At 59.0% G+C, this 102,434-nt stretch carries 81 protein-coding genes and 2 tRNA genes (1 of these 83 cut by a window edge); 48 read left to right on the forward strand and 35 right to left on the reverse strand.

Annotated features, from left to right (window positions below; translation table 11 throughout):
* From recO to mfd, 4 genes are all read right to left on the reverse strand, one after another.
* Positions 1-587, reverse strand: the 5' portion of a protein-coding gene (recO, locus tag HZB23_11355; protein MBI5845253.1) for a DNA repair protein RecO. It extends 166 nt beyond the left edge of the window; only the first 587 of its 753 coding nucleotides appear in the window; its start codon is at positions 585-587; its stop codon lies beyond the left edge, outside the window.
* A 180-nt stretch (positions 588-767) separates the two neighbouring features.
* On the reverse strand, positions 768-1,475 hold the full coding sequence (locus HZB23_11360) for a DUF4115 domain-containing protein (protein MBI5845254.1): 708 nt from the start codon (positions 1,473-1,475) through the stop codon (positions 768-770).
* A 6-nt stretch (positions 1,476-1,481) separates the two neighbouring features.
* On the reverse strand, positions 1,482-2,477 hold the full coding sequence (locus tag HZB23_11365) for a SurA N-terminal domain-containing protein (GenBank protein MBI5845255.1): 996 nt from the start codon (positions 2,475-2,477) through the stop codon (positions 1,482-1,484).
* Between the two features lie 36 nt (positions 2,478-2,513).
* The gene (gene mfd, locus HZB23_11370; protein ID MBI5845256.1) at positions 2,514-6,062 is read right to left on the reverse strand and encodes a transcription-repair coupling factor; all 3,549 of its coding nucleotides are present in this window, start codon (positions 6,060-6,062) and stop codon (positions 2,514-2,516) included.
* A gap of 119 nt (positions 6,063-6,181) precedes the next feature.
* Here mfd and HZB23_11375 point away from each other — a divergent pair, with 119 nt between their 5' ends.
* The 19 genes from HZB23_11375 to HZB23_11465 all read left to right on the forward strand — a co-directional run bounded on the left by HZB23_11375 (position 6,182) and on the right by HZB23_11465 (position 28,975).
* Positions 6,182-7,012 (forward strand): dihydrodipicolinate reductase, encoded by an 831-nt coding sequence (locus tag HZB23_11375; protein ID MBI5845257.1) that lies wholly within the window; start codon positions 6,182-6,184, stop codon positions 7,010-7,012.
* A gap of 46 nt (positions 7,013-7,058) precedes the next feature.
* Positions 7,059-8,861, forward strand: coding sequence for an ABC transporter substrate-binding protein (locus HZB23_11380; GenBank protein ID MBI5845258.1), 1,803 nt, complete (start codon positions 7,059-7,061; stop codon positions 8,859-8,861).
* A 19-nt stretch (positions 8,862-8,880) separates the two neighbouring features.
* Positions 8,881-9,921, forward strand: coding sequence for an ABC transporter permease subunit (locus HZB23_11385; GenBank protein MBI5845259.1), 1,041 nt, complete (start codon positions 8,881-8,883; stop codon positions 9,919-9,921).
* 910 nt (positions 9,922-10,831) lie between these two features.
* Positions 10,832-11,563, forward strand: coding sequence for an ABC transporter permease subunit (locus HZB23_11390; GenBank protein ID MBI5845260.1), 732 nt, complete (start codon positions 10,832-10,834; stop codon positions 11,561-11,563).
* Between the two features lie 316 nt (positions 11,564-11,879).
* Entirely contained in the window at positions 11,880-13,670 is a 1,791-nt protein-coding gene (asnB, locus tag HZB23_11395; protein ID MBI5845261.1) for an asparagine synthase (glutamine-hydrolyzing), read from the forward strand.
* The gene (locus HZB23_11400) at positions 13,660-14,967 is read left to right on the forward strand and encodes a hypothetical protein (GenBank protein ID MBI5845262.1); all 1,308 of its coding nucleotides are present in this window, start codon (positions 13,660-13,662) and stop codon (positions 14,965-14,967) included. Before asnB ends, HZB23_11400 begins: the two co-directional genes overlap by 11 nt.
* Before the next feature lie 444 nt (positions 14,968-15,411).
* Positions 15,412-16,488 carry an aspartate carbamoyltransferase gene (gene pyrB / locus HZB23_11405; GenBank protein MBI5845263.1) on the forward strand — a complete coding sequence of 359 codons (1,077 nt, stop codon included), beginning with the start codon at positions 15,412-15,414 and terminating at the stop codon, positions 16,486-16,488.
* A 162-nt stretch (positions 16,489-16,650) separates the two neighbouring features.
* Positions 16,651-18,234 carry a phosphoglycerate dehydrogenase gene (locus HZB23_11410; GenBank protein ID MBI5845264.1) on the forward strand — a complete coding sequence of 528 codons (1,584 nt, stop codon included), beginning with the start codon at positions 16,651-16,653 and terminating at the stop codon, positions 18,232-18,234.
* Positions 18,235-18,748: 514 nt separating this feature from the next.
* Positions 18,749-19,000, forward strand: coding sequence for a DUF1844 domain-containing protein (locus tag HZB23_11415; GenBank protein ID MBI5845265.1), 252 nt, complete (start codon positions 18,749-18,751; stop codon positions 18,998-19,000).
* Positions 19,001-19,122: 122 nt separating this feature from the next.
* Positions 19,123-20,583: a DegQ family serine endoprotease gene (locus HZB23_11420; GenBank protein MBI5845266.1), complete on the forward strand. Its 1,461-nt coding sequence runs from the start codon at positions 19,123-19,125 to the stop codon at positions 20,581-20,583.
* Between the two features lie 72 nt (positions 20,584-20,655).
* Positions 20,656-21,561 (forward strand): 4-(cytidine 5'-diphospho)-2-C-methyl-D-erythritol kinase, encoded by a 906-nt coding sequence (gene ispE, locus HZB23_11425; GenBank protein ID MBI5845267.1) that lies wholly within the window; start codon positions 20,656-20,658, stop codon positions 21,559-21,561.
* Between the two features lie 53 nt (positions 21,562-21,614).
* Positions 21,615-21,689: transfer RNA gene (locus HZB23_11430), tRNA-Gln, on the forward strand.
* A gap of 77 nt (positions 21,690-21,766) precedes the next feature.
* Positions 21,767-22,726: a ribose-phosphate pyrophosphokinase gene (locus HZB23_11435; protein MBI5845268.1), complete on the forward strand. Its 960-nt coding sequence runs from the start codon at positions 21,767-21,769 to the stop codon at positions 22,724-22,726.
* A 144-nt stretch (positions 22,727-22,870) separates the two neighbouring features.
* Entirely contained in the window at positions 22,871-23,533 is a 663-nt protein-coding gene (locus tag HZB23_11440) for a 50S ribosomal protein L25 (GenBank protein ID MBI5845269.1), read from the forward strand.
* Positions 23,534-23,548: 15 nt separating this feature from the next.
* Complete coding sequence (locus HZB23_11445; GenBank protein ID MBI5845270.1) at positions 23,549-24,145, forward strand: aminoacyl-tRNA hydrolase; 597 nt, start codon at positions 23,549-23,551, stop codon at positions 24,143-24,145.
* A gap of 91 nt (positions 24,146-24,236) precedes the next feature.
* Positions 24,237-26,273 carry a sodium-translocating pyrophosphatase gene (locus HZB23_11450; protein ID MBI5845271.1) on the forward strand — a complete coding sequence of 679 codons (2,037 nt, stop codon included), beginning with the start codon at positions 24,237-24,239 and terminating at the stop codon, positions 26,271-26,273.
* Between the two features lie 387 nt (positions 26,274-26,660).
* Entirely contained in the window at positions 26,661-27,173 is a 513-nt protein-coding gene (locus HZB23_11455) for a CarD family transcriptional regulator (protein ID MBI5845272.1), read from the forward strand.
* Positions 27,174-27,296: 123 nt separating this feature from the next.
* Positions 27,297-28,310, forward strand: coding sequence for an RluA family pseudouridine synthase (locus HZB23_11460; protein MBI5845273.1), 1,014 nt, complete (start codon positions 27,297-27,299; stop codon positions 28,308-28,310).
* Entirely contained in the window at positions 28,307-28,975 is a 669-nt protein-coding gene (locus HZB23_11465; protein MBI5845274.1) for a transglutaminase domain-containing protein, read from the forward strand. The genes HZB23_11460 and HZB23_11465 overlap by 4 nt, the downstream gene beginning before the upstream one ends.
* On the opposite strand, the gene HZB23_11470 is transcribed toward HZB23_11465, so the two are convergent.
* The 7 genes from HZB23_11470 to HZB23_11500 all read right to left on the reverse strand — a co-directional run bounded on the left by HZB23_11470 (position 28,956) and on the right by HZB23_11500 (position 42,031).
* Positions 28,956-31,712, reverse strand: a complete 2,757-nt coding sequence (locus HZB23_11470) for a DUF11 domain-containing protein (protein MBI5845275.1) — start codon at positions 31,710-31,712, stop codon at positions 28,956-28,958. The two genes, HZB23_11465 and HZB23_11470, sit on opposite strands and share 20 nt — an antisense overlap.
* A 189-nt stretch (positions 31,713-31,901) precedes the next feature.
* Positions 31,902-37,379, reverse strand: coding sequence for a DUF11 domain-containing protein (locus HZB23_11475; protein ID MBI5845276.1), 5,478 nt, complete (start codon positions 37,377-37,379; stop codon positions 31,902-31,904).
* 18 nt (positions 37,380-37,397) lie between these two features.
* Positions 37,398-38,558: a DUF11 domain-containing protein gene (locus tag HZB23_11480; GenBank protein MBI5845277.1), complete on the reverse strand. Its 1,161-nt coding sequence runs from the start codon at positions 38,556-38,558 to the stop codon at positions 37,398-37,400.
* Positions 38,559-38,675: 117 nt separating this feature from the next.
* The gene (locus tag HZB23_11485) at positions 38,676-39,170 is read right to left on the reverse strand and encodes a hypothetical protein (protein ID MBI5845278.1); all 495 of its coding nucleotides are present in this window, start codon (positions 39,168-39,170) and stop codon (positions 38,676-38,678) included.
* A 13-nt stretch (positions 39,171-39,183) separates the two neighbouring features.
* Positions 39,184-40,170: a hypothetical protein gene (locus tag HZB23_11490; protein MBI5845279.1), complete on the reverse strand. Its 987-nt coding sequence runs from the start codon at positions 40,168-40,170 to the stop codon at positions 39,184-39,186.
* Positions 40,171-41,043: 873 nt separating this feature from the next.
* Complete coding sequence (locus tag HZB23_11495; protein MBI5845280.1) at positions 41,044-41,388, reverse strand: hypothetical protein; 345 nt, start codon at positions 41,386-41,388, stop codon at positions 41,044-41,046.
* 88 nt (positions 41,389-41,476) lie between these two features.
* On the reverse strand, positions 41,477-42,031 hold the full coding sequence (locus HZB23_11500; GenBank protein MBI5845281.1) for a C39 family peptidase: 555 nt from the start codon (positions 42,029-42,031) through the stop codon (positions 41,477-41,479).
* A 155-nt stretch (positions 42,032-42,186) separates the two neighbouring features.
* On the opposite strand from HZB23_11500, the gene HZB23_11505 reads away from it, so the two are divergent.
* From HZB23_11505 to HZB23_11525, 5 genes are all read left to right on the forward strand, one after another.
* Positions 42,187-42,750 (forward strand): CvpA family protein, encoded by a 564-nt coding sequence (locus tag HZB23_11505; GenBank protein ID MBI5845282.1) that lies wholly within the window; start codon positions 42,187-42,189, stop codon positions 42,748-42,750.
* A gap of 30 nt (positions 42,751-42,780) precedes the next feature.
* Entirely contained in the window at positions 42,781-43,533 is a 753-nt protein-coding gene (locus tag HZB23_11510; GenBank protein MBI5845283.1) for a MazG family protein, read from the forward strand.
* Positions 43,530-44,153 (forward strand): imidazole glycerol phosphate synthase subunit HisH, encoded by a 624-nt coding sequence (hisH, locus tag HZB23_11515; protein MBI5845284.1) that lies wholly within the window; start codon positions 43,530-43,532, stop codon positions 44,151-44,153. The genes HZB23_11510 and hisH overlap by 4 nt, the downstream gene beginning before the upstream one ends.
* A 171-nt stretch (positions 44,154-44,324) precedes the next feature.
* Positions 44,325-45,221: an MBL fold metallo-hydrolase gene (locus tag HZB23_11520; GenBank protein ID MBI5845285.1), complete on the forward strand. Its 897-nt coding sequence runs from the start codon at positions 44,325-44,327 to the stop codon at positions 45,219-45,221.
* Positions 45,222-45,433: 212 nt separating this feature from the next.
* Positions 45,434-46,171 carry a hypothetical protein gene (locus tag HZB23_11525; GenBank protein ID MBI5845286.1) on the forward strand — a complete coding sequence of 246 codons (738 nt, stop codon included), beginning with the start codon at positions 45,434-45,436 and terminating at the stop codon, positions 46,169-46,171.
* A 484-nt stretch (positions 46,172-46,655) separates the two neighbouring features.
* Here the strand turns inward: HZB23_11525 and HZB23_11530 are convergent, their stop codons facing one another.
* The 4 genes from HZB23_11530 to recC form a co-directional block, all read right to left on the reverse strand.
* Positions 46,656-48,572 carry a penicillin-binding protein activator gene (locus HZB23_11530; GenBank protein MBI5845287.1) on the reverse strand — a complete coding sequence of 639 codons (1,917 nt, stop codon included), beginning with the start codon at positions 48,570-48,572 and terminating at the stop codon, positions 46,656-46,658.
* A gap of 103 nt (positions 48,573-48,675) precedes the next feature.
* Positions 48,676-50,460, reverse strand: a complete 1,785-nt coding sequence (recD, locus tag HZB23_11535; protein ID MBI5845288.1) for an exodeoxyribonuclease V subunit alpha — start codon at positions 50,458-50,460, stop codon at positions 48,676-48,678.
* On the reverse strand, positions 50,457-54,170 hold the full coding sequence (gene recB, locus HZB23_11540) for an exodeoxyribonuclease V subunit beta (GenBank protein MBI5845289.1): 3,714 nt from the start codon (positions 54,168-54,170) through the stop codon (positions 50,457-50,459). Before recB ends, recD begins: the two co-directional genes overlap by 4 nt.
* Entirely contained in the window at positions 54,167-57,541 is a 3,375-nt protein-coding gene (gene recC, locus HZB23_11545) for an exodeoxyribonuclease V subunit gamma (GenBank protein ID MBI5845290.1), read from the reverse strand. Before recC ends, recB begins: the two co-directional genes overlap by 4 nt.
* Positions 57,542-57,600: 59 nt before the next feature.
* Between recC and HZB23_11550 the strand changes: the two genes are divergently transcribed.
* Positions 57,601-57,762: a hypothetical protein gene (locus HZB23_11550; protein ID MBI5845291.1), complete on the forward strand. Its 162-nt coding sequence runs from the start codon at positions 57,601-57,603 to the stop codon at positions 57,760-57,762.
* Between the two features lie 47 nt (positions 57,763-57,809).
* On the opposite strand, the gene HZB23_11555 is transcribed toward HZB23_11550, so the two are convergent.
* The 4 genes from HZB23_11555 to HZB23_11570 form a co-directional block, all read right to left on the reverse strand.
* Positions 57,810-59,771, reverse strand: coding sequence for a hypothetical protein (locus HZB23_11555; protein ID MBI5845292.1), 1,962 nt, complete (start codon positions 59,769-59,771; stop codon positions 57,810-57,812).
* A 256-nt stretch (positions 59,772-60,027) separates the two neighbouring features.
* On the reverse strand, positions 60,028-61,620 hold the full coding sequence (locus HZB23_11560) for a cupin domain-containing protein (protein ID MBI5845293.1): 1,593 nt from the start codon (positions 61,618-61,620) through the stop codon (positions 60,028-60,030).
* 212 nt (positions 61,621-61,832) lie between these two features.
* Complete coding sequence (locus HZB23_11565; GenBank protein ID MBI5845294.1) at positions 61,833-62,618, reverse strand: electron transfer flavoprotein subunit beta/FixA family protein; 786 nt, start codon at positions 62,616-62,618, stop codon at positions 61,833-61,835.
* 14 nt (positions 62,619-62,632) lie between these two features.
* Positions 62,633-63,775 (reverse strand): acyl-CoA dehydrogenase family protein, encoded by a 1,143-nt coding sequence (locus tag HZB23_11570; GenBank protein ID MBI5845295.1) that lies wholly within the window; start codon positions 63,773-63,775, stop codon positions 62,633-62,635.
* A 325-nt stretch (positions 63,776-64,100) separates the two neighbouring features.
* Here HZB23_11570 and HZB23_11575 point away from each other — a divergent pair, with 325 nt between their 5' ends.
* The 8 genes from HZB23_11575 to HZB23_11610 all read left to right on the forward strand — a co-directional run bounded on the left by HZB23_11575 (position 64,101) and on the right by HZB23_11610 (position 74,498).
* On the forward strand, positions 64,101-64,301 hold the full coding sequence (locus tag HZB23_11575; protein ID MBI5845296.1) for a zinc ribbon domain-containing protein: 201 nt from the start codon (positions 64,101-64,103) through the stop codon (positions 64,299-64,301).
* Between the two features lie 442 nt (positions 64,302-64,743).
* The gene (locus HZB23_11580) at positions 64,744-65,022 is read left to right on the forward strand and encodes an integration host factor subunit beta (protein MBI5845297.1); all 279 of its coding nucleotides are present in this window, start codon (positions 64,744-64,746) and stop codon (positions 65,020-65,022) included.
* Between the two features lie 251 nt (positions 65,023-65,273).
* Positions 65,274-66,278, forward strand: a complete 1,005-nt coding sequence (locus tag HZB23_11585) for a DNA polymerase III subunit delta' (protein ID MBI5845298.1) — start codon at positions 65,274-65,276, stop codon at positions 66,276-66,278.
* Positions 66,279-66,376: 98 nt separating this feature from the next.
* Positions 66,377-67,438: a stage 0 sporulation family protein gene (locus HZB23_11590; GenBank protein ID MBI5845299.1), complete on the forward strand. Its 1,062-nt coding sequence runs from the start codon at positions 66,377-66,379 to the stop codon at positions 67,436-67,438.
* 70 nt (positions 67,439-67,508) lie between these two features.
* Positions 67,509-69,404: a methionine--tRNA ligase gene (gene metG / locus HZB23_11595; GenBank protein MBI5845300.1), complete on the forward strand. Its 1,896-nt coding sequence runs from the start codon at positions 67,509-67,511 to the stop codon at positions 69,402-69,404.
* 19 nt (positions 69,405-69,423) lie between these two features.
* Positions 69,424-70,926: a hypothetical protein gene (locus HZB23_11600; GenBank protein ID MBI5845301.1), complete on the forward strand. Its 1,503-nt coding sequence runs from the start codon at positions 69,424-69,426 to the stop codon at positions 70,924-70,926.
* Positions 70,927-71,111: 185 nt separating this feature from the next.
* Positions 71,112-72,833: a VCBS repeat-containing protein gene (locus HZB23_11605; GenBank protein MBI5845302.1), complete on the forward strand. Its 1,722-nt coding sequence runs from the start codon at positions 71,112-71,114 to the stop codon at positions 72,831-72,833.
* A 303-nt stretch (positions 72,834-73,136) separates the two neighbouring features.
* Positions 73,137-74,498 carry a PD40 domain-containing protein gene (locus HZB23_11610; GenBank protein MBI5845303.1) on the forward strand — a complete coding sequence of 454 codons (1,362 nt, stop codon included), beginning with the start codon at positions 73,137-73,139 and terminating at the stop codon, positions 74,496-74,498.
* Positions 74,499-74,501: 3 nt separating this feature from the next.
* Here the strand turns inward: HZB23_11610 and HZB23_11615 are convergent, their stop codons facing one another.
* The 6 genes from HZB23_11615 to HZB23_11640 all read right to left on the reverse strand — a co-directional run bounded on the left by HZB23_11615 (position 74,502) and on the right by HZB23_11640 (position 80,114).
* A complete protein-coding gene (locus HZB23_11615) occupies positions 74,502-74,951 on the reverse strand; it encodes a hypothetical protein (GenBank protein MBI5845304.1) in 450 nt (149 codons plus the stop codon).
* A 168-nt stretch (positions 74,952-75,119) separates the two neighbouring features.
* The gene (locus HZB23_11620; protein ID MBI5845305.1) at positions 75,120-76,862 is read right to left on the reverse strand and encodes an amidohydrolase family protein; all 1,743 of its coding nucleotides are present in this window, start codon (positions 76,860-76,862) and stop codon (positions 75,120-75,122) included.
* Positions 76,852-77,421: a hypothetical protein gene (locus HZB23_11625; protein ID MBI5845306.1), complete on the reverse strand. Its 570-nt coding sequence runs from the start codon at positions 77,419-77,421 to the stop codon at positions 76,852-76,854. Before HZB23_11625 ends, HZB23_11620 begins: the two co-directional genes overlap by 11 nt.
* Before the next feature lie 274 nt (positions 77,422-77,695).
* Positions 77,696-79,012 (reverse strand): DUF362 domain-containing protein, encoded by a 1,317-nt coding sequence (locus tag HZB23_11630; GenBank protein ID MBI5845307.1) that lies wholly within the window; start codon positions 79,010-79,012, stop codon positions 77,696-77,698.
* Entirely contained in the window at positions 79,009-79,764 is a 756-nt protein-coding gene (locus HZB23_11635) for a hypothetical protein (protein ID MBI5845308.1), read from the reverse strand. The genes HZB23_11630 and HZB23_11635 overlap by 4 nt, the downstream gene beginning before the upstream one ends.
* A gap of 104 nt (positions 79,765-79,868) precedes the next feature.
* On the reverse strand, positions 79,869-80,114 hold the full coding sequence (locus HZB23_11640) for a hypothetical protein (GenBank protein MBI5845309.1): 246 nt from the start codon (positions 80,112-80,114) through the stop codon (positions 79,869-79,871).
* Between HZB23_11640 and HZB23_11645 the strand changes: the two genes are divergently transcribed.
* From HZB23_11645 to HZB23_11655, 3 genes are all read left to right on the forward strand, one after another.
* On the forward strand, positions 80,106-80,621 hold the full coding sequence (locus HZB23_11645; GenBank protein MBI5845310.1) for a hypothetical protein: 516 nt from the start codon (positions 80,106-80,108) through the stop codon (positions 80,619-80,621). The genes HZB23_11640 and HZB23_11645 overlap by 9 nt on opposite strands.
* Before the next feature lie 84 nt (positions 80,622-80,705).
* Entirely contained in the window at positions 80,706-81,095 is a 390-nt protein-coding gene (locus tag HZB23_11650; GenBank protein ID MBI5845311.1) for a hypothetical protein, read from the forward strand.
* 581 nt (positions 81,096-81,676) lie between these two features.
* On the forward strand, positions 81,677-81,838 hold the full coding sequence (locus HZB23_11655; GenBank protein ID MBI5845312.1) for a hypothetical protein: 162 nt from the start codon (positions 81,677-81,679) through the stop codon (positions 81,836-81,838).
* A 192-nt stretch (positions 81,839-82,030) separates the two neighbouring features.
* On the opposite strand, the gene HZB23_11660 is transcribed toward HZB23_11655, so the two are convergent.
* The gene (locus HZB23_11660; GenBank protein ID MBI5845313.1) at positions 82,031-83,128 is read right to left on the reverse strand and encodes an AraC family transcriptional regulator; all 1,098 of its coding nucleotides are present in this window, start codon (positions 83,126-83,128) and stop codon (positions 82,031-82,033) included.
* A gap of 83 nt (positions 83,129-83,211) precedes the next feature.
* On the opposite strand from HZB23_11660, the gene HZB23_11665 reads away from it, so the two are divergent.
* The 4 genes from HZB23_11665 to HZB23_11680 all read left to right on the forward strand — a co-directional run bounded on the left by HZB23_11665 (position 83,212) and on the right by HZB23_11680 (position 85,387).
* Positions 83,212-83,502 (forward strand): hypothetical protein, encoded by a 291-nt coding sequence (locus HZB23_11665; protein ID MBI5845314.1) that lies wholly within the window; start codon positions 83,212-83,214, stop codon positions 83,500-83,502.
* 41 nt (positions 83,503-83,543) lie between these two features.
* On the forward strand, positions 83,544-83,714 hold the full coding sequence (locus tag HZB23_11670) for a hypothetical protein (GenBank protein MBI5845315.1): 171 nt from the start codon (positions 83,544-83,546) through the stop codon (positions 83,712-83,714).
* A complete protein-coding gene (locus tag HZB23_11675) occupies positions 83,711-84,736 on the forward strand; it encodes a hypothetical protein (GenBank protein ID MBI5845316.1) in 1,026 nt (341 codons plus the stop codon). Before HZB23_11670 ends, HZB23_11675 begins: the two co-directional genes overlap by 4 nt.
* A 168-nt stretch (positions 84,737-84,904) precedes the next feature.
* A complete protein-coding gene (locus tag HZB23_11680) occupies positions 84,905-85,387 on the forward strand; it encodes a YiiD C-terminal domain-containing protein (GenBank protein ID MBI5845317.1) in 483 nt (160 codons plus the stop codon).
* A 145-nt stretch (positions 85,388-85,532) separates the two neighbouring features.
* Here the strand turns inward: HZB23_11680 and HZB23_11685 are convergent, their stop codons facing one another.
* Entirely contained in the window at positions 85,533-86,273 is a 741-nt protein-coding gene (locus HZB23_11685) for an enoyl-CoA hydratase/isomerase family protein (protein MBI5845318.1), read from the reverse strand.
* A 237-nt stretch (positions 86,274-86,510) separates the two neighbouring features.
* Between HZB23_11685 and HZB23_11690 the strand changes: the two genes are divergently transcribed.
* Entirely contained in the window at positions 86,511-87,425 is a 915-nt protein-coding gene (locus HZB23_11690) for a magnesium transporter CorA family protein (protein MBI5845319.1), read from the forward strand.
* Positions 87,426-87,723: 298 nt separating this feature from the next.
* Here HZB23_11690 and HZB23_11695 read toward each other — a convergent pair whose 3' ends face one another.
* The 8 genes from HZB23_11695 to HZB23_11730 all read right to left on the reverse strand — a co-directional run bounded on the left by HZB23_11695 (position 87,724) and on the right by HZB23_11730 (position 94,499).
* Positions 87,724-88,467, reverse strand: coding sequence for a hypothetical protein (locus HZB23_11695; GenBank protein ID MBI5845320.1), 744 nt, complete (start codon positions 88,465-88,467; stop codon positions 87,724-87,726).
* 22 nt (positions 88,468-88,489) lie between these two features.
* A complete protein-coding gene (locus HZB23_11700) occupies positions 88,490-89,302 on the reverse strand; it encodes a hypothetical protein (GenBank protein MBI5845321.1) in 813 nt (270 codons plus the stop codon).
* A gap of 59 nt (positions 89,303-89,361) precedes the next feature.
* A complete protein-coding gene (locus HZB23_11705) occupies positions 89,362-91,056 on the reverse strand; it encodes a trehalose-binding protein (GenBank protein MBI5845322.1) in 1,695 nt (564 codons plus the stop codon).
* A gap of 134 nt (positions 91,057-91,190) precedes the next feature.
* Positions 91,191-93,122 (reverse strand): ATP-dependent helicase, encoded by a 1,932-nt coding sequence (locus tag HZB23_11710; protein ID MBI5845323.1) that lies wholly within the window; start codon positions 93,120-93,122, stop codon positions 91,191-91,193.
* A 110-nt stretch (positions 93,123-93,232) separates the two neighbouring features.
* Complete coding sequence (locus HZB23_11715) at positions 93,233-93,487, reverse strand: hypothetical protein (protein ID MBI5845324.1); 255 nt, start codon at positions 93,485-93,487, stop codon at positions 93,233-93,235.
* A 121-nt stretch (positions 93,488-93,608) separates the two neighbouring features.
* Positions 93,609-94,124 (reverse strand): molybdopterin-guanine dinucleotide biosynthesis protein B, encoded by a 516-nt coding sequence (mobB, locus tag HZB23_11720; protein ID MBI5845325.1) that lies wholly within the window; start codon positions 94,122-94,124, stop codon positions 93,609-93,611.
* Positions 94,121-94,366: a zinc ribbon domain-containing protein gene (locus HZB23_11725; protein ID MBI5845326.1), complete on the reverse strand. Its 246-nt coding sequence runs from the start codon at positions 94,364-94,366 to the stop codon at positions 94,121-94,123. The genes mobB and HZB23_11725 overlap by 4 nt, the downstream gene beginning before the upstream one ends.
* 56 nt (positions 94,367-94,422) lie before the next feature.
* A tRNA-Pro gene (locus tag HZB23_11730) sits at positions 94,423-94,499 on the reverse strand.
* Between the two features lie 384 nt (positions 94,500-94,883).
* Here HZB23_11730 and HZB23_11735 point away from each other — a divergent pair.
* From HZB23_11735 to HZB23_11765, 7 genes are all read left to right on the forward strand, one after another.
* On the forward strand, positions 94,884-95,867 hold the full coding sequence (locus HZB23_11735) for a DUF4872 domain-containing protein (GenBank protein MBI5845327.1): 984 nt from the start codon (positions 94,884-94,886) through the stop codon (positions 95,865-95,867).
* An 87-nt stretch (positions 95,868-95,954) separates the two neighbouring features.
* Entirely contained in the window at positions 95,955-96,977 is a 1,023-nt protein-coding gene (gene dctP / locus HZB23_11740) for a TRAP transporter substrate-binding protein DctP (GenBank protein ID MBI5845328.1), read from the forward strand.
* Between the two features lie 409 nt (positions 96,978-97,386).
* Positions 97,387-98,541, forward strand: a complete 1,155-nt coding sequence (locus HZB23_11745) for a M20/M25/M40 family metallo-hydrolase (GenBank protein MBI5845329.1) — start codon at positions 97,387-97,389, stop codon at positions 98,539-98,541.
* A gap of 103 nt (positions 98,542-98,644) precedes the next feature.
* Positions 98,645-99,277: a helix-turn-helix transcriptional regulator gene (locus HZB23_11750; GenBank protein ID MBI5845330.1), complete on the forward strand. Its 633-nt coding sequence runs from the start codon at positions 98,645-98,647 to the stop codon at positions 99,275-99,277.
* A gap of 177 nt (positions 99,278-99,454) precedes the next feature.
* Positions 99,455-100,450 carry a prenyltransferase gene (locus HZB23_11755; protein ID MBI5845331.1) on the forward strand — a complete coding sequence of 332 codons (996 nt, stop codon included), beginning with the start codon at positions 99,455-99,457 and terminating at the stop codon, positions 100,448-100,450.
* 14 nt (positions 100,451-100,464) lie between these two features.
* On the forward strand, positions 100,465-101,043 hold the full coding sequence (locus HZB23_11760) for a flavodoxin family protein (GenBank protein ID MBI5845332.1): 579 nt from the start codon (positions 100,465-100,467) through the stop codon (positions 101,041-101,043).
* Between the two features lie 30 nt (positions 101,044-101,073).
* Entirely contained in the window at positions 101,074-102,147 is a 1,074-nt protein-coding gene (locus tag HZB23_11765) for a hypothetical protein (protein MBI5845333.1), read from the forward strand.
* The last annotated feature ends 287 nt before the right edge of the window (positions 102,148-102,434 follow it).

The following is a 102,434-nucleotide window of genomic DNA, read 5'->3' on the forward strand; positions in this document are numbered from 1 at the left end:
TCGGCCCGAACCTCCCTTGAAGCTCCCCCGCAGGCCCGGCACACGATGCCTCCGGCATGGAGGTCAAAGCCCGTGCGGGTGGCGTTTTCCGGGAGCCGCACCCCGCATTTCACGCAGGCGTCGAGCCTGGGCCTCATTCCGGCCAGGGCCAGGAAGCGCGCCAGAAAGCCCGCGTGGACTATCGCAAGCTCCTCCGCCGGTTTTTGCGACAAGGCCCCAAGGGACCCTGTGAATAGGGTGAAGACTGCCTCCGCGCATTCCCCTTCGGGCAGCCACTTGTCGAGGATCTCCGCCCACAGGCTTGCCAGGGCGAAACGCAAAACGTCCCTTCGGATGCCCTCGAAGGCCTCAAGCTGGACCGATTCCGACAGCACGGGAAGGCTCCCGCCCCGCGCGGACCGCGCGTAAACCACATCGGCGAGGCCCAGAAGCTCGAGGCTTCCCCCGAAGCGGCGGCGGCTCTTTTTGGCGGCCCTGGCCATAACCGCCACCTTGCCCGCGCTCTCGGTGAAAAGGCTTACGATCAGGTCCGTTTCCGCGTAGGGGGTGATCCTTATGGGCACGGCCCTGGTTTTTACGGGTTCCAAGGGTTTCAGTCCCGGTTTTGCTAAACAGTCGAGATAATTTCAAAACCCTGTAAAACGGCGTGGATCGTAGGTTGGGCCGCACTGCGTTTGGCCCAACCTACGGGAGGTTTTGCAATTACCTCAGCCAATAAAAAGCCAAGCATAATGCCCGTTTAAAAACTCCATTTTCGACGGCCTGTCTCAGGGGAGCTTCACGTTCACCGCCTGCCCCGCCCTTGCCGCCACCGTGACGGGTTTGCCGTCCAGGCTCAGACGGACAGCCTGTGGGCTCCCCACCAGAAGGTTGAATTCGCGCTTGGCGGTCAGGCTGATGGTCTGGCCGGGCTTGAGCGAAAAGCGCCTGATTTCGACTCCGTCGGCCATGGCCCTCACCCAGGTTTCCGAAACGGCGGTGATCCTAAGGTGAAGGAGCCGCCCGGACTGCGTTTCGGTCCTCGCCGCCGCACGGACCGGGGGCATGGACTTTTGCGCTCCGGGATTCCGCTCCGCCTCGTCGCCCGGAAGGCAGATCATGATGACCAGCACCGTGACAAGAAGCGTGAAGGCCGCAAGAACCCCAAGCTGGATCAGCCAAGTCGTAGCGCTTGCCGCGTGGAAGCCCTTCCGGGCCGGTGGAAGGGCCTTCAAAAGGGCCTTCCCGTACAGGGCCAGGATTTTTTCGGTGTCGGCCCCGATCGCTTCGGCGTAGGCTTTCACGAAGCCCTTTACAAAGGCCGGGGGCGGAAGGCTATCCCAGTCCTCCTTTTCCAGAAGAAGAAGGGTGGCCTGGGTGATCCGGGTCTTTCGGCTCACGTCGGAAAGAGTGAGGCCCTTTTCCTCCCTTTTCGCCTTGAGATGGCTTCCGAAGGAAACGCGAGGCTCGTTTGGCTCCCAACCTGTTTCCTTCACCTTTGCTTACCGTATGACCTTTATGTGCGCCTTCTTTTTGAGAGACGCAACCCAAGTCGTGTAGCGCTCGTTTACGGCCTTGTTGTGAATGGCCCGCCGGATTTCCGGGGTGGCCTCGGCAAGGCTTTTGCCGGAGCTTTTCGTTACGCTGTCCAGGAAAATCACCGCCTGGCCGGTGGGAGTTTGAAGAGGAGCGGAAATGTCGCCCTCTTTCATGACGGCCACTTTTTCCTGGTAAAAGGGGGCCAGGTCGGAAAGCAACCAGAAACCCAGGTCGCTCACTTCCACCTTGGGAAGGCCTTGGCCGAACCTTTTGCCCACGTCGGTTATGGAAACCGCCTGGGCAAGCGCCGTGCGGGCTTCGAGGAGCCTTGCAGCGCCTTCCTCCCCGCCCGCCGGGTCGGCGGAAAGGCTCCAGATATGGTAGGTGGACTTTCCCTCGAACCTGTCCCTGTGTTCCTCGTAGAATTTTTTGATTTCGTCCTCGGTCACCACTATGCGCGAGGCAACCTCCCTTTCCATGAGCCTCGCCCGCAGAAGGCTCTCCCTCTGGGCCTTGCGGAAGCCCTCCATGGTCATGCCCTGGGCCTTGAGGGCCGCAAGAAGGTCTTCTGCGGTCATGGAGTTTTCCTGCTTCAATTGCTCTATGTAGGCATCCAGGTCCTTTTCGTCCACCTTTATTCCAAGGCGAAGGCTTTCCTGGTCAACGAGCTTTCTTTCTATGAGGCCGTTTATGGCCTCTTCCCTGATTTTGAAGATGAGCGCCTGCTCCTCCTCGTAATCCAGGTGCTGGGACCTGATTTCACGGACATAGGGCGCTATTGCCAGGTCCAGCTCGGAAAGTTTCACTATGTCGTTGTTGACCACCGCCACCGCGCGATCCACCAGCCGCGCCCGGGCAGTGGCCGGAAGAACGGCGGATGCCGTGAACCCGGCTATTGCCAGAAGGAAAAAAAGTGCGGATGCTTTGGGAAGGAAGAATTTTGCGGCGTTTTGGCGCATTGGCCTAGGGCTCCTTTGGAGGTCTGTGGGCGGGGATTACAACCCATTTGAATCTTTACAGTTAACACGGCGGGCCAATTCTTTCAATACGTTTTTGGCCGAACTCACCCGGCTCCTGACGTCATCGCCCGCTATGGCCACCCGGATGCCTCCATCCGGGGTGATTTTGACGGTCCCCTTCGACTGCGAGGCCATTTCCAGTATCCCCTGGGGACGGGCCATGTGGTCGGGGGAAAAGAGGAGGTTCAAGTAAATTCCGGCAAGGTCCAGACGCCTGACCCCCGCGTCCCGGCACATGATTTTGAGCATTATCTTGTAAAGAAGCTGGGAGGCCGGGGCCGGAAGCCTTCCGAAGCGGTCGGAGAGCTCCTTCATGAAGCTTCCCACCTGGCTCACTTCGTTCATGCGGGCCAGCCGCCTGTAGCATAAAAGCCTCTGGTCCGCGTCAGGAACCATGTCGATGGGAAGGAAGGCGTCGAAATCCACGCTTATTTCGGGCTCCAGCACCTCCTCCACCTTTTCGCCCTTGAGGCGCGACACGGCCTCCTCCATGAGCCTTAGGTACATCTCGTAGCCCACCGCCGCAACGTGGCCGCTCTGGCTGGCCCCCAGCACCGTGCCGCCGCCGCGTATCTGAAGGTCGCTCATGGCTATGGCGAAGCCCGCCCCAAGGTCCCGATGCTCCATCAGGACCTTCAACCTGCGCTGGGCGTCCCGGGTCATCTCGGTGTCCGGGGGGATGAGGAGGTAGGCGAAGGCCGCATCCTCGCCCCGGCCCACCCGGCCCCGAAGCTGGTACATCTGGGCCAGGCCGAAGTGGTCGGCCTTGTTGATGATGATGGTGTTGGCCGCAGGGATGTCGAGGCCCGATTCAATGATTGAGGTGCATACCAGTACGTCCGCCTGGCGCTCTATGAAGCGCATCATGATCTTTGCCAGGTCGTCTTCGGGAAGTTGCCCGTGGGCCACGGCGAACCGGGCTTCGGGGACCAGGTCGTGAAGGCGGCGGGCCATGGCGTGGATGCTGGCCACCCTGTTGTGCACGAAAAACACCTGTCCCTGCCGGGCCAGCTCCTTTCTTATGGCGTCGGCCACCAGGGCGTCCTCGAAGGGGGTGACGTAGGTGGTGATGGGGCGGCGCTGTTCGGGCGGCGTGTTGATGACCGAGATGTCGCGTATGCCGGAAAGCGACATGTTCAGCGTGCGCGGAATGGGCGTGGCGGTTAAGGCCAATACGTCCACTGTTGCGCGGAATTTTTTGAGCTTTTCCTTGTGGCTTACGCCGAAGCGCTGCTCCTCGTCGATCATGAGAAGCCCCAAGTCCCTGAATTCAACGTCCTTTGAAATGAGCCTGTGGGTTCCTATGGCGATGTCGACCCTGCCCTCCGAGATTCCGGCGATTATCTCCTTCTGCTCCTTGGCGCTCCGAAAGCGGTTGAGGCAGGCCACCTTCACCGGGTAGCCCCGGTACCGGGCCAGGAAGGTGCGGTAGTGCTGCTCCGCAAGGATGGTGGTGGGGGCCAGGAAGGCCACCTGCTTTCCGTCCGCTATGGCCTTGAAGGAGGCCCGGAGCGCCACCTCGGTCTTGCCGTAGCCTACGTCCCCGCACACCAGCCGGTCCATGGGCTGGCCCTTTTCCATGTCCGCCAGCACCTCGTCTATGGTGCGGGCCTGGTCCGGGGTCTCCTCGTAGGCAAAGCCTGCCTCGAACTCGGCGAAATACTCGTCCGGCGCGGAAAAGGCGTAGCCCTGGCGAACCTTGCGGGCCGCGTAGAGGTCCAGGAGGTCCCTGGCGATTTTTTCGACGTCCTTCTTGACCTTGTGCTTGACCTTCTCCCAGCTTCCGCCCCCCAGCTTGTCCAGGGGTGGGCCAGCCTCGGAAACCCCCCGGAATTTCTGGACCAGGTTCGAGCGGTCTACCGGCAGATAGAGCCGGTCGTTGTCCTTATAGGAGAGAATCAGGAAATCGGCGGAAACCTCGTTCACCTTCATGGTGCAAAGGCCCTCGTACCGGGCGATTCCGTGATCGACGTGCACCACGTAATCGCCCTGGTTCAGGCTTCCCAGGTCCAGAAGCTCGGTCCGGGGGCGCTCGGCCACCGACTTTTCCGTGCGGCGGCGGGAGCCGAAGATTTCAGCGTCCGTTATGAAGGCGAGCTTTTCCGACACCCACTGAAAGCCCGACGAAAGCCTGCCCAGGGCTATTCTCACCGGGTTTTCGCCGGAAAGATCGCCAAAGGGCGTCCAGTTGCGGGCCGTGGCCACGTGATAGGGCAGGAGGATGCTTTCCAGGCGCTTGGCCTGCTCCTTGCCCGGAACGGTCAGCACCGTCACCGCGCCCGCCTTTACGAGGGCCGCGATCCTGTCAGCAAGAGGGGCAAGGGGCCTTTCGTGTTCCCGGCTCAAGGACAGCTCGTGTTTCAGGCCCTGGTTGTCGGCCACTGAAAACGAAAACACCCTTTTGACCCCGCCCTCGGTTTCGGGCTCGTTCAAGGGCATTGCGCTCACGTTCAGGGCAACGAAATCCTTGATGTTTTTCTCCAGCTCGGAGGCGGTGAGCCAGGCTGCGGAAGGGGACAGGCACATCCTTTTTTCCGCGATGCTGGTCTCGTAATAGGCCTCGGCCTTTCCCAGGACCTGGGCCGCCCGGTCGGAAAATTCGGCGGGCTCCACTGCCACGCACAGCATGTTCGGGGGCAGGTAGTCGAAAACCGTGGTGGTGCGATGGTACAGGAGGGGCAGGAAGGCCTCGATTCCAGGAAACCGGCCCTCGTCTTTTATCTTCTGGATGAGCTCGCGCACCTGGCTTATGGAAAGCCCCCTGGTGAGGGCCTCCTCCCGAACCCTGTTCACCACCCTTGGGAGGTTTTCGGGCGCGATCACCGCCTCACCGGCGGGCAGGATCACGGCCTCGTCCAGCTTTTTTATGGTGCGCTGGGTGGAGGATGAAAAAAGCCTTATGGAGTCCACCGTGTCGCCGAAAAACTCCAGGCGCAGCGGGTCGGTGTAGCCGGGCGGAAAAACATCGACTATCCCGCCCCTCACCGAAAACTCGCCCGGGGACTCCACAATAAGGGAGGCGGTGTAGCCGCCCCAGGCCAGCTTTTCCAGGAAGGCGTCCCGGTCGGTGTCCTCGCCAGCGGCGAGAAGCTCGGCGTAGGAGGAAATCTCCTCCTTGGGAACGAGCCTGGAAAGGGCGGCCTCCGGCGTTACAGCGATCACTGCGGGCGGGTTTTTTCCGCTCATCAGGCGAAAAAGGAGCGACACCCTGGCGCAGGCCGTCTCAGGCCCGTAGACCACGCCCCGAAAGGCCATCTGGTGATAGGGGGGAAACTCGGCGAGGTCAGGGGATACCCCGTCTGAAGGCGGCAGGAAAAATTCCAGGTCCGATAAAAGCCGTGAAATATGGCGCTTTGTGGGACAAAGTACAAGCATGGGACGGCGGAGGTCCCGGTAAAGGCGGGCCAGGAGCATTGCCGCAGCCCCCTCTCCCACCCCCGTGGCCCACAGGCCGCCCCTTCTGCTTCCAAGGGCCGCCGCCAGGTCCGAAAGACCCGGCGGCGCGTATTTTTCGGGTTCCTCCATTGTCTCCCTGCCCGGTTCCACCGGAGGCGAAAACTACTCCACACTTTGATGCATGTCAATCGGTTGCCTCTGGCCGCCCTATCTGATATGACGAGTGAAATTCAACATGGAGAGGGTTCATGGATCGGATAAAAATACTTATCAGCGGAATTCCGGGCAAGGTGGGCGTAAACCTTGCCGGGCATTTTCTGGCCGACGGGCGCTTCACGCTCCTTCCCGTGGCTCTCACCGGGCCGGGGGTGCCTGAGGAGCCCGTAAGCGTCTCCGGGGCGTCCATCGCCATCGTGGGGCCGGAAAGGCACCGGGAAGCGCTGTCCCGCCTGAAGGGCCAGGAGGGCGGGTTCATCGTCATCGACTATTCCCACCCGTCCGCCGTGAACGCCAACGCCGCCCTCTACTGCGGTCTCGGAATAAATTTCGTCATGGGCACCACCGGCGGGGACCGGGCTGAACTCAGCCGGACCGTGGAAAAATCCGCGTCCTGCGCGGTCATCGCCCCAAACATGGCCAAGCCCATAGTGGGCTTCACCGCCATGATGGAGTACATGGCGGAAAATTTTCCGGGGATTTTTTCGGGATGGGACCTGTCTATAAAAGAGAGCCATCAGGCGGGAAAGGCCGACACCTCCGGCACGGCAAAGGCCATGGTGGGCTTTTTCAACAAGATGGGCCTCGATTTTTCCGCCGACCGAATTTTTTCCGAGCGCGACCTGGAGCGTCAGCGCAGGGACTGGGGCATCCCGGAGGAGCATCTTACGGGCCACGGCTGGCATACCTATGACCTTACCTCGCCCGACAAGACCGTGAAGCTTTCCTTCACCCACAACATTTCGGGCCGGGACGTGTATTATCCGGGCACCGCCGATGCGGCGATTTTTCTTTCAAGGCGCGTGGCGGAGGGAAACCGGGGAAAGGTTTACTCAATGCTGGACGTCCTGAGGCAGGCTTAACGTCGCGCCTGTTTCAACGGGCTGCCAACAATAACGGAGAATATTCATGAAACGGATCGCCATTCTTGTCTCGCTCCTCCTCGTTGCAGGGCTGGCCTTTGCCGCCGACGGGATGTTTCCAGGGCCGGGCTGGAAGGAGAAGCCCAACCCCCTGGCAGGCGCGCACGCCCAAAGGGGCGGCCAGATGGCGAGCTTTCTGGGGCCATCGCCCAAGAGCCTCAACTACTACCTGGAATCAAGCTCGCTGGCCAGCGAGGTATTCGGCCTCATGTACGAGTCGCTCCTGGGCATGGACCCGGTGACCCTGGAATACATTCCGGGCCTTGCCGCCAAATGGTCCATCTCCGCAGACAAGCGCACCTATGCCTTCTATATGGACAAGAAGGCCAAATGGAGCGACGGCAGGCCCGTCACCGCCAAGGACGTCAAGTTCACCTTCGACGCCATACTGGACCCAAAGAACATGACCGGCTCCCACAAGGTGGCGCTCGCCCGGTTTTCCTCACCGGTTGTGGTGAACGCCTCCACCATAAGGTTCACCGCAAAGGAGGTCCACTGGAAGAACCTCCTGGCCCTGGGCGGTTTTCAGATTCTTCCGGCCCACGCCTGGGCGGGCCAGGACTTCAACAAGGTCAACTTCTCATTTCCGGTGGTTTCCGGGCCATTCAAAATGGGGGCCTACAAGCAGGGCGTCAGCCTCACCATGCTCCGCAGGAATGACTGGTGGAGCGCGGCATCCCCCGGCGCCAAGGGAACCTACAACTTCGACCGGCTTCATTTCCTTTTCTACGAGGAGCGCGAAAACGCCTTCGAGGCCTTCAAGAAGGGGGCTTTCGACCTTTATCCCATCTACACCTCAAGGATGTGGGTGAAGGAGACCACGGGCGAAAAATTCCAGAAAAACCTCATCGTCAAGCAAAGGGTGCACAACCATAACCCGGTGGGCTTCCAGGGTTTTGCCATGAACATGCGCCGGGCACCCTTCAACGACCTTAGGGTCCGCAAGGCCATGGCCCTTCTTCTGGACCGGCCCAAGATGAACGCAACCATCATGTACAACCAGTATTTTCTCCAGAACTCATATTACCAGGACCTCTACTCCCCGCCCTCGTCCTGCCCCAACCCCCAGACGCCATTCGACAAGAACGCGGCCCGGAAGCTCCTGGCCCAGGCGGGCTGGAAGGCGGACCCCAAGACGGGAATTCTCATGAAGGCGGGAAAGCCCTTCAGGTTCCAGTTTTTGAGCCGGGACGCATCGAGCGGGAAATTCCTGTCCATCTATCAGCAGGATTTGAAGGACGTGGGAATCTCCATGGAGATCGTGGTGAAGGACTGGGCCGCCTGGATGAAGGACATGGAGAATTACTCATTCGAGATGACCTGGGCCGCCTGGGGGGCCGGGCTTTTCAAGGACCCGGAAACCATGTGGTCGTCAAAGGAGGCGGCGCGCACGGCGGGCGACAACATTACCGGCTTCGCGGACAAGGCCGTGGACCAGCTAATCGAAAAGCAGAAGACCCTGTTTTCCGTGGCGGCCCGGCACGACATCTGCCGCAAGATAGATAAATTGGTTTTCGCCCAGTACCCCTACGCCCTTTTGTGGAACATAGATTACGTCCGTCTCCTTTACTGGAACCGGCTGGCCACCCCGGACTGGGTGCTTTCCAAGTACGGCGACGAGTCCTCGGCCAACGCCCTTTGGTGGATAGACCCGGACGACCAGGCCGCCTTTGACGACGCCCTTAGAAAGGGGACCTCCCTTCCGGCCCGGCCAGGGGCAGTGGTCTTCTCGAAGGTTTTCAGGCAGCGGGCGCAACTCGTCCCGGCCCGGATCCAACCCCTAACCTGACGGGAACCATCGGACAAAAATGGACCGCAGAACCTACTTCATCCGCCGACTGCTCCTGGTGATTCCGACGTTTTTCGGCATCACCCTAAGCTGCTTCGTCCTTTTGCACTTCGTTCCGGGCGGGCCGGTGGAAATGGCCATACTTTCCATGCGCGGCCTTGCAACGGGTGAAAGCGCCCGGTTCACCGAGTCCAAAGGGGCCGTCTCCGAGGAGCAGCGCGAGGCCATAAAGGCCCATTACGGCTTTGACAGGCCCATGCACGTAAGGCTTTACAGGTGGTACGTCACGGACCGGCTGGGGCTTGCGGCGGAATCCTACAAGTTCTCGGAAAAAACCGCGTGGCAGCTTATAAAGGAGCGCTTTCCGGTCTCCCTCATCTTCGGGTTCACGGGCTTTTTCCTCTCCTACCTCGTGTGCATACCCTTGGGAGTCGCCAAGGCCCTGAGGCACGGAAAGCCCTTCGATTTTTTAAGCTCGGTGGTTGTCTTCATCGGCTACGCGGTTCCCCCCTTCGCCTTCGGCATGGTCCTTAAGATGCTCTTTGCCGGCACGGTTGACGGTTTCTGGGACATCTTCCCGGCAGCCGGGTTTCACGGCCTGGACTACGAGACCCTTTCGTTCTGGGGCAGGGCGAAGGACACCGCAAGCCACATGTTTCTGCCGGTCGCCTGCTACATGATAGGCAGCTTCGCGGTACTCACCATTCTGATGAAGAACTCCCTTCTGGACGAGATCGGCAAGGACTACGTGCGCACGGTGCTTGCCAAGGGCGGATCCATGAAAAGGGCCGTGTGGCGGCACGCCTTCCGGGCGAGCCTGGTTCCCATCGCCACGGGTTTCGGCTCCATTCTGACCGTCATGTTCGCCGGGTCGGTATTGATCGAGCAGGTTTTCGAGATACCCGGAATGGGGCGCCTGAGCCTCGAGGCCATAGTGGGCAGGGATTACCCGCTTTTCATGGCGATTTTGTCCGTTACCTCAATTCTTGGCCTTCTGGGAAACGTGCTGTCGGATTTCTGCTATGTGCTGATTGATCCGAGAATTAGCTTCCAGAAATGATTTGAACCCGTAACAATATCCCTTCCCCTGGATTTTAATGACCATCCCACTTCAAAAATTCCTCTCGCCGGTTACAATCAAGCGCCTGCGGCGTTTCCGGCGGATGCGGCTTTCCTGGTATTCCCTGGTGATCCTGGTGGCCCTTTACGGAGTGTCGCTTTTTTCCGAGTTCATAGCAAACGACCGGCCGCTCTACTTAAGATACCAGGGGGAGAGCTATTTCCCGGTCTTTTTTTTCTATCCCGAACTCACCTTTGTACCGGGCGGGCTCTCCACCCGGCCAGACTATGAAAAGCTCTCAAAAAGCGCGGACTTTGGAAAAGGTTCGGGCAACTTCATGGTGTTCGCCCCCATTCCATACGGGCCTTACAAGAGCGCCGACCCCGAAAGCCTTCCGGTGCGGGACACCGTCACGGTTTCGGCAAGCCTCAATCCGCACATGGCCACGGTGAACGTGGGAGTTGACTGGAAAATTCAGCGCGAGGACGGCGCGGGCTTTTTCTTCGGAAAACCGGACGAACCGGTGGAGGGCGCGGCATTCAAGGATCGATTTTCCGTGACGCCGGAGCTCGTTAAGGCCGTGAGGGAGCGCCTTTCCAACAGGGCCGCCCCGGAAGCCTCCTTCAACATAAAAAGCCTTGACGGCAGGCTTCGCGTGAAAGTGAGCCTTTCCACCTTCACGCCCCGCGATGCGCCGCCCGAAACAATAAGGCTCAACCTCGCCGAACCAGCGCCCGAAAACGCCGCCCCGGCCACCCTCGTCTTTGAACGCGGACCCAGGGTGTCGGCGGATTCGGAAAAGCTCCTGGCCCGGCTCACCGGGGAATCGAAAAAGGCGCTCTACTCCGCAGTTACGGACGCCTTCAACGGTTTTTCAGATCCGGTCACGCTTTTTGCCGGAAACTTGCGGATGCTTGCCACCCTGGAAAAGAACGAGGTGCGCTTTCCCTTTCCGCCCACGGAGAGGCACCTGATGGGCCTGGACGATTCGGGCCGGGACGTTTTGGCCCGCATACTCTACGGGCTTCGCACCTCGCTTACCTTCGCCCTCATCCTGGTTGCGGCGGGCCTGGGCCTTGGGACCCTGGCCGGGGCGGTCCAGGGCTATTTCGGGGGCGCTTTTGACATCGTGGGGCAGCGGTTCACGGAAATCTGGTCGGCTCTTCCGTTTCTCTACATCATGATTTTTCTGGGAAGCGTCTTCGGCCAGTCCTTCCTGCTTCTCATTTTCTGTTACGGCATCTTCAACTGGATAGGCATTTCCTATTACATGAGGGCGGAATTCCTGCGCCTGCGCCGCACTTCCTTCGTAGAGGCCGCCAGGGTCATGGGGCTGTCGCCCTTTCGGATCATCTTCCGGCACATCCTCCCCAACGCCTTAACGCCCCTGGTCACCTTCTTCCCCTTCAGCCTGGTGGGTGCCGTGGGGGCGCTGGCGGCCCTGGACTACCTGGGCTTCGGGCTTCCGCCGCCCACTCCCAGCTGGGGCGAGCTTCTGAGCCAGGCACAGAGTTACCGCTGGGCCTGGTGGCTCATACTTTACCCCACGGCGGCACTTTTCCTGGTGATGCTCCTTGGGGTTTTTGTCGGCGAGGGAGTGCGTAGCGCCTTTGACCCCCGCAGCGACCGCCTGGGGGGCTGAGGGAGCGAGGCGCGGTGTCAGGGCGCGCCGGGCGGGTCGTCACGTACCCGAAAGTACGCATCCTCCCCGCCCTGCACACCCTTCCTTGCGCCTCATCTCCCGGGAGCCCCCCAGGGCGAGGCTTCGATTGAGGCACAGAAAGGCGAATAATAGGAAATGACAGCATAGCCTGATATAAAAACTGCGGCGGTTTTGCGCAGCAAAGCCGCCGTATGATAAATGGGGGGCCGGGGGACCTTAGGTCCCCCGGCCGCCGGAGGCGCTTTTCGTTTATGTGTTTGGTTTTTGCTGTTTTGATTGCTGATCGGCATGATCCATGTGCGGCATAATCGGGGAAATTCGCAGGAAGGGCAGGGTGGACGCCGAACGGCTTGGGCGGCTTCGGGACATCCTCGCCCACCGGGGGCCGGACGGCGCGGGCCTTTGGGTTTCCCCGGACGGAAGCGCCGCCCTGGGCCACCGGAGGCTCGCCCTGGTGGACCTCTCCGATTCTGGCCGCCAGCCCATGGGAAACGAAACCGGGAACCTTTGGCTCACCTTCAACGGCGAGATTTACAATCACAAGCAATTGAGAGCGGAGCTTACGGCGCGGGGCCACCGGTTTTCATCCACCACCGATTCCGAGGTGCTGCTCCACGGGTTCGAGGAATGGGGCAGGGCGGTCCTGGATCGCGTAAAGGGCATGTTCGCCTTCGCCATTTACGATAACGATTCGGGCGCGCTCTTTCTGGCCCGGGACCGCTTCGGCATAAAGCCCCTCTACTACCACGCGGGGCGGGACTTTTTCATCTTCGCGTCCGAATTGAAGGCCATAAAAGCCCACCCGGAGATCCCGCAGGAACTGGATTATTCATCGGTCTGCGATTTTTTCACCTATCGCTACGTGCCAAGTCCCAAGAGCATTTTAAAGGCCGTGAAAAAACTTGCGCCCGCCCACTGTCTTACCCTTTCGCGGGATTTTTCGGTGAACGGGGGCCGGTATTACGAACTGAAATCAGGCCGCCTTTCGCCCCCGGAAAAAGAGGCCGTGGAGCGGGTCGATTCCCTTCTGGCCGATTCGGTGAAATACCACGTTGACGCGGACGTCAAAGTGGGCTCGTTTTTGTCCGGCGGCTACGATTCAAGCGCCCTTTTGCTTTACCAGAAGCGCGCGGGATATGAGCCCGTAGCCTTTGCCCTGGGGTTCGAGGGCTGGGAGAAGAGCGAGCATTTCGCGGCCCGGATGGTTGCCAAGCATCTGGACGCAAGCCTTGAAACGAAGATGATCGGCCCGGAAAGCCTCTCGCTTCTATCCACCCTTGCGGAGGTCTACGACGAGCCTTTGGCCGACATCTCGACGGTTCCCACCTACGAGATAAGCCGGGTCGCGTCGCAACGGGTGAAGGCCGTTGTTTCGGGCGAGGGCGCGGATGAGATTTTCGGCGGCTACGGTTGGCACAGGAGCGTGCATGACGACTGGCAGGGCCTTGGAAGGCTGAAACGGGCGGCCCTTAGCCAAGGCCCGCTTGGCCGGGGTTGGTTCGTCTCGCGCTACGCCAAGGCCATGGCCATGGGGCGCTATGACGAAAAATCACTAAAGAGCCTCATTCATCCCGATCTCAAAAAATTCGTCCCGGCGGATTCCGACTGGTTCTACCGCCAGAATCTGCCCACGGGAAAAGGGGCGGTGCGCTCCTTCCAGCTTGCCGACATAAGGTGCTTCATGGGCGAGCTGGTATTAACCAAGATCGACCGGGCCAGCATGGCCCATAGCCTGGAAGTCAGGGTCCCCTTCCTGGATCACGAGCTTGTGGAATACGCGCTGTCGCTGGACGAATCCCTTGCGTACAGGCCGGAAAGCCCCAAGTTCCTCTTGCGGGAAAACATAAAAGACGCCCTTCCCAGGGCCATAATGAACCGCAAAAAGCAGGGCTTCGTGGGGCCGGACTCCTACTACGCGGATATTTCCTTCTACCGCGAGGGCCTGAGCGAGGCTCTGTCGGTTCGGGACGGAATAATCAGGCAGCAGGCCGTGGACGACCTTTTGTTTCAGGGTGACCACTGGCGGCTGTGGAAGGCGCTGGTCTTCGAGAACTGGTACAGGCGCTGGAGAGGCAATGATGGTTGACACCGGATTCGTTTTCGTCGTGTGCGGGGCGAAGCATCACGTCGAAACCCTAAACGTGGCCCTGCGGCACCTTGCGCGCTTTTCCAAAAGCCCGGTTACGGTGGTGACCGATCTTGGGCGCAACGAGGGGGAAATCCGCCACGATAGCATCATCAACATCGAAACGCCGGAATCCTTCAACAACCATCAGGCGGCCATCCACCTCAAAACCAGCCTTCACCGGATCATGACCGGCCCCGGCCCATACTGCTACCTCGATTCCGACGTACTTGCGGTCAGGCCGGGCGTTGACGCCATATTCGGCATGAAAAGGGACATCGTCACCTTCGGCTCGGACCACTGTCCCCTGGCCGAGTTCTCCCCCCACGCCGTGGCCTGCACCTGCGCGGCCCCGTTATCACGGGCCTTTTTCGGAAAGGGCATGACCGAAGAGGAATTCAACGACCTGGAGCAAAGGAGAAGGCTCCACCACGAGCTTCTGGAAAAGCTCTCGGCCCATGTGAAAAACGACCCGGCCCTGTTGAAGAAAAAGGAGCTTCTGGACGTTCTCACCACCATCTACAACATGAACATGGCCCATCCCCTGTGGAACCGGCTTCCGGGCTTCCTGGCCGCGCGTCTGAAGGCCCTTTCGTGGTGGGCCTTTCTGATCCTTGTCATACGCGGGCGCTACAGGTGGGACAATAACAGCCGCAGGTGGTTCGACAGCAAAGGCAACCTCATCATAGACGCCGACGCCTACGACGCCTTTTTGCTGGAAGTGGCCGAAAAGTGCGGCTTTTTCTGGGACCAGCGGCACGGAACCTGGGTGGATAAAGACGGCGAGCCGGTCTACTTCCCGATTCCGGGCCGGGGCGGAAACCCCCGCTGCGTTCACCTTCAGCAGGCCATACTGGATCGCTTCGACATACCCATACCGGACGGGGACTGGGTGCACTTTAACGGCGGGGTCTTTCTTTTCGGGCCGGACTCGAAAGACTTCATGGACGACTGGAACGAGTGGTGCCTGGGCATATTCAACGAGCCCTACTGGCGCACCCGGGACCAGGGGATTCTTGCGGCGCTCACCTGGAAATTCGGGCTTGAGGAGGCTCCGAGGCTGCCGCCGGAATACAACTTCATCGCCGACTACCACAAAAAGGGCGTGATCCATCACGGCGGCCTTCGTTTCAGCGCCCCGCCCCATCCCGGAGTCATCGAGCCCATGCTCATCCACATCTACCACAACTTCGGGAAAAAGGACTGGGACGTGTGGCAGGCGGTGGAAAAGGCGCTGGAAGTGGAGCCGGGCTGTTGAAAGCGGGGCGGAGCGCCCGCGCTCCCGGGAAAAAACCACCCTGCAGTAAACACGTCAGAGTCATATGAAGTTTTTTTGAAGGAAGGGGTGTGGGGGCTGGGGCATAAGAGATGTCCTTGCCTCGTCGTCACCCCGGCGAAGGCCGGGGTCCAGAAAAATGCTGCAAAAGGCAAAAACTGGATTCCGGCCTTCGCCGGAATGACGGAGGCTGCTGCTTTCCCATCCCCCGCAATCCTTTCCATTTCAAATGCGCCCGCCCTGATTCCTTTTTTCCCGCGCTTGACTTTTTTTACGACATGAAGTCATATTGGACAGTTTCAGGGCGGGCCAGACGCCCAGGGGATGAACAACCGGAACAAGCCCCGCGTTAAAGGCTCTCCCCGCCCTCCGCGACACCCCGCCCGGCATCTTTTCATTTTCCCACTCCAGAAGCAGGGAGGTTCCATGACAACGCCTTACGACTTCGACCATCTCACCACCCTGCCCATAAAGGAGAAATGCGCCGAGCTTTCCAAGAACGGCAAGGCCTTCCACGTGCTTTTCGCCGAGCAGTTCGACCGGGACACCCTGGAGCTTCTGTGCTCGGTGGCCACCAAGCTAAGGAAGATCGCCAAGAACAGGGAAGGCATGGACTTTCTGCGAAGCCTTCTTTCCCACAAGTCCGCCATGATGTACTTCACCCAGCCGTCCACCCGAACCTTTCTTTCCTTTATAAGGGCCTGCCAGTACCTTGGCATGGACTACGCCGAAGTGCGCGACCCCCGCATATCCTCGGCCTACAAGGGCGAAAGCGACATAGACGGCGTGAGGACCTTTTCCAACTACTTCGACATAATCATAATGCGCCACCCCGGCGCAGGTTTCGCCGAACGAACCGCCTACACCATGAACTCCACCAAGATGGCCATTCCGGTGATCTCGGCGGGGGCTGGCCCGGACGAACACCCCACCCAGGCCCTTCTGGACGCCTACACCTTAAAGCGCAGCTTCGAGAACCGCAAGAACGGCCTGGCCGGGCTCCACATAGCCTTCATGGGCGACGTGGCCCGTGGCCGCACGGTGCGCAGCCTGGCGAAGCTCCTCACCCTTTACCCGGACGTGCGCATGACCTTCGTGGCACCCGGCGAGCTTCGCATCAAAAAGGACCTTGCCGAGTGGCTGGACCGCAAGGGCGTCAACTACACCGAGACCGACGACGTGAGGCAGGTGATAAAAGACATTGACGCCATGTACGTCACCCGCGTCCAGGACGAGTACGACGAGGGTAAAAGCTCGCTGGAGATCGACTACACCCCCTTTCACATGACCATGGAGCTTCTGGAGCTCATGAAGCCCGAATCCGTCATAATGCATCCGCTTCCAAGAAGGGCGGAGCTGGACCCTGCCATAGACTCCGACCCCCGCGCAAGGTACTGGGACCAGGAGCGCAACGGCATGTGGATAAGGGCGGCGCTGGTGGCCTACGTGTTCAGCGTTGAAAGCCGGATTCTGGACTATTACGGAAGGCACTACACCTATTGACCGGGCAGGGCCGCCTTACCCGGCCTTTTTAGGCGGGCGGGTTGACAAAACCCGAAGAAGACTTATTGATATGCTTTTTAAAGGGCGATTTTTTCCGTCGCGCCTTTCGATTCGGCGAAAACGGCGTTTTTTTTAGGATTACAACACCAACGGGAGCAGGTCATGAAGGTACTGGTAAGCGACAAACTGGAAGAAGTGGGAGTTAAAATTCTCGCCGCAGCCCCTGGGGTTACGGTTGACGTAAAGACGGGGCTTACTCCCGAGCAGTTGAAGGAAATAATCGGCCAGTACGACGGCCTGGTCATAAGAAGCGCCACCAAGGTCACCGCCGAGATCATCGAGGCTGCCAAAAACCTCAAGGTCGTGGGCAGGGCAGGAATCGGCCTGGATAACGTGGACATCCCGGCGGCCACCAAGCGCGGCGTCATCGTCATGAACACCCCCGGCGGAAACGTGGTGACCACCGCCGAGCACGCCATCTCCATGATGCTTTCCCTCACCCGCAACATCCCGCGCGGAACCGCCACCATGAAGGCCGGACTTTGGGAGAAGAAGTCCCTGAACGGACGGGAAATCTTCAACAAGGTGCTGGGCGTCATCGGCTACGGCAACATCGGAAAAATCGTGGCGGACCGGGCCAAGGGCCTTAGGATGCAGGTCATTGTCTACGACCCCTTCTTCCCGGCGGATCTCATTTCCAAGGCCGGTTTCGAGCCGGTGAGCCTGGACGAGCTTTACTCCCGCGCCGACTACATCACGGTCCACGTCCCGAAGTTGAAGGACACCTTAAACCTTCTCAACGCCGACGCTTTCGCCAAGATGAAAAAGGGCGTTATGGTCATCAACTGTGCTCGCGGTGGAATAGTGAACGAGGCCGACCTTTTCGAGGCCATGAAAAGCGGCAAGGTGGCAGGGGCCGCCCTGGACGTTTTCGAGAAGGAGCCGACGCCCGCCGACAACCCGCTCCTGGCCATGGACAACTTCATCTGCACCCCGCACCTGGGAGCCTCCACCTTCGAGGCCCAGACCAACGTGGCTGTGGCGGTTGCCGAGCAGATCGCGGCCTACCTCACCTGCGGCACCGTCATCAACGCAGTGAATACACCCTCGGTTTCCGGCGACCTTCTTGTCCAGCTCGGCCCCCTCCTGAAGCTGGGCGACGCCATGGGCTCACTCCAGGCCCAGCTGTCCGAAGGCCCCATAACCGACGTGTCGCTTGAATTTGCGGGCGACTTCGCGGGACTCAATCTGGCCCCCATCAGCACAGCGGTCTTAAAGGGCCTGCTAACCCCGGTCCTCAAGGACGACGTCAACTTCGTGAACGCCGGGATCATGGCCAAGGAGCGGGGAATCACGGTTTCCGAAAGCACCCTGCCCGAAGCCCAGGACTTCATCCAGCTTGTGACCTTGAAGGTCACAGGCGGCGGCAAGACCCACGTGGTGGCCGGAACCATCTTCGGCAAGGCCGAGCCCAGGATCGTGGCCATCGACACCTTCCGCATGGAAATGGCCCCCACCGGGCACATCCTCCTGATCCAGAACGAGGACAAGCCGGGCGCAATCGGTTCCATAGGCGCGACCCTGGGAGCCGAGGGCCTCAACATAGAAAAGATGCAGGTTGGCCAGGACAAGGGCGGAGCCCGCAATTTCATCATGCTGGCCACCAGCACCGCCATTTCGGACGGAATCGTGGCCAAGCTCCGCGCGTTGCCCTTGGTTAAATCAGTGCAGCCCGTTGAACTGTGAAGGGCCGTCCACAAGCGCGAATAGCTGTGTCAGGCTTCACAGCGCGGGTCGGTCATGTACGACAAGTACTATTCCTCCCCGCGCTGTTCGCCTTCCTTGCTCTTCATCGCTTGTGATCGGCCCGTAAGCGGCGCATTTTCATAGCTTGCGCAAAGCCTGCTGGCGATGAAATGAGCGCTTCTGAATCATACGGGAAATGTTGGGTGAACCCGGGCCGTTGGCCCGGAACCACCCAACCTACGCAAGGTTTTGTAAAAACCTCTATAATAAAAACACTGGCCCGGATGATGATGGAAACATAGCTGCAACAGCGGAGGAATACGTGGAAGAGAAAAAAGGCTTCACAGTGGTTGACAGAAGGTTCGCAGGCGCGGACGATGAGGCGCAGGCTTCCGAAACCGCTTCCGCCGAAAAGGCCGATACTGCGCCTTCCTCCGAAGAACCCGCTCCCAGGCAGGAAGGGGAGGCAGGATCAGGCGGGCAAGAGCAGAGCCCGAGGGGCGGAAGGCCAAGCATGCCCATGCCTCCCGTGGATTTCGCAACCTTCGTGCTGTCCATTTCCTCCCACATTCCCGTTTACCTTGGGGAAATGGCAGACCCCTACACCGGCCAGACCGGAACGGACCTGCCCCTGGCCCAGCACCTCATAGACACCCTGGCCATGCTCCAGGAAAAAACCAGGGGCAACCTGGACAGGACCGAGGAAAACCTTCTGAACGGCCTGCTCTACGATTTTCGCGTCCGCTATGTGAAAGCTGTTCAGTAGCAGCACCGCCAACCGGCGGAGGGTGCGAGTCCCTCCGCCGGTCATCCCCCCCAAGCCGCTTTTTCTGGCCGCTTTTCCCGCGCGGCTGTCCCGACCCACCCGAATCAAAGAGGAATGCATCGATGAAAGTTTTTCAAAGGCGTTTTCCGGTGTTTTGCCTACTGGCCCTCGCTCTTGCCTTTGCCGCAGGCGCTGTCACCGCAGGCGCGGTCACTCCGGGCCCGGTTTCAACTGGCATGGTTGCCGCAGGGGTTCCCGACCTGCCGTCATTCAGCGGCCTGGCCGAAAGCGCCGGGAAATCCGTGGTGAACATTTCCATAGAAAAAACCGAGTCCGTGGGCGGCTTTTTGGGCCCTTTCGGCGGCGGGGACGAGTTCCAGGATTTTTTCGGACGGTTTTTCGGGGATTCCATACCCAGGGAATACAAGCGGCAGGGCTTGGGAACGGGCTTTGTGATCGACAAAGACGGCCACATCGTAACCAACAGCCACGTGGTTGAAAAGGCCGACCTCATCACCGTGCGCACCAGCGACGGCAAAAAGTACGAGGCCAAGGTCATCGGCAGGGACTCCAAGACCGACATCGCCCTCATAAAAATCGAAGGCGCAAGCGACCTTCCGGTGCTTCCCCTGGGAGACTCCGACGCCCTTAAAGTCGGCGAGTGGGTGGTGGCCATTGGAAACCCATTCGGCCTTGACCACACCGTGACGGCGGGCATAGTCTCAGCCAAGGGCAGGGCCATAGGGGCCGGGCCTTACGACGATTTCATCCAGACAGACGCCTCCATCAACCCCGGAAATTCCGGCGGCCCTCTTCTGGACCTTGACGGACGGGCCGTGGGCATCAACACCGCAATGGTGGCCCATGGGCAGGGGATAGGCTTCGCCATTCCCATAAACCTTGTGAAGCGCATAGTGGCTGACCTCAAGAAAAGCGGCGAAGTGACGCGGGGATGGCTGGGAATCGCGGTCCAGGAACTTTCCGAAGACGTTGCCGCCTACTACGGCGTGCCTGAAAAAAAGGGCATCCTTGTGGGCTCGGTTGTTGAAGGCGACCCGGCCCATAAGGCGGGCCTCGTTGCGGGCGACGTCATCACCGCCTACAACAATAAGCCCCTTGCCGAGCCCCGCGACCTTTCGCGCCTTGTGGCGGAAACCCCCGTGGGCCAGAAGGCCACCCTTTCCGTGTGGCGCAACGGACGCCTTGAGAAAATCCAGGTGGAAGTGGCCAGGATGGAGGAGGATGAGGCCAAGACTGCGGAAAAGCCCGGCCCCAGGTCCGAATCCAAGGTGGGGTTGGACGAAAGCATGGGCTGGAGCCTCTCGGACATCACGCCCCAAGTGGCCAAGCGCTACGAGCTTACCGAAACCTCCGGGGTGGTGGTAATGGCCGTCAGGCGCGGCGGCAGGGCGGAGAAGGCGGGCCTTAAACCCGGCGACATCATAAAGGAGATCAACCGCGTTCCGGTGAAGGACGCTGCTTCAGCAAGAAAGGCGGCGTCGGGCGTGAAAAAGGGCGAAACCCTGTCCCTTCTTGTAAACCGGGACGGAGCCCTGGACGTGATAAAGGTTCCCACAGAATAGAGTCCCGTAGAAACGGGTTTTTTCAGGGGCTGCCCGAAATCCGGGCGGCCCCTTTTTTCGCCGAGGAAAGCCATGACCGATGAATCCCGCCTTCTTGCCCGCGCGTCAGCCCCGGCCAAGCTGAATCTTTCCCTTACAATAACCGGGAAAAGGCCCAACGGCTATCACGAGATCGAAAGCCTCATGGTCCCTATTGAGCTGGCCGACACAATCAGCCTTTACCGGGCCGACCCCGGAAACGGAATTTCCGTGGAATGCGCCTGGCCGGGCGTTCCACAGGATGATTCCAACCTTGTGGTAAAGGCCGCCCGGCTTTTTTTCGAAAAGGCCGGGGGCGGCATGGATTTATTGATCGGGATCGAAAAAAGCATCCCTCCCGGCGCGGGCCTGGGTGGGGGAAGTTCCAACGCGGCCACGGTTCTCGTTCTTCTCAATAGCCTTTCGGGGGCTCCCTTCGATGAAGCGGCCCTTTGCGGCATGGCTGCCCGGCTCGGATCCGACGTGCCCTTTTTCATATCCAAAAGGCCCTCCGTGGCCACGGGCCTTGGCGAAATACTTGCGCCCGTGCAGGAAATTTTCCCGTATTACGTGGTCCTGGCGTATCCGGGTTTCGGGCTTGCCACGAAAGAGGTATATGGACGATTCAATTTCACGTTGACAAGACCTGTAAAAATTCATAGGTTGCGGATTTTGAAGGATGGGGCAAAAGGCGCATTATGCGTGGAGACAGGCCCCGAACATCTGAAAGGGCTTCTGTACAACGATCTTGAAGCCCCGGCCCTGGCCATCCGACCGGAAATTTCGGCGGTGAAAAGGGCGGTAATGGATGCGGGCGCGGCAGGCTCGCTTATGACCGGTTCGGGCAGCGCGGTGTTCGGGCTTTTCACCGACCCTGAAAAAGCCCGTGCGGCCCGTGATTTTATCGGCAGCAACCACGAAAAGTGGATGGTTTTTCTTACGCGCATAACGGGCGGCTGACATCGGCTCCAAAAGGGCCTTAAAAAACGGCCCGGACTTGTGCGGTTCCTTTTTGGGGCGTCGTCAAGCGGCAAGACACGGGATTTTGGTTCCCGCATTCGGAGGTTCGAATCCTCCCGCCCCAGCCAGGACAAGCGGGGCAAGGATAGGAACCCCGCCCGAATGATACTTTTCACCGAAGGCTTCGCCTTGTGGGGCATTTTTGATGAATCAACCGGCTTTGGTAAACGATCTCATGATTTTTGCGGGCAACGCGACCAGCAGGCTCGCCGACGATATCTCCACCTACCTGAAGCGCCCCCTGGGGGCGGCCATGATCAAGACCTTCTCCGACGGCGAAACCCGCGTGGAGATAGGCGAAAACGTGCGCGGCCAGGACGTGTTCGTGGTGCAGAGCACCTGCCCGCCGGTCAACGACAGCTTAATGGAGCTTCTCCTCATGCTGGACGCCCTGAAAAGGGCCTCGGCCAAGAGGATCACAGCCGTCATCCCGTACTACGGCTACTCCAGGCAGGACCGCAAGGTGAAGCCCAGGGTTCCCATTTCGGGAAAACTGGTGGCCGACCTTCTCACCGTGGCCGGGGCCCAGAGGATCATCACCACCGACCTTCATTCGGGCCAGATTCAGGGCTTTTTCAACATTCCGGTGGACAACCTCTTCGCGGCCCCGGTCTTTGTTCAGGACATTAGGGACCGCTTCGTGGGCAAGGACCTCGTCATAGTCTCCCCGGACGCAGGCGGAGTGGAGCGCGCCAGGGCCTACGCCAAGCGCCTGATGAGCGATCTGGCCATCATCTACAAGCGCCGCACGGACGCCAACAAGGCCGAGCTCATCAACGTCATAGGCGACGTTAAGGACAAGGTGGCCATTATCCTGGACGACATGGCCGACACCGCCGGAACCCTGAAGCTCGCCGCCAACGCATTAAAAAGCCGGGGGGCCCTGGAGGTCCACGGCTACGTGACGCACCCGGTGCTGTCTGGCCCGGCAATAAACAATATAATGGATTCGCCCATTTCCTCCTTCGTGGTCACGGACACCATTCCGCTTTCACAGCCCGCGAGGGACTGCGGAAAGATCAGGGCGATCACCATCGCCCCCCTGGTGGGGGAGGCCATAATAAGGAGCCACAACGGATTGTCCGTGAGCGGGCTGTTCGATTGAAGTTTTTCCCCTTGCATCCGGTAATCGTGTTTCGTCAAAACCGGGCGCAAGCCATCGAGTATAACGCAGGTCTCGTTTGAGCGGCCTGATCCGGCCTTACGGGACCGGCGCAAGATTCATCTTATATCAGAAAGGACCATTTCCTTGAAAACCATGAACCTCAATGCAAACCTGCGCGGCGAGAGGGGAAACAGCCCCTGCCGCGCCCTTCGGAGGGCCGGGCTCGTACCCGCCGTGCTCTATGGAAACGGCAAGACCCCCCTTGCTCTTTCTTTCGGACGCAAGGAATTCGAGGACCTCCTGAAGGAGTCCGAAGGCGATCAGTTCATCGTGAACTTGAACATCGCCGACGGCGCCTCCACCCAGCGTCCGGCCATCGTGAAGGAGCTCCAGAAGCACCCGCTTTCCAGGGCCTTCCTGCACGTGGATTTCTACGAGATCGACCTTGCAAAAAAGATCGAGATCAAGGTCCCGGTTACGGTCTACGGCAAGTGCAAGGGCGTGGAACTGGGCGGAATGATGAACATAACCCGCCGGGAGCTTTTGGTGAGCTGCCTTCCCGCAGATGTGCCGGCAGCCATCGAGATCGACGTCACGAACTTGGGCCTTGGCGAAGGCATCCGCCTTCTTGAAGTCGTTCTGCCCAAGGGCGTTGAATTCGTCGATACGAGCCGCAACTTCACGGTGGTGACCGTGGCGCATACCGAAGCCTCAGGCGCCAAGACCGAAGCGGCTGAAGCTGCGGTGGCGGCGGCTCCTGCCAAGGCGGCGGCTCCCGCCAAGGGCAAGGAAAAAGGCGGTAAGTAAGGCTTTTTGAGACAAATGGTCACTCGCCGCCGAAAACTGTTGGTGGGCCTGGGAAATCCCGGTTCCGAGTACCGGAACACCCGGCACAACGTGGGTTTCATGGTGGCGGATGCCTTTGCCGGAAAACACGGCATATCGCTTTCCGGTCGCAAGTTCGACGCCCTCTGGGGCAAGGGGATGGTGGATGGAACCGAGGTTCTGATCTCCATGCCCCAGACCTATATGAACTTGAGCGGCGCAAGCGTTTCGCGCATGGCCGATTTTTATCAAATAACGAGGGAAGACATCCTTGTGGTCCACGATGACATGGACCTTCCCTTTGGACGGATCCGAGTCAAGGAGAAAGGAGGGCATGCCGGACACAACGGACTGCGATCCATCATCTCGTGTCTTGGTGGAAGTGATTTCACGCGCCTCAGGGTGGGTATCGGAAGGCCGTCTCATTCAGCCACGGATCACGTTCTGGGGGGATTCAACCCGGATGAACGGGTCCTGATTGCCGATATTGTCCGGTTGGCAGTGGAAGCCGCCGAAGCCGTGGTTCTCGCGGGCCCGATTTTGGCCATGAACCGTTTCAACAACAGTGATGTTTCTGGAAAAGCCTTGGAATAGGGGACCTGAAAGTCAGGTTGAAACGCCTGATTCCGGGCGAAGGCCGGAAACGAAATCCAAAAAGCATGGGAGGAAAAGAAGAATGTTTGATATGTTATTGAAGGACATCCCCCTTACCTGCACCCTGGTGGGTGTTGCGGGCGTCATTTTCGCAATGACCCTCGCAGGCCTCATCAAGAGCGCACCGGCCGGTGACGAAAAAATGCAGGCCATCGCAGCAGCCATCAGCGAAGGCGCTCAGGCTTACCTGCGTCGCCAGCTCAAGAGCATGGCGGCCGTGGGCGTTATCATTTTCGCCATCCTGTTCTACGTAATGGGCTGGAAAGCCGCCATTGGCTTCGCCATCGGCGCAACCGCTTCCTTCATCGCCGGTTATGTCGGCATGAGCGTGTCGGTCGTCGCCAACGTGCGCGTGGCCGAATCCGCCAAAAAGGGCCTGTCGGCTGCTCTGTCCATGGCTTTCCGTGGCGGCGCTGTCACCGGTATGATCGTGGCTGGCCTTGGCCTCACCGCTGTCGCCGGTTACTACACCTTCCTGATCAAGATGGGCGGCGAGAACGCCATGCGCGAAGCCGTTGTGTCCCTGGTCGCTCTTGGCTTCGGCGGCAGCTTGATCTCCATTTTCGCACGTCTTGGCGGCGGTATCTTCACCAAGGGCGCGGACGTGGGCGCTGACCTCGTGGGCAAGGTCGAAGCCGGAATCCCCGAAGACGACCCCCGTAACCCTGCAGTCATCGCGGACAACGTGGGCGACAACGTCGGCGACTGCGCCGGTATGGCCGCCGACCTTTTCGAGACCTACTGCGTAACCGCAGTGGCCGCCATGCTTCTTGGCAACCTTCTGTTCCCCAAGTTTGAACTTGCCACCACCTTCCCGCTGGTCCTTGGCGCAATCTCCATCATAGCCTCCGCCATCGCGGTGTTCTTTGTCCGCCTGGGCAAGGGCGAGTACATCATGGGCGCTCTGTACAAGGGCATGTTCGGCGCTGCCATCCTGGCCGCCATCGCCTTCTACTTTGCAACCACAAGTCTTATGAAGAACATGCCGGAAGTCTCGGCCATGAATCTTTATTACTCCACCCTGGTGGGCCTTATCCTCACGGTGGCCATCGTCATCATCACCGAATATTACACCGGTAAGTACAAGCCCGTCATCACCGTCGCCAACGCATCCGTCACCGGCCACGGCACCAACATCATCGCGGGCTTGGGTCTTTCCATGCAGGCCACTGCGGCTCCCGTTATCACCATCTGCGTAGCCATCCTGGTTTCCCATCACCTGGCGGGCCTTTACGGCATAGCCATGGCCGCCATGTCCATGCTTTCCATGACCGGCATGGTCATCGCAATCGACGCTTACGGCCCCATCACCGACAACGCCGGCGGCATCGCCGAAATGGCCGGAATGGACGAGTCCGTACGCGCCATCACCGATCCTCTTGATGCGGTCGGCAACACCACCAAGGCAGTCACCAAGGGTTACGCCATCGGCTCCGCCGGTCTGGCCGCCCTGGTCCTTTTCGCCTCCTACACCCAGGAGTTCATCCTCCAGGGCAACGGCGAAGCCATCAAGTTTGACCTTGGCGACGTGAACGTCATTATCGGCCTTTTCATCGGCGGCCTTCTGCCCTACCTGTTCGCATCCATGGCCATGATGGCCGTTGGTCGCGCAGGCGGCGCAGTCGTCGAGGAAGTCCGCCGCCAATTCCGGGAAATCCCCGGAATCATGGAAGGCACCGGCAAGCCTGATTACGCAGCCTGCGTGGACATCGTCACCGCCTTTGCCCTCAAAGAGATGATGATTCCCGCCCTTCTGCCCGTGCTCGCACCCATCGCGGTGGGTCTCCTTCTCGGCAAGGTCGCCTTGGGCGGCTTGCTGGTCGGTTCCATCGTCACCGGTCTTTTCGTGGCCATCTCCATGACCACGGGCGGCGCGGCATGGGACAACGCCAAAAAGTACATTGAAGACGGACATCTTGGCGGCAAGGGCAGCGACGCCCACAAAGCGGCCGTCACCGGCGACACCGTAGGCGACCCCTACAAGGACACCGCCGGCCCCGCCGTCAACCCCATGATCAAGATTCTGAACGTCGTGGCTCTTCTGATGGTGCCTGTCCTCAGCAAGTAGTCCTTTGGTTTCTGAATTGCTGAAAAATGAAGGGGCCGGGACGAAAGTCCCGGCCCTTTATTTTTGCTGATTTCTATATCCATCGGTACACGGTTATTTCCCTTTTTGCTTAAAGGCAAATCGCCCGTAAAAATTTTGCGGCAATAACTATCTGTTTTTTATATTATAAAATTGTCGTTGCTTGAAAATGTGAAATATGTTAAAAGATAAGACTCGGAGATGCCTTACGGCATGTTTTCGAAAACGTCAGATCGGGGATTCCCGGTTGGAATAGGCGGGCGAGGTTCCCAAAATCGCATTTTTTAGCTTTAGGGTCAAACAATTTGAGGAATCCGGCCGATGGGATACAAGGTGAGTGACATGAGTAAGGAAAGCGCCCAGAAAAAAATGCCCTTTGGTGATCTCTGCGAATCGCGGGATTTCACCGTGGGCGATCTCGCCGTTTACCCGGCCCACGGGGTCGGTCGCATAGAAGCGGTGGAGTCCAGGAGCATCGGCGGTGACAAGCAGAACTTCTACATCATGAGAATCCTCGAAAACAACATGGTGATCATGATCCCCACCCGGAACGTTTCCTCCGTGGGCTTAAGGGAACTCATCGCAGCCGACGCCGTGCAGAACATCTACGACATCCTGGGCGAGAAGGACAACGGCCAGGACAACCAGACCTGGAACCGGCGCTACCGCGACTACATGGAAAAGATCAAGACCGGAAGCCTCTATGAGGTGGCCGGGGTTTTCCGGGACCTGTACCTGTTGAAGAGCACCAAAGACCTCTCCTTCGGGGAAAGAAAACTTCTGGACACTGCCCAGACACTTCTTCTGAAGGAGTTGTCCATCGCCAAAAGCACCAGCGAGGACGTGATTTTATCCGAAATCGAGTCGCTTCTGGTGAACTGAAAAAAGGTTTTGATCCGTCTTGTCAAAAAGGGGAAGCAGCCCTCGCACGGGCGGTTTCCCCTTTTATGCGTAAGGCATCCGGGCTTTTTTTTGCTCCTTCTCCAACAGGGTTTTAAGGAAAACATGCCCGACAATGCCGCTCAAATCTTCACCGTTACGCAGGAGCTTGACGGCCTGCGCCTGGACGCGGCCATGGCCGCAGCCTGCCCGGAAATTTCCCGAAGCACGGCCCTCCGCCTCATAGGGGAGGGGCTGGTCAGGATTGATGGCCAAGCCGCCGGAAAGCCCTCCCGAAAAATGATCGGGGGCGAAACCGTCGAATTTTTCGTCCCCCCGCCTGTCCCGTCGGAAGTCATGCCCGAAGATATAGCCTTGGAGGTTCTGTACGAGGATTCCCACATAATCGTGATCGCAAAGCCAGCGGGGATGGTGGTGCATCCGGCTCCCGGACATTCAGGGGGCACCCTCGTAAACGCGCTTCTCCACCACTGCACGGACCTTTCGGGAATAGGCGGAACGGCCCGGCCCGGCATAGTCCACCGCCTGGACATGGACACTTCGGGGGTTCTGGTGGCGGCCAAAACCGACGCGGCCCACCTGTCCCTCGCCAGCCAGTTCGCCTTGCGGCAGACTAAAAAGATTTACCTTGCCCTGGTTACGGGGATACCGGGGGAAAAACGGGGCGTGGTGAATTTCCCCGTGGGGCGGCACCCGGTCGACCGCAAAAAAATGGCCATAACGTCCGTTCGCGGGCGGGCGGCGGAGAGCCGCTGGGAGGTGCTGGAGCGGTTTGAAAACGCGGCGCTGCTTGCGGTGGACATAAAGACCGGGCGCACCCACCAGATACGGGTCCACATGGCCTCCATCCATCATCCCGTCCTGGGCGACCCGATATACGGGCCGGGGGCCAAGACTTCGACAGGAGCCAAAATCAAGGTTTCGGGCAGCCGGAAAACCCAGGAGCCGGGAAAGCCGACTCCCTCCCGGCAAATGCTCCACGCCTGGAAACTTTCCCTCACCCACCCCATTACGGGCGAGGCCATGAACTTTATCGCCCCCATGCCCAAGGACATGGAAGATATGCTGGCCGCCTTGCGCGAGCCCGTTGAAAGTCAAAAGGAAGGGGTGACCCGATGAACGGCGAGGTGTCGGCCTGCCTTGGCGCCACGGACATAATCCGGCTTGGCGGTGCGGAGCTTGAGGGTTTCGTGGCGCAGGCGGTGAAGGGCGCGGAAGGATTGGAGGAAAAGGCCAAGGCCCTTTTTCTGGCGGTTCGGGACGGCATCATCTACGACCCCTTCGTGCCCTCGTTTTCGCCGGAAAACTACTACCCCGAAAACATCATTAAGGCCGGACGCGGCTACTGCGTAATGAAGGCCGTCCTTTTGTGCACGGCCCTGCGAAAAGCTGGGATTCCGGCGCGGCTTGGGTTCGCCGACCTTCGCATCCACACCACCACAAAGGAAATGCGGGAAATGCTGGGCTGCGACATCTTCGCTTGGCACGGATTCACCGAGGTTTTCCTTGACGGCGAATGGCGGAAGGCCACGCCCTCGTTCCACGCCGATCTTTGCAGGAAAAGAAACATCTCCCCCCTTGTTTTCGACGCGAAATCACACTCAATTTTCCCGCCCCTCGACCTTTCGGGAAAGTCCTTCGCAAGCTACATCCGCTATATAGGCTCGTTCACGGACCTGCCCCTCGACCTTATAATGAAAGGCTGGCGGAAGGTTTACACGGATGAAAGAGTCGATATGTGGATGGATGTTTTCAGGGCGGGCGCTAATCCACCCTCACCATGAACCGGACCTGGAAGCTGGACGACGGATTGAACACGCCCTTGGGGTTTATTAACAGCCCGGTGACGTTGTCGTCGCAGCCGCTTGCCGGGTCAATGGAAGGATGGTAGCCCCATCCGCCCGGCCCCTGGAAGTCCAGGTCGTCCGTGTCGCTTGAAAGCCCCGAAAAGGAGAGGGCAAGCCCGCTGCCGGGACCGGTGAAGCTCACCGGTCCCGAAGGGGAGCCGCCGATGTCGTCAACGTAGAGGCCGGTGTTGGCGGGGATGGGGTCGGTTATCGAAACGGTGCCTGTGTCCGCGCCTCCGTAGCCCGTGTTGGTGACGGTGATGGTGTAGGCCACAAGAGCGCCGGGGATGGCCTTGGGGTTGGCCCCTCCCGTGGGGTCGCTGGCGACGTAGGACGTCTTGGCCACAACAAGATGCGGCAGGCCCATGTCGAAGGTTACGATTTCAACGTCGTTCACAGTGCCTTCAAAGCCCTCCCAGGTTCTGACCCTCGCGGTCCATGTCCCTTCGGGCGAGGCTGGCAGAACGTAGGCGTACTCGTAGGTCCTGGTTCCGGCAGCCGCATTCGTCGCAACGATGGTCATCGATGCGTTCGATACGCGGGTGTTGTTGTTGGCATCGACGATATCGACGTAGGCACCTGTGATGTCGGACGATCCGAATGGGTCGGCGGCCGTGGCCCTCACGTAAACCGTGGAACCGGGCGAAAACCAGCCGGGAGTCGTTCCACCCGAATACGCCGCATTGTAAGCGCCGATGGCGGAAATTGTTATGACGTTGGACGCAGTGAGCGCCACCCGTGAGCCGGTGAGCCCTGTGTTGGGGGTGACTATGACGTTTCTGGTGCCGGTCCCGGTGGTGTTGTTGGTGACCGTGAGCACGAACTGGGTGCCGGGCGCAAGGGTCTGGTTCGATCCCAGGGTGAAGTTGAACGCCCTTACGGTTGGCGTGGTGGTGAGGGCGTAGGAGGTCGGCCCAAGGGTCCCTATGTTCAGAACCGTTCCGCCCGTTGTGCGGAGGGTCACGGTCATGGTCCTGTTGGCGGCGGCGTTGCTCGAAAGGTAAAGATAGACCGGGATGGTTCCCGCAGTAAGGGTCAGGCTTCCGGTGGTTGCCGGAAGTGTCCAGCTCGCCGTGCCACCCCCCTTGGTGAGGGTGGTGGCTCCGGGAGCGGTGGTGTTGGGAGCGCGTGAAAGGGCGTTTCCCGCCGCGAGATAAAGGGGCTTGTTGCCTGAGCCCGCGCCTATGACCGTTGTGGGGTCGGAGTCGGAATTGTTTGCCGGAACAAGATCATCGGTGGTTGAGGCTGCGGAAGCCGTGTTGGTGACGGACGGAACCGCCGTCGCGCCCACAAGCACGCTCACCGTTATGGGTGGCAGGGTGGCCCCCGCCGTGGCCGGGCCGGACCAGGTCCAGGTTACGGTGGGCAGGGCCGAGGTGTTCACGGTCCAGCCGGAACCGGTGCTCGACTGGTAAGTGAGCCCGGTTGGGATGGTGTCCGTCACCACAGGGGCCGCCGCGTCGTGGGGGCCGTTGTTGGTCACAACGATTTCGTAGGATTCCGTGTTTCCAACCGTGAAGTAGTCCACGTGGTTTTTTTCGATGGAAAGGTCCGCTATTGGCCGCACGGTGAGCTGGGTTTGGCACGACCCTGACTGCATGGGGAAATTGGGGCCTGAGACTGTAAATGTATTACAATAATTTCCGGCAGTTACCGGCGCGGTATTTTGAAAAAAAAGGGACTGGGTCGTACCCGGCTGGACCGAGTAACCGTTCATGTTCCAGGTAAGCACCTGGCCGGAAATCCCCGGATTGGCGGTTGTGATCCCGGTGGTGGAGCCGTTTACGTAGGTAAAGCCTGCGGGCATCGTGTCCGTAACCTGGCTGACCCAGATTGTGGAAGTGCCGTTGTTGGTGATCCGAATTTCATAGGTTACGTTACCCGTGGCGGGAATGCTTGTGGGCGAAACGGGTTTAACAACCGATACCGTCGGCGTGGACGGCAGCATGGACTGAAGGTTGACCATGCCGCCGGTGGAAGCCACGAACCCCCACCACACAACGGTGTTGCCGCCCAAGAGGTTGGTGATGAAGTCGCGGTTGTATGTGATTCTGAGCGACCCGTCGAAATAGATCAGCATGGTGCGCGTGGACGCTGTCCATACCACGCGAAAGGAATGAGTGGCCCCGTCCTCGATGTTTGCCCCGTCCGCGCGGGCGTTTACCGCAGCGGCCCCGTTATGGTTGGGCGCGTAGGGCGTCCCGGTTGCGATGAACTCGTTCACGCCTATATGGTCGGCGGCTGGGTCGCCCTGGACGGTGTTTTGGTAGGTGTCCATCTCGATGCCGATGCCCGGGCGGATGCTGTGCTCGCCCACCCACTGGCCGCCGTCGAGAGAATCACCCACGGCGCTCGATCCCCGCGAGTCCCGGTGCAGCATGAAGGTGATGCCGTCCGCCCCCCCATCGTTTGCGCCTGAGGAAAACCTCATCGTGTAGGTTACGTCGAAATCCCTGGCCAGGTCGATCTGGGAATCGAACCAGGCCGCGCCGGTCAGATCTCCCGCCGGTTGGGTGAGTTCCACCACAGAGCCGTTCATAAGGGCGTTGCCCTGCAAGACCCAGGCTGCGTGGGCCTTTCCTGGAAAAAGGGCAAGGCAGAGCGCGGCCATGACCAAAAGGCCCGGAATCAGCCCGAAAGCCCGCGCCTTGTTTTTACCCTGTTTCAGCGCCATGTGGTCTTGATCCTTTTTCATAAAACGCCCACTGCTTTTATAGGCCGTTTCACAGCTCGCTCACAACAGGCTGACCAAAAACTATGAAATGCAAGGAACGCGAACAGTGCGGGGAGAAATAGTACTTTTCGTACATGCCGACCCGCGCTGTGAAGCGTGACACAGCAGTTCGCGTTTTTGGTCAGCCTGTCAGAATTCCGAAAACAGCTTCACCAACTCCTTGGCCGTCTGCTGGTCGAACTTGATCCTGCACTGGATGTACGGCCCTTGGGCGGTGAACCCGGCTGAGGAGAAGTCCTCATCCTCAAAGCCTGCGAAATTGTAGCCCACGCTCACCCACACGTTGTCCATCAGGGTGGTTCCCACGCTGGGGCCAATGGTGTATTCATAAAGGCCCGCGTTCCAGCCGTGGAGGATGCCGCCCGAAAAGCCCACGTCCCACTTTTCCGTTATGTCGTACCGGGCCGAGATTCCTATAAAATCCGTGAAGCCGCTGTAGCGGTCGCCGGAAAAACCGGCAAGCACGTATTTCGCGCCGTATTTTACATCCATCTGGGTTTTTGGCCCAAGCAGGAAGTTGAAATTGGCGTTGTTCACGATTCTGTGGTTTTCGGTGGATTGGCCGGAGCCCGCCTCATCCTCCCATATAAGGTCCAGCCTATCCAGTATGATGAGCTTTGCGCCTTCCGGCCGCCACACGAAACCGAAGCGCAGGTCGGCGCTGCTGTTGCCGTTTCCGTCCGCGCGGTCGGTGTCGAAATATTTGAGGCCCGCCGAAAAACCCGCGCCTTCCACCGGCTCGCCGTAGAAGCCGAGGCTAACGCCCCACTTGTCTTCGGAATCGCTTGTGCGGTACTCGATTCTGGATGTGGTGCTCCACAGTTTTGAGCTTTTTGCGGCTCCCGCCGAAAATGCCGTGAAATCCTCCTGGTCCGTTGACGCGGAAGACGGAAAGGACGCCGGCTGCGCGGTGGCAGCGGCCCCGCCGCCACTCATGGTGCTGCCCTGCTCGAAGGAGAAATCGAGCTTTACCCCCGGAAGCGGGCTGACGCTCTGGCCAAGGCCCAGGATGGCGAAAAGCATAGCTCCGCTTTCCCTGTACCTGTTTTCCAGGGCGGTCTCCACCTTGCCGCCGGTCCAGGGGGTGCTTTTTACCCCCATGCGGGTCCGCTGAGTGTCATCGTCGTCGGTGGTTGACAATTCCTGCTCAGCGAAAAGCGTGGCCGAGCGGAAAAGCCTGTAATCCACGCCCAGTATGGTGCGGGTGGGGAAGTCCGCGTTGCCGCTTTCGCCGGTCATGTTCTGCTCGTGGTCGAGCCGCAGCCGCAGCCGGTCCGCCCAGAGGTTGGCCGAAGCCCCCAAAAGGGCCTGCTGGACCGTGGTTTCGCTGCCGTCGGACATTTCGTCACGGGCCAGGCGGTAGCCCGCCGATATGGCCCCGCTTCCCAGCGAGTACCGCGCCTTTGCCTCGGCCACGTCGCGCACGGCGTCGGTTTCGAGATTCGTCTGGCGATAGGCCAAGCCTTCCAGGTCGAGCGCCTGGCCCGCCCTGTACCGGGCATCTGCGCCGATTTTTCTGGTGGAGGCCTCGCTCACGCTCTGCTGGCCAAGGCCGAAATCCACCCCATGCTCGCGCGCGTAGACCTCTGCGGTCAGCCGCTCGCCCTTGTGGCTGATCTCCAAGAGGGAGGCCGCGCCGGATGCTTCGCCTTCCCCTTCGTCCTTGCGAGTGGCGGCTGTTTCGGCCTTGAGGGTGGTCTTCCTGCCGATGGCCACGGTGAGGTCAAGGCCGCCCAGGTCGCCTTCGAGGTTTCCCGATGACTCGTGAACCGCCGTGACGCCCGCCTCCACCCGGCCCCCCAGGCCCTTCACCGCCGCCCTGCCGCCGTAGGAAAAGTCCCTCTGGGTACCGGTTGTCTCGTATTCCACCACTATATAGACCGGGTTCATGCCTTCGTCGCGGCTGTTTACCGGCTCCTTGAACCAGATGGCCCCGGTGTCGTAATCGATGGTGTAGTCGCTGTCCCGTGAAAGGCGGGCGGTGGAGACGGTTTTTTCGCTTCGCAGCCTGTCGCGCACTTCAATGGAGACTGTTTCGGAATGCTCCACGATGCCTGTTTGGGACAGGTGATAAAGGCCGGAGGTGCCGTCGCCCGGAATTTCGTCTTTTGCGTAATTCTGGCCCGTGCGGGTGGCGAAGGCCGAAACCTCCAACCGCTCGCCCGCGTAGCGCACCTGGGCCCCGGTGGCCTTTCTGGAGTAGCGGGAAAGCTCGGTGACGGAAAGGCCCGTGTCGAAATCGCCGTACAGAAAATAGAACCTGTCGCGTTCGATGCGGATGAAGAGCTTTTCCCGGCTTGGGGCGGCCTGGCCGGAAACTGAGGCGTCGCCGTAAACGGTGTAATATTCGTCCGGGTCGACCTGGCCGAAAAGGGCGGCTTGGGCGTCGTCCTCGCCGTCCCTGCCCGAATCGTAGGCCAGGGTAAGGAGCCAGCTTCCCTTTACCCTGCCTTTTGCGAAGAAGGCCAGTCGCCCGTCACTGTAGAAATCCTCCTTGGCGTAGCTGTCCGAAAGGTTCTCCACGTTGCCGGAAACCGCGCTCCAGCCCGCCGTGCCCTCCGCAAGGCCCACCAGTATCCACTCGCGGGATTCGGGAAGAATCCAGGCCCTGGCCTCCACCTCGCCAGTGGAGAACGGAAAGCGCACCACCGCCTCGCCGGGCCTGGAGGTTTCGGCAATCTTTATAAGGGCCACTCCGCCCTCGCCCACGGTGTAGACGGCGCGCTTTTCGTCGGTGCGGGCAAGGGGGTCCTGGTCGGCGGCCTTGGCGTCCTCCCAGGCGGCGTAAGGCTCATCCACGGAAAAGGTTCCCACCACGCCAAGGCGGGCCGGGTAGCCGTCCTTGTCCGCAAGGGCGAAGGCAAGGACCACCGGGTTGCGCCCGTCGGCTGAAAGAACGCTTTTTTCCGGCAGAAAGCGGGCTGACACGGGCGGGCTGGAATAATGGATAACCCGGCTGATGCGGCCAGTTTCCGCGCCCGCTTCGTCGTAGGTCACCGCATCAAGGACGTTGTCACCCTCGATGAGGGGCACGCCGCCCCAGGAGCTTAAAAAGACGGTCTGGTCCTGGTTCTTGAAAGTGCCCTCGAAGTTGGCCCTGTCAACAGGAGCGCCGTTCACGAAAAGCTCGATCTTTTCAGCCGGTCCGTGCTTGATGGCCGCCTTCATGCTGGGAATGGGCGGAAGATATCCCTCGCGGGGCAGCACGAACTCGAAACCCGGTTCCGCCCCCGCCAGCCACGCTGGGTCAAGGGATTGCTCTGCGGATTCCCCGGAGCCCCCGGTTTCTTCCGAAGACACGGCGGGAGGCTGTTTCACACCCGCCGAGGCCCTGTTGGTGAGTGAGTCGCCGGGTTTTTCCAGCGAAAGCGCCACCGGCAGGCTTACCTTTTTGGCGTCTCCGGGTGGGTCGAAAACAGCCAGGGTCTTGACCTCCATCGAGCCGTCCGGCGAGGGGAGCTTGGCCAGGAAGGTTATCGAGCGGGTCCAGTCCCCGGAATACGCCCCAAGCCGCCACGTCAAGATGTTGCCCGTCACCGTGGGCTCTTCCATGCCTTCTTTCGGTATGTATTGCGCCCCTTCGGGCAGCACGGCCATAACCGAGAGGTTCTTTACGTGGGCGGCCCTGCCTGTGATGCAGACGGCCCAGCCCGTGGAATCGTTGCCGCGCTTGCCGGAGAGTATGACGCCCACTTCTCCCTGGGGCTCCGGTTTTTTGGCGAGGTTGAAATCCGCCCGCCAGAGGGAGCCTCTGGCCAAGTCCGCGAACCGGGAAAATGATCGGCCAGCAAGGCTTGTATCGCCCTTGCAGGGCACCGGTTCCAGGTCTTTGGGAAGGCTTGCAAGGTCCATCTGGACCACGTGGACGCCGGGTTTCACGCCCTCGAAATGGAAGAGGCCAAGTTTATCTGTCACCGAAAAGGAGCCGTCCTCCAGAAAGACCCGCACGCCGGAAACGCCTTCGCCCCTGGCCTCCCCGTCCTTTCCGCAGGAGTCCTTCGCCACCCGTCCCACTATGAAGGCGGCGTCCCTGAAAAAGGCGTCCTTCACCAGGACCCCTGCCACGGCCTTGTTCGATGCCGCGTTTTTGCCGGTGGCGACGGCTGCGTTGTAGGCCATTCCGGGCCTGGCCCCTGCCGAGACCTCCACCACGTAGAAGATTTCCGTGGCGGCCCCCGAAGCCAGATCGGGAAGGGGAACGTAGAGGGTGCGGCCATCCTTGGACACCCCAGGGTCTGCGGCCTTCTTGCCGTCGATTTTAAGGCTGCCCTTTTTGTACCGGAAACCCAGGGGAAGCCTGTCGGAAAGAACGGCTGAACCCAGGGCAGCCTTGCCGCCGTTTGAAAGGCTTAAGGTGAAGGACAGGAAATCGCCCACCGAGGCCGTGTCCTCGCTTGCCGTCTTGGTGAGGAAAATTCCTCCGGACTTGGGGTCCACCGGAAGGTCCAGGCGCAGGGCCGGGCCGGGGCTCACAGTGAAGACCTCGCCCCTTGAGCCGTTCACTATGGCAAAGGGCGCGCCGGAGAGTTTTTGCAGGTTTTCGGCGGACACCACGCTTGGGGCCGTATAACCTTCGGGCGGGGTCACGATAAGGCTGTAGCGTCCGGGCGGGACAAAGGGGTAACGGTAACCGCCTGACGGGAAATCATAAGCCCGGCCTGACGAATCCCTGACCGACCCGCCGGAAACCACGGTGGCCGGGAAGGTGGAAACCCCGTCGTCGCCGTAAACTGCCGCCTCGTGGCCGGTGTCGGCGTTCATCAGGGTAACCGTGGCTCCGTCAACGGGCTGGCCCGTGGCCGAATCGAACACCGCGCCGTAGGGGTCCACAAGGCTTGCAGCAGAGGCGGTGTCGCTTCCGTCAACCGGGTCGTTGTAGGTGGCGGTGATTACGCTGTCTGTCTTGACGGTCAGGAATCCGTTGCCCGGCGTGGAGAAAGCCGTTGAAACGCTTTGGATGTATCCCGCGAAAATCCCGGTGTCCGGGCCGGTTTCCGTAAGGCTCAGGACCTCGGTGTCTCCGTTTGAAACCACGGTTACGATCACCGTCTGGGCGGTATCGGGGTCGGTGTTCTGATCCTGGTCGGAAACCATTATGAACAATGGCTCGCCAGCGTGACAGATGCAAGGGTTGTCGGCGCAAAGCGGGATGGGATTTGAAAGATCGATGGCCTCGGTTTTTCCCGCAGGCATGGGCGGGGCAAGGGCCGAAAAGGGGCCGCCCGCATTGACGCTCCCGCCGAAGGTCACGCGAACCATGACCGGCTCGCTTTGGGCGGTGTTCGGGGCGTAGTGCAAAAACCTGATGGAGGACGCCGTGCGGGCCGCCACCATCACTATGGTGTTGGTGTTGGAGAATTTTTCCGTTTCAACGCCGTTAACGAAATAGGTGGCCCTGGCCGTGTTGGTTATTACGGTTCCGGCGGGCAGGGCAAGGGCGCTTCCCGCGAAAACGGAAAGGGCTGTGAAGGCGGCAAGCAGCCAGACAAGGGCGCTTGCCGCCTTCACGGGGAAAAAGTGGGCAGAGCGGTAGCGTGGGCGCAAATCGGGCGCAAAAACCCGATTTTTCCCCAACAGCCCCGCCGCTATGCCGACTCTTCGTTTCACCGGTTGAATCTTTCCCTCTTACTGCACTTCAACCATGAATGTCACCGTGGCGGTCTGGCCCGAAGCCACCGTTATGCCGGTTACGGTTACGGTGTTTGCGGTTGTCACTCCGAAATCACCCTCGTCGTCGCTTCCAGCGTTGGTCAGGGCCGTTGCGGCTCCACCGTAAAGGTTGGGGGCGGTGACCTCTATACCCTGGGCAGCGCCGTAGCCGTCGGTGTAGAAGGCAAGGGTTCCGTTGCCGATTTCCGTCGCCAGGCTGTCGGAAACCACCACGTTGGTGGCCGAGGCTGCGCCGGTGTTGGCGATGGACACGGTGTACTCAACCCGCGCGCCTGGGATGGCCTTGGGATTGGCCGCGAGATTGATGGGGTCCCAGACAACGGCGGAGGTCTTGGTGATGGTGAGAAGCGCCGTCACGACCTGGTAGGCGTCGGGAGCGGAATGGATGCCGTCGTGGAGATTGTCGTTGGGGCCGTCCGCGTCCGCGAACACTGTCTGCACGGTGCCCGGAACATCGGGGTTGGTCGCGTCGTCGGTGGCGATGGCCGCGCCCTGGACTCCCACGCCTCCGCCCACCGCTACCTGGGCCACGAGGTCAATGGCCGAAACGTCGTCGTTGACCCTGGCAAGGGAGATGTCGCTCACCACGTAAACCGTGCGGGTGCTGGAAGCGCCGGTGCTGACCAGCTCGTCGATGTAGGTGGCGGTGTCCTGGGCAGCCTGGAAACCGGGGGTGGCCCCGCTTTCAGCGAAGATTCTCACGTTGCCAGCGTTGAAGTTATCCGTAAGGGCGAAGGGTTCGTGGCCGGCGGCGTCCAGGGTGGAGAGAAGAACGTCCTGGGTGGCGTTACCTGTGTTGGTGACCGTGTAGGTGAGCACCTGGTTGACCGAGCCGGGGGTGACCTGCACTGCGGCCACGTCCGTTGCTGCCACGGTGAGGTTTAGCTTGGTGTCCACCAGAAAGGTTGTGTTGGTTCCGTTGCCCGCGCCTGCGGTGGCGTTGCCCGTTGGCGAGCTTTCGATGGCGGTCTGGCCTATGCCTCCCACCGCGTAATTTACGGTTGCCCGGTTCGCCACGCTGGTTCCCGAAGGGGTGCCCACGGCGTAAGCGCTGGTTGCGAAGACGGCGATGAGAAATATGGCCGTTGCCATAGCCATCAATTTTCTTGTCTGCATGATTCCTTCTCCTTTGATTCCGAAGGGGGGGTGTCCCCCGTTTAAACCGAACCGGGCGAACGTCCGGCCCGATAGCTTTGCGGACGTTCGCTCAATTCACCGGTATGCTGAACTTTCCTACTTGAGCTTTGCCTTAAAGCTCACCCTGCCCTTTTCGCCGGGCCTGACGGCTTTTTTGAGGGTCCAGCGGACGCCCGTGTAATCTTCGGGCATCGCGGGACGATAGGTTCCGTCGGCCTTTTTGACCCTAAGGTCCTTTTCCGGGTGATAGGTCTTTCCGCCGTCCACCGAAAAGGTGATGGAAGTGTCCCTGCCTTCTGCGCTTCCCGGAACGTAGATCATGTGTTCCGGCACCGGGTTGTCGAGGACCACCTTTTCGGCGGGTTTGTCGCTCACGTGCCTGAAGGACACCGAGTAGATTATCTCGTCGCCGGGTATAACCTTTTCGGCGGCAACGAGCTTCTTCACGGCCTTGCCGGAAGCGTCCGTCACCACAACTTCCTTTTCAGCCAGGGAGGTGAGTTCAATGGCTCCCCTGGTTTCGGCAAAGGCTGAAAAAGCGGAAATGGCCAGAAAGCTTATTGCGAAAAACGCTATGATGCTTTTTCTCATGGCTTGTTACTCCTTACTGGAGCGTCACCTTGAAGGTGATGTTCTGCTGGGGGGAGGCCGAGGTGAGGTTGCCTAACTCGACGGTAACCACGCCGGGGGTGGTTGCGCCCACGTCGCCCGCGTCCGCGTCGTTGCCGTCGGTGAGCGGATTCACGTTGAGCGTAAGGGTTCCCGCGTTGTAGCTGGTGCCTGCGGGGATGGAGTCGGTTATCTTCATGTTGGCCGCCGTCCCGCTTCCCGCCACGACGACGGAGATGGTGTAGGTGACCACCGCGCCGGGTACGGGCTGGTTGCCGCTGAAGGGATCGAGGATGGAGGAAGTCTTGGTGATGGTCACCACCACGTTGGACACCACGTAGGTTCCGAGCTTGGCGTCATCGCCTCCTGTGGAGCCCACCACTGCGTCGGTTCCGCCTTCGCCCGCGCCAGCCACAACGGTTCCGGGAGCGCCGGTGCCGGTCTTGGATGCGGCGGTGAGGCGGGTGTTGCCAAGGTTACCGTCTGCAAGGCCCAAGGGGATGTTGTTTAGAACCAGGATGCGGATGGAGCCGTTGGCGGCGATAACGGGATCGTTCACACCGGGTATGTACTGGGTGTCTACGCCTGCGTTATAGGCTCCGTTGCCGTTGGTGTCGAAGTAGAGGTCGAGGAGCGACGGGTCGAAATTGTCGCCGCCGATACCTGCGGAAAGACCCGCCAGGGTATAGGAGTCAGAGCCGTTACCGGTGTTGGTTACGGTGAAGTAGAGGGCCTTGTTGGCGTCGCCCGGCTGCACCACCACGTTTGCGGCATCCTGCCAGGTGACCGTCACGTTTAAAATTTCGGCCACTATGATGGTGCTGACGTTGGAGTTCTGGCTCACTGTCTGGGTGCCCACCTCGAAGGTGGCTGTGGCCACGTTGTTGATGGGGGTTCCGGCGGGGGTGCCGATGGCCATTGCCTGGCCGGCGAAGACTGCGAGGATGATGGCTGCTGCGATGAGGATTCTTGATTTTTGCATTTCGCTCTTCCTTTTCTTGTGGTTGTTGCGGCTTGTGAAGCTCTGTTCTTCCAGTGTTGCTGCTGACCCGAAAGCCTCCTTTCCCTGTGCGGGCCTATGGCGCTCTTGCCTCTCTTTGTCCTTTCATGACGAATGCTCCTTTTGGTGTTGATGTTGAAAAACAGGTCCGCCTCTTTTCCGCCAATGCCTATGTTGCCTGTACTCGTACCGGTTAAGGGGAATGAGTTCTTCACGGTCGTCTCTTCCCCGGTGTCTTCATACCTGTTATTTTTTGATCAAAATTTATTGTTTCATCATGAAAAGTATGATAAAAGAGAAGTAATTATATGAATACCATTTCCTTCCCGAATGCCTCGCCTGGGAATGGATATATGGCCCACTGAATAATAATCATTTTCATATTCAATTCATATATTGGATTATTATGTAGAAAATATTTAGAAAAACTAGCTGTTTCTCTCTTATGAAACAATCGGTAACAGAATTGATGTGCTTATGGCCCTTTTTTTAAGCAATACTTTAGAATGACGGGCTTATCATACCCGCCAGGGGCAAAAATATCAGGTAGGCTAGGCGGACGGGCTGATTGCATGGGTGGCGGCGGCGGGCATTGGGGAAAAATTTTGCGGAGATGCTTTTACGGATGTTTCGGGGCGGTGATATCGGGGCCTGGATTTTGGGGCAAGGGCGGCCTGAAACAAAAAAAAGGGGTCGGCGGCCATGTGGATGGCTGCCGACCCCTGAATTTTTGACGGGAAAATACCCTTCTGACTACTGCCAGAGAAAGACCTTGCGCCAGCCATTGATGAGGGCCCCGGCCTTTCAGAAGTCCGGGGCCTTTTTGACCAAGCGGCGGGCTTTAACCCGGCTGTTTCAGATTCCGCTCACAAGCACCATGATGAGCACCGCGCTTCCTACCAGGTAAAACGTGGTCCAGTAGTAGCTTGGCTTTTTCTCGTCATCATCCTCTCCTGCCCTCATCTGGGCGAGGTTTTGAACCTGGTCGGCCCCGGCCCGGTCCTGGGCCGCGATTTCACCGGCGTTTGACGCTTCCTGGGAAATGACTTCGCCCGCAGCCTGGCCTTTTTCAATGACGGTGGCCGCGTCGGAGGCCCTTTTCACCACCTCGGCGCTGGAAGCCGCCGGAACGGACCCGGCCAGGAGGATGGCGCATAATACTATGCTGATTATCCTTAAAATGCTTTTCCCCGTTTTCATTGATCCTCCCCCGGTTGATAGGTTGCTGAAAAACTGAGCCGGACGGTTTACGGCATAGATGCCCGAAGTTCCTGGCCCGGCATGTCGATCATTTGCCTTGGCCCTGGGGCACTGCCAGAAGCGCGAAATTGGCCGCCTTGCGCCACCTGTCGGCGAAATCCTCCGAATCGAGCCAGACCCGGCCATGCGCGGGATCGTTTAAAATGATCCGGCTCCTGTCCTTGGAATAGCCCACCGCCACCGCAAAGTGCCGCCGCCCTTCCTCGCCCATCATGACTATTACGGGGCGGGTGGCGGAAAGATGCCCGAAAAGGTCGTCGATGCGCGATGAATACACCCTTGCGGAATACCCCACCGAAGCCGCCACCCCGCAAAGTTCCTCGCCGGAAAAACCCTCCCTTGGGCAGGGGGAGGCCAGAAGGGCGGAAACGGCCTCCGGGGAAAGCCCCCAGTAGGCCATGACCATTCCCAGGCAGGCGCTTCCGCAGCACGGCCCCTTTTCCTGCAGTCGCACCGGCACGTCCAATATATAGGTTTCGCCGCCTTTTTCGTACTCCGCCGAAACCTGGTTGTGCACCGCCCTGGTGGCGCAGGACGTGAAGATGAAACAGAAACACAAGACCGTGAATATGGATTTTTTCACTTTTTGGCTCCGCGCATGATTGATATGGGCTCACAATAGGTTGAAACACATGCTTATGTCAACACGGGACAGTTTGTTCAGAGCCTGAAATTCGGGTTTTCACCTTGACGCCGGGCCCTCGCAATGCCAGAATACGTCAAAAAGGGGGAGCGACCATGAATATTCTCGACTTGTTCATGCTGGGCCTTTTGGGCTGGGGTCTCGTGCGCGGCTATTTCCGGGGCATCATAAGCGAAACGTCTTCGATTCTGGGCGTTGTGGCGGGTTTTTGGGCCGCCCGGCACTGGTACGTGGGCATGGCCTCCGGCCTGGCCGGATGGGTGAAAAACCCCGAATCGGCCTGGGTCACCCACCCGCATTACCCCAAGATCGTGGCGTTTCTGGCCATTTTTTTCAGCATTTACTTCATAGTGAGCCTTCTTGGCTGGGGGATAAAGACCCTTGCCAGGGTGGCCCAACTGGGATGGATGGACCGCATGTTCGGCGCGCTGTTCGGCCTTTTGAAGGGCTCCATGCAGTGCAGCATCATCCTCCTGGCCTTCACGGTGTTCAGCCCCACAGGGGAATCGGTCGTGCTGGAAAATTCCAAGGTCGCCCCAAGGGTCACATTTGTTGCCGTGAGGGTCGCCAAACTGGCCCCGGCCGACTGGAGGGCCCAGTTCCTGGAAAAGCTGGAAACCCTGAAGGTTGCCTGGCAGGCCAAAAAAACCGGAACGTGACGGCCAGGAACGGATCACGGGCCATTTTCCATGAAAATGAATTTTATGACCGACGCTGAAACAGCGATCTCCGGGGATCCCGGAGAGCCGCTTTCAAAACTTTGCGAGCTTGTGGAGACCCTGCGGGGCGAAAACGGCTGCCCCTGGGACAGGGTCCAGACCGCAGAAACCATGCGGGTCTATCTTATAGAGGAAGCCTTCGAGCTCTTGGAGGCCCTTGACCACGGGGCCCCCGACGACGTCTGCGAGGAGCTTGGCGACGTGCTTTTTCAGGTCTTTTTCCTGGCGAGCCTTTTCCGGGAAAAGGGCCTTTTCGGCATGGCGGACGTGGCCCGAAGGAACGCGGCCAAGATGATCCGCCGCCACCCCCATGTTTTCGGCGACGAAAAGGCCGAAAGCGCCGAAGATGTGCGCCGCCGCTGGTTCGAGCTGAAAAACGCCCGGCACGCCGATAAAACCCCCCACCAGGTGGTTTCCAAGGTTCCCAGGGGGCTTCCGGCTCTTCTGCGGGCCTACCGTGTGTGCGAGAGGGCGCATAGGGTGGGGGTTTCCCCCTTTCCCGAAGAAAACCTCCTGGACGGCGTAAAAAACCGCCTGTCCGGGCTTCTGGCTGCGTCGGCCACGGGCGACAAAAATGCGGTATCGGGTGCCCTGGGCGACCTTCTGCTCAATCTGGCGGCTGCGTCATTTTCAATGGGAACCCACCCGGACACCGCTCTTTCAGGGGCTCTCGACAGATTCATCGAAAAACTGGAAATTGCTGAAAGGCCGGAAAAAGAGTGATCGCCATAATCGACTACGACGCGGGCAACCTCACAAGCGTTCTGCGGGCCGTGAATTTTCTCGGCGCGAAATGCCAGGTGACCCGCGATCTTAATAGCATTTCCAGGGCCGACCGGATCATTTTCCCCGGAGTGGGAGCCGCTGGCTCGGCAATGGAGAGCCTTGGCCGCTACGGCCTGGACAAGGCCCTTAAAGACGCCTTTTCCGCCGGAAAGCCCATCCTTGGCATCTGCCTGGGAACCCAGGTGATACTTTCATATTCCGAGGAAAACGACACCCCCTGCCTGGGCCTGGTCCCCGGACGGGTGACGGCCTTTTCACAAAACATGGTATCGGGCGGCCTTCGCCTCAAGGTTCCCCACATGGGCTGGAATTCCGTGAAGGCCACAAAACCCCACCCGGTCCTTTCCGGCATTCGGGACGAGCTTCTGTTCTATTTCGTCCACAGCTATTACCCGCGCCCGGAAAACCCGGAGCACACCCTTGCCGAGACCGTTTACGGAGAGCCCTTCGCCTCGGTCATCGGGGTCAAAAACCTCATCGCCACCCAATTCCACCCGGAAAAGAGCGGCGAGCCGGGCTTGGCGCTCTTGCGGAATTTCATTTCCTGGCAGCCATAACAGCCTGTCTAAAAACGCGAATCGCTGTGTCACGCATCACGGCGCGGGTCGTCATATACGAAAAGTATTATTCCTCCCCGCGCCGCTCGCGTTCCTTGCGCTTCATCGTTTTTAATCAGGCTTCACATCCGGCCTTTTCAACGTGCTTATATGGATTGTTTCGGGAAAATAATGAAAAAGGCCGTAATCAGGGAGATAAGGCAGGGGCTCTACAGGATCGCCCTGCCGGTGGAAATAAGGGGCTTTTCCGATTTCATAGGGGTCTTCGTCCACACCGGGGACCCCTGCTTTTTGGTGGACACCGGCCCGGCCTCCACTGCGGACGCCCTCATCGACGCCCTTGATACGCTTTCCGCAACCCGGCTCGATAACGTTCTCTTAACCCACATCCACCTCGATCACGCCGGGGCCACCGGGGACCTTGTCCACCGGCTGGGGCCTTTGAAGGTGGCGTGCCATTCCACCGGCATCCGCCACATGGCACATCCAGAAAAGCTCTGGGCCGGAAGCCTCGCCACCCTGGGCGACACGGCCAGGGCCTACGGACCCTTGCGCCCCACACCCCCTGAATGCCTTGTCCCTGCGGAAGGCTTCGGGGAGGGCGGAATCCTGGCCCTTCCCACTCCTGGGCACGCGGCCCATCACGTGAGCTACGTTCATGGCGACGTGCTTTTCGCGGGCGAGGCAGCCGGGATGTACACCCCCTTCGAGGACGGCGGGGTCTTCATAAGGCCCGCCACTCCGCCCAAGTTTTTTTTCGATACCTATATAAACAGCCTGGACAGCCTCCTTCCCCATTCGGACAAAACCGTGTGCTACGCCCATTACGGGGTGCGGAAAAACGCAAGGGAGCTTTTTCTGGCCCACAGGGACCAGATTTTTCTGTGGCGCGGGATCGTGGAAAAGGCCGTGGGGGAGCGGATCGGGGACAACCTTGTGGACGAGTGTATAGGCCGCCTTCTGGCCCAGGACCCGCTGATGCGCCATTGGGACAGGTTTTCCGAAGACGTGAAAAGCCGGGAGCTCATCTTTCTCAAAAATTCGGTGAGGGGTTTCGCCGGGTCCTGAACGGGCTTTTTGCGGGGCGGCCCGACCCCTTTAACGGTATTGACGAAAATTTCCGATCTGTTATATACTTATGAAATCTACAAGGAAGCCTTGAACTTTTTTGAAAAATGCCGAACGGCGAATTTCCGCCGCCCGGCCTTTGAGGAAAGGGCCGGGGCTGAAAGCCCGCCGCGTTTTTTATGCCAAATACCCTTCTGGGGGGATGAAAAGTCATGAAGGCAAGAACGTTTTTTGCGGTATTGGTGTTCGGGGCCATTCTCCTGTCCGGCGCTCTTCCGTGCTGGGCCTTCAACGCCGAAACCCGCAGGGAAATGTTGAAGGACACCTTGGAGTTCATGCCCCCTGAACTGAAGAGCTATCTTTGGGGCAACTGGGACAAGGTCACTGCGGGAATGCTCTTCGACTACCGCAACAACTCCGCGACAAACCCCGAAGACATAGGAAACGTTTATGAAAACCTCGTGGCGAGGCTTCGGGAGAACCGCCTGACCGAAGAGAACACGGCCAGGGCCTTCGGGGTGATGGCCTGCCTGGTATCCCAGGCCGTGTCTCCGGGCTGGCTGGCCTCATCCACGGACGTTGACCCGGCCCTGGTGGTTTACGACGGTTTTCAGGACGTGCCCGAGCCGGGCCGGAAGATGAAGGGCCTTATCGACGCCAATATCGATTATTACGGCGACAGGTCCAACGAGCGCGTTTCCGTGCTCTACGGGGTGAGCGTCAACGCGGCAGCCGATTTTTGGATATCAGCGTGGAAAAGGGCGGGCCTTGCAACCGGGCAGATGGTGGCTTCCGGCAGGCAGATCAAAAGGAGCGACCTTCTGGTGAAGGAGCTTGACATGGCCGCAGCCGAAGCGGCGGCGGCGGAGGCCCAGAAAAAGGCCAAGCCGTCCCAGAAAAAGAAGGCGGCCAAGAAGCCCGCGAAGAAAAAGAAGGCCGCGAAAAAGTAGCCGTCCCGAACCCGCAAAACGCAACAGCCCGTTGAAGCCTCCCATATCGGGGCGTCAACGGGCTGTTTCATTTTGAGGCCCGGCGGGCCTTACCCTCACCCCGGCCCACACCCTCCGGGAGAGGGAGAATTGATTTCCAGTAGCGAACCCCACCCTCGCCCTCTGGGAGAGGGTGGCCGAAGGCCGGGTGAGGGTGACCGTAACGCCGTATTCGTTGGGTGAACCCGGACCTTCGGCCCGGAACCACCCAACCTACGGTTTTGGCAGCCGACATCCCTTTCGTTTCGGTGCGTACTGTCCTTTCCAGGCACGGCACCCAGCCCACTGTTTTTGCCTTTTACCCCCTCCACCACCGGCGCGGGGTAGGCTGTCTGAAAACGATGAGATGCAAGGAAGCGTGGTCGGGCCGGGGAGGGATAGTACAAAAGGTACATCCCGACCCGGCCCGACCGCGCTGACGCAGCAGGTCGCGTTTTCAGGCAGCCTACCGGAAGAAGCCGGGGCCGGGTACTTCGTCAAATCCGCCATTGGTGACCTTAAGAATGACCAGGTCCTTATGCACCTCGCCCTTGTCGTCAAAATAGGTGGAGCCGGTGACTCCGCCGAAGGAAGCGCCCACCAGGGCCTTTCTGAGCATTTTTCCGCTTCTAACGCCCTCTGTGGCGGCGGCCCGGAAAAGGATCATGGCCGAGTCATAGCCAAGGGCTTCCAGGAAGCCGGGCGGGCGTCCGTTTGCGTCAGTGAAGTCGGTCATGAATTCGCGCACTTCGGGCCGCTGGCTGTCGCGGAAAAAAATGTCGGCTATCACCGCGCCCTCGGTGGCGTTTCCCGCCACTTCCGCAAGTTTCCCCGAATGCCAGGCATTGGTGCCGAAAACGGGCTTTTTGACGCCGTAATAAAAGAGCTGGGAAATTATGAGGCCGGAGGTCGAGGGCTTATCCGGTATGAAAACCGCGTCAAAGGCGAAAACGGGCTTGGCCGGGACCGGCTTGGCGGCTGGGGTCAGGGCGGGCAGGGGAGCCCGTGGGGACGGGGGATGGGCCTTGGCGGGCTTTACGCACGAGGCCAGGAAGCCTTCGATCACGTCGGAAAAATCCGTCATCTTGGGATCGTAGGGTCGCACGCATGAAATGGTTCCGCCCGCTGCTTTGACGGCTTGCCTGAAGCTCTTGGCGGCCAGGGCTCCGTAGCTGTCGTTTGGATGGATGACGGCGAAGGTCTTGAGCCCCGCAGACTTCACACCGTAGGCTGCCAGGGCCTGGGAAATCATGGGGAGGGTTACGTAATTCCGGAAAAGGTAGGAACCGGGGGCGGTGACGCCCTCCTTCTGCGTAAAGACGATGGCCGGAATTTCCAGGTCGCGGGTGGTTTTTTTGAGGACGTCCGCGCTGGTCATGGGGCCTATGACGGCGGCCACCCCGGCTGCGGCCAGCTCGGAAAAGCCCAGGCGCGTGCCTTCCGCCGTGGAGCCGCTGTCCCTGACAATAAGGGTCACGGTGCGCTCCGGTCGCAGGGAGTTGAACTGGGAGACGGCCAGCTCCACCCCGGCCAGGATGGAATTTCCGTGCTGAGCGTATGATCCGGTTAGGGGCAGGAGGACTCCGAAGGAGGCCGGGTTGAAGTCCAGGCTTCGCTGGGCCCCGTTGATCACGGCTTTTAGCCTGCTTGCCCGTTCGTTTGACGGGCACCTCGAAAGGACGCGGCTGGCAGTGTCCTTTGCCGCAGCCGAGTTGCCCTCTGACAAAAGGCGTTCTGAAATGACCGCTCCCAGCACGCCCTGGATCATGCAGTTTTGAGCCGAGGATAGGGCCGGTCCCTGTTCATTGGGCTCAAGAAGGAGAGCCGCCTTTTCAACCTTTGAAAGAACCTGGGCCCGGTTGAGTTCGCGCCCCACCGAAAGGGCCTGGTCAAAGGCGTCAAGGGCCTGAACCGGGCGTTCGAGGCCGGTGTTGGCGCTTCCGGCCATGACCAGGGCGGCGGCCCGCACCCTTTCGGAGTTGGGTGGGGCGGCCAGGGGCCTGGCCTCGTCCAGGGCTTCCTTGAAGCGCCCTTCCCGAAGAAGGCAGTCCACAAGGCCCAGCTTGGCGTCAGGCGCGTAGAGGGAGTCCCCGAAACGCGAGACCACCGCCCGGTAGGCTTCCCGCGCCGCAGCCACGTCATTTTTTCCCGATGAAATGGCCGCGATCTTGAGCCAGGCCGCCGGAGCCATGGACCCCGTGGGGCTGGCCTTGAGGTAGGCCCTGTACTCCTTGAGGGCGGCGTCGGCCTTGCCCAAAGCGGCCAGGGCCTCGGCTGCGGCGAAGTGGTCCGGCTTTGGGGCGTCCTTGGCGTATGCCGGAGCCGCAAAGAGCCCGGCCAGAATAAAAGCCAGCGCAACCGGAATTATGAGCCTTGATTTCATGATGCTTTTTTCCCCGATGTTTTCAGTCGCCCAAAAAAACGGCGTCGGAAGCAATCCGAGCCGACGCCTAACATACGGGAAAATGTCGAAACAGACAAGTCTGTCATTTTTCCCGCAACATGTCCGAAAGGCCGCTTCTTCTGCTGATTTTGGCTTTTACCGCATGGGCCGCGACGGCAAGGGGCGAAACCACGGTGATCCTGCCCCTGGCCCTGGTGACTGCGGTGTAAAACAGCTCCCTGGTCAGGACCTGCGAGGGCCTTGGCGGCAGGAGGATCAGGACCTCCTCGAATTCCGCGCCCTGGCTCTTGTGAACGGTCATGGCGAACACGGTCTCGTGGGCCGGAAGCACCAGGGGGGAAAAGGACAGGGGGGCGTTTTCCGGGCCGGAAAACCAGGCCCGGCCATCAAACATCACTCCGCAGTCGCCGTTGAAAAGCCGAAGCGAGCCGTCGTTACGGGTGATTATGACTCCCCGGCGTTGATAGGCGGGGCTTATGGACGGGATAAGGCCCCTTTTGACCAGCGCCCTTTCCAGCACGGCGTTGGCGTGGGCAGCGCTTCCCGGTCCTTCCCTGTGGGCGGCGAGCACCCGGAACCTGTCCAGGGCGCTCAAGGCCTCGGAAACGGTGGCGGCCTTCAGGAAAGCCCCGTAGCCTTCCAGCATCCTTTTTTCGAGTATTTCCGATATACTGGCCGGATCGTCATATTCAACGAAATTGACGGAACCTTCGCCATTGGCCCTTTCCCTTAAAAATTCCGCCGCGCCCGTCTCGTCGCCTTCGATGATCAATCGGGCTAGCACGGCTGTTTCGGAGCCGGAGCCGAAGCGGTAGTTCCTTTTAAGATGCGCCACGCCGTCCGAAAGCCCGGTGGCGGAAGGGTCGGCGGCAAGGTCGCAGCCCGTGGCCGCCTTTAGGACGGAGGCGAATTCCACCGAAGGCCCGCTGGCCGGGCCTGCGCAGAGGTCGCCAAGCACCGAGCCGGGGTCCACCGAGGCGAGCTGGTTGCTGTCGCCCAGAAGGATCACGCGGGTATCCGGTGAAAGGGCCGAAAAAAGGCGGCTCATGAGCAAAAGATCGATCATGGAGGCTTCGTCGGCCACTATGGTTCCGGCGACCAGCGGGTTTCCGGGGCCGTGGGCGAAACCCGCCTTTCCGGGTATGGCGCCCAGGAGCCTGTGGATGGTGGACGCGTTTTCGGGAAAGGCCTTTCGGACCCTTTCGGGAAGCACGGATGAAAGCTCATCTTTGGCTGCGGCCACCGAGCTTTGAAGCCGCTGGGCGGCCTTTCCGGTGGGCGCGCATAAAATGACGGGACCGGCCTTTTCGCCGAAAAGCTCAAGGATGAGGGCTATGATCCGGGCTGCGGTGCGGGTCTTGCCGGTTCCGGGTCCGCCTGAGATCACGGAAAACCTTCGCAATACCGCAGTGGCCGCAGCCAGCTTCTGCCAGTCGGTCTGGCCGGGGTCGCCGGGAAAAAGCCTGTCGAGGCTTGTACGCAGCCCGTTAAGGTCAAGCCCCCAGGTTTCGACCCTGCTTCTTTCAAGAATGGCCCTGGCGAGCCCCTTTTCGCAGGAGTAGAGGCGCTCCAGGTAGAGCCTGCCCGCATGGTCCAGTATCAGGGGCTTGTAGTCCCCCGGCCCGCCCACCACCCTGCATTTTTTGAGGCTTTCGGCCCACGAGCCGGGGGGAGGAGCGGAAAGCCCCGCCGCTTCGCATGTGGCCGGGGCTATGCTGCCCAGGTCCAGGCACACGTGGCCCTCCACGCCGCACTGGCACAAGAGGGCCGAGGCCGCGTAAAGGGCGGGGTCCGGGCCCTTGTTCAGCCTTTCCATGAATTGGGCGAAGCGCCTTCCCAGGGGGGAAAGCCCGGTTTCCTGGTTCATGGCCGTGTCCCTTCCCCAGTAAGGCCGCCGGTTTCGCCGCAAAGAGCCCGTTTAAGCCCAAGGATCAGCCTCTTTTCGGGCCTGTCCCCGAACACGCCGAATCCGGGGGCCGCGCCCCGCAGGAAAATGTAGAACACTCCGCCGAAGTGCCGGTCGTAGTCGTAATTTTCAAGGCGGAGGCCGAGGTGCCGGTGAAGGGCCAGGGCGTAAAGATGGTACTGGAGGGTGTAGTGGTGCTCGCCCATGGCCTGGCAAAGGGCTTTTTGGTGATAGTCCTCCGGACTCGTTCCCAGGTGGTTGCTTTTCCAGTCAACCAGGAAATATTTTCCGTCGTGAAGAAAAACCATGTCAACAAAGCCGTGCATGAAGCCCCCTGTTTCCGAAAAGCCCAGGTCCTCGAACTTTTCCGGGACCCGCGCCATGATGGGGCTTCCAGAAAAGGCCGCAGCGAGCTTTTGGGGCGTGAGGCCCCTTATGGGAAAGGCGAACTCCATCTCGTTCACCCTGGCTGAAGGCCCCACCGAGGAAAGGGCAAGGCCCGGAAAATTCGGGGAAAGCGGGGTGCTTACCAGCCGGTTGACCATTTCGCTTACCGGCCCTTCCCATTCTTCGGAAAAGCCGTGGGCTTTCAAGCGGTCCCTTACGTGGGCGGAAAGAAGCTCCCCGTCGCTTACGGTGAAGTCCCAGTGCTCCAGAAGATCATGGAAGAATTGCCCGGCGTCGGCCCCCTTGGGAAAATCAAAGATGTCGGGCGGGCCCTCCTTTTCGGGTCCGGTTTTGTATTCCCAGGGAAAGAGCGCGAAATCCCCGGTCTCCGGCCCCTCGGATGCCGCCTCGCCCTGTGAGGCCAGGGCCGAATAACTGGTCACCCTGAAGGAGCCGTCGATGAAGCCCGAAAAGTGCCTGCACCTTAGCTCAAGGCCTTCCCTGCCCGGAGCCTTCGGCAGAGGAACCGGGGCATCCGGGGGGAGCCTTAGGCCCACCGCGCCGCCCGACGCCTCCACAAGGGGCGCGAGGGCCTGCTCCAGCTCATTCAGTTCCACGTCCTTCAAGCGGTCGTTGGACCCGGAAAGCCATTCCCCAAGGGCGTCATCGCCCTCGTTTAAAGGCCCGTGAAGGAGCCAGGCAAGGGCACTGTCACCGGCGCCGTTGATTGGTCCCCAGGCCATGGTGCAAAGGTTCCTGGCGCGGGTTAAAGCCACGTAGCAAAGCCTCAGCCTTTCGGCCAGGGTCTCCTTTTTGAGGCTCAACTCGTCGATTGGCCCGACAAGCGACATGACCAGCCGGTTTTCCCTGGCCGGGTCGTGAAAGATGGCCGGGGACTCGATTTTGAGCTTGGCGAAGAGGAAGGGCGAGAAAACGATGGGATACTCCAGGCCCTTGCTGGCGTGGATGGTCACCACCTTGACGGCTTCCTCGTCGCTTTCGAGCCTGAGGAGAAGCTCGTCGCCGCCGGTCTCTTTCCCGGAAATTGCGCGGGAAAGCCAGTCGGCCAGGGCCTCCGGCCCAAGGCCCCTTTCCCGCTCCGCCTGGGAAAGAACCTCGGCAAGGTGGACCAGGTTGGTGACCCGGCGCTCCCCGTCCTCCAGGGCCAGGAGCCTTGGAAAGACGTTTTCCCGGCGCATCAATGCCCTGAAAAGGGGCGCGAAGCCGCGCCTGGCCCAAAGCGCCCGCAAAGCCCGGAATTCCTGCCCCAGAAGCCCGAACTCATCCGGCTCTTCAACGAGCCTCGCCAGTTCGATGGCGTCGCGCCCCATTATAGTGGTGGCAAGGGCGGCCCTCATGGCCTTCAAATCGGAGGGCCGGGCCACGGCCCTTGTTAGGGCCAGCATTTCCCTGGCTTCCTCGGCGTAAAAGAGCTTTTCCGTGCTGTAGCGCACGCAGTGGATACCGGCCCTTCTGAGCGCCCGCTCCACCATGCGGGCTTCGGGATGGCTGCGCACCAGAACGGCCATGTGGCGCTCGCCCAAAGGCTCGTCCCCAAGCCTCGCCTCCCCCCTTCTCCCCCAGGCCACAAGCTGTGTGATCCTGGACGCGAGGGCCGCAACAATCGTCTTTTTGGCGTCCTCCACGCCGAGCTTGTTTTTCCCTTCCGGGTCCATGAGCCAGATTTCAAGTGGGGGGAGCTTTTCGGGAAGGATCAGCTTGGGCCTTTCCATTCCGGGAGCGGCAATGGCCGGGGTGAAGCCGATTCCAGGAAGAACGAAGGGGGCCACAGGCATGTCCCTTTCGCCTTCGTTCCGGGCCGGGCGGTGAAACAGGGCGTTCACCCCGTCCACCAGGGCCGGGTCCGAGCGCCTGTTGTGGTTTATGGTGTGGATGGCGTCGGCGTTGCGGGCGGCAGCGAGATACGAGAAAACGTCCGCCCCCCGGAAGGCGTAGATGGCCTGCTTGGGGTCGCCTATGAGGAAAAGGGGCTTGCCCTGCCTTGCGAAAAGGGCCTGGAAAATTGAGTACTGGTCGGGGTCCGTGTCCTGGAACTCGTCGATCAGGGCGCAGTCGAAGCGGCCTCCCACCGCCCTGGCCGCCGCTTCGCCGCCGGGGCCTTCAAGGGCGCGGGCGAGGGATGACACCAGGTCGTTGTAAAACTGCACGTTCTTCTTCGCCTTGGCCGCCTTGAGGGCTTTTTCGGCAAAGGGGAAAAACTCCCGGTCCAGGTGCTCCGCAAAACGTCCGCACTGGGCCTCCAGGTCTTTTCCGAGAGCCCAGGCCAGTTGGCACAGATCGAAAAAGGGGTGCTCCAAGGGGGCCTTTTTCCTGTTCAGCGAGGCGGTAAGTTTGTTGGCGGTGAATTTTTCGAATATGTCCCTTAGCGGAAATTCAGGCTGGGCTCCTGCGCAGTATTCGTCCATGTACGAAAGCATGGAATCCAGGATTGCGTCCTTGTAATAGGTGGCGTGGAGGCTCCTTTCCTTTATCGCCGCCCGCAGAAGGGCCTCCGCTTCCTCTCTTGCAGAAGCCCAGGCTGCCCTCACCCCTGCGGCGCTTTCCTTGAAAGGGGCGAGCGCGGCAAGTTCCGGGCGCTCGTCCCTTCCCTCCACGATTATCGAATTATGGCGAAGGTAAAGGCCAAGAAGGCGCGAGAAATGCCGGGGGTCGATTTTTTTCCTCTTATCCTTGTTCTCCTTTTTATCGTATTTCTCGTCCTTTTCGTTTTTTGCGTAGAGTAAAAACTCCTCCGGCGCGCCGTAGAAGTTCGCCCGATAGTAGTCCCGTGCCACGGCGGTAATGAATTCGCCTGTTTCGGCGGCCAGTTCCACGCCGTAGCCCGCCCCGCTCTCGAAGGCCGCAGCGGTCAGCGCTCTCTGGCAGAACCCGTGGATGGTATGTATCGCCGCCTCGTCGAAATGCGCGAGCGCCCGCTCCACCCGGCCCGGACCGTCTTCGGGATGTCTTTGGGCCAGGGCCTCCACCACCTTGTCGCCCCCGCAGCCGCGCCCCTTGTAGGCGTCGCGCAGAAGGGCCAGCCTCGCCCTTATGCGCCCGGAAAGCTCCTGGGTGGCGGCCCTGGTGAAGGTGACGGCAAGTATCCTGTCAACTGGAAAATCCCTTTCAACCAGAAGCCTAAGGTACAGGCTGGTCAACTGCCAGGTCTTTCCGGTTCCGGCCCCGGCCTCAACCAGGTGGGAGCCCGAAAGGGGCACTGCCATGGGGTCCAGAAGGGGTACTGCCCTTGGCGCATCATCGCGGGAAGCCGAAGGGTCCGTCATGGCAGTTTCTCCCAAAGAGCCAGGATGGGCGAAAACACGGCCCTGGCGGTTTCGCAGAAATCAGTCAAAAGCGGCTCTTCCAGGGGGGCGGCGTTTTTGAAGCAGAGGCTGACTGCCGCGTCCGCGTCTTCGCCTCTTCCGAAATCCGTGCTGAGAAAGGCTTTTTGCGCGGCCTTCAAAGCCTTGCCCTCGTCTTTTTCCTTGTAAAGGGTCTGGGCGTAGGCGAGGGACGAGCTCGGGAAAAACAGGAGAGGCTCGCTCAGTCCCTTTCTGTGGATTTCAAGCAGTACGCCCAGGCGTTCACGGGCTTCCTCCGGCGAAAGGGGCGGCAGGGCGAAGGAGCCGTCCGTGGCAAGGGTTGTGGTTTCAGAGGCCGTGTCGGCGAAAGTCGCGCACAGGGCGAGATGATGGATGAAGGCCTTAAGCATGTCCTTGGGCTTTATCGGGGCCGGGCGAAAAAGGAGAAGGCCGTCCCGGTGCAGGATGACGCCGTCTTCCACCCGGCCCGAAATTTTGCCGGAAAGCCGGAACCCGCCAAGCCCGATGTCCGCGAAAACCGGCTCCCGCAGGCTTTTAAGGCAGGGCTTCACCTTTCGGGCCACCGGGGCCATGGCCCGCGCGGCCATGTCGAACACGAGCCGCCCGCCTTTTCCGTGGGGCAGAATTCCCAGGGCCTCGATCCTGGGAAGCCAGTCCTCCGGCTCATCCCCTGAAAGGCGCTTTCCGAGAACGGTTTGAAAGATAGTGTACCTTTCCAGGCCGTCGGGCTCGAAGCTCTCGGTGTCGATGAACTCCTCGCCCGATTCTTTCGGATCGAACCTAAGCCTCTCCTTTACAAAAAACTCCTGGGGCGCGCCGAAAAACCGCACCAGCCTCGCTATAGGCAGCTCCGTGAGGGTTTCGCCCACGGGCGGCAGGGGCTTGGGGGCGAAAACCGGGGGGGCGGCGCGCGGGCCGGATGCCGCGCGGGAAGCAGCCAGGGCGTGGGAGTCGTAGGAAAAGAGCCTTCCGCCCTCGCCCGAAAAATAATCCGAAGCCCAGGGGTTCAGCCTGTGCTCCACCAGAAGGGCGTCGCGGGTTTTTTCATGCCCCGGAGCCGAGAAATTGGCGTCCGCGTAGTCCAGAAGACCGCTCACCAAAGGGGACGGCTCCTTTTGGGAATTGTCCTTAAGGGACCTTCCCTCGTAGGTGATGACGAGCTTTTCCCGTGCGCACAGGAGGGTTTCCAGGAAAAGATAGCGGTCGTCCTCCCGGCCCGACCGATCCCCCGGCTTTGGGTAAAGGCCCATGAAATCGAAGCCCGGATAAAGATCGGAGCGGGGAAAGTCACCCTCGTTCATGCCGCACAGGATGATCACCTTAAAGGGAATGCCCCTGGCCGCCGCAAGGGAGGCGAAATTGATCCCTTGGCGCAGAAAGCCCGCCGAGGACGGCGGCTTTTCCATGCTTTCCAGCAGAATCGCCCTGGCTGCGTCCGCCCCGAAAAGGCCGTCCACCTCGAAGCGCCGGGAAAGCCCGGCCATGTCCGCCAGTGACTGCCTGAACTCCGTCATGGCTCCCGCATCAAAGGAGCCCGGAAGCAGGAAGCGTTCGGCGGTTTCGGAAAAGAGCGAGGCCCAGTGGGGAATGGTCCCCGGCCCGGCCAGTTTTTCCGCCAGGGAGAACAGGGATTCGACGAATTCCGCCAGAACCCCCAGAAGCCGCCCGTCCGACGCCTCCACTGCGGAAAGGGGGGCGATCCCGTCAAAAAGCTCCAGTTTTTCCTCGGCCAGGGGGCCGTTTACGGGGCCGTCGCCGGAAAGGCCGGGGCCGTCATCCACGAAGGAGAAGCCCTCGTCCCGCCCGGTCATGGCAAAGCCCAGAAAGAGCCGGTCAAGGCCGTATCTGAAGGTGTTGGCGTGCTCCGCCGGAAGACCCAGCCTTCTCTTATGATCGCCGTCCATGCCCCAGTAAATCCGGCTTTCGGAAACCCACTGGCCCAGGGTCTCGCAGTCGGCCTGGGAAAGGCCGAACCTGGCCGAAACCGGTGAAAGGGCCAGAAGGTCCATCACCTCCGAGGCCTCGAACCTGCCTTCCGCCGTGTCCAGCACGGCCTTGAGGGCGTTTAGGACGCCTGCTTCGGCAAGGCCCCCTCCCGCCACGGTGTGGGGTATTCTGGGCGCATCTTCCCCGGCCAGGCCGAAAACCGCGTCGATCAGGGGGCCGTAAACGGAAATGTCCGGGGCCGCCACCAGCACCTCGTGGGGCGAAAGGCCGGGGCTCTTCTCGAAAAGATCGCAAAGAAGGTCTTTCACCGCCTCCATTTCCCGCAAGGGGCCTGAGGTTTCGTGAACCTCGATGCTCAGGTCGCCGGGGGAAAGGGCGCGGGGCGGATTTCCGTCCAGGGCCGGTTCGGCGAGATTCAGCACGTCCTTCTGGATGATGGAAAGCAGGGTGTCGCCGTTCGGCTCCCGGAAATCCTCCTCCCACATGGAGTTTTCCTGGACCATGGAAAGGAAGTCGCCTCCGGGCTTGCCCATTTGCGCCAGAAGGCTGTTGCCCTGGTCGAGGTGGAGGTCATCCGGGCTTCTTTCCGGGGCCTTCCTTAGAAGCCTGCCCTTGCCCTTTTCGCTCACTATGTCGGCCCAGTATTCCCGGCAGGGGTTGGCGTGCAGGAGGTGGACCGGGATGATTTCCGCAAGGCGCGAAAACACGGCGAAATGAAAGGGAGGAAGCCCGGATATGCCGAAAAGGCTGAGCCTGCGGGGAAGGGCCGGGTTTGAATGGTCGAGTCCGCCAGCAGCCCTTTGAAACCTTTCCAGAAGGGCAGGGCGGGACAGGTTGGAAATCCCCCGGTTGGCCCGCCGCCACAGCTCCGCCTGCCAGTGGCCGCACTGGCCGCGATCCCAGTTTTCGATCATTTGGGGCCGGAAGAGCATGTAGCGGTCGAAGGTGCGGGCTATCACCCCGGAAAGGGCGGCGAGCTTCCTTCCGTCCGCGTCGTCTTCAAGGTAACGGGCAAGAAGCCCGAAGGCCTTGTGATCCAGAAGAAGGGGCAGGTGCTTCATTATGCGGAGCCTTAAGGTCTCCGGCGTGAAAAGGCCGCCGTCCTCGCGGGTCAGGCCGGGTATCACGGCCATGAAAAGCTCGTTCAGGTAGGCGTTGGGAAACACGAAGCGTACGTTGGCGCAGATTCCGGCCCGTTTGGCGAGTTCCAGCGAAAGCCAGCGGGAAAGCCCCACGGACTGGACCAGCACGATTTCCGGCGCAAGGGGGTCGCCGGGGCTCGACAGAATTCCGGCCAGGGCGTCCGCCAGAGCCTCCGGGGCGTTGGACGAAAGAACGTGAAGGCCGGGGGGATAATCTTCAACACCGGGAAACGCAGCGGACATGAAAAGAGTCTCCATCACGCCTTTAACACGGGAAATTGTTGACGAATACTCCATTTACCATGAATTTGCCCAAATGGCATGAAAAACGTGACGAAGCCCTTGATACCCAGCCTGAGACGAAACCGCCGCCGGAAGAGCGTTTCTTCCGGCGGCGATTGGCTGCTGCAAAATCAGGTTCTATTGGCCGACTTCAAAAAAACGGCGAAAAAGGGATCCGTTGACTGACCCTGGTCCCAGTGGAATTTGCCTCCCACTGGCGAACCTTTGCTTACGCTCCTTCCCTCCTTCTGCGAAGGGCCGCAAGAACGGCGGCTCCCGCGCACAGGAGGGCGAAGACGCCCAGCATGGCCGCTGCGTCAAGACTCGATATATCCAGGTTGTCAACGAAACATGTTCTGACCGGTGCAGGCGGCGGCGGTGGTTCGGCATAACGTATGATTGTCGGGAAAAAACCACCGGTGGTTCCCACTGCGAAAACATTGTCGGGGCCGAAGCCGAAAATTCCATACAGATATGTCGTGGACCATCCGGTCTGAAGGCTCCAGGAGGTTCCGTCAAAGTGCTGTATGCAGTTGCCGTCGCTGGTCACGAACACGTCGCCCGCCGAAGACCCCCACACATCAAGGTAATATACCCTCATTGTAAAAGCCGGATACGGGGCGGGAGTTACAACCGACCACGAGTTACCGTCATAATGAACTATTCGGCCACCTGTTCCGGAATTTTCGCCCACGGCGTAAATATCAGTTGCCGAACTTCCCCAGATGCCCTTGAATATGATGGGTTGGGGGTCCAAGTAAACCTCAGTCCAGTTTACCCCATCGTAATGCATTATCCTTCGGGAGAAAGTGGCTGCGTAAATGTTGTTGGAAGCAGTCCCCCAAAGGTCCGTCACGTTTTCGATATAAGGCATCACGTTCCAGGAGATTCCGTCGAAGTGAAACGCGTCGGCGGGGCCCGCAGCCCAGATGTCGTTCGGAGCGCTTCCCCATATCGCATTTAGGGGGTTTAGGGTGGCGGGAGCCGCCATTTGGCTCCACGCCGAGCCGTTGTAATGAAGTATGACGCCCCTGTCTCCAACGGCATAGATGTTGTCCGCCGCCGTGCCCCAAATCTTATTGAGGCCTTCGGTGTTTACCCGTCCATAATACGACCATGCCGAACCGTTGTAATGAAGAATACAGCCGTAAAGCCCGACCGCCCAGATATTGTTTGAAGAAGCACCCCAAACGGCGTTGGCGCGTGTGTTGTAGCCGATGTTTACTAATGTGCGCTGCTGCGACCAGGCCGATCCGTTCCAACGCAAGATGCTTCCGTAGTTGCCGAAGGCATAAACATTGTTGGAAGCCGTTCCCCACATCACCATAATGGGATTTGAATCGCCGGTGTTCGCCTCGGCCCAGGAGCCCGTGTAGTGAAAGTATTTTCCGGAGGTGCTTCCCACCCAGATGTCGTTGGGGCCGCTTCCCCAGATTGACATCGGGCTGCTGTCGGATGTTGAGTATGAAAGTACAGGGGCGTTGCCGTCTGACCAGTAAACCGCGTATTCGTTCAGAGGGAAGCCGCTCATATATGTGATATAAACGTTTGCCGCGCTCGTTCCCCAAATGTCCATATACACCATGCCACCGCTTTCAGCGCCGCTGTCGCCTGATACCTTGGTCCAGTTTGCCCCGTCATATTTCAGGAAAACCTTGTAATTGCCGCCTACGTAAACGTGATTGGCGTCAGCCCCCCATATGCATGAAAGAGAACGGGTGGTGGGGCTTGCCACCGTTGAATCCCACGCCGCGCCGTCGTAATGCAGAATCTCGCCGTTGTTGCCCACGGCCCACACGTTGTTGGCCGCAGTGCCCCAAACCGCATTCAAATTCTCGGTGGTGTTGCTTGCTGATGCCGCCCAGACGGTGCCGTTGTAATGCATTATGATTCCGTTTTGGCCCACTGCCCAGATGTCCGTTGAAGAGCTTCCCCACACCGCGTTCAACTGCTCCACGGTGTTGCTTCTCATCTCATACCAGCCGTTGCCGTTATAACGGATTATCTGGCCAGCCATTCCCACTGCGAAGATGTCGGAGGCCGAAGACCCCCATGCGGCGAGAAGGTAGGTGGATGTGGGCTTTGGATTCTGGTGGTGCCACATGGGCGCGGCCAGCAAGGCGGAAGCCGAAACACATGCAAGCAAAAGGCAGAGGCCAAGGGAGGCAAGACGTAATCCAAGAGTCTTCATAAAGGTGTCCTTTCACACCGGGTGCGGGATATCGTAAATCAAAAAATCGGAATGATACGTATCAGAATATGTTCAACCGCTTTTGGTGATTGCATGATACCTGTCTTGGGTTGTTGCTTCAACTACTTTTTTTCCATAGAAATTTTTGTGATGATACCCAGGCAGGCGGAATAAAATGATCAAAAAAAACGCCGCAGGGGAAGCGGTTTCCCCGGCGGCGGCTTATTTATAAATGATGTGAAACAGGAGGCGTCTGTCAGGGGGTGTAGAGCATCACAAGGCAGCGGGTGACGGAGTCCGACAGGCTCCTCAGCTTGTGGGGGGTAAGGGAGTTGAAGTGCCTGGACTCGAAGGGTTTGAGCACCAGGGGCTTTCCGGCAAGGGTGAGTTCCAGCTCGCCTTCGAGTACATAGACGAACTCCTCGCCCTCGTGCTTGTAGTCAACCGGCTTGTGGGCCTTCTTGGGCTCTATGGTGATGAGAAAGGCCCTCAAATGCTCCTTTTCCGCGCCGGGGGTGAGGGTTTCGTAGGAGTAGTTTTCCGTGCGCCTCGTGTAGGCCTTTTCCCGCTCGTCCTCCATCCTTCCCATGGCCTCGCTTCCCAGAAAGGCCGACGGGTCCACGTCGAGCGCGCGGGCCAGCCGCAGAAGAAAGCTTACGGGCGGGGTCACCTCGTCCTTTTCCACCTGGGCCAGGAATTCCGGGGTCTGGCCCGTTGCCTGGGCAAGGTCGGCAAGGCTCCAGGAGCGAGCGGTACGGAGTTTTTCGACGATCCGCCCCGGCCCTCCGGCGGCTCCGGGCTCCGCCGTGTCCGGCTCGCACACGTTTTCCGCAAGGCGCTTCAAGGTGGCCGCCTTGACCTTTGCCGCAAGAACGGAAACGAAGGAGACCGCGTCGGCCACTATTCCCACGTCCGCTGTCTCGAAGATGGGCGCGTTTTTGTCGCGGTTTATGGCCACTATGGACTGGGCTTCCGCTATTCCGGCCGTGTACTGCACGGCCCCGCTGGTGCCTGCGGAGATGAGGAGTTTCGGCGCGACGGATTTTCCCGTCTGGCCTATGAGGCGTTCCTCGTCGATCCAGTGGTTGAGAACAGGCGGACGGGTGGCCCCAAGCTGGCCCGAAAGGGCGGCGGCAAGCTCCCTTAAGCGCGAGAAACCCTCCGGGCTTCCCATGCCCGCGCCGCCCGCCACCACTATTTCGGCGTCGGTAAGCCCGCCCTTTTCGCGCTTTTCCGGCCTGGAGGCCAGAAGCCGGAGACCGGGAACCGCCGACAGTTCGCCCGCGTCGAAAACCGTGACCGGGGCGAAGGCGCTGGCTTTCCCTTCCATGCGCTCGAAGGCCGTGGGGTTGACTGTTACGTAGCCCTCGCTCTGGCCGTCGGCAAAGCCTATGCGGGCCATGATCCTGCCACCCCAGGAGGGGCAGTCGGCCACGAAGCGGCCATCCAGAAGGCTTAGGGCCTCGCAGTCGGCCACGAGCCCCGCGTTCCGCTCCACAGCAAGCCTTGCCGCAGTTTCCCGCATGAAGTCGTTTAGGGGAAAAAGCATGAGAGCCGCCCCGTGCGCTTCCACGAACCGGGCAAGGGCTTCGGCGAAAAGGTCGGCGCGGGCCGCCAAAGGATCGGACGCAGTGATTTTCACCACAAGGTCCGCCCCGTGGGCCGCGCACTCGCTGGCCGCCTCGTCAAAGGCCGCGCAGGCGGATTCCGGCGGCCCCACGATAAGGGCCTCCACCGTAACGCCTGTCTTTTTGGCAAGGGCCGCCGCCATGGAGACGACATTTAAGCTCGCGCCCAAAAACCTCTGACTGCGAAGGTCGGCCACCACCCGTATGGATTTTTCGATCATAATTTTTTTTCCGCCGATATTGTTCGGAAATCGGAAGCGCGTCCTTATCATTTTTTTGAAGCAGGCAGGAAATAAAGCCTGTCTATCAATTTGAACTTTGGCGATGAAATGCTAAGATTCGCGAGAAGCCATAAGAGCCGCGCGTACTGAAAGTACGTGACGGAATTGGCTTTGAAGCGCTGGCGCTGTCAGTTCGCATTTTAGACAGGCGTTCAGACAAGGCCCCTGCTTGTCCATCTCGCCACAAGCTCCTCCGCCATGGCCTCGTTCGATCCCAGAAGAAACTCGCACTTGCGTTTTCCGCCCGCCCTTATCATGGAAAAGACCCGCGTGGGGCTTCCGTCAAGGCCGATCAAAGCCGGATCGAGGCCCATGTCGAGAGCGGATTTCACTTCGATTTCGCCTTTGTCGTAGGCCTCGGCAATTCCCGAAAGGCCCAGGTCGCGGGGTTTGGCCGCCTGGGGATGGGCGGAAAGAACCGCCGGAAGATCGGTGGAAAAGACCTCCTCGAAGCCGTCGGCCCTTCTGGTCACCACGAGCCCTTCCCCGTCGGGCTCCACGGAAAAGGCCTGGGACACGAAGGGAAGCGCGAGCAACCGTGCGGTCTGGGCCCCCACCTGGCCGGAGTCGGAATCGGCCGAGCGCGCGCCCAGAAGAACGAGGTCGAAGGGGCCGCAGGCCCTTATCCCGGCGGCCAGGACCCTGGCGGTTGCCAGGGTGTCGCTTCCGGCCATTTTGGGATCGGACAGGAGAACCGCGCGGTCGGCCCCGGCGGCAAGGGCTGCTGCCAGGGCGTACCGGGCGGGTTCCGGCCCCATTGAAAGGGCGCACACGCTTCCGCCAAGGGTGTCCCTGAGATTGAGCGCAAGCGATAAGGCCACCCGGTCGAAGGGGTTGATGTCGCTGTTTTCGGCGTCGCGGGCAAGTGTCGGCCCGGGGCCGGACGAAGGGGCGGCCATCACCACCGATTTCACGCAGACTGCAATCTTTAGAGCCATGATCTTCTTTCCGGTCATTCTTCCAAAACTGAACGGGCAATGACCAAACGGTGAATTTCGCTGGTGCCCTCGTAAAGGCGCGTGACCCTTGCGTCCCGAAAGTGGCGCTCCACCGAGTAGGCCTTGGAGTAGCCGTAGCCGCCGTGAATCTGCACAGCCATGTCGGTGACCCGGCTTGCCGACTCGCTGGCGTAGAGCTTGGCCATGGCTGCCGCCTTTGTGAAGTTTTTCCCGGCGTCCTTCAGGAGCGCGGCCCGAAGCACCAGAAGGCGCGCGGCGTCGACCTCGGTGGCCATGTCGGCCAGCATGAAGGCCACGCCCTGGTGGCGGCCTATGGGAACGTCGAACTGGCGGCGCTGCTTGGCGTAGAGAACTGCGTCGTCAAGGGCGGCCTGGGCGATTCCCACGGCCTGGGCCGCTATGCCGATCCTGCCGGTGTCCAAGGTCACCATGCCGATGGCCAGTCCCGCGCCCTCTTTTCCCAGGAGGTTTTTTTTGGGAATCCGGCAGTCTACGAGCCTTATTGAGCTTACCGGGTTCGAGCGCACCCCGCACAGGTCCTCGCGCTCGCCTGATGAAAACCCGGGAGTGCCGCGCTCGGCGATGATGACGCTTATGCCCTTGCGCCCGGCAGCCGGGTCGGTCCGGGCGAAGATAAGGCAGGTGTCGGCTATGGCCCCGTTGGTGACAAAGACCTTGTTGGCGTTCACCACGTAATGGCCGCCGTCGGCGATGGCCGTGGCCTCTATGCCCGAAGCGTCCGAGCCCGCGTTGGGCTCGGTGAGGCAGAAGGCCCCGATCTTCTCGCCACGGGCCAGGGCCGGGACAAAGGCCCGTTTCTGGTCCTCGGACCCAAAGCGCACTATGGGGTAGAGGTTCACGCTGTTGTGGACCGTGACGCAAAGGCCCAGGCCCGCGCAGGCCCGCGAGATTTCCTCAACAACGATGACGTAGCTGGCCGAGTCCATGAAAGAGCCGCCCAAATCCTTCGGGGCCTGCATCCCGAAGTAGCCTAGCGCGCCCATCTTGTCGGCCACTTCCCAGGGAAAGCGGGCCTCACGGTCGATTTCGCCCGCTATGGGCTCGATTTCCCGGCGGCAGAACTCGCGCACGGCCCGGCGCACGGCCCGGTGTTTTTCGGTGAGAAAGGGTTCCATGAAAATTGACCTTAAAAGACGTGATGACAGGGGAAAATCGGGAACCGGCGGGAATCTGCGGGGGGCCGCCAAGGGACGCGGGGCCGCAGCCGCCCGACCGTATCGGGTAATATCCCCTCGTACCAGAATCAGTCTTTGGAATCAAAAAAAACATTTGGAAGCTGGGAGATTTTTCCGATTTGGCTTGACACACAGCGTCATGCGGTAGTATGAACCTTGTTCAATAAACGAGCGAACCTTCTATTTAATGAAACCGGGGACAGCTGTCTTCAGGCAGGTATCCGCCTGCATGTTAAATACTTCACAAGCCTTTGGAAGGGTAGCCATGCCGCTTCTGGAGTATCACTGCAAAGACTGCTCGCACCGCTTCGAGCGCATGGTCCCGGTGGGCGGAAAAAGCCCGGTGGCCTGTCCCCGTTGCGGCGGAACCACCGTCCGCCGCCTTTCCTGCTGCGCAAAAATCATCAAGGCCACCGTCAAGGGGTCTGTGTTCACGCAGCATCCCAAGCCCGAAACAAGCGGGTAGCAAACGCTGTCTTCCATCTTTTTCTTTTCCGTGCCATCCTTCAGGCCCGCTTCCGGCAAGGTTTCAACTGCACCCATACCCCACGGACCGGCCTTTCTTCATTGCGGGCCGCCAGGAGCTTCCGTCGGCGGGCCTTGTCCCAAATCTCGCCCTGCGCATCACAACTCCTTGACTTTCCATTCATTTGCTTCTACCTTATTTATTGGAAGATTCGTCGTAAAGCCCGTATCACAGGGACAATACCCATCAGACAGCTGTGCCTGACGATCTCGACCGCAACATGTAGTGGGGCGGCTGGAAAAGCAGGCGCTTTTGAAGGGGAATCCCGGCGGATCGGGACATCACAGAAAAGCCAAGGGCAGTTACGGGCGAAGCAAAGGGCTCTACCGTAACAATTGGCATGGTCTTCATGGTGCGGCGAATCCGCCGCCAGGAGGCAGGCATGAACAAGCTGGAACTGGTCTCCGCGCTGAAAAACGCAACGGGCATTTCCAAGACCGACGCAGCCAAGGTTGTGCAGATTTTCTTCGATTCCATGACCGACGCCCTGGCGACAGGGGAGCGGGTGGAAATCCGGGGACTTTGCAGCTTCTACGTCAAGGAATACAAGAGCTACACGGGCCGCAACCCCAAGACGGGCGACCCGGTGCAGATTCAGCCCAAGCAGCTGCCGTTTTTCAAGTGCGGCAAGGAACTGAAGGAGAGGGTGGACGCATCCTGATCCCGCAAGCATCCGCGACCGATGCAGTGGATGGGACGCCCCGCCCGGCTGGATTTCATGGCGCGTTACCGGCGCTTGCGGGCGTCCGTGTTTAATGCCCCCATCCCCGTTTTTTTCGGGAGGCCCTGGCTTTTAAATGCTGGCCTTCGGTAAAGGCGGGGTCCGAAATGAGCCCCTACAGGCCGGGGCGGTCCAGAATCTGTTCTTTGAGGCGTATCTGAAACCTTGCAAGGCGTTTTGCGGACAAGTCGATGATGGAATCTGCCTCCGATGTAACCAAGTCCCTGGAATACCTGGCAGTTCAAAAAATCGCCCTGGATCAGCTGGCTTCCATGCTGCGCTCTGACCGCATTCCCAACGCCCTGATGTTTCTGGGCGCGGACGGCCTGGGCCAGGATTTGGCAGCCCTTTTGCTGGGCATGGCCGCCAATTGCGGGAATCCGGGTTCGGGTGTCGAAGGCGGGCCGTTTTACCTCTTCGGCCCCCAGTCGCCTTGCGGAGCCTGCCCCGGTTGCCGGAAAATCCTTTCGGGCAATCACCCGGATTTTCTCTCGGTCAGGCGCGACGGGGCCTTTGTGAAAAAAGGGGCCGTGAAGGAGCTTCTGTCGAACCTTTCCATGAGAATGGGCGAGGGGCGGCACAGGTTCGCGGTGGTTCACGACGCGGCCTTCATGAACAGGGAAAGCGCCAACACGCTTTTGAAATCCCTGGAGGAGCCGCCCCCCAAAACAACCTTCATCCTTATTGCGGCCCAGACCGCCGATCTTCTGCCCACCCTGGTTTCAAGGTGCCGACCGGTTCGTTTTCTGCCGGTTTCGACCCAAACGGCCCGAAAGTGGCTGACCGAAAAACTTGGCGCGGATGAAGAAGCAGCCCTTTCGTGCGCGCTTCTTTGCGGGTCAGGCCTGGCCCGTGCGGTGAATCTTTATGAAACGGGCCAATGGATGCGCTATAAGTTCCTTTCCGGCCTTTTGGACGGGATGGAAGAGGGCGGCAGGATGGAAGCGCTTCTTCTGGCCGAAGTCCTTGCCAGACCGGGCAGGGAAAAGCTGACCGAAGACCTTTCCGTCATAAGGGCCATTCTTCGGGAAAAACTGGTTGCAGCCCCGGACGCGGCCTTGCGGCGAAAATTCGCAGCAAGGCTTAACCACCTGGAAACCTGCGAAAAAGACATCCGGGGCAACGTGGCCGCAAGGCTTGCCCTGGACGGATTTTTTACGGTCTTCGGGAAAAGCGGGGCGCTTGAAGGGTCCTGACCGGAACCCGGCGTCTTTTTTCCGGGCCGAAACCAAATTGAAAACAAGGCCTGAGGCGCTTTCCGCGCCTTGAAACAGGCCGATAAAGGATAAAGGCAATGGCAAGGGTGGTGGGCGTGAGATTCAAGCCCGCAGGCAAGACCTACGACTTTGACGCAGGGGCCTTCGTGCTGGCCCTGGGCGACAAGGTGGTGGTGGAGACCGAGCAGGGACTGGGCTACGGCATCGTGGCCAAGCCTCCCAGAGCCCAGTCCGAAGAGGACGAAGCCAAGCCCCTCAAAAAGATTTTCCGCAAGGCCGGCGAGGAGGATTTCGAGCAGGAGCGGAAAAACGGCCTCCTGGAGGCCGAGGCCGTGGAGTTCTGCAGGCAGACCATATCAAAGCTCGCCCTTCCCATGAGCCTTTTTTCCGTGGAATCCACCTTTGACGCGACCAGGCTCACCTTTTTCTTCACCGCCGAAGGCCGGGTTGATTTCAGGGAGCTGGTGAAGCAGCTTGTAAGAAGGTTCCGGGTAAGGGTGGAACTGCGCCAGATAGGGGTGAGGCACCAGGCCAGGATGTGCGGCGGCCTTGGCCGCTGTGGGCGCGAGGCCTGCTGCGCCACCTTTTTAAGCAACTTCGCCCCGGTTTCCGTGAAAATGGCCAAGGTCCAGAACCTGTCGTTAAATCCCACCAAGATTTCCGGCATGTGCGGCAGGCTCATGTGCTGCCTCACCTATGAGTACGAAACCTACAGGGAAATCTCCGCAACTTTTCCGAAAATCGGAAAGAGCGTGGAAACCCCGGAGGGCAAGGGCAAGGTCACCCGGCACAACGTGATGGGCAACCGGGTCACGGTGAGGCTTTTGAACACCGGCTACGAGACGGAATTCCCGGTGCTGGACGTTAAGCCCGATTCATCGGCCCCTCAGCAGCCACAGCAGCCGCAGCAGGCACAGCAGCCGCAGCAGCAGGAAGGCCCCAAAAGGCCCGAAAAGAAGAAGAAACACCGGGGAGGCCAGATCAATCCTTCCATCAGGCAGGAGCAGGCCAGGCAGGAAGCCGCCGCATTTGACAGGGATTTTTCCAACGACAGGCCGCCTGCGGAAAGGGCGGAAAGCGAACCCGCCGATACCAATGACGAAGGCCCTGCTCCGTTCTTAGATGACGAGAGCGACTGACCATAATGATTCAAAGGCAACCCGCCCCGGTCCTTTCCGGTCTGCGGGACAGAAAGAGCGCAGCACGGTAATGCACAAGCCATACTATCTCACCACCCCCATTTATTACGTCAACGCCAGGCCCCACCTTGGGCACGCCTACACAACCATAGTGGCCGACGTGGCCCGGCGTTTCCAGGCCCAGGCGGGCTGCGACACCTTTTTTCTAACCGGCACGGACGAGCACGGCGACAAGATCGTTGAGGCCGCCCGCAAGGCGGGGGTAAGCCCCGAACAGTACGTGGAAACCATGTCCGGCCATTTCCGCGATCTGTGGCCCCATCTTTCCATAAAGCCCGACAGGTTTATCCGCACCACCGAGGAAGTCCACAAGAAAACGGTGCGCATGGTCCTTCAGAAGCTCCACGACCAGGGCGATATCTATTTTTCCGAATACGAGGGCCTCTACTGCACCGGCTGCGAGCGCTTCATCCTGGAGCGGGAGCTTATCGGCGGCTTGTGCCCGGACCACGCCACCGCGCCCACGCTGATCAAAGAGTCCAACTATTTTTTCAGGATGAGCAAGTACCAGGACTGGCTCATCGGCCACGTCAAGGCGAACCCCGGCTTCATCCACCCCCAGCGCTATGCCAACGAGGTCCTTGGCTTTCTGAAGGAGCCCCTGGAGGACCTTTGCATCTCCCGTCCCTGTTCCAGGCTCAAATGGGGCATACCCCTGCCCTTTGACGAAAATTACGTAACCTACGTGTGGTTCGACGCCCTGGTGAACTATCTCACCGCACTGGGCTACCCGGACGGCCCGGATTTCGACAAGTACTGGAACGAGGCCCATCACGTTGTGGCGAAAGACATCGTAAAGCCCCACGGCATCTACTGGCCCATAATGCTCAAGGCCGCAGGCCTTCCCCTTTATAAAAACCTTTTCGTCCACGGCTACTGGAACGTGGCCGAGGCCAAGATGAGCAAGAGCCTTGGAAACGTGGTGGACCCTTTAAGCCTTGCCGAAAAGTACGGGACCGACGCATTCAGGTACTTTCTCTTGCGGGAGATGACCTTCGGCCTCGACTCCTCCTTTTCCGAGGCCGCACTGGTGGCCCGCATAAACGCCGATCTGGCCAACGACATAGGCAACCTCTTTTCCCGTGTCCTCACAATGGCCCACAAGTACTGGGAGGGCAGGGTGCCCGAACGGGACCTTGAAATCGAGAAGGAATCCGGCCTGGGCCTTTCGGCGGAGGCTGAAACCGCAGTGGCCCTTTACGCCGAGGGCATGGAGGAGTTCGCCTTTCACAAGGCCCTTGCCGCCGTGTGGGACTTCATCTCCCGGATGAACAAGTACGTGGACACCACGGCCCCCTGGGTCCTGGCCAAAAACAAGGCCGCTAGCGGCCAGCTTGGAGTGGTGCTCTACAACCTCCTTGAGGGGCTTCGACTGGTGGCGGAACTCGTTCGCCCTGTCATGCCCCACACGGCTGATGTCATGGCCGACCACCTGGGTGCCTCTCCGAACGCGGGCCTTGGTTTCGGAGGGCTTGTGTCGGGAAGCGAGATCAAAAAGGCCCTGGCCCTTTTCCCCAGAATCGAGCCGCCGACCGAAACGCCGGAGGAGCCGCCCAAGCCCAAAATCGCTCCCCTAAAGCCCGAAATCGGCCTGGAGGATTTCGCAAAGGTCGACTTGAGGGCGGGCACGGTGGTTTCGGCGGAAAAAATCCCCAACGCGAAAAAGTTGCTGAAACTTTCGGTGGACCTGGGCGAGGGAAGGCTCCGCACCGTGGTGGCGGGTATAGCCGCTTATTACGAGCCGGAGGCCGTGACCGGCAGGCAGGTTATAGTGGTGGCCAATCTGAAGCCCGCCAAGCTCATGGGGGTCACATCCGAGGGAATGGTCCTGGCAGTGGTGGACGAGGAGGGCCTTCGCCTTTCCGGCCCTGACCGCCCGGCGCTTGACGGCGCCGTGGTGCGCTGAATTTTTCGGGGCGGAAATCATGGAAGAACCGGGCGCCAAGTGGCGGGCATACCAGGAAAGTCTGAAAAGGCCGCAGAAAAAAACGAGCGGCCAGAAGCCGGAAACGCGCGGCCAGAAGCCGGAAAAGGGCGAACCCCTGCGGCTGGTGGCCTCGGCACGTAAACGCTCGGTGGGCAGGGTCCGACAGGTTCGCTCCTCGATACGGGGCCTTTCGGGCGACTTGGGTCAGGCGCGGATCACGGCAATATCCTGGCTTTCACGGCAGAAGGAGATAAGAAGCCCTGCGGTCATTATTTTTGCGGTGGCGGCCTGCCTCGTCGTGATAGGCCTGGTGGCCGCCGGGCTGGTGGCCCTTCCGGGCAGGGGGGAGATGGTTCCGAAGCTGCCGCACGACGGCTGGAACCGCTCCCAGGCCCGCCTTTTGCTGGGCGACGCCCCGGTGGACACCTGGACCGAGCCGGAAAAGATTCGCAAGGACGGTCGCAGCTTCATGGTGACCACCACCCTTTCCCAGGGCCTACAGGAACGTATGAGGGAGGTCATCAATCCCAGGTACGCAAGGTGGATCGGCTTTGCGGCCATGGACCCCTTCACGGGCCGTATCATCGCCGCCGCCGGATTCGCCGCCGAGGGCGAGACGGAGCACCCGGTCTTCACCCATCTTTACCCTGCGGCCTCCATATTCAAGATAGTCACCGCGACTGCTGCGGTTGATCTCGAAAGCCTCCAGGCCGACACTCCCGTGGGCTACGGCGGCAACAAGTACACCCTTTACAAGAATCAGATCCGCCCGGACTCCTCGGCCCAGACCACCCAGGTGGCCCTGAAGGAGGCCTTCGGCGGAAGCATCAACCCCGCCTTCGGCCTTATCGGCGCTTACGTGGTGGGCCGGGAAAAGCTGGAGGACATGGCCTGCGCCTTCGGCTTCGGGCGAAGGCTGGACATGGAGATAACCACGGCCCCGCCGGTCTGCCCCTTTCCCGAAACAGGGGATGATTTCGGGGTGGCCCAGATAGCTTCCGGGTTCAACCGCACCACCCTCATGACCCCCATAAACGGCGCGGCCTTCGTGGCCGCCATTTTAAACGACGGGGTCTATCTCGATCCGTCCATCATCCTTGGGGTGACGGACGGTGACGGCACCCTGGTTTATGAAAGCGTCAAAAAGGAGGTCGGCAGGGTCTGCTCCTCGGCCACTGCGGCTGAAATCCGCAAAATGATGGGCGAGACCATTACCGGCGGCACGGCCCGGCGGCTCTTTTCCGGATATTCCAGGGACCCTGTCCTAAGCCGCCTGGACCTTGGGGGAAAGACCGGCTCCATCAACGACGGGGTCGTTCCCAACATCCGCTACGACTGGTTCGTGGGTTACGGCATAGCTCCTTCCGGGAACCGGGCCCTGGCGGTGGCCAGCGTGGTGGCCCACGAGAAATTCATAGGCGACCGGGCCGCCCACTACGCCCGCGAGGCCTTCAAGTTTCATTTTGCGGACCTGGCCCAAAAGGCCGGCACGGTGCCCTGAAAGGGCCGTGCCCCGCCACAACGCAATTTCGATGAGTCCGTAAAAAGCCTCGTAAGGTTTTCTTGACACCTTGACGGTGTATTCATGAAACATCTCGACCACAACTTATTGCATTATAGTCTGGCACGAGGAGGCTTTTCACAAAGCCCTCAACATTAAAGCGCACCTGTCAGAAAGAGCCGTCCATGAAAACGAAAAAAATGGTCTTTTGGATGTTTTTGGCGCTTCTGCTTCCCCTTGGCCCCGCCCTGGCCGAAGACGCCAGGGTGATCGCCATAGCACCGCTTTCGGTGAACGCGGACCGGGACCTGACCTATCTTCAGAAGGGTCTTGGCGAGATGCTGGCGTCCCGGCTGGCCTGGGAGGGCAAGGTGGAGGTGAAGGGCGCGTCCGAAACCGCATCCGCCATGTCTGCGGGCGACTCCCCCTTAAACCCGGCAAAGGCCAGAACACTGGGCGGCGCATTGGGGGCCGACTACGTGCTTTTCGGCTCGGTGACGGTTTTCGGGGACGCGGCGAGCCTGGACGTCTCGGTGGTGGAAACCGCCGGAACAGCGCCCGCCCTCACCTTCAGCAGGGCAGGCAAGACTCCGGGCGACGTGATTCCCCAGGTGGATTCCCTGGCTGCTGAAATAAGCTCCAAGGTCTTCGGGAAACCCGTGCCCCGGTCCATGCTTGCGGCTGCGGCCCCTGCCGAGCCCGCCCCTGCCATAGCGCCCCAGGCGGCGGTTTCGCCCTACACCCACCCGGAAAAGCTCCTCACCGGCCCGTCCCAGCCTGAACCCGGCCCCGTGGCGGCTCCGGCGGTTCCCTACGGCCCGCCCCCGGCCCGGCCCGGAGCGCCGGTGGCGGCAATCCCGTCGGTAAGCACCCCGGCCTTCATACCCGCTCCCCAGACCGGAAGCGACATGTGGAAGAGCCCCACGCTTTCATTCGAGGCAATCGGCCTTGCCCTGGCCGACACCACGGGCGACGGCCTTTCCGAAACCGTGGTGATAGGCAAGAACCGGGTGGCGGTGTATCGCTTTGAGCAGGGCCGCTTCGCCACCCTGGCGGACATCGCCCGGCCCGGCCACTTGAAGCAGGTGTGGGTGGACGCGGCGGACATCAACGGAAACGGCAGGGCTGAAATCTTCGTGTCCGCGATAAACGCCAACGGCGGGAAAATGGAGTCCTTCGTCCTGGAGTGGAACGGGAAGGAATACGCGCCCATAGCCGAAAACGAGCGCACTTATTTCAGGGTCATCAGCGTTCCGGGCCGGGGCCAGGTGCTTTTCGGCCAGCGCCGGGGGGCCGGAGACGTGCTTCTTGAGGGCATTTACGAACTTACCCGTTCGGGTGAGCATTACGAATCCAAGGCGGGCGGGCTTTCCATCCCCAAGGCGGACTCGCTTTTCGGCGCGGCCTTCGGCGAATTCGCCGACAGGTCGGTTTCGACGACTGCGGTGCTGGGCCTTGACGACTACCTGCGCCTCTACGACAGCACCGGAAAAAGGCTTTGGATGAGCGACGAAAAGGTGGGCGGCTCGGAAAAATTCCTCAACCTCATGGAATCGAGCGAATCCGCCAACACGGTCTACACCCCCCAGAGGCTCATTCCCATTAGCCAGGGCGACCGCCAGGGCATCCTCGTTGTGATGAACACGGGCATGACTGGCCGCCTGCTCTCCGGCTACCGGCGCTACACCGCCGGGACCTTCTCGGCCTATTTCTGGGACGGGCTCGGCATGACCCAGGCATGGTCCACCCGCAAGGTGACCGGGCTCATAAGCGATTACGGGGTGGGCGACGTGAACAACGACGGAAAAAGCGACCTCGTTTTCATCCTGGTGAAAAAGTCCCTGACCCAGGCATCCACCAACGTGGTGGCCTTTGACATGGATTCCGCCCCCACGGCGGCGAAATAAGCAGCAGCCCTTAACAGCCTGTTAAACAGCCGATAAGAGCCGACAGAAGCTCCCGGACCGTCCACAAGCGTCGGTCCGGGAGCTTTTTTTTCAGGCAGCCTACTGAAAACATCGCCCCGCCTGAATCCGTTAAGCCCGCCCGCCACCCGGCCCTTGATGTTGCTCGCCGCGCCGCCATCCGCCAAGCCGCACATTCATGTTGACAATGAAGGAAAAAGGGATGATTAGGTCAAATATCGACGTAAAATTTTTGGCTTATTCAACTGCAGTCGCTCCATTCCATTTTCCGGTTACGGAGGGCAAATGAAAAAATCGTCCCTTGTGCGCTTTTTCCCGGTCGTCGTTGTCCTGCTCATCGCTGCTCCCGTATTTTCAGGCATAGCCCAACTGACCATGCCGAACGATTATGCCACGCTGGTTTCGGTCAACTCATCGGGAAACCTTGGAAACAACAACAGCTGGAATCCCGCAATTTCCGCAGATGGAAACCATGTGGCTTTTGTATCCTCGGCAACCAATCTTATTCCCATTGACAATAACGGAAATACGGATGTGTTTTTACGCAATTTAAGCACCGGCTACACCGCCATCATTTCGGTCAGTTCATCGGGCAGCCAGGGATACAGCCCCAGCGACTACCCGGCAATATCAGCCGACGGACGCTATGTGACCTTTTGCTCCTTAGCGGATAACCTTGTCCAGAATGATAACAACAATGAGGCGGATGTCTTCCTGGGAGACACAAAAACAGGCCTGACCATGTTGATTTCGAAAAATTCGGCGGGCGAGCAGGGAGACGACGCGAGCCTTTACCCCGCAATTTCGGCTGACGGCCGTTATATTGCCTTTACTTCCTTTGCTTCAAATCTTGTCCCCGTCGACATCAATGGCTCTGCGGATGTTTTTTTGCATGACACCCAAACTGGAGTGACTTCACTTGTCTCGAAGGACTCGTCAGGAAGTCAGGGAAATGGCGACAGCGGCTATCCCTCAATATCCGCAGACGGACGCTACGTGGTTTTCATGTCCGTGGCGGATAATCTGACTTTGAGCGATTCCAACGGCATGGCCGACATTTTTCTTCATGACGTGTTGACCGGAAAGACGTCCATCATAACCCAGGGAAACGGACACAGCGGCCAGGCATCAATTTCAGCGGACGGCCGATACGTGGCTTTTGCTTCAAACTCAGACAATCTGGCTCCGGGAGACGCCAACGGCTATACTGCCGACGTGTTTGTTTACGACAGGCAAACGGCGCAGACGGAAATGATAACCCACGGCTCGCGCCATAGCATGTATCCAAAGATTTCAGGCGACGGACGTTACGTCGCTTATCAGTGCCCCATAACCAATCTCACTGCCTGCGAAGGCCTAGCTTGCAGCAACGCAGTGGCAGTTTACGACAGGAAGACAGGCTCCACCACCTTGCTGTCAGTTTTATCAGCGGAAATTCCTGGACTTGGCGACAGCTTTTCCCCCTCGATATCGGCGGACGGACACCGTATCGTTTTCTGCTCGCAAGCCTCCAACTTGGCTTATAACGACTATAACGGAGCGGCTGATATAATTTTGAGGGAAACACCCCCGGAAGAAACAGCTAAAGAAGTCGACTCAGGCGACGGAAGCGGGGGCGGCGGGTGTTTCATTAGGGCGATATTTTGATGGCTATTTCCTGTTCAGCCATTCCTGGTATTGTTCCCAGTCATCCTGATAAGACTTCTCCAATTCTTCAGGCGAAATTTTATGTTTGCGGTCATGCCTTAATCTGAAAGAAGGATACTCGGCAACGGTCAAAATATCGCGATAATCCCATGAGGCAAGTTGCATGTATTCCGGGATGGCGGCCAAGTCGCCGCCTGCGGCCTTGAGAACAGCGAGCTGGACGCGGGCCTTGCCGTACCAATCACGCACTTCCATTGGGTCAAACAAGGCCATTAATTGCTCCTCACTTCCTTCGGGGAAATCCCTGCGAATGACCCGCAGGACATCGTCACGGTTAACCCTTGGGATTCTTTGAGGACTTTCCTTCTTTTCCTCCCAACCGACGTAGTGCAGCACCCTCTTTTCAAGATATCCCCAAAACCACGCGGCCGCTTTTTCAAGGAAGTTCGACAAGTTTGCCTCGAAGGGGTATGCAGTGTAAGCCTGTGCTGTTCTGATGAGCGGAGTCAATTATCTGAAATAACAAAGTTTTTTGAAAGGGGGTGCGGGGGAAAACAATTTTAGACGGCCAAAAAAGTTTTCCCCCGCAAAATTTTTTAAAAGCTCCAGCTTATATTCTTTTCAATCCCACCGCCTGATTACCCTGCCGGACTTGATTTCCGGGTGGTAGCCCTTTTTATCGACTATCGCCTGTCCGTTCACGTAAACCGAATCTATGCCCGTGGGAAAGTGCGCCGGGTCGGTGGCGGTGGCGGTGGTGCCTATGGTCTGGGGGTCGAAAATAACCAGGTCCGCAAAAAATCCCTCCTTCACGCTTCCCCGGTGGCGTATCTGAAGCTGGCTGGCCGGAAGGCTGGTGCACTTTCTTATGGCTTCGGGAAGGGCGATCATCTTTTTTTCCCGCGAGTACTTGCCCAAGAACTTGGGAAAGCAGTCGTAGGTAAGGTGGCTTGGCCTGCCGAAGACCACCGGGATGGTGTCCGTGGCGATGGAGACGTTTTTGTCCAGGAGCGCTCCCCGCAGGGATAGCTCCACAAGCTCGTCGCCCGGATAGGTGGGGGTCTCGAAGATCAGCACCCTGCCGTCCTCTTCCAGGGCCAGATCGCAGGCCGCGTCAAAGGGGTGCTTGCCCTGTTCCTTTCCGAGCTGTACAAAGCTCTTCCCGGCCAGGTGCTTGTTCTTGTCCGAGGCCGTGCTCATGATGAAGCCGCATTCCCAGCCCATCACCTTAAACAGGTTCATGGACCACGAGTCAGGCCCCCGGTGCGGCCACACCGGCTCGCCCTCCTCTATGCTCTTGCGGATTTTGGCGCGGGTTATGGGGTCGGCCACGCGCTTTAAAACCTCCTTCATGCCGCCCATGAGGCTCCAGGGCGGGAAAAAGGCGAAAAGGTGGGTGAAGCCTGCGGATGTGGGCATGGCGTCCACGCCGATGGGATGGCCCTCCTGTATCAGCCTGTCGATTTTTTTAAGATAGATGTTGGCCCCGGAGTCCGCCGGAACCGGAAAGGGCATGACTTTAAAGGCCGTGCTGGCGGCCTTCAGGGCCACGCGGGTGATGGTCTTTAAGGGCTCCTTGAAATTCGGCACCCAGAAAAGGTGGCTTATCTGAACCGGCACCTGGGCGATGCGGCCTATTTCCAGCACCTCGTCTATGGCTTGGCCTATGGTGTCGGAGTTATAAGAGCGGATGTGGGATGTGAAGACCGCGTTAAACTGGTGGCAGACGTGGGCCAGCTCCATAAGCTCCCGCTGGTCCGAGCACAGGCCCGGATAGTACATGAGGCCGGTCGACATGCCCACCGCGCCCTCTTCCAGGCACTGGCGCAGCATGTCTTTCATATCGGCTATGTGGGCGGGCTTGGCGGGTTCAGGGGAGTCGCCCATGGGGTGCGCCCTTATGACCCCATGTGGGGCGAGAAAGGCGCAGTTCTGGACAAGCCCGCGTTTTTCGTGGGTTTCCAGCATCTCCCCGAAGGTGTTCCAGGTAATGTCGCCCCGCTGGTCGCTTCCCAGAAAAACATCATAGAACTCGTACTGGAAACGCGCGTTGCGGTCCGATATGGGCCCAAGGCCCGCGCCGCAGTTGCCGCCCACGAATGTGGTTATGCCCTGGCGGGCCAGGGGCTCGACTATTTTTTCGTACGCAGGCTGGTGAAGGGCCATTTCCGCGTGGGTGTGAACGTCTATGAAGCCGGGGCAGAGCGCCAGCCCCGAAACATCCACGCGGGTTTTGGCGGTGGCCTTTTCAAGGTTTCCGATTGCCGCGATCTTGCCCTTTACTATCCCCACGTCGTTGCGGAACGGGAGCCGCCCGGTTCCGTCGTAGATCAGGGCTTTGTCGAATATGAGGTCAAACTTCATTTACCGGTCTCTCCTTTTTTGAAGCGAGCTTTTTTACGCCCAAGACGCAGATGGCGATGATGGAGACAAAGGCCAGGAACCACTTGGTGTTGGTTATGCTGCCCGAAATTGCGACAGATGCGCCGGTTATGTCCATAAAGCCAGTGAGCATCAGAATATGCAGAATGTTTTCGATCACGTCGCAAAGGCCCGCGATGAACGGAAGCACAAAAAGGATTTTGATGGAGCCCGAAGGAGGAAGGCCGGGCCTTTTGGACAGGAGCGCTATGGCGCTTGCCAGGAACACCGAGTAGAGTATGGGGTGGTAGCCGTCCAGGCAGAAATGTGTGAGATATCTGGTGACGCCGTCCGCACCCCAGCGGGTGAGAACGTCCATGAAAACGTCCTTGGACATGGTGATTTGCAGAATCAGCGGGTCCGTGCCCTGGCGGGAGAACATGGCCATGAGGGCCGCCTGGTTTAAGACGTAAAAAACGCCGAATATGAGGACGATGCGCCCCCGCGCCAGGCGCGAGTAAAAGCTCTCCAGCTTCGATGCATGAGGCGTGATTTCGTGCATGAGCCTCTCCTTGTCATTGAACCGCCATCAGTCAGTTAAAAGTTCAAGAGCCAAGCCTCCATATCAGCCTGAATAAAAACGATTAAGCACGAACACCGTCGTATCTTGATTTTCAAGAGCCTGTTAACAACCCAAACGCCAAGCCTGAATAGAAGCCTGGATAAAACGATGAAATGCAAGGAAGGCGAGAAGCGCGGGGAGGAATAATACTGTTCGTATATGACCGACCCGCGCTTTGAAGCCTGACACAGCAGTTCGCGTTTTAGGCAGGCTGCTATATCAGAGGAGGAATGATGGCTCTGGATCCCTTGATCTTCGCCGTGGCCAGGGCCGCCATGGAGCCCAGGAGCGGATAGGACGACAGTTTCAGGGGATGCACCCCCATATGGCGGCACAGGCCGTAAATGGAAAGGGAAAGGTCGTTGCAGCCGGGGCTCTGGGTGACATGGCTTTTTCCGAGGCGCTCCACAAGGGCCGGTCCCCACTCCGAAACCGCGCAGCTTCCAGCCACGTGAACCCTGCCCGTGATTCTTGCTATTTCGTCTTCGGGGATGCCGCTCCCCATTATTATGGTGAACCCGCCCTTTCCGCCGTGGTCCGAGAAGATGACCTCCAGAAGCGTTTCCGTGTTCCGGCGGCATCCCTCGGTGCAGCAGCGGTCGCGGCCCCTTATGATTTTCACGTCTTCGGGAAAGCGGTCCAGAAGCTCAGGGGTGAGCTTCATCTTTCTGGCCTCAAAAAGGTCTTTGCCCACTATCACTATTTTTTCTAGGTCGCTTTCGCCAAGGCCCATTTCGGAGCAATGGACCAGATGGGGTATTTCGGCGATTTCAAAGCCCATGAAGGCCGCGCCCGCCACGTCGACCGCCAGGGGGTCTTTTCCGCCGAAGATGGTGTCGCATTTTATGACGCATTGGTCCTTGTTGCTGGTGGCCGGGTAATGGCCGTGGGTGGTGGCGTAAAGGCCGTCCACCAGCACGAAGTCCGGGCGAAGGACGCCGTAAATGTCGGCGAATTTCTGGTGAAGCCTGAAGTTATGATCCTGTATGCGGCTTTCCTGGTGGATGAAGCCGAACTGGTTTTTTACGGACAGTGTCACCGTGCTCATGGAGTGTGTTTTGAGCTTGGGGAGCGACACGTAAAGGTTTTCGTCCCGGCGGCGTATGAGGTGCTGATGCACGAAGGCCGAGATATCCGCGAAGTTGGAAAGCCCGTTCAGAAAAATCGGCACCTTTTTGGTCTCGTCCAGGTAGACCGGGATCGCGCCAGTCTGCTTGCAGGCTTCAAGAAGGCCGGATGCCGCGAAAACCAGGCGGGTGAAATTGCCCTGGGTGCAGTTTTCAATGACGTAGACGTCTTTCGCGCCGCCCGCCTTGAAGGCTTTCACGGTTTCCGCCAGGACCGCCGGGTCGGTGAAGGTGAAGGGCTTGGCGTCCACGGCGTTCACTTTTATATAGACGTTGCGGCTCTTCTTCAACAGGGCGGCAGGGCCTCCGAAATGCCCCAGGACCTTTTCAACGGCCCCTTTCAGCGAGGGGGCCGCGTCGGCGAAAACAACTTCCGTCGAAAATTCGGCTCTGTCTGCGATCATTTTTCTTCCTTCCATCGGGCGGCCCCGGCAATCGCGGCAATGGGATCATCCGCAAAAAAACCGTCAAGGCCCAGGCCGATCATTTTTTTCAAGGTTTCCGGCGTGTTGTCCTGCCTGCGGGTCCAGGCCAGAACTATGACCCCGTTTTCATGCATGGCCTCCACAAGCTGGCGGCTTACAAGCAGGGCATTTTGATGATAGCTTGCCGCGTTCACCCTTTTCACCCGGAAAAGGGCGTCTTCCGGTTCTTCGGGCCGGTCCGAAAGAACCCCCAGTGCGATTTCAGGGGCAAAGGCCGCAAGATCGGCAAGAACCGGATCGTCGAAACAGGACACCAGGACCATGCCGCAGAGGCCGTGGGAACGCACAAGATCAGCCACCTGGACGTGGATGGGCGGAAAATCGCCGATGATCTGCGCGGCCTCGGACTTGATCTCCACGTTTATGACGATTTTGCCGCCAAATTCGGCGAAAACACGGTCCAGGGAGGGTATCCGCTCGCCGGAAAATTGCGGCGAAAACCACGAGCCCGCGTCAAGCGCCGAAAGTTCTGCAAAAGTAAGGGCGGATACCGGGCCGTTTCCATTTGTGGTGCGGTCGAGCGTCGAATCGTGGATCACCACCGGCTGGCCGTCGGCGGAAAGCGTAACGTCAAGCTCCATCATCGAGGCCCCGGCGTCCACCGCGCCGCGAAAGGCCGCCAGTGTGTTTTCGGGAAAGCGGGAGTTGTCGCCCCTGTGACCCGCCACCATAAAGGCCCCCGGCGGGAAATTCTGCGGCGCGAAAGGCCGGGGCCGGGTTTCGGAAGGCGCGTTTTTTTGGGTTTTGACCATGTTTTTTTAAGGCGTCTTGTTTATCATCGGGCTTTTTGGAGGAATGTCAATAATTGGTCATACCACCTGTTTCGGGTCAAGAAAAATGATTTTTTCGCTCCCGCCCCATTCAAAAGGCCGCCGCCGCCGTTTTTATCCGTCAGGCACTTGAAAAATAAACCCAGGCAATCTATTTGCACTGTAGCGCTTTTCAAAATAACATACACCGGCCCAAGGAATCCGGCGCGGGTTTTCAAGGCGGTTTTTAAGGAGAGAGATTCATGACCCATCTGGATGTCTTCGCGTACCTTCCCAAAACCGACTGCGGCGAGTGCGCCTCGGCCACCTGCCTGGCCTTTGCCAAGCGCGTGGCGCTGGGCTCGGCTGAGATCACCGTCTGCCCCTACGTGGCCTTCGAGTGCCATAAGTGCGGATGGACGCAGAAGGAGCCTTTCCGCGCCTGCCCGGCCTGCAAGGTGACGGTGAAGGAGGCCAGGAGCGAGGAGGACAGCCTTGCCACCCAGTGCCCCAAATGTGGCTACGAGCAAGGGGAGCCCTTCGACGAATGCCCCAACTGCGGGGTTTCCGTGGTGATGACCATAAGGAACGCCCGAAGGCTGGGAAAGACTGCGGTTTTCGAGGCCCCGCCGGAGAGCGAGGCAAAGACCTCCGGCCCTCCGAAAAAAAAGGAGGACATCAAATCATACCAGTGCCCCTTCTGCGGTTTCGTCACCCAGAAGATGCTTACGGAGTGCCCCAATTGCGGATATAAGGGCGGGGAGGGCTTCGGGGGGTAGAAGACTGGCTGAAAACGCGAATTGCTGTGTCAGGCATTACGGCGCGGGTCGTCATATACCCAGTTTGGGATTGAGTCAACGAGGATGTCAAAGGAGGAAGTTTTCCGGGTACGGCAGGTCTATGGCCCATCCGGGACAATAAATATGCGCACTAATGGGTCAAAAAAATCAGATGCAATTTTAAGCGTTGGCCGCTGGCTTGGAGATGTTGGCATCAACAGTTGGGCACTTACACGTGAACAGGCGTTGATAGCTCTTGACAAACTTGAGGCTGAAGCGAACGGCATTTTGGGTGGCGATGTTTTAGCCGAAAAAAGTGGAGTCCTGCGACACAACTATGACAATTGGCATTGTGACCCCGAGCAAGATGAATCAAATTCAGCCTTTGTATTTCGGAGCATTATGAATACACGGACTTACATTGCCAATTACCCAGATACTGAATGTTTCTTTGTAATTGTTACAGCGTTATAGTTCAAGGGTATAGAATTTTTTGCCCACCTTGGCGCGGTATTAAGCGGAGCATGATTCTTTTCCCTTTTTTAAGGGAATCCGGCCCGGAGAAGAAATGCTCCGATCTTCTGCCCCCACCCTTCTCGTGGAAGCGAAAAATGGAAATATATAGCGCTCCCGGTAACAATAGGCTGTTATGTTGTTGCAGAAGGCAAAGACTGGTTTCCAGCATTCAAAAGCTGAGAATTGTATAGGGCCACATTATTTTTTCTCGGAAAAGGCTCATGGATTGTAGTGATTGCAACTCTTAGCATGGCGCATCAACCGGGTGATGGAATATGAAAAAAAATTCAGTCGCAAGAAAAGGCATATTCATTTCCATATTGATCGCGCTTTTTGCGACTATTTCAATTTCATACGCCGAAAGCTCCGAAAAAAACCAACGGCCCGTCTTTTACGGCTCGTGGGAAGGCATGGGCTCGCAGGATACCGACAGCACCTGGAGCATCAGGCTTAAAATACGCAGCGAAACCTTTGTTATAGAATACCCTTCATTGAAATGCGGCGGGGAGTTGAGCCTTTGGGAACAGGGCGAACATTTCATGAGATTTAAGGAAAAAATCACCGATGGCCGCCAGAACTGCATTGACGGCGGAACCATCGTCATCCAGGAAACAGGGCCGGATCAAATAAAATACGAGTGGTTTTACCCCAACGGCAAACTCGGCGCGGTGGGCTTACTGAAAAAAGTGAAAGCGGAGTAGCTGGCGGCCTGCTTGACGCGCCCCTTCATCCCTTGAGCGCTAACCTTGCCAAACCGTCACCCAGGCGTTGCGCCGGGTCCAGGAAAAGTCTACAAACAGCAAAAGACTGGATTCCGGCCTTCGCCGGAATGACGAAATTTGGCAACTACCCTCACAAAAAAATGGAATTGAATAACGATCCTGCTAATTCCATCACCCCTGCCGGTTCTGGGAGGCGTCCCTGAACTCGCTGGGGGTGAGACCGGTCTCCTTCTTGAACACCGCGTTGAAGGTGCTTTTGGAGCCGAAGCCCACCTCGTAGCAGATGGTGAGGATGCTTTTTTCCTGGTGGGCGGTCAGAAGCTCCTTGGCCTCGTCCACCCGGAAGGAGTTGATGAATGAGCGGAAGTCGCTTTTAAGGTGCTCGTTCAGGTATTCCGAAAGCTGGTGGGGGGTTAAGGCCAGAAGGTCCGCAAGGCGCTTTAAGTTCAGGTCCGATTCCGTGAAAATCTTCTCGTTCCGCAACAAGTCGATGAGCCTGTCCTTCACCTCGTCCGTGTCCACTCCCGTGAGTGAGGACTTGTCGTAGCGCGTTTTTTCTATCTCCGCCTTGAGCATCTGGAAAAAATCGGGATACCGATTATATCCCAGAAAGACGCACACCGTAAGCAGGGCCAGCATGTTGCCGCCGATCTCGAAAAGATACGGCACCTTGAACGTAAAGCCCAGAAAAAGGGCCACAACCGAGAGTATGGCGACTATGTCGATTATGACCAAAAGCCTTAGCTCGGTTTTGATCTCCTTGACGTTCCACACAAGGCCCATGTCCATTTTAAGAAGGTAGATGAGGTAGCTCGATGCGTGGAGAGCGCCGGTTATGACCAGTATCATCAGAAGGTGCTGGGGCGGCGAGTCGAACATCTCGGCGAGCCAGGCTTTCTTGAAATCGGTGCTGAAAAACTGGAAGCCCGTCTCGAACAGAAAGGCCCCGAAACCCGGAATGAAGTGAAGGATGGCCTTAGGGTCTTGGCTGGTTTCCGGGTGCAGCAGAAGTCTGAAGTAGAGGTAATAAAGCGGCCCCACCACGCAGATGGCGGTGAAAAAGAGGTAGATGGTGAAGGGGTAGCGCGGCGGAAGGCTGTTGGCCACGGCCCCCGCTCCCCAGATTATCACCGCGCAGCAGAGAAATATCCCTGAAAACAGCAGGTTGGCCAGGTTGGGCTTTTTCCTGGTCTGCTGCTCCAGGGCCAGGAGAAAGGCCAGGAAGCTGCCGAAAAATATGGTTATTGTAGCCGCTTTCATGGACCACATAACGGGACACCTGCCGAAAGACTTGATTGATCCGGGACCGACGGACAAGGAAGCCAGGCAAAGCCTGGGGACCAGGGAGAACTTTGACAGCCGTTGAAGAACTCGAATCATACAGGCTGATGAAAAACGATGAGCCGCAAGGCGTGCGAAAAGCCAATGAGTCAAGCGTACTAAAAGTACGTGACGGAATTGGCTTTGAAGCACAACACAGCGGATCGCGTTTTTCGACAGCCTGTTGGGGCTGGCTCTTGCGATTTAGCTTACCATACCAAACTTTTTCGGAGCGCGTCAAAAATTTTTTTCCGGTCGTCAAAAAATCCCCGAAAAAAATTATCGTTGCGGCGGCCTTCGGAACAATCTATTTTGGGCCATAATCCCAGGATGTTTTCCGAAACCGCTGCATGAAGGAGCCGACTTGAACGAAAAGCGCCATATTCTCGAACAGAGGCTCGCGGAAGTCACGGCCCAGCTTAGGGACCAGGAGGCACGCATTCCGCCCCATTCCATCCGGCCCCACCAGATAGAGGAACTGGAGCGCCTGGAGGAGGAACGGGACCGCCTGAAAAAGGAGCTATCAGAGCTATGATACCCGGAAATCTCCTCACAACGGCAATGGCCGTAATGCCCCACAAGGACGCCGACCGGGCGATAGAACTGGCATGCTCGCTTGACATCCCCTTCTGGCCCCAGCTTCCAAGGCTCAATTATTACGAGGACATGTACGTCCAGGCCTCGGAGCATTTTCCGGGGATAGTGCTCGACATGAAAAATCAGACCCTGGGCTTTTCCACGGAAAAGTTCGCCCTGGAGCTGGAGGAGACCCTGGCCCATTTCGAGGAGCCGGAATATTTCGACATAACCGATGAGTATTCGGCGGTTTACCCCAAGTTTCTTTCGATGGGCGAGCTTGCCGCAAGGCCCGCCATACGGGGCCAGTTGGAAGGGCCGATCAGCTTCGGGTTCAACGTGAAAAACGAATTTGACCGGCCCATAATTTTTGACGACACCGTGCGCCCCTTCATGATGGAGTTCATGTCGAAACGCATAAACGTGCAGCTTGCGAGGCTCAAACGGCTCAATCCCAACGCCTTCATGTTCATCGACGAGCCGGGGCTACAGTTCGTTTTCTCGGCCCTTTCCGGCTACGACGGGGTGAGAGCCAAGGCCGACATGGACGAGTTTTTTTCCATGGTGGACCACCCGCGCGGCGTGCACCTGTGCGGCAACCCGGACTGGGACTTCCTTTTGAACCTCGACATGGAAATTCTCTCCCTGGACGTTTTTTCCAACGGCAACGTGTTCACGTCCTACGCCAAAGGCATCAAAAAATTCCTGGATCGCGGCGGGGTCCTGGTGTGGGGGATTGTACCCACCAACGTGGAGCCCTTCGAGAAGGAGGGCATGGCCTCCCTCTCAAACTACCTGGTCTCGCTATGGGACGAGCTTGACAATAAAGGCATTGACCGGGACTTCCTGCTCTCCCGGAGCCTAATTTCCCCGGCCACCTGCTGCCTCGTGAACCCGGACGGCGAAAAGACCGTGGAAAAGGCCTTCGGCGTGGTGAAGGCGCTTTCCGAAAGCCTGAGGGAGCGCTTCAGGCTTGAGTGACACATTGGCCCCCCCTTTAAAATTCTGACTGTGAAGCCTGGCAAAAAACGATGAAATGCAAGGAAGGCGAAAAGCCAATGAGCAAGCGTACCACAGGTACGTGGCGGAATTGGCTTTGAAGCCTGACACAGCAGTTCGCGTTTTTGGACAGGCTGTTAAGGCCGAGCCATGACCGATGATTACGCCGGAACCCTGGAAAAGCTCCTTTACGGAATCCTGCCTCTGGTGGAGGCCATCGGTGCGAAGGTGGTCGAGGCCCGGCCAGGGTACGCCAGGATGGCCATGTCCCGCTCCCCCCTCGTCGTGAACCACATCGGCGCGTTTCATGCCGGAGCCCTCTACACCTTCGCCGAAACTGCGGCAGGGGCGGCCATCGCCATGTCCTTCGATCTCATGGCCGTAACGGTGGTCAACAGACGCGGCGAAATCCGGTATCACAAGCTGGTCACGGAAAGCGTGGAAAGCGAGGCGGCCCTGCCCCAAGAGGAGATTGACCGGGTAAACCGCGAGATCGAAAAAAACGGGAAGGCTGTTCTTCCCTTTTCCGTGGCCCTCAAAAACCCCGACGGCGTCACCGCCTGCGAGGCGGACTTCGATTTTATCCTGCGAAAGCCCATGAAAAAGCCGATTGAGGGCTTAGCAGCCTTTTAAAAAAGGCTTGATGCGAAGCCTGGAGACAAACGATGAAATGCAAGGAGAGCGAGAAGCCAATGAGCAAGCGTACTAAAAGTACGTGGCGGAATTGGCTTTGATGCTCGACACCGCAGTTCGCGTTTTTAGACAGGCTGTTAGGGGCTCATTTTTCCGAGTCCGACACCGAAATCATGAACTGGTCAATGTCCATGTGGCTTGCCAGCCGGTCCAGGGCCGTTGACAGCGCGTTGACGGTTGCCTTGGTCATGGAGGCGGGCGCAAAGGGCTTTTCCGCCACCTTTTCGGCAAGCCGCACTGCTGTTTCAAGCGCCTTGCCGTCCTCGCAGACCCACTGGGCAAAGCCCCGGTCAAGGGCCTTGGGGGCGGGCAGGGCCTCTCCGAACAGTATCAGCTCCTTGGTCCTGGCTGGCCCCATAAGGTGCAGAAGCCTTGGCAGCGTGGCCCAGCTCATGTTCATGCCCCAGTCTATCTCAGGGGCGCGTATGTAGGACGACTCCGCCATCACCCGAAAATCGCAGGCGCTGGTTAAAGACACCCCGCCTCCTATACAGAAGCCCTCTATAGCCGCGAAGGTGATCTGGGGCAGGTCCTCCAGGGCCTGGCAGAGCTTGGGCGGTATGGCCATTACCGCGCGTTTTTCCGCAAGGCTCGCTCCGGAAAGACCTTTTGCAGCCGGGTCTTTAAGGTCCATCCCGGCGGTGAAAAAGGAGGCCGATCCAGTAACGACAACCGCGAAGATGTCCGACCGACGGGCCAGGTCAAGGGCCGCACGGGTCAAATCCTCCATCATGGAAAACGACAGCGCGTTCTTTTTTTCGGGCCGGTCGAGCCGTATGACCATCACCCGGCCTTGCTCCTCCATGATAAAATGAGCATCGGACATTTCGGTTTCCTTTCCGGTTCCTGACGGATTTTGTCCTTTGACTGAACCCTGCTTATAACCGGAATGGGGTCGTGGCGCAACGGACACATGGAAACATGAGACTAAAAGATTATTTCCCAAATCCAATTCTGACTTGACAAGGATGCGGCCAAAGTCCACGATAAAAGGTCGCGGTGACTCCCAAAGGGGCCGCCTGCCCGGTCGCGGGCTATTTTTTTCACATGAAAGCGTTGCGCCATGATCACTGAATTCCAGCTCATCGACGATAAAATTGTCCCCGGCGGCGAAGGCGACTGCCAGGTAACGGTTGTAACCGCCCCCCACTTCGAGTACCGGCGAACGCTCATAGACGAACACGGCCTTGACGAACACACCCTAAATTCCGCCCTCGACCCGGACGAACTCTCCCGCATGGAGTTTGAGCCCGACCACCTTGCCGTCATCTACAAGCGGCCCATGAACGTGAAGCAGGAGGACGAAATGGTCTTCGGCATCACATCAACGGGCCTCTTCCTCTTCAAGGACCGACTCTTCGTGGTGAGCGGCGACAAGGTCCAGCCATTTGACGGCAAAACCTTCGCCCGGGTCTCCACCCTGCCGGAAATGATGCTGAAGCTCATCTACCGCTCCATCAGCCACTTCCTCGTCCATCTCAAGGGCGTCAACCAGATGAGCGAGGCTCTTGAGGACAAGATCAACACCTCCATGGAAAACAGCATCCTCATAGACCTTTTCACCCTGGAAAAAACCCTGGTCTATTACTTAAACGCCATAAGCTCCAACAGGATGCTCCTGGAAAAATTGCGCCAGAACCACAGGAAGATCGGTTTTACCGCAGAGGAGCTTGAATTCCTGGACGACATGATGATCGAAAACGCCCAGTGCTACCAGCAGGCGGAAATCTACTCCAACATCCTCGCAAGCCTCATGGACGCCCGCGCATCAATCGTGGGGAACAACTTGAACATCCTCATGAAAACCCTGAACATCATCACCATCGGAATAATGGTGCCCACATTCGTGGTGAGCGCCTTTTCCATGAACGTGAAAATCCCCCTGGCCTCCCACTCCAACGCCTTCTGGTTCGTCATGAGCATGGCCCTGGTCTCGGTCATATCCATGATGATCTTTTGGCGCTACCGCAAATGGTGATCAGGGGGCGCACAAGCGCGAACTGCTGTGTCAGCGCGGGCGGGCCGGGGCGTCACGTACAGGAGTACGCATCCTTCCCGTCCCGCCCGCGCTTCCTTGCATTTCATCGCTTGTGCGCCCCCTGATCCTTGCCTAAATTGGAGGGGGAAGAAAAGACAAAAACAAAAAAGGCGGCGAAATAGACCGTCACCCCGGCGGAAGCCGGGGTCCAGTAACAATGTGGCAGAAATATCGGTAGGTTGGGTGGTTCTGCGCGAAGCGCAGGTTCACCCAACAAAAACGGAGACGAAAGTATTCCTCATAATCCTTTGCTTAAAATATCAATTTGTTGTGATAAACCAAGAATATTAAAGCGCTCCATATAAATTTTTTGAAACACCTTCAAAGAACAAATACCAACCTGAGCCGTTACTCTTAACCCAAATTTTAGCGATGTAACATCATCAACGAGATAAGAACTATGAAATGTATGTATATTTTCTTCAGTTGTCTGACTAATAACAGAAAAAAGAGCAGCCGGATTAGGATGAGCTCCAAAATCTATAGTTGTTTCATACAGATAGAGGACAATAATATATAGCATTTCATCATTTATTTTTAAATAGTCAAATATTTTAACGTTCCTAAATTCTTTTTTCATTTTAGATTTGCATTCAGCATTATCATGCCGCCTTAGCCATATTTCTTGTCGGTCCTTATCTTTATTAACATAGAAAGCATATATAGAATGCTCAATACAATTTCGTAACAATACAAATGTTTCATAAATCGCGCCGCTTATTACAAGCCTAACAGCGTGTAGAAAAGCTGCATGCGCACGATTGAAAAAAAGAGCAGGGATTAGAGCTGGCGTGTTTGACAAATTATCAGATAATACCTCAAATATATTATTAATATTCTTTAAAAGGTCATATTCAGCTTTCAAATTATGAAAAGTGGCATAGCTATTTTGGATAGCATTGTTAATAAAATTAGAAAGCTGATCTTCGCCCCACCCTGGCGGGATATCATTTTTTCTCTGCGGCTTATTGATTATTACCATAATTGCTTTCTTTTATTGGATTTTAGAACCCCGCGCCTTTTTTCGCGGCTTCCAGCAGCAGGGTTTCCATCTTTTTCAGCTCGTAGAAGCCGTCTTCAACGTCCCGGCAGATTTCGGCGAATGAGACCTGCACGCCCTGGTCCTGGCGTCCGAAGGCGTCCAGGATGTCACGTCTCATGGCAAGGGTTCGATAAGCCTCGTCGTAGAGTCGTGCGTTTTCGGAAACCGCGAAGGCGAAGCGCTCTATGCGCTCCCCGGCCTTGATGACGGCGGGGCGCACGGCGGCGTGCTTTTCGGAAAAATCCGCAAGCATCGAGATGCGCTTCTCGCACAGCGCGCCCCGAAGGCCAAGGGCCTCGCTTCTTATGGCGCGCATTGGTTCGGCAAGGCGCTGGGACTCGGTGCGCCGCTTTACAAGGTCCTGCCGGAAGCGCTGTTCCTGCTCAAGGGCCTGTGAAAGCTCCCGCTCAAGCTCCTTCAGCCGCGCAACGCTCTTTTCTATCCTGCCCTTCACAGTGGGCTTCTTTTTTTCCAGGCCGAAGAAGAAGTCCCGAAGGCGCTCCACGGCTTTGGTCAGCTCTTTCAGGTGCTTCCTGTCCACGTTCTCGCCGAAAACCGGAATCTGGGAGTGGCTTCGTGCCTTGGCGGCAAGGCTGTTGTACGCGGCCACGTTCCTGAGAACGTACTTGCGGGAAAGGGCCTCCATGCCCTCAAGGATCCGGCCCGTTTTTTCGGCGATTTCAAGAAGGTTGACATCGGTGGGGCCGGGCTTTTTTCCGATGAACGGAATTTTCGCCGAAATGGAAAACTTTGGAGGTGATGGCAGAAGTTTCATGGACGCGGTTTTTAGCACAAGGCGATATGATCAGCAACTCCGATGAAGCCGCTTCTGGTTCACCCGCCGAAAGGACAATGGGGGAACCGGCAGGTCCTGCACTCCAGGCAGAAACCGCCGTGTCCCAGTCTCGCAAGCTGCGTCCTTGTTATTTCAACCCCTGCCAGAAGCCGGGGCAGCAAAAGATCGAAGGCCGTGCGGGAATGATAGAGCGCACAGGCGGGAACGCCCGCCACCGGAACGCCTTTTATGTTTCCCACAAGGCTCATGGCCCCGGGCAGCACGGCGGCTCCGTAAAGATAGTCCGCCATGCCAGCGTCCATAAGGCCCTTTCGGGTCAAATCCTCAGGGTCCACAGAAAGGCCAGCAGTGGTGACGAGAAGCCCCGCGCCGGATTCCAGAAGCTCGCCCACGCCACTTGCGATGGCGTCCCTCTCGTCCGGGACCACCAGGGATTTTACCACCCGGCAGCCGAAGGCCTCAACCTTGGCCCGGATGACGTCGGAAAAACGGTCCTTCACAAGCCCGGAAAAAACCTCGGTTCCTGTGACCAGGATTCCAACATCCGGCGTTTTGAAGGGAAGAACCGAAAGCACCGGGGCTTGCCCCAAAGCAGTTAGGGCGTCCTGAAAGTCGTTTTGCGCCAGATACAGCGGAATGGCGCGGGTGGCCCCCAGCTTGTCGCCCTTTTTCACCACCGAAAAGCCCCGGCGCACGGCGCACATGACGCCATTATTCATGTTGAACGCAAGGAGCCGATCGTCGTCCACGGTGAAAAGACCGTCCAGGGCGGCGGAAAAGGCAATCTTGCCCTCACGGGCCTCGGCGGGATGCTCCACGCCCGGCCCTGCCAGCTTTTTCGAGAAGGCCAGCGCGGCCTCGTTCTCGTGAACCCATCCATCCGAGGCAGGCGCGCTTTCCTCGACGTAAACTTGGTTGCGCCCTATTTTCTGGAGCCTGCACAGGTCCCCGGCCTCGATTATCTGGCCCTTCAAAAAGGCCGGACCCTTGGATACTCCCGGCTCTATCTCCGTCACATCGTGAAGGAGCCTTTTGCCGAGGGCGTTTTCAACCGGCACAGGGGAAAGTTCGGGAGCCTCTTGGAGTTGGGGCAGGGACTGGCTCTTGTACGGGTTGGTTCCCAGGCAGGCCCGGCAGATGTTGCCGTGGGCCGTGGGAAAGGCCTCCCCGCAGGAGGGGCAGGCGAGAATCTGCCCTTTTTTGCGGCGCACGAAAGACGGCGCGTTTACCGAGACCTCGGAAAGGCTTAAAATGCCCGTTCCGGCTTCCAGGATGTCGGCCAATAGCCTTGGGGTGTCCTGGACCTCTTTGGGCTTTTCCTTGAAAAACCAGGCGGCTATTTCGGGCCAGCGCCGCACCTTTTCGGTGTCCACGAAAACCCTGACGCCAACGCCGGTGTGCTTGTCGTAAAGGCACACGGCGTAGCGGCCAAGGTTGATTATCTGAAGCCAGCCGTTGCCCACGGTGCAGGGGGTGAGAAGCTGGACGGCGTCCGGCAGGCAGTTTTCGGTCTCGCTTATGGCGTTATAAAGAATGCCCTTGGGCATCCGTTTAAGGGCCATGTCAACCATGAAGCCGCCGATGATGAGCCCCGGAGCCTCGTAGCCGTGGAACCAGCGTATCTGCGCGAGAAACTCCTCGCGGGAGTAAGGGCCTATGCCGCCCTCGGCGACAGCGGAAGGCTCGGCGCTGGGGGTGTTGGAAGCGATTGAATTGTAGGCGTCGGCGGTCATCATGGCTTACTCCGTGCGCCGGTGTTCCGGCTCTGACTTGGGCGTTATGACAAAAAAGGCATCTCGCATCAATCGGGAAGGTGTGCAAAAGATGGAAAACCACGCGGGGGTATCAAGAGTTTTAGCGGTGGAAATCAAAGCCTCTCGCGGGAAAGGGTGTTTTTGGAAAGTTCGCACAGGAACCTGCAAGGCTCATCCAGATACGAGCCTGAAATCGGGTCGAAAACATCTGTGGGATGGGTGAATATGAGGCTCTTGCGGGCGCGGGTGGATGCCACGTAAAGCAGGCGGATTTCCTCCTCAAGGGCCTCCCGGCCCCTGTTGGCGGCCTGCATGGGCGGAAAGCGCCCGTCCGTCACCCAGATCACGAATACGTTGTCCCATTCAAGGCCCTTGGCCGAGTGGATGGTGGAAAGGGTGAGCCGGTCAAAGGTTTTGGACTCGCCCTCCACCGAGAGCCCGCCGTCCTCGCTGGTGGTGGGGGGCTCAAGGGCCATGTCGGAGAGAAAGCGGACCAGATCGCTCCCGTAGCGCTCCATCATGAGCACGAGCTGTTCCAGGTCCTTTGCCCGCTTGGGCCAGTTGTCGTAAAGCCCGCGCATGACGGGGTCGTAGTATTCGAAAAGGGCCTCGCCCATTGCCGCCACGCTGAGGTTTTTGGGATCAAGCCCCGAAAGCGCGCCGTAGAGCCGGTTCCATCCGTCGGCCCATGAGGGCTTGGGCTTTATGGCCGCCATGCCCTTCTGGTCTATTTCTGCGGCAAGGGCGGCGGCGGTTTTCTGGCCCACGTGATCCAGAAGCGAGAGGATGCGGGTCCAGCTCACCCGGTCACCCGGAAAGGCGAGAACCCGAAGGTGGGCCAGAAGGTCCTTCACGTGGCCGGATTCCATGAACTTGAACCCGCCGTACTTGGCGAAGGCGAAACCGGCGCGGGACAACTCCACCTCGAGATCGAAGGAGTGGAAACCCGCCCTGAACAGCACGGCGATTTCCTTTAAAGGCGAGCCCTGGCGCACCAGCCGCCTTATTTCATCCACCACGTAAACCGACTGGTCCCTTTCGGAGCGCAGGGAGGCAAGGACAGGCTTGTCGCCGCCGGATGCGCGGGTGAAAAGGTGCTTTTCGTACTTTATGCGGGCCTGGGCTGAGACCTGGTTGGCCAAATCCAGTATGGGGGCGGTGGAGCGGTAGTTTTCCTCCAGGCGGATGAGCCTTGTTCCGGCAAAGACCTTGGGAAAGCGCATGATGTTCTCGAAATCCGCGCCCCGGAAGCCGTAGATGCTCTGGCAGTCGTCGCCCACGGCCATCACGTTCTGGTGGCCGGTTCCCAGAAGCTCCAGAAGCTCGGCCTGGACCTTGTTGGTGTCCTGGTACTCGTCCACCATTATATGGCTGTAGCGGTTGGTCACCCGCTCGCGCACTTCGGAGTCGTTGGCGAGAAGGGTTCTGGCCAGAAGCAGAAGGTCGTCGAAATCCATAAGGTTCTGCTCGCGCTTCAAGGCGTGGTAGCCCTTGGCAATCGCTGAAATTTCCTCGGAAAAGCGCGAAAAATGACCGTGATCGGATTCGATTATGTCATATACGTCCCGGCTCTTGTTGGCGGCGGCGGAAATGATGTCCGCTATGGTGGATTTTTTGGGAAAGCCCCGTGCGGGACGCTTGGGCATAACCTTGTCGGTGGAGGCCCCCACCACGGACTCGCAGTCCGAGCGGTCCAGAACCGCGAAATTGGGGGAATAGCCAAGCCGGTCGGCGTAGCGGCGCAGAAGAAGGTGCGAGAAGCTGTGAAAGGTGCCGCCCGAAACGTTGATGCGCTCGTCCAGCAGCTCTGAAGCCCGGGCCAGCATCTGGTCCGCAGCCTTCCTGGTGAAGGTGAGCAGGAGGATGGAGTCGGGGTAGGCCCCCTGCTCAACGAGCCGCGCCACCCGGTAGGTGAGCGTGCGGGTCTTGCCGCTTCCGGCCCCTGCTATCACCAGAACCGGCCCGTCCGTGGTGCAGACGGCCTCGTACTGGGCTGGGTTCAGGTTCTTCTCGTAGTCAATGCGCATTTTGGCTGCTTCCGGCATAAAACAGAGCCGATTAAATTATTCATTCAAGCAAATTCAAAAAGCGATCCCAACAGGCTGATAAAAAACGATGAAGTGCAACGCAGCAGTTCGCGTTTTTGGGCAGCCTGTTATCCCAGCTCTTTTAAAGCGTCCTTTAAGAGCGCATTGATGTCCAGGGTGGCCTGGGCCGCCTTGGATATCAATTCCGCCGTTTTTTTGTGGCCGGCGTCCCCGGCCCTTGAGCCCCAAGTGCTGTATGAACCCGCGTGGCCCACGTTGTGGGAAATCCAGTTGGTGATGAGGGTTTTGAGCTTCTCGGTCTCGGTCAAATCCGAGGCGTGGTCGTGATGATGGTGATGGCCGTGTGCGTCGTGATCGTGCATGATTTCCTCCTGTATTGATACGGTATGGGACGGGCGATCTTATCCTCTTGCCGGGCTTTTGGCAATGAAACTTTGCCAGCTGCGACTTGGCCAGGGGACTTCAAAGGGGAGGCGGACCGGTTCAGCGGTCTGGAGGATCGAGAAGATGCTTTTGAAGGAAATTGGCTATGGCGGAAACATCGTCACGATCGAAAACCGGGAGAGGGGTGGGGGAAGGCGGGCAGCCCACAAGGGCCATCACGTCCGTGTCGTTTTCAAAGGCCTGGAAATCCTCGGGGCAAAGGGCGATCACCATGCGCGGGATGCGGGCGGACTTGTAGCCTTCCACAAAAACCAGATCCGCGTCGGGAAAATACAGGGCCGCCAGTTCAACGGGGGAGGGCTCTTCCGGTACGTCCCGAATCACGGCGATCTGGCCTTGGGCGGCCACCAGTACCCCGTAAGCCCCGGCCTGGCGGTGCTTTTGGGTGTCCTTGCCCGGATGGTCCATGTGAAAGCCGTGCCGGGCGTGCTTGATGGCGGCAACCTTGAGGCCCCTGGCGGCGAACAGGGCGATGAGCCTTGAAATTAGGGTGGTCTTGCCTGAGTTGGAAAACCCCGCCACGGAAACCATGGGCGGCTTGACGGAAGCGTTCATTTGCTGCAGCCGGGCACGTTCCATGTGGTGCAGCTGCCCGACGAGCAGTTGCGAACCGTGGCGGAAGGCCCGGTTTGGCCCCCCCCGCTTCCGCTCATGGCGAAATTGGTGCAGCTCATCACCCGTTCGATTTCCCCGGATTTGCACTTGGGGCAGGCCATTTCAACGTCGTCCTCGCCGGACTTCATCAGAAACTCGAAGACCTCCTGGCACTTTACGCATCTGAACTCGTAGATAGGCATGGTAAAACCGCTCCCTGATTCCGGGCGTCGCCCGTTTGGCTTGTTCGGTGGAAATGTGGTCGGGGCGAGAGGATTTGAACCTCCGACCTCTTGCGCCCAAGGCAAGCGCGCTGCCAGGCTGCGCCACGCCCCGCCGGAGATTCCCCTAACATGCTTTTTACCCTTAAGCAAGAACCCATCAGCCTTGCAGTTTTCGGGGCGGCTGAGACGGTTTTCATCCGCGTCGGTCAGTCTTTGGTATGATATTAAGATTCGGTAAAGGGGCGGATTGACCAATAAGTCTTCTTCTTGCTATAAGGAATTCTTTGTGGGGTCGGCAGGCCAAAGGCCCGGAAAATATGACACATCGCGTCATGATCCGCGTCAGAAAATATTCGCTTTTTGACCTCTCACTGTCCGCTTTCCGGTATGAACACGCATTTTATGAACATGCATGTTCCGGTCCGTAAAAAATGACCGGCCCTTCATGCCCCGATGCTTTTTTTGATACCGGACGAAAAACTTTTAGGATGACCTGATGCCGCTTTTGCCCGTCTGCCATGTTCCCGGACGCCACTGCGCAAGCACCGGCCTTGCCGACCTGGCCCGCTTCCACGGCCTCGACTGGTCCGAGGCCTTTTGCTTCGGATTGGGCGCGGGGCTTGGCATCTGGTACCTTTCCTTTCCCGGAACCGGGGCCAGCCGCATGATCCACGTGCGCAGCCATGACATAGAGGCGCAGTTTTTCGCAAGGATCGGTTTGGACTTTTCCTGGACCACCAACCCCGATCCCGAAGAAAGTGAAAAATCTCTCATTTCAGTTCTTGACCGCGGCCTGCCCGCCATGATTCAATCCGACATCTTTCATCTGCCGTACTTTGCAACCAGCACTCATTTTCCGGGACACGTAATAGTGGTGTGGGGTTACGACGCAGGCCGGAAGGTCTTTTTCGTCACGGACACCGAAAGACAGGGCCTTTTGGAGGTGGATTTCGACTCCATGCGAAGGGCCCGGCACTCAGGAAACGGCTTTTTCCCGGTGGAGGGCAATCTTTTCGCGCCCTCCGCAATTCCACAGCCGCCCGACCCGGCCAGCATGATCGCCGAGGCCGTCCGGGCCCAGAGCCGCGCCATCCTTAATCCTCCCGCCGAATTCGGCGGCCTTCCCGGCCTTCTGCTCTGGAAAAAGGGGCTGGAGGACTGGGCCGGATTTCCCGACTGGCAGTGGACGGCCCGGTTCGCCTACCAGGTGATCGAACGCCGGGGAACGGGAGGCGGCGGTTTCCGCCTGCTCTTTGCCGACTTTCTGAAAGAGGCCGTCTCGCTGGTCCCGGAAATCGGCCTTTCGGGTCTTTTGGGGCAGATGGACGCCCTGGGCCGGGCCTGGACCGATCTGGCCCTGGCTCTCAAGGATGCCTCGGAACGGCAGGAGCCCGATTTTTCCGAAGCCGCTGAAAAACTGGACGTTTTGCTCGACATATCGGAGCGTTATCACAACAAGGCCGCATCTTTGGGCGGCTGACGGGCCAACAACAAAATGCTCCCGGATTTCGGGGGGGACAACGAAGAACCTTTGGGGGAAATGGAGAAGGACGCAATGAGGGGAAAAATGCGGTTGATTCAAACGGCTGCGGCCATGATGCTGGTGCTTTTCGCATTTACGGGCGTGGCCTTTGCAGGGAAAAACGCCACCATTTTCTGGAAAACCGCCACCCTTGCCCCGGAGGGCATAGGCTGGTCCAAGCAGATGAAAACCATAGTGTTTCCGGAAGTCGAAAGGATCACCGAGGGCAACCTGTCCATCAAGGTGTACTACGGCGGCGTGATGGGCGATGACATCGACGTCATAAAAAAGATGCGCATCGGCCAGTTGAACGGCGCTGGCCTCGCGGCCCAGGGCGCGAACCAGCTTTGCCCGGAATTCCAGGTTCTGGAGCTTCCCTTTCTCTTCAACGACTTTGACGAGGTGGACTACATCCGCGACAGGATGAGCGGCACCTTCGACAAGATATTCGAAAAGCACGGCTTTTTCATGCTTGCCTGGACCGACCAGGATTTCGACCAGATATATTCCACCAAGGTGGAGCTTGCCAAGGTGGCGGATTTTTCCAAGGGCAAGTTCATAACCTGGTACGGCCCGGTGGAGCAGGACCTTTTCAGGGTGTTGGGCGCGAACCAGATTCCCGTGGGCGTTCCCGAAGTGGGCTCGTCCATCCGCTCCGGCGTTGCGGACTCCGCCATCGGCCCGGCGCTGTGGATAGTGGGCGCGCAGATGCACTCGGTGGTGCGCTACATGAACCGGGTGAAGATCCGCTACTCCCCCGCCGCCATTGTGGTCACGGACAAGACCTTCAAGGCCCTGCCCCCCCAATACCAGAAGGCTTATTTTGAAATTCGCGGCCCGCTCCTCAAGAAGTTCTCCACTGCTGTCCGGGGGGATCTCAAGAAGAGCATGGAAGCCCTCATCAAGTACGGCATAAAAGACACCAAGATGACCCCGGCGGCCCTGGCCGAAATGAAGAAGGTGACGAGCCAGGTATGGACCAACATGACCGGGAAGATCTTTCCCAAGTCCCTTCTGGACGAGGTTCTGGCGAACCTGAGGACCTATCGGGCCAGCAAGGGCAAATAGCGCGAAGCCTGTCCAAAAACGCGAATAGCTGTGTCAGGCTTCAAAGCCAATTCCGCCACGTACTTTCAGTACGCTTGCTCATTGGCTTCTTGCCTTCCTTGCTCTTCATCGTTTTTGATCAGGCTTCACGGTCAGCCTTCTTCAGCAGAGCGGCAGGGGAAGGCCGGGCTGAAACGCGAATCGCTGTGTCAGGCTTCAAAGCGCGGGGCGGTCACGTACGAAAAGTACAGTTCCTCCCCGCGCTGTTCGCCAACCTTAGCGCTTCATCGTTTTTAGGCGGGATTCGCAGTCGGCCCTTTCCGGCAGACCGACAGGGTAAGGCCGGGCAAAAAAACACGTGATAATAAGAACCGGGGCGGAAGGAGCGGGTTGCGTCCTTTCCGCCCTGTTTCGTTTTTAAGGGGAGAGAATGCACAAGCTCATTTGCGACATCATAGAAAAATTCGGCGGGCGCATGGCGGGAAGCCGTGAGGAGGACCAAGCCCAAGACTACATAATCGAGCGCATGGGGGCCTTTTGCGACAAGACCCTAAAGCACCGGTTCCTCTCCCCCCTTACGGCCATGCACGGCTCGCTCAAGATTTTCTCGGCGGTGTTTTTCGCCTGCCTGATCCTTTGCCGGATATCGCTTCCCTTAGCCTTTCTGTTGGCCGCCGCCAACACGGCTTTTGTCATCCGGCACTTTCTCACCTACCGCTATAAGCTGGATTTCCTCTTCCCCAAAAAAGCCTCGTCAAACGCCATAGGCATCATCGAGCCTTCGGGCGAGCACAAGTCCACCCTTTTGTTCGCGGGCCACATGGATTCCACCACCGAGTACAAATGGTGGTACAGGCTGGGCTTTCCGGGCATGGTCCTGACCTCGGTTTCGGTCTTCATGATAATCCTTCTTCCCCTGTTTTTTCTGGCGGACCTCCTTTTTGAAAGCGCCAACCCCGTTTTTTCACACTACTGGTGGATTCTTGTCCTCATGTCGCCCGCCCTTGTCACCCTTGTGGACATGCGCGGCGACTACGTGATCGACGGCGCACAGGACAACCTCTCCGGCGTGGTTGCGGCCTTCGGCGCGGGCGAGGCGCTTTCCGCAGACCGCCTTACGCACACCAGGATAATGGTGGTGAGCTTCGGGTCGGAGGAGGCGGGCTTAAGGGGCTCGTCGGCCTTCGCAGCCGATTTTCACGAAGAGATGATGAGGCAGAACGCGGTCCTGGTGAACCTGGACGGCATAATGTATCCCGATCATCTGAAAATAATAAGGGGGGAGCTGAATCCCTGGGTGTGGTATTCCAGGAGCCTGATCAAAAAGATGGAAAAGGCCTTCCTGGATTGCGGCGCAAAGCCGCTTAAGGGCGTTTTGCCCATAGGGGCCACGGACGGAGCCGCCTTTGCCATGAAGGGCCTTTCCGCCATAACCCTCATAGCCCAGAACGTGAGCCATCCCGATCCCACCTACCACACCCGCCTGGACGTGGCCGATTGCGTGGACCCTAAGGCCCTGGAAAAGGCCCGCGACATCCTGGTGGCCTTTGCAAGGAACTGGGACAGGGAGATATCCGGCAGATGACGGGCTGCATACGCCTCTTCTTTTGTTGAGTGACGGCAAAGTATATGCTAAGGCTTTCAGACCGGTTAAGAATTTCAGGACCAACCCGAAAGCGAGGCAATTGATGGAAAATACGGATATTCCCCACATCAGCGTGGATTTTTTCGAGACCCTCACGGGTGCGCTTCCCAAGGTCGAAGACAACGCGGGCGAGGACGTAGGACAGCGCATAGCGGCCATAAGGCGGGAAAAGGGCCTTTCCGTGGAAGACCTCGCCCGGATGACCGGTTTTTCCGTGGAATTGATCGCCGGAATCGAAAACAACACCGTGGCCCCCCAGCTTGGCACCATCATGCGCCTGGGAAAGGCCCTGGACCAGGCCCTGACCCGGCTCATTTCCGGCCAGGGCAACAAGCCCTACGAGATCACCCGAAAGGGCGAGAGAAAGATCGTGGCGCGGGCCACCAAGAGCGGCGGCGGAAGCCAGGTCTACACCTACCAGAGCCTTGCCCACGAGGTTAAGGGCCGCCACATGGAGCCTCTGGTGGTGGAACTGGACGAGGTGGCGGAGCCGGAAAAAAGCGTCCATGAGGGCGAGGAATTCATACTGGTGCTTTCGGGAACCGCCCTTCTGTCCATCGGCGAGGACCGGCACGAGTTGAACCCCGGCGACTGCGTCTACTATCTTTCCAGCGTTTCCCACTCCATTTCCGGCAAGGGGGGCAAGGCCGTAATCCTGGCGGTCCTCTACGAGTAGCAGCCTGTCTAAAAATGCGAACTGCGGCGTTGCACTTCAAAGCCAATTCCGTCACGTACGAAAAGTACGCTTACTCATTGGCTTTTCGTGCGCCTTGCATTTCATCATTTTTATCCAGGCTTTGCATAAAGCCCTTTTTTTACAAATTGCACCGAGGTAGCCTTGATACAGCCCGGAATGTGGATAAAAGCGCTCAGGATCATTCCCAGGGTAAGCCCGGAAGAATGGAAAACCCTGGACGTGGTCTCCCGCTGGCTCATCGCAAGCCGCGCCGCAGTCTTCATCATGACAGCCACGTCATGCGCCGTGGGCGGGCTTCTGGCCGTGAGGGACGGGGCCTTTTCAGCGCCGGATTTCGCGGCCTGCCTTTTGGGGCTGGTGTTCGCCCACGCCACCAACAACCTTTTAAACGATCTCATAGACCACAAAAAGGGCATTGACCGGAACAACTACTACCGCGCCCAGTACGGCCCCCACCCCATCGAGCACGGCCTGATGAGCATCAAAAAGCTTTGGGCCTACATAGCGGTTTCCGGCCTTGTGGCCCTTCTGGCAGGGGCCTGGCTCATAGGGCGCACCGGCTGGATCACGGTCATCCTGCTTGGGCTTGGGGCCTTTTTCGTCATTTTCTATACCTGGCCCCTAAAATACATGGGCTTGGGGGAGCCCTCGGTGATACTGGTATGGGGGCCGCTCATGGTGGGGGGCACCTATTTCGTGGTGACCGGCGGCCACTGGAGCTGGCAGGTGGCCGCCATATCCCTGGCCTACGCCGTGGGTCCCACCACGGTTCTTTTCGGCAAGCACACGGATAAGCTCACCCAGGACGAGGCCAGGGGCGTGCGCACGCTTCCGGTGATACTGGGCGAAAAAAACGCCCGGATGACCGCCATCGGCCTGTGGGTTTTCCAGTATGTTCTGGTGGCGGCCCTGATGGCCTGGGGAATCCTGGGCTGGGCCATGCTTCCGGTGTTTTTGAGCATTCCCAAGTTCATCTGGGCCGTGAAAATCTATTCAAGGCCAAGGCCGACAGAGCCGCCGGAAGAGCTTCCGCCCAACATCTGGCCCCTTTTCCTGTCTGCGGTGGCCTTTGTTTACAACAGGCTTTTCGGCGTTCTCTTTCTTGCCGGGCTGATCCTGGACGTCATCCTTTACAGGACCGGCGTCTACTGAAGGGCAGGGCTCTCATGCGAATTCTGGGTATCTACGGCAGCCCCCGGAAAAACGGAAATTCCGACCGGCTTTTGGACGCTCTCCTGGAATCGGCCAGGGAAAACGGCGCGGAGACGGAATCCCTCTACAGCCGAAAGCTTAAAATCCACGGCTGCCTAGAATGCGGAAAATGCGACGAAACCGGCGTCTGCGTCATAAGGGACGACATGGACAAGGTTTACGAGGCCGTGAAAAGGGCCGACGCAGTGGTGGTGGCGGCCCCGGTCTTCTTCTACGCCTTTCCTTCGGAACTCAAGGCCCTGGTGGACCGCAGCCAGGCACTCTGGAGCGGCAGGCTTCTGAAAAAACAGGGTCCGGCCCTCAAGACCTTTGATTCCGGCGACGGCTTTCTTCTGGCAGTGGGCGCAAGCCGGGGCGACAACCTCTTTTCCGGCTGCGAGCTGGAGGCCCGGTATTTTTTCGACGCCCTGGACCGGAATTACAAGGGCGGCCTTTTTTACCGGCAGGTGGAGAAAAAGGGGGCCATAGAGGATCATCCCACCGCCCTTTCCGATGCCCGCGATCTTGGAAAACGCATCGCAACCGCGTCCTGACGCCACGCCCAAAACATGGAGACCCTGAAAATGAGCGATTCCGACGACAGGCCGTCATTTCGACCCCGCTTCGACATCAAATCGGTGGATGCCGAGGGTAACGAAAAACTGGAGGTTTTGAGCCTGGCCGAGTTCGCGGAACGCGCTAAAGGCGTTGAAATGGGGCGGCGGGGATTTTTAAAGCTCGCCCTCTTCGCCCAGGCCGCCGGAATGGCCGTCATGGCAGGGCCCGGCCCGGCTTTTTCCCAGCAGCCTTCCAGGGGGCTTGCCTCCATTTTCGGCGTCATAGTGGCCGTGGACTACATATCGGACGTGGCGATACTCCAGGAGGCGAGCACCGGCCTTCACTGGTGCATCAAGGTCATTCCCCCCAAAAGGGCCGGAGGCCGGGCACTGGGCCATGTGGACAAGAACGTCAGGGCCGGCGACTGGGCCGTGTTCATCGGCCCAAAAAGCGAGCTCAAAAGCCCCAAGCCCTATCCCGTGGCGTCTTTGGGCAAGGTCAATTCCGTCTCGAAAAACATATTCTGCGCAAGAAACACCGTAAAGGGCGGGAAGACCTGCGTTCAAACGCCCTCGCCCCTTGCGGCCCAGACCCTCAAGCCCGGAGCCGCCGCCTTTTTCCAAGAGGATTTTTCCATCAATTCGGTGGAGGACCTGCCCGTGAGCCTTCAGGTGATACACCTCAAAACCGGCGGGCTCATCCGTTGCGAGGAAAGCTGGGTGGAAGACGACATGATCCATTATCGGGTCGGCCAGGGAACAGTGGCCCTCTCCCTTTCCACCGTCGACCTTTCCCGATCCTTCAAGGCCACCGTGCAGGCGGAGGTTGAAGAAGCCTACGCCCGGCAGGCCCTGACCATTGGCAGGCAGGCCGAAGAGCGCCAGCGTAAGGCCGCAGAAGAGGCCAGAAAGGCCCTGGAGCTTGAAAAGGAGGCGGTCAGGCCTACTACCCCGGTCAAGGGCAGCTCCAAAAAGCCCGAAGAGGCGCCCCCGGCCAGGAGCGGCAGGCAGAAGACCCAGACCAAGGCCAGGTACGAGGACGCCAAGGAAAAATGCGGGTCGGTCACGGAAACCTGCAGCTGTGTCCCCGTCTGTTACTAAGGGCTTCGCGGGATCGACGATAGCTGTGTCGTGCCGCGCCGGGCGGGTCGTCATGTACGGAAAAGTACTCCTCCCCGCCCGGCTTGCACTCCTTGCTCTCGACGACCCCACAAAGCCCTCGAAGCGGCAATGGCGGCACGAAACGTGAAGGAATTGATATCCTTTCGGCTTTTCGCGTGACGTGTTCATCGTTTTTGATCAGCCTGTCGGGGGCGCGGGCGGGTTGAGAGCCGAAATGGGCCAGCCTTCCAGAATCCTTCCTCTTTTTCCGGCAGTAACGGCCGGCC

This window comes from Deltaproteobacteria bacterium, from assembly GCA_016235345.1.
Taxonomy (GTDB): domain Bacteria; phylum Desulfobacterota; class Desulfobacteria; order Desulfobacterales; family Desulfatibacillaceae; genus JACRLG01.

Excerpts from the sequence above, each read along its gene's own strand:
- HZB23_11555 (MBI5845292.1), bottom strand. The coding sequence starts at position 59,771 with ATGAAGACTCTTGGATTACGTCTTGCCTCCCTTGGCCTCTGCCTTTTG.
- HZB23_11510 (MBI5845283.1), top strand. The coding sequence starts at position 42,781 with ATGAAAATGAATTTTATGACCGACGCTGAAACAGCGATCTCCGGGGAT.
- HZB23_11620 (MBI5845305.1), bottom strand. The coding sequence starts at position 76,862 with ATGAAGTTTGACCTCATATTCGACAAAGCCCTGATCTACGACGGAACC.
- HZB23_11605 (MBI5845302.1), top strand. The coding sequence starts at position 71,112 with ATGAAAACGAAAAAAATGGTCTTTTGGATGTTTTTGGCGCTTCTGCTT.
- metG (MBI5845300.1), top strand. The coding sequence starts at position 67,509 with ATGCACAAGCCATACTATCTCACCACCCCCATTTATTACGTCAACGCC.
- HZB23_11700 (MBI5845321.1), bottom strand. The coding sequence starts at position 89,302 with ATGAAACTTCTGCCATCACCTCCAAAGTTTTCCATTTCGGCGAAAATT.
- HZB23_11445 (MBI5845270.1), top strand. The coding sequence starts at position 23,549 with ATGGTCACTCGCCGCCGAAAACTGTTGGTGGGCCTGGGAAATCCCGGT.
- HZB23_11520 (MBI5845285.1), top strand. The coding sequence starts at position 44,325 with ATGAAAAAGGCCGTAATCAGGGAGATAAGGCAGGGGCTCTACAGGATC.
- HZB23_11675 (MBI5845316.1), top strand. The coding sequence starts at position 83,711 with ATGATACCCGGAAATCTCCTCACAACGGCAATGGCCGTAATGCCCCAC.
- HZB23_11460 (MBI5845273.1), top strand. The coding sequence starts at position 27,297 with ATGCCCGACAATGCCGCTCAAATCTTCACCGTTACGCAGGAGCTTGAC.
- HZB23_11450 (MBI5845271.1), top strand. The coding sequence starts at position 24,237 with ATGTTATTGAAGGACATCCCCCTTACCTGCACCCTGGTGGGTGTTGCG.
- HZB23_11660 (MBI5845313.1), bottom strand. The coding sequence starts at position 83,128 with ATGTGGTCCATGAAAGCGGCTACAATAACCATATTTTTCGGCAGCTTC.
- HZB23_11600 (MBI5845301.1), top strand. The coding sequence starts at position 69,424 with ATGGAAGAACCGGGCGCCAAGTGGCGGGCATACCAGGAAAGTCTGAAA.
- HZB23_11420 (MBI5845266.1), top strand. The coding sequence starts at position 19,123 with ATGAAAGTTTTTCAAAGGCGTTTTCCGGTGTTTTGCCTACTGGCCCTC.
- HZB23_11590 (MBI5845299.1), top strand. The coding sequence starts at position 66,377 with ATGGCAAGGGTGGTGGGCGTGAGATTCAAGCCCGCAGGCAAGACCTAC.
- HZB23_11390 (MBI5845260.1), top strand. The coding sequence starts at position 10,832 with ATGCTTGCCACCCTGGAAAAGAACGAGGTGCGCTTTCCCTTTCCGCCC.
- HZB23_11705 (MBI5845322.1), bottom strand. The coding sequence starts at position 91,056 with ATGACCGCCGACGCCTACAATTCAATCGCTTCCAACACCCCCAGCGCC.
- ispE (MBI5845267.1), top strand. The coding sequence starts at position 20,656 with ATGACCGATGAATCCCGCCTTCTTGCCCGCGCGTCAGCCCCGGCCAAG.
- HZB23_11385 (MBI5845259.1), top strand. The coding sequence starts at position 8,881 with ATGGACCGCAGAACCTACTTCATCCGCCGACTGCTCCTGGTGATTCCG.
- HZB23_11455 (MBI5845272.1), top strand. The coding sequence starts at position 26,661 with ATGCCCTTTGGTGATCTCTGCGAATCGCGGGATTTCACCGTGGGCGAT.
- pyrB (MBI5845263.1), top strand. The coding sequence starts at position 15,412 with ATGACAACGCCTTACGACTTCGACCATCTCACCACCCTGCCCATAAAG.
- HZB23_11575 (MBI5845296.1), top strand. The coding sequence starts at position 64,101 with ATGCCGCTTCTGGAGTATCACTGCAAAGACTGCTCGCACCGCTTCGAG.
- HZB23_11495 (MBI5845280.1), bottom strand. The coding sequence starts at position 41,388 with ATGAAAACGGGGAAAAGCATTTTAAGGATAATCAGCATAGTATTATGC.
- HZB23_11635 (MBI5845308.1), bottom strand. The coding sequence starts at position 79,764 with ATGGTGGCGGGTCACAGGGGCGACAACTCCCGCTTTCCCGAAAACACA.
- HZB23_11585 (MBI5845298.1), top strand. The coding sequence starts at position 65,274 with ATGATGGAATCTGCCTCCGATGTAACCAAGTCCCTGGAATACCTGGCA.
- HZB23_11365 (MBI5845255.1), bottom strand. The coding sequence starts at position 2,477 with ATGCGCCAAAACGCCGCAAAATTCTTCCTTCCCAAAGCATCCGCACTT.
- HZB23_11630 (MBI5845307.1), bottom strand. The coding sequence starts at position 79,012 with ATGATCGCAGACAGAGCCGAATTTTCGACGGAAGTTGTTTTCGCCGAC.
- HZB23_11765 (MBI5845333.1), top strand. The coding sequence starts at position 101,074 with ATGAGCGATTCCGACGACAGGCCGTCATTTCGACCCCGCTTCGACATC.
- HZB23_11490 (MBI5845279.1), bottom strand. The coding sequence starts at position 40,170 with ATGCAAAAATCAAGAATCCTCATCGCAGCAGCCATCATCCTCGCAGTC.
- HZB23_11625 (MBI5845306.1), bottom strand. The coding sequence starts at position 77,421 with ATGCACGAAATCACGCCTCATGCATCGAAGCTGGAGAGCTTTTACTCG.
- HZB23_11485 (MBI5845278.1), bottom strand. The coding sequence starts at position 39,170 with ATGAGAAAAAGCATCATAGCGTTTTTCGCAATAAGCTTTCTGGCCATT.
- HZB23_11655 (MBI5845312.1), top strand. The coding sequence starts at position 81,677 with ATGAGATTTAAGGAAAAAATCACCGATGGCCGCCAGAACTGCATTGAC.
- HZB23_11525 (MBI5845286.1), top strand. The coding sequence starts at position 45,434 with ATGAAGGCAAGAACGTTTTTTGCGGTATTGGTGTTCGGGGCCATTCTC.
- HZB23_11610 (MBI5845303.1), top strand. The coding sequence starts at position 73,137 with ATGAAAAAATCGTCCCTTGTGCGCTTTTTCCCGGTCGTCGTTGTCCTG.
- HZB23_11735 (MBI5845327.1), top strand. The coding sequence starts at position 94,884 with ATGCCGCTTTTGCCCGTCTGCCATGTTCCCGGACGCCACTGCGCAAGC.
- mfd (MBI5845256.1), bottom strand. The coding sequence starts at position 6,062 with ATGGAGGAACCCGAAAAATACGCGCCGCCGGGTCTTTCGGACCTGGCG.
- HZB23_11570 (MBI5845295.1), bottom strand. The coding sequence starts at position 63,775 with ATGGAACCCTTTCTCACCGAAAAACACCGGGCCGTGCGCCGGGCCGTG.
- asnB (MBI5845261.1), top strand. The coding sequence starts at position 11,880 with ATGTGCGGCATAATCGGGGAAATTCGCAGGAAGGGCAGGGTGGACGCC.
- HZB23_11480 (MBI5845277.1), bottom strand. The coding sequence starts at position 38,558 with ATGCAGACAAGAAAATTGATGGCTATGGCAACGGCCATATTTCTCATC.
- HZB23_11375 (MBI5845257.1), top strand. The coding sequence starts at position 6,182 with ATGGATCGGATAAAAATACTTATCAGCGGAATTCCGGGCAAGGTGGGC.
- HZB23_11530 (MBI5845287.1), bottom strand. The coding sequence starts at position 48,572 with ATGAAATCAAGGCTCATAATTCCGGTTGCGCTGGCTTTTATTCTGGCC.
- HZB23_11565 (MBI5845294.1), bottom strand. The coding sequence starts at position 62,618 with ATGGCTCTAAAGATTGCAGTCTGCGTGAAATCGGTGGTGATGGCCGCC.
- HZB23_11680 (MBI5845317.1), top strand. The coding sequence starts at position 84,905 with ATGACCGATGATTACGCCGGAACCCTGGAAAAGCTCCTTTACGGAATC.
- HZB23_11745 (MBI5845329.1), top strand. The coding sequence starts at position 97,387 with ATGCACAAGCTCATTTGCGACATCATAGAAAAATTCGGCGGGCGCATG.
- HZB23_11470 (MBI5845275.1), bottom strand. The coding sequence starts at position 31,712 with ATGGCGCTGAAACAGGGTAAAAACAAGGCGCGGGCTTTCGGGCTGATT.
- HZB23_11645 (MBI5845310.1), top strand. The coding sequence starts at position 80,106 with ATGACCCATCTGGATGTCTTCGCGTACCTTCCCAAAACCGACTGCGGC.
- HZB23_11650 (MBI5845311.1), top strand. The coding sequence starts at position 80,706 with ATGTCAAAGGAGGAAGTTTTCCGGGTACGGCAGGTCTATGGCCCATCC.
- HZB23_11640 (MBI5845309.1), bottom strand. The coding sequence starts at position 80,114 with ATGGGTCATGAATCTCTCTCCTTAAAAACCGCCTTGAAAACCCGCGCC.
- HZB23_11725 (MBI5845326.1), bottom strand. The coding sequence starts at position 94,366 with ATGCCTATCTACGAGTTCAGATGCGTAAAGTGCCAGGAGGTCTTCGAG.
- HZB23_11400 (MBI5845262.1), top strand. The coding sequence starts at position 13,660 with ATGATGGTTGACACCGGATTCGTTTTCGTCGTGTGCGGGGCGAAGCAT.
- HZB23_11695 (MBI5845320.1), bottom strand. The coding sequence starts at position 88,467 with ATGGTAATAATCAATAAGCCGCAGAGAAAAAATGATATCCCGCCAGGG.
- recC (MBI5845290.1), bottom strand. The coding sequence starts at position 57,541 with ATGTCCGCTGCGTTTCCCGGTGTTGAAGATTATCCCCCCGGCCTTCAC.
- HZB23_11465 (MBI5845274.1), top strand. The coding sequence starts at position 28,307 with ATGAACGGCGAGGTGTCGGCCTGCCTTGGCGCCACGGACATAATCCGG.
- HZB23_11760 (MBI5845332.1), top strand. The coding sequence starts at position 100,465 with ATGCGAATTCTGGGTATCTACGGCAGCCCCCGGAAAAACGGAAATTCC.
- HZB23_11560 (MBI5845293.1), bottom strand. The coding sequence starts at position 61,620 with ATGATCGAAAAATCCATACGGGTGGTGGCCGACCTTCGCAGTCAGAGG.
- HZB23_11750 (MBI5845330.1), top strand. The coding sequence starts at position 98,645 with ATGGAAAATACGGATATTCCCCACATCAGCGTGGATTTTTTCGAGACC.
- HZB23_11415 (MBI5845265.1), top strand. The coding sequence starts at position 18,749 with ATGCCCATGCCTCCCGTGGATTTCGCAACCTTCGTGCTGTCCATTTCC.
- HZB23_11410 (MBI5845264.1), top strand. The coding sequence starts at position 16,651 with ATGAAGGTACTGGTAAGCGACAAACTGGAAGAAGTGGGAGTTAAAATT.
- recB (MBI5845289.1), bottom strand. The coding sequence starts at position 54,170 with ATGACGGACCCTTCGGCTTCCCGCGATGATGCGCCAAGGGCAGTACCC.
- HZB23_11380 (MBI5845258.1), top strand. The coding sequence starts at position 7,059 with ATGAAACGGATCGCCATTCTTGTCTCGCTCCTCCTCGTTGCAGGGCTG.
- HZB23_11550 (MBI5845291.1), top strand. The coding sequence starts at position 57,601 with ATGAATTTGCCCAAATGGCATGAAAAACGTGACGAAGCCCTTGATACC.
- mobB (MBI5845325.1), bottom strand. The coding sequence starts at position 94,124 with ATGAACGCTTCCGTCAAGCCGCCCATGGTTTCCGTGGCGGGGTTTTCC.
- HZB23_11580 (MBI5845297.1), top strand. The coding sequence starts at position 64,744 with ATGAACAAGCTGGAACTGGTCTCCGCGCTGAAAAACGCAACGGGCATT.
- HZB23_11710 (MBI5845323.1), bottom strand. The coding sequence starts at position 93,122 with ATGCCGGAAGCAGCCAAAATGCGCATTGACTACGAGAAGAACCTGAAC.
- HZB23_11505 (MBI5845282.1), top strand. The coding sequence starts at position 42,187 with ATGAATATTCTCGACTTGTTCATGCTGGGCCTTTTGGGCTGGGGTCTC.
- HZB23_11690 (MBI5845319.1), top strand. The coding sequence starts at position 86,511 with ATGATCACTGAATTCCAGCTCATCGACGATAAAATTGTCCCCGGCGGC.
- HZB23_11715 (MBI5845324.1), bottom strand. The coding sequence starts at position 93,487 with ATGCACGATCACGACGCACACGGCCATCACCATCATCACGACCACGCC.
- recD (MBI5845288.1), bottom strand. The coding sequence starts at position 50,460 with ATGAACCAGGAAACCGGGCTTTCCCCCCTGGGAAGGCGCTTCGCCCAA.
- HZB23_11755 (MBI5845331.1), top strand. The coding sequence starts at position 99,455 with ATGTGGATAAAAGCGCTCAGGATCATTCCCAGGGTAAGCCCGGAAGAA.
- HZB23_11435 (MBI5845268.1), top strand. The coding sequence starts at position 21,767 with ATGAATCAACCGGCTTTGGTAAACGATCTCATGATTTTTGCGGGCAAC.
- dctP (MBI5845328.1), top strand. The coding sequence starts at position 95,955 with ATGCGGTTGATTCAAACGGCTGCGGCCATGATGCTGGTGCTTTTCGCA.
- HZB23_11685 (MBI5845318.1), bottom strand. The coding sequence starts at position 86,273 with ATGTCCGATGCTCATTTTATCATGGAGGAGCAAGGCCGGGTGATGGTC.